This window comes from Rhodobacter capsulatus (assembly GCF_052363175.1).
Taxonomy (GTDB): domain Bacteria; phylum Pseudomonadota; class Alphaproteobacteria; order Rhodobacterales; family Rhodobacteraceae; genus Rhodobacter; species Rhodobacter capsulatus_D.
Map to the genome: position 1 here is coordinate 889,202 of NZ_CP198946.1, position 110,635 is coordinate 999,836.

Annotated in this window: 103 protein-coding genes, 1 tRNA gene and 1 pseudogene (2 of these 105 cut by a window edge); 62 read left to right on the plus strand and 43 right to left on the minus strand. The window is 65.8% G+C overall.

Going from position 1 to position 110,635, the window contains the following annotated elements:
* Positions 1-17: the 5' end (the start) of an EF-P lysine aminoacylase EpmA gene (gene epmA, locus ACTTAI_RS05155; RefSeq protein ID WP_444454737.1), read on the minus strand. 1,033 nt of this gene lie to the left of the window's left edge; only the first 17 of its 1,050 coding nucleotides appear in the window; the start codon lies at positions 15-17; its stop codon lies beyond the left edge, outside the window.
* A gap of 98 nt (positions 18-115) precedes the next feature.
* On the opposite strand from epmA, the gene efp reads away from it, so the two are divergent.
* Positions 116-685 carry an elongation factor P gene (gene efp / locus ACTTAI_RS05160; RefSeq protein WP_444454738.1) on the plus strand — a complete coding sequence of 190 codons (570 nt, stop codon included), beginning with the start codon at positions 116-118 and terminating at the stop codon, positions 683-685.
* 215 nt (positions 686-900) lie between these two features.
* On the opposite strand, the pseudogene irrA reads toward efp, so the two are convergent.
* Positions 901-1,311 (minus strand): annotated as a pseudogene (gene irrA / locus ACTTAI_RS05165) (iron response transcriptional regulator IrrA); the annotation flags it as partial.
* A gap of 157 nt (positions 1,312-1,468) precedes the next feature.
* Here irrA and fabA point away from each other — a divergent pair.
* From fabA to mtnA, 5 genes are all read left to right on the plus strand, one after another.
* Positions 1,469-1,978, plus strand: coding sequence for a bifunctional 3-hydroxydecanoyl-ACP dehydratase/trans-2-decenoyl-ACP isomerase (gene fabA / locus ACTTAI_RS05170; RefSeq protein WP_444454739.1), 510 nt, complete (start codon positions 1,469-1,471; stop codon positions 1,976-1,978).
* Between the two features lie 23 nt (positions 1,979-2,001).
* Positions 2,002-3,231 carry a beta-ketoacyl-ACP synthase I gene (gene fabB / locus ACTTAI_RS05175; protein WP_444454740.1) on the plus strand — a complete coding sequence of 410 codons (1,230 nt, stop codon included), beginning with the start codon at positions 2,002-2,004 and terminating at the stop codon, positions 3,229-3,231.
* 5 nt (positions 3,232-3,236) lie between these two features.
* Positions 3,237-4,025, plus strand: a complete 789-nt coding sequence (locus ACTTAI_RS05180; RefSeq protein ID WP_444454741.1) for an enoyl-ACP reductase FabI — start codon at positions 3,237-3,239, stop codon at positions 4,023-4,025.
* Between the two features lie 69 nt (positions 4,026-4,094).
* Positions 4,095-4,922: an alpha/beta fold hydrolase gene (locus tag ACTTAI_RS05185; protein WP_444454742.1), complete on the plus strand. Its 828-nt coding sequence runs from the start codon at positions 4,095-4,097 to the stop codon at positions 4,920-4,922.
* 129 nt (positions 4,923-5,051) lie between these two features.
* A complete protein-coding gene (gene mtnA / locus ACTTAI_RS05190) occupies positions 5,052-6,155 on the plus strand; it encodes an S-methyl-5-thioribose-1-phosphate isomerase (RefSeq protein ID WP_444454743.1) in 1,104 nt (367 codons plus the stop codon).
* 236 nt (positions 6,156-6,391) lie between these two features.
* Here mtnA and ACTTAI_RS05195 read toward each other — a convergent pair whose 3' ends face one another.
* Positions 6,392-7,375, minus strand: a complete 984-nt coding sequence (locus tag ACTTAI_RS05195; protein ID WP_444454744.1) for a sugar-binding transcriptional regulator — start codon at positions 7,373-7,375, stop codon at positions 6,392-6,394.
* A 93-nt stretch (positions 7,376-7,468) separates the two neighbouring features.
* Here ACTTAI_RS05195 and ACTTAI_RS05200 point away from each other — a divergent pair, with 93 nt between their 5' ends.
* Positions 7,469-9,502 carry a bifunctional aldolase/short-chain dehydrogenase gene (locus ACTTAI_RS05200; RefSeq protein WP_444454745.1) on the plus strand — a complete coding sequence of 678 codons (2,034 nt, stop codon included), beginning with the start codon at positions 7,469-7,471 and terminating at the stop codon, positions 9,500-9,502.
* Positions 9,503-9,729: 227 nt separating this feature from the next.
* On the opposite strand, the gene ACTTAI_RS05205 is transcribed toward ACTTAI_RS05200, so the two are convergent.
* From ACTTAI_RS05205 to ACTTAI_RS05225, 5 genes are all read right to left on the minus strand, one after another.
* Entirely contained in the window at positions 9,730-10,539 is an 810-nt protein-coding gene (locus tag ACTTAI_RS05205) for a DeoR/GlpR family DNA-binding transcription regulator (RefSeq protein WP_444454746.1), read from the minus strand.
* A 110-nt stretch (positions 10,540-10,649) separates the two neighbouring features.
* Complete coding sequence (locus ACTTAI_RS05210) at positions 10,650-11,708, minus strand: ABC transporter permease (RefSeq protein ID WP_444454747.1); 1,059 nt, start codon at positions 11,706-11,708, stop codon at positions 10,650-10,652.
* On the minus strand, positions 11,705-13,240 hold the full coding sequence (locus tag ACTTAI_RS05215) for a sugar ABC transporter ATP-binding protein (protein ID WP_444454748.1): 1,536 nt from the start codon (positions 13,238-13,240) through the stop codon (positions 11,705-11,707). The genes ACTTAI_RS05210 and ACTTAI_RS05215 overlap by 4 nt, the downstream gene beginning before the upstream one ends.
* The gene (locus ACTTAI_RS05220; protein WP_444454749.1) at positions 13,237-13,884 is read right to left on the minus strand and encodes a DUF2291 domain-containing protein; all 648 of its coding nucleotides are present in this window, start codon (positions 13,882-13,884) and stop codon (positions 13,237-13,239) included. Before ACTTAI_RS05220 ends, ACTTAI_RS05215 begins: the two co-directional genes overlap by 4 nt.
* Before the next feature lie 63 nt (positions 13,885-13,947).
* Complete coding sequence (locus tag ACTTAI_RS05225; protein ID WP_444454750.1) at positions 13,948-14,889, minus strand: D-ribose ABC transporter substrate-binding protein; 942 nt, start codon at positions 14,887-14,889, stop codon at positions 13,948-13,950.
* A gap of 354 nt (positions 14,890-15,243) precedes the next feature.
* Between ACTTAI_RS05225 and ACTTAI_RS05230 the strand changes: the two genes are divergently transcribed.
* Genes ACTTAI_RS05230 through ACTTAI_RS05245 form a run of 4 tightly spaced genes read left to right on the plus strand, consistent with a single transcriptional unit; the run spans position 15,244 to position 19,980 of the window.
* Entirely contained in the window at positions 15,244-16,710 is a 1,467-nt protein-coding gene (locus ACTTAI_RS05230; protein WP_444454751.1) for an L-fucose/L-arabinose isomerase family protein, read from the plus strand.
* An 11-nt stretch (positions 16,711-16,721) separates the two neighbouring features.
* A complete protein-coding gene (locus tag ACTTAI_RS05235; protein WP_444454752.1) occupies positions 16,722-17,546 on the plus strand; it encodes a transketolase in 825 nt (274 codons plus the stop codon).
* Positions 17,546-18,508: a transketolase family protein gene (locus ACTTAI_RS05240; RefSeq protein WP_444454753.1), complete on the plus strand. Its 963-nt coding sequence runs from the start codon at positions 17,546-17,548 to the stop codon at positions 18,506-18,508. The genes ACTTAI_RS05235 and ACTTAI_RS05240 overlap by 1 nt, the downstream gene beginning before the upstream one ends.
* Positions 18,505-19,980 (plus strand): FGGY-family carbohydrate kinase, encoded by a 1,476-nt coding sequence (locus ACTTAI_RS05245; RefSeq protein ID WP_444454754.1) that lies wholly within the window; start codon positions 18,505-18,507, stop codon positions 19,978-19,980. Before ACTTAI_RS05240 ends, ACTTAI_RS05245 begins: the two co-directional genes overlap by 4 nt.
* Positions 19,981-20,099: 119 nt before the next feature.
* Here the strand turns inward: ACTTAI_RS05245 and ACTTAI_RS05250 are convergent, their stop codons facing one another.
* Entirely contained in the window at positions 20,100-20,537 is a 438-nt protein-coding gene (locus tag ACTTAI_RS05250) for an RbsD/FucU family protein (protein WP_444454755.1), read from the minus strand.
* Between the two features lie 428 nt (positions 20,538-20,965).
* Between ACTTAI_RS05250 and ACTTAI_RS05255 the strand changes: the two genes are divergently transcribed.
* Together ACTTAI_RS05255 and ACTTAI_RS05260 are read left to right on the plus strand one after the other, a co-directional pair.
* Complete coding sequence (locus ACTTAI_RS05255) at positions 20,966-21,811, plus strand: hypothetical protein (protein ID WP_444454756.1); 846 nt, start codon at positions 20,966-20,968, stop codon at positions 21,809-21,811.
* Between the two features lie 114 nt (positions 21,812-21,925).
* On the plus strand, positions 21,926-22,339 hold the full coding sequence (locus ACTTAI_RS05260) for a hypothetical protein (RefSeq protein ID WP_444454757.1): 414 nt from the start codon (positions 21,926-21,928) through the stop codon (positions 22,337-22,339).
* 42 nt (positions 22,340-22,381) lie between these two features.
* Here ACTTAI_RS05260 and ACTTAI_RS05265 read toward each other — a convergent pair whose 3' ends face one another.
* Positions 22,382-23,236 (minus strand): universal stress protein, encoded by an 855-nt coding sequence (locus tag ACTTAI_RS05265; protein WP_444454758.1) that lies wholly within the window; start codon positions 23,234-23,236, stop codon positions 22,382-22,384.
* A gap of 194 nt (positions 23,237-23,430) precedes the next feature.
* Here ACTTAI_RS05265 and selD point away from each other — a divergent pair, with 194 nt between their 5' ends.
* Positions 23,431-24,495 carry a selenide, water dikinase SelD gene (gene selD, locus ACTTAI_RS05270; protein WP_444454759.1) on the plus strand — a complete coding sequence of 355 codons (1,065 nt, stop codon included), beginning with the start codon at positions 23,431-23,433 and terminating at the stop codon, positions 24,493-24,495.
* Positions 24,496-24,497: 2 nt separating this feature from the next.
* Here selD and ACTTAI_RS05275 read toward each other — a convergent pair whose 3' ends face one another.
* The gene (locus ACTTAI_RS05275) at positions 24,498-24,962 is read right to left on the minus strand and encodes an Lrp/AsnC family transcriptional regulator (protein ID WP_444454760.1); all 465 of its coding nucleotides are present in this window, start codon (positions 24,960-24,962) and stop codon (positions 24,498-24,500) included.
* Positions 24,963-25,071: 109 nt separating this feature from the next.
* Between ACTTAI_RS05275 and putA the strand changes: the two genes are divergently transcribed.
* From putA to ACTTAI_RS05315, 8 genes are all read left to right on the plus strand, one after another.
* Complete coding sequence (putA, locus tag ACTTAI_RS05280) at positions 25,072-28,455, plus strand: bifunctional proline dehydrogenase/L-glutamate gamma-semialdehyde dehydrogenase PutA (protein ID WP_444454761.1); 3,384 nt, start codon at positions 25,072-25,074, stop codon at positions 28,453-28,455.
* Between the two features lie 67 nt (positions 28,456-28,522).
* Complete coding sequence (gene pccA / locus ACTTAI_RS05285) at positions 28,523-29,011, plus strand: cbb3 -type cytochrome c oxidase assembly copper chaperone PccA (RefSeq protein ID WP_444454762.1); 489 nt, start codon at positions 28,523-28,525, stop codon at positions 29,009-29,011.
* Between the two features lie 92 nt (positions 29,012-29,103).
* Positions 29,104-30,252: a CaiB/BaiF CoA transferase family protein gene (locus ACTTAI_RS05290; protein ID WP_444454763.1), complete on the plus strand. Its 1,149-nt coding sequence runs from the start codon at positions 29,104-29,106 to the stop codon at positions 30,250-30,252.
* Between the two features lie 42 nt (positions 30,253-30,294).
* Positions 30,295-31,440, plus strand: a complete 1,146-nt coding sequence (locus ACTTAI_RS05295) for an aminodeoxychorismate synthase component I (RefSeq protein ID WP_444454764.1) — start codon at positions 30,295-30,297, stop codon at positions 31,438-31,440.
* A complete protein-coding gene (locus ACTTAI_RS05300; RefSeq protein WP_444454765.1) occupies positions 31,380-32,030 on the plus strand; it encodes an aminotransferase class IV in 651 nt (216 codons plus the stop codon). The genes ACTTAI_RS05295 and ACTTAI_RS05300 overlap by 61 nt, the downstream gene beginning before the upstream one ends.
* Positions 32,031-32,099: 69 nt before the next feature.
* Positions 32,100-33,146: an aldo/keto reductase gene (locus ACTTAI_RS05305; RefSeq protein ID WP_444454766.1), complete on the plus strand. Its 1,047-nt coding sequence runs from the start codon at positions 32,100-32,102 to the stop codon at positions 33,144-33,146.
* Complete coding sequence (locus ACTTAI_RS05310; RefSeq protein ID WP_444454767.1) at positions 33,124-33,468, plus strand: hypothetical protein; 345 nt, start codon at positions 33,124-33,126, stop codon at positions 33,466-33,468. The genes ACTTAI_RS05305 and ACTTAI_RS05310 overlap by 23 nt, the downstream gene beginning before the upstream one ends.
* The gene (locus tag ACTTAI_RS05315) at positions 33,456-33,971 is read left to right on the plus strand and encodes a lipocalin family protein (protein ID WP_444454768.1); all 516 of its coding nucleotides are present in this window, start codon (positions 33,456-33,458) and stop codon (positions 33,969-33,971) included. Before ACTTAI_RS05310 ends, ACTTAI_RS05315 begins: the two co-directional genes overlap by 13 nt.
* Before the next feature lie 2 nt (positions 33,972-33,973).
* Here ACTTAI_RS05315 and ACTTAI_RS05320 read toward each other — a convergent pair whose 3' ends face one another.
* The gene (locus tag ACTTAI_RS05320; protein ID WP_444454769.1) at positions 33,974-34,672 is read right to left on the minus strand and encodes an NUDIX hydrolase; all 699 of its coding nucleotides are present in this window, start codon (positions 34,670-34,672) and stop codon (positions 33,974-33,976) included.
* A gap of 172 nt (positions 34,673-34,844) precedes the next feature.
* Here ACTTAI_RS05320 and ACTTAI_RS05325 point away from each other — a divergent pair, with 172 nt between their 5' ends.
* From ACTTAI_RS05325 to ACTTAI_RS05340, 4 genes are all read left to right on the plus strand, one after another.
* Positions 34,845-35,462, plus strand: a complete 618-nt coding sequence (locus tag ACTTAI_RS05325; RefSeq protein ID WP_444454770.1) for an EF-hand domain-containing protein — start codon at positions 34,845-34,847, stop codon at positions 35,460-35,462.
* 78 nt (positions 35,463-35,540) lie between these two features.
* Entirely contained in the window at positions 35,541-36,125 is a 585-nt protein-coding gene (locus tag ACTTAI_RS05330; RefSeq protein ID WP_444454771.1) for an RNA polymerase sigma factor, read from the plus strand.
* On the plus strand, positions 36,118-36,504 hold the full coding sequence (locus tag ACTTAI_RS05335) for a hypothetical protein (RefSeq protein WP_444454772.1): 387 nt from the start codon (positions 36,118-36,120) through the stop codon (positions 36,502-36,504). Before ACTTAI_RS05330 ends, ACTTAI_RS05335 begins: the two co-directional genes overlap by 8 nt.
* A 19-nt stretch (positions 36,505-36,523) precedes the next feature.
* Positions 36,524-37,084 carry a periplasmic heavy metal sensor gene (locus ACTTAI_RS05340; protein WP_444454773.1) on the plus strand — a complete coding sequence of 187 codons (561 nt, stop codon included), beginning with the start codon at positions 36,524-36,526 and terminating at the stop codon, positions 37,082-37,084.
* A 56-nt stretch (positions 37,085-37,140) separates the two neighbouring features.
* On the opposite strand, the gene ACTTAI_RS05345 is transcribed toward ACTTAI_RS05340, so the two are convergent.
* Positions 37,141-38,541 carry a diguanylate cyclase gene (locus ACTTAI_RS05345; protein WP_444454774.1) on the minus strand — a complete coding sequence of 467 codons (1,401 nt, stop codon included), beginning with the start codon at positions 38,539-38,541 and terminating at the stop codon, positions 37,141-37,143.
* 92 nt (positions 38,542-38,633) lie between these two features.
* Here ACTTAI_RS05345 and ACTTAI_RS05350 point away from each other — a divergent pair, with 92 nt between their 5' ends.
* The 7 genes from ACTTAI_RS05350 (at position 38,634) to dacB (ending at position 45,240) form a co-directional block, all read left to right on the plus strand.
* Positions 38,634-38,912, plus strand: a complete 279-nt coding sequence (locus tag ACTTAI_RS05350) for a DUF3572 domain-containing protein (protein WP_444454775.1) — start codon at positions 38,634-38,636, stop codon at positions 38,910-38,912.
* Between the two features lie 9 nt (positions 38,913-38,921).
* Positions 38,922-39,617 (plus strand): HAD family hydrolase, encoded by a 696-nt coding sequence (locus ACTTAI_RS05355; RefSeq protein ID WP_444454776.1) that lies wholly within the window; start codon positions 38,922-38,924, stop codon positions 39,615-39,617.
* A gap of 55 nt (positions 39,618-39,672) precedes the next feature.
* Entirely contained in the window at positions 39,673-41,409 is a 1,737-nt protein-coding gene (locus ACTTAI_RS05360; protein WP_444454777.1) for a DUF4153 domain-containing protein, read from the plus strand.
* Positions 41,410-41,471: 62 nt separating this feature from the next.
* A complete protein-coding gene (locus ACTTAI_RS05365; RefSeq protein WP_444454778.1) occupies positions 41,472-42,062 on the plus strand; it encodes a heme NO-binding domain-containing protein in 591 nt (196 codons plus the stop codon).
* The gene (locus ACTTAI_RS05370; RefSeq protein WP_444454779.1) at positions 42,059-43,111 is read left to right on the plus strand and encodes a diguanylate cyclase domain-containing protein; all 1,053 of its coding nucleotides are present in this window, start codon (positions 42,059-42,061) and stop codon (positions 43,109-43,111) included. The genes ACTTAI_RS05365 and ACTTAI_RS05370 overlap by 4 nt, the downstream gene beginning before the upstream one ends.
* Positions 43,112-43,171: 60 nt before the next feature.
* Entirely contained in the window at positions 43,172-43,801 is a 630-nt protein-coding gene (locus ACTTAI_RS05375; RefSeq protein ID WP_444454780.1) for a nicotinate-nucleotide adenylyltransferase, read from the plus strand.
* A complete protein-coding gene (dacB, locus tag ACTTAI_RS05380; protein ID WP_444454781.1) occupies positions 43,792-45,240 on the plus strand; it encodes a D-alanyl-D-alanine carboxypeptidase/D-alanyl-D-alanine endopeptidase in 1,449 nt (482 codons plus the stop codon). The genes ACTTAI_RS05375 and dacB overlap by 10 nt, the downstream gene beginning before the upstream one ends.
* Here the strand turns inward: dacB and ACTTAI_RS05385 are convergent.
* Together ACTTAI_RS05385 and ACTTAI_RS05390 are read right to left on the minus strand one after the other, a co-directional pair.
* Positions 45,231-45,575 (minus strand): cysteine-rich small domain-containing protein, encoded by a 345-nt coding sequence (locus ACTTAI_RS05385; protein WP_444454782.1) that lies wholly within the window; start codon positions 45,573-45,575, stop codon positions 45,231-45,233. The genes dacB and ACTTAI_RS05385 overlap by 10 nt on opposite strands.
* A gap of 168 nt (positions 45,576-45,743) precedes the next feature.
* Positions 45,744-46,166 carry a tellurite resistance TerB family protein gene (locus ACTTAI_RS05390; protein ID WP_444454783.1) on the minus strand — a complete coding sequence of 141 codons (423 nt, stop codon included), beginning with the start codon at positions 46,164-46,166 and terminating at the stop codon, positions 45,744-45,746.
* Between the two features lie 102 nt (positions 46,167-46,268).
* On the opposite strand from ACTTAI_RS05390, the gene ACTTAI_RS05395 reads away from it, so the two are divergent.
* Positions 46,269-47,873, plus strand: coding sequence for a lysine--tRNA ligase (locus ACTTAI_RS05395; RefSeq protein WP_444454784.1), 1,605 nt, complete (start codon positions 46,269-46,271; stop codon positions 47,871-47,873).
* 229 nt (positions 47,874-48,102) lie between these two features.
* On the plus strand, positions 48,103-50,394 hold the full coding sequence (locus ACTTAI_RS05400) for a glycosyl hydrolase family 28-related protein (RefSeq protein WP_444454785.1): 2,292 nt from the start codon (positions 48,103-48,105) through the stop codon (positions 50,392-50,394).
* Positions 50,395-50,431: 37 nt separating this feature from the next.
* Here ACTTAI_RS05400 and ACTTAI_RS05405 read toward each other — a convergent pair whose 3' ends face one another.
* Complete coding sequence (locus tag ACTTAI_RS05405; RefSeq protein ID WP_444454786.1) at positions 50,432-50,911, minus strand: HugZ family pyridoxamine 5'-phosphate oxidase; 480 nt, start codon at positions 50,909-50,911, stop codon at positions 50,432-50,434.
* 88 nt (positions 50,912-50,999) lie between these two features.
* Here ACTTAI_RS05405 and ACTTAI_RS05410 point away from each other — a divergent pair, with 88 nt between their 5' ends.
* Positions 51,000-52,649 carry a SulP family inorganic anion transporter gene (locus tag ACTTAI_RS05410; RefSeq protein WP_444454787.1) on the plus strand — a complete coding sequence of 550 codons (1,650 nt, stop codon included), beginning with the start codon at positions 51,000-51,002 and terminating at the stop codon, positions 52,647-52,649.
* A 314-nt stretch (positions 52,650-52,963) separates the two neighbouring features.
* Complete coding sequence (gene acs / locus ACTTAI_RS05415; RefSeq protein ID WP_444454788.1) at positions 52,964-54,934, plus strand: acetate--CoA ligase; 1,971 nt, start codon at positions 52,964-52,966, stop codon at positions 54,932-54,934.
* 52 nt (positions 54,935-54,986) lie between these two features.
* Here the strand turns inward: acs and ACTTAI_RS05420 are convergent, their stop codons facing one another.
* The gene (locus tag ACTTAI_RS05420) at positions 54,987-56,045 is read right to left on the minus strand and encodes a quinone-dependent dihydroorotate dehydrogenase (protein WP_444455698.1); all 1,059 of its coding nucleotides are present in this window, start codon (positions 56,043-56,045) and stop codon (positions 54,987-54,989) included.
* On the minus strand, positions 56,045-56,383 hold the full coding sequence (locus ACTTAI_RS05425) for a DUF952 domain-containing protein (protein WP_444454789.1): 339 nt from the start codon (positions 56,381-56,383) through the stop codon (positions 56,045-56,047). Before ACTTAI_RS05425 ends, ACTTAI_RS05420 begins: the two co-directional genes overlap by 1 nt.
* Before the next feature lie 158 nt (positions 56,384-56,541).
* On the opposite strand from ACTTAI_RS05425, the gene ACTTAI_RS05430 reads away from it, so the two are divergent.
* The 3 genes from ACTTAI_RS05430 (at position 56,542) to ACTTAI_RS05440 (ending at position 60,140) form a co-directional block, all read left to right on the plus strand.
* Positions 56,542-58,107, plus strand: coding sequence for a bifunctional metallophosphatase/5'-nucleotidase (locus ACTTAI_RS05430; RefSeq protein WP_444454790.1), 1,566 nt, complete (start codon positions 56,542-56,544; stop codon positions 58,105-58,107).
* 96 nt (positions 58,108-58,203) lie between these two features.
* Positions 58,204-58,890 carry a D-lyxose/D-mannose family sugar isomerase gene (locus tag ACTTAI_RS05435; RefSeq protein ID WP_444454791.1) on the plus strand — a complete coding sequence of 229 codons (687 nt, stop codon included), beginning with the start codon at positions 58,204-58,206 and terminating at the stop codon, positions 58,888-58,890.
* Positions 58,878-60,140: a glycerate kinase type-2 family protein gene (locus ACTTAI_RS05440; RefSeq protein ID WP_444454792.1), complete on the plus strand. Its 1,263-nt coding sequence runs from the start codon at positions 58,878-58,880 to the stop codon at positions 60,138-60,140. The genes ACTTAI_RS05435 and ACTTAI_RS05440 overlap by 13 nt, the downstream gene beginning before the upstream one ends.
* Here ACTTAI_RS05440 and ACTTAI_RS05445 read toward each other — a convergent pair.
* Complete coding sequence (locus tag ACTTAI_RS05445) at positions 60,137-60,967, minus strand: bifunctional allantoicase/(S)-ureidoglycine aminohydrolase (RefSeq protein WP_444454793.1); 831 nt, start codon at positions 60,965-60,967, stop codon at positions 60,137-60,139. The genes ACTTAI_RS05440 and ACTTAI_RS05445 overlap by 4 nt on opposite strands.
* Complete coding sequence (puuE, locus tag ACTTAI_RS05450; RefSeq protein WP_444454794.1) at positions 60,964-62,379, minus strand: allantoinase PuuE; 1,416 nt, start codon at positions 62,377-62,379, stop codon at positions 60,964-60,966. The genes ACTTAI_RS05445 and puuE overlap by 4 nt, the downstream gene beginning before the upstream one ends.
* 133 nt (positions 62,380-62,512) lie before the next feature.
* On the opposite strand from puuE, the gene uraH reads away from it, so the two are divergent.
* Positions 62,513-62,869, plus strand: a complete 357-nt coding sequence (uraH, locus tag ACTTAI_RS05455; protein ID WP_444454795.1) for a hydroxyisourate hydrolase — start codon at positions 62,513-62,515, stop codon at positions 62,867-62,869.
* A 6-nt stretch (positions 62,870-62,875) separates the two neighbouring features.
* Here uraH and ACTTAI_RS05460 read toward each other — a convergent pair whose 3' ends face one another.
* Together ACTTAI_RS05460 and ACTTAI_RS05465 are read right to left on the minus strand one after the other, a co-directional pair.
* Entirely contained in the window at positions 62,876-65,491 is a 2,616-nt protein-coding gene (locus ACTTAI_RS05460; RefSeq protein WP_444454796.1) for a methyl-accepting chemotaxis protein, read from the minus strand.
* 13 nt (positions 65,492-65,504) lie between these two features.
* On the minus strand, positions 65,505-66,074 hold the full coding sequence (locus tag ACTTAI_RS05465) for a hypothetical protein (protein WP_444454797.1): 570 nt from the start codon (positions 66,072-66,074) through the stop codon (positions 65,505-65,507).
* Between the two features lie 207 nt (positions 66,075-66,281).
* Between ACTTAI_RS05465 and ACTTAI_RS05470 the strand changes: the two genes are divergently transcribed.
* The 5 genes from ACTTAI_RS05470 to ACTTAI_RS05490 all read left to right on the plus strand — a co-directional run bounded on the left by ACTTAI_RS05470 (position 66,282) and on the right by ACTTAI_RS05490 (position 69,691).
* A complete protein-coding gene (locus tag ACTTAI_RS05470; protein ID WP_444454798.1) occupies positions 66,282-66,911 on the plus strand; it encodes an ATP-dependent Clp protease proteolytic subunit in 630 nt (209 codons plus the stop codon).
* Between the two features lie 121 nt (positions 66,912-67,032).
* Positions 67,033-68,307 carry an ATP-dependent Clp protease ATP-binding subunit ClpX gene (gene clpX, locus ACTTAI_RS05475; RefSeq protein ID WP_013068317.1) on the plus strand — a complete coding sequence of 425 codons (1,275 nt, stop codon included), beginning with the start codon at positions 67,033-67,035 and terminating at the stop codon, positions 68,305-68,307.
* A gap of 122 nt (positions 68,308-68,429) precedes the next feature.
* Entirely contained in the window at positions 68,430-68,804 is a 375-nt protein-coding gene (locus ACTTAI_RS05480) for an NADH:ubiquinone oxidoreductase subunit NDUFA12 (RefSeq protein ID WP_110806450.1), read from the plus strand.
* A gap of 45 nt (positions 68,805-68,849) precedes the next feature.
* Positions 68,850-69,326 (plus strand): outer membrane lipid asymmetry maintenance protein MlaD, encoded by a 477-nt coding sequence (gene mlaD, locus ACTTAI_RS05485; protein WP_444454799.1) that lies wholly within the window; start codon positions 68,850-68,852, stop codon positions 69,324-69,326.
* Complete coding sequence (locus tag ACTTAI_RS05490; RefSeq protein ID WP_444454800.1) at positions 69,323-69,691, plus strand: DUF2155 domain-containing protein; 369 nt, start codon at positions 69,323-69,325, stop codon at positions 69,689-69,691. The genes mlaD and ACTTAI_RS05490 overlap by 4 nt, the downstream gene beginning before the upstream one ends.
* Here ACTTAI_RS05490 and aat read toward each other — a convergent pair.
* Positions 69,655-70,293 carry a leucyl/phenylalanyl-tRNA--protein transferase gene (gene aat, locus ACTTAI_RS05495; RefSeq protein ID WP_444454801.1) on the minus strand — a complete coding sequence of 213 codons (639 nt, stop codon included), beginning with the start codon at positions 70,291-70,293 and terminating at the stop codon, positions 69,655-69,657. The two genes, ACTTAI_RS05490 and aat, sit on opposite strands and share 37 nt — an antisense overlap.
* A gap of 65 nt (positions 70,294-70,358) precedes the next feature.
* On the opposite strand from aat, the gene ACTTAI_RS05500 reads away from it, so the two are divergent.
* Complete coding sequence (locus ACTTAI_RS05500) at positions 70,359-71,066, plus strand: hypothetical protein (RefSeq protein WP_444454802.1); 708 nt, start codon at positions 70,359-70,361, stop codon at positions 71,064-71,066.
* A gap of 32 nt (positions 71,067-71,098) precedes the next feature.
* On the opposite strand, the gene accC is transcribed toward ACTTAI_RS05500, so the two are convergent.
* The 4 genes from accC to ACTTAI_RS05520 form a co-directional block, all read right to left on the minus strand.
* Positions 71,099-72,445: an acetyl-CoA carboxylase biotin carboxylase subunit gene (gene accC, locus ACTTAI_RS05505; RefSeq protein WP_444454803.1), complete on the minus strand. Its 1,347-nt coding sequence runs from the start codon at positions 72,443-72,445 to the stop codon at positions 71,099-71,101.
* A 7-nt stretch (positions 72,446-72,452) separates the two neighbouring features.
* Positions 72,453-72,953 carry an acetyl-CoA carboxylase biotin carboxyl carrier protein gene (gene accB / locus ACTTAI_RS05510; protein ID WP_444454804.1) on the minus strand — a complete coding sequence of 167 codons (501 nt, stop codon included), beginning with the start codon at positions 72,951-72,953 and terminating at the stop codon, positions 72,453-72,455.
* A 291-nt stretch (positions 72,954-73,244) separates the two neighbouring features.
* Positions 73,245-73,835 (minus strand): hypothetical protein, encoded by a 591-nt coding sequence (locus ACTTAI_RS05515; protein ID WP_444454805.1) that lies wholly within the window; start codon positions 73,833-73,835, stop codon positions 73,245-73,247.
* A 109-nt stretch (positions 73,836-73,944) separates the two neighbouring features.
* Positions 73,945-74,580, minus strand: a complete 636-nt coding sequence (locus ACTTAI_RS05520; protein ID WP_444454806.1) for a TetR family transcriptional regulator C-terminal domain-containing protein — start codon at positions 74,578-74,580, stop codon at positions 73,945-73,947.
* Positions 74,581-74,724: 144 nt separating this feature from the next.
* Between ACTTAI_RS05520 and ACTTAI_RS05525 the strand changes: the two genes are divergently transcribed.
* The 10 genes from ACTTAI_RS05525 to ACTTAI_RS05570 all read left to right on the plus strand — a co-directional run bounded on the left by ACTTAI_RS05525 (position 74,725) and on the right by ACTTAI_RS05570 (position 85,642).
* Complete coding sequence (locus ACTTAI_RS05525; RefSeq protein WP_444454807.1) at positions 74,725-76,050, plus strand: aspartate aminotransferase family protein; 1,326 nt, start codon at positions 74,725-74,727, stop codon at positions 76,048-76,050.
* A gap of 86 nt (positions 76,051-76,136) precedes the next feature.
* The gene (locus ACTTAI_RS05530) at positions 76,137-76,592 is read left to right on the plus strand and encodes a hypothetical protein (protein WP_444454808.1); all 456 of its coding nucleotides are present in this window, start codon (positions 76,137-76,139) and stop codon (positions 76,590-76,592) included.
* Between the two features lie 109 nt (positions 76,593-76,701).
* Complete coding sequence (locus tag ACTTAI_RS05535; protein WP_444454809.1) at positions 76,702-76,857, plus strand: hypothetical protein; 156 nt, start codon at positions 76,702-76,704, stop codon at positions 76,855-76,857.
* A 175-nt stretch (positions 76,858-77,032) separates the two neighbouring features.
* On the plus strand, positions 77,033-78,382 hold the full coding sequence (locus ACTTAI_RS05540; RefSeq protein WP_444454810.1) for a short-chain fatty acyl-CoA regulator family protein: 1,350 nt from the start codon (positions 77,033-77,035) through the stop codon (positions 78,380-78,382).
* A gap of 58 nt (positions 78,383-78,440) precedes the next feature.
* Complete coding sequence (locus ACTTAI_RS05545; protein WP_444454811.1) at positions 78,441-78,848, plus strand: response regulator transcription factor; 408 nt, start codon at positions 78,441-78,443, stop codon at positions 78,846-78,848.
* Positions 78,848-79,138 carry a hypothetical protein gene (locus ACTTAI_RS05550; protein WP_444454812.1) on the plus strand — a complete coding sequence of 97 codons (291 nt, stop codon included), beginning with the start codon at positions 78,848-78,850 and terminating at the stop codon, positions 79,136-79,138. The genes ACTTAI_RS05545 and ACTTAI_RS05550 overlap by 1 nt, the downstream gene beginning before the upstream one ends.
* A 3-nt stretch (positions 79,139-79,141) precedes the next feature.
* Positions 79,142-81,835, plus strand: coding sequence for an ATP-binding protein (locus tag ACTTAI_RS05555; RefSeq protein WP_444454813.1), 2,694 nt, complete (start codon positions 79,142-79,144; stop codon positions 81,833-81,835).
* 132 nt (positions 81,836-81,967) lie between these two features.
* Positions 81,968-83,209, plus strand: coding sequence for a FliM/FliN family flagellar motor switch protein (locus ACTTAI_RS05560; protein ID WP_444454814.1), 1,242 nt, complete (start codon positions 81,968-81,970; stop codon positions 83,207-83,209).
* A 74-nt stretch (positions 83,210-83,283) separates the two neighbouring features.
* A complete protein-coding gene (locus ACTTAI_RS05565; protein WP_444454815.1) occupies positions 83,284-83,607 on the plus strand; it encodes a TraR/DksA family transcriptional regulator in 324 nt (107 codons plus the stop codon).
* Between the two features lie 100 nt (positions 83,608-83,707).
* Complete coding sequence (locus ACTTAI_RS05570) at positions 83,708-85,642, plus strand: enoyl-CoA hydratase-related protein (RefSeq protein WP_444454816.1); 1,935 nt, start codon at positions 83,708-83,710, stop codon at positions 85,640-85,642.
* Between the two features lie 3 nt (positions 85,643-85,645).
* On the opposite strand, the gene ACTTAI_RS05575 is transcribed toward ACTTAI_RS05570, so the two are convergent.
* Positions 85,646-85,861: a hypothetical protein gene (locus ACTTAI_RS05575; protein ID WP_444454817.1), complete on the minus strand. Its 216-nt coding sequence runs from the start codon at positions 85,859-85,861 to the stop codon at positions 85,646-85,648.
* 142 nt (positions 85,862-86,003) lie between these two features.
* On the opposite strand from ACTTAI_RS05575, the gene ACTTAI_RS05580 reads away from it, so the two are divergent.
* Positions 86,004-86,252 carry a DUF2312 domain-containing protein gene (locus tag ACTTAI_RS05580; RefSeq protein WP_013068296.1) on the plus strand — a complete coding sequence of 83 codons (249 nt, stop codon included), beginning with the start codon at positions 86,004-86,006 and terminating at the stop codon, positions 86,250-86,252.
* 15 nt (positions 86,253-86,267) lie between these two features.
* Here the strand turns inward: ACTTAI_RS05580 and ACTTAI_RS05585 are convergent, their stop codons facing one another.
* The 6 genes from ACTTAI_RS05585 to ACTTAI_RS05610 form a co-directional block, all read right to left on the minus strand.
* Positions 86,268-87,155, minus strand: a complete 888-nt coding sequence (locus ACTTAI_RS05585) for a hypothetical protein (protein WP_444454818.1) — start codon at positions 87,153-87,155, stop codon at positions 86,268-86,270.
* Between the two features lie 144 nt (positions 87,156-87,299).
* A complete protein-coding gene (locus tag ACTTAI_RS05590) occupies positions 87,300-87,608 on the minus strand; it encodes a DUF2218 domain-containing protein (RefSeq protein ID WP_444454819.1) in 309 nt (102 codons plus the stop codon).
* Positions 87,605-88,150, minus strand: a complete 546-nt coding sequence (locus ACTTAI_RS05595; RefSeq protein WP_444454820.1) for a PadR family transcriptional regulator — start codon at positions 88,148-88,150, stop codon at positions 87,605-87,607. The genes ACTTAI_RS05590 and ACTTAI_RS05595 overlap by 4 nt, the downstream gene beginning before the upstream one ends.
* 71 nt (positions 88,151-88,221) lie before the next feature.
* The gene (locus ACTTAI_RS05600; protein WP_444454821.1) at positions 88,222-90,933 is read right to left on the minus strand and encodes a DUF2339 domain-containing protein; all 2,712 of its coding nucleotides are present in this window, start codon (positions 90,931-90,933) and stop codon (positions 88,222-88,224) included.
* Between the two features lie 301 nt (positions 90,934-91,234).
* Positions 91,235-91,978, minus strand: a complete 744-nt coding sequence (locus tag ACTTAI_RS05605; protein WP_444454822.1) for a helix-turn-helix transcriptional regulator — start codon at positions 91,976-91,978, stop codon at positions 91,235-91,237.
* Positions 91,979-92,202: 224 nt separating this feature from the next.
* The gene (locus ACTTAI_RS05610; RefSeq protein WP_444454823.1) at positions 92,203-95,001 is read right to left on the minus strand and encodes an EAL domain-containing protein; all 2,799 of its coding nucleotides are present in this window, start codon (positions 94,999-95,001) and stop codon (positions 92,203-92,205) included.
* Between the two features lie 289 nt (positions 95,002-95,290).
* Between ACTTAI_RS05610 and ACTTAI_RS05615 the strand changes: the two genes are divergently transcribed.
* Positions 95,291-97,666, plus strand: coding sequence for a methyl-accepting chemotaxis protein (locus ACTTAI_RS05615; RefSeq protein ID WP_444454824.1), 2,376 nt, complete (start codon positions 95,291-95,293; stop codon positions 97,664-97,666).
* A 36-nt stretch (positions 97,667-97,702) separates the two neighbouring features.
* On the opposite strand, the gene ACTTAI_RS05620 is transcribed toward ACTTAI_RS05615, so the two are convergent.
* Entirely contained in the window at positions 97,703-101,041 is a 3,339-nt protein-coding gene (locus ACTTAI_RS05620) for a sensor domain-containing protein (RefSeq protein ID WP_444454825.1), read from the minus strand.
* A gap of 214 nt (positions 101,042-101,255) precedes the next feature.
* Here ACTTAI_RS05620 and ACTTAI_RS05625 point away from each other — a divergent pair.
* Together ACTTAI_RS05625 and ACTTAI_RS05630 are read left to right on the plus strand one after the other, a co-directional pair.
* Positions 101,256-101,329 (plus strand) — tRNA-Gly (locus tag ACTTAI_RS05625).
* A gap of 61 nt (positions 101,330-101,390) precedes the next feature.
* Complete coding sequence (locus tag ACTTAI_RS05630; protein ID WP_444454826.1) at positions 101,391-101,666, plus strand: DksA/TraR family C4-type zinc finger protein; 276 nt, start codon at positions 101,391-101,393, stop codon at positions 101,664-101,666.
* Positions 101,667-101,735: 69 nt separating this feature from the next.
* Here ACTTAI_RS05630 and hemP read toward each other — a convergent pair whose 3' ends face one another.
* Together hemP and ACTTAI_RS05640 are read right to left on the minus strand one after the other, a co-directional pair.
* Positions 101,736-101,897, minus strand: coding sequence for a hemin uptake protein HemP (hemP, locus tag ACTTAI_RS05635; RefSeq protein WP_444454827.1), 162 nt, complete (start codon positions 101,895-101,897; stop codon positions 101,736-101,738).
* Positions 101,894-102,058, minus strand: coding sequence for a hypothetical protein (locus ACTTAI_RS05640; RefSeq protein ID WP_444454828.1), 165 nt, complete (start codon positions 102,056-102,058; stop codon positions 101,894-101,896). The genes hemP and ACTTAI_RS05640 overlap by 4 nt, the downstream gene beginning before the upstream one ends.
* A 165-nt stretch (positions 102,059-102,223) precedes the next feature.
* Between ACTTAI_RS05640 and ACTTAI_RS05645 the strand changes: the two genes are divergently transcribed.
* Positions 102,224-102,955, plus strand: a complete 732-nt coding sequence (locus ACTTAI_RS05645) for an NAD(P)-binding domain-containing protein (RefSeq protein WP_444454829.1) — start codon at positions 102,224-102,226, stop codon at positions 102,953-102,955.
* On the opposite strand, the gene ACTTAI_RS05650 is transcribed toward ACTTAI_RS05645, so the two are convergent.
* The 6 genes from ACTTAI_RS05650 to ACTTAI_RS05675 form a co-directional block, all read right to left on the minus strand.
* Positions 102,952-103,980, minus strand: a complete 1,029-nt coding sequence (locus ACTTAI_RS05650) for a GlxA family transcriptional regulator (RefSeq protein WP_444454830.1) — start codon at positions 103,978-103,980, stop codon at positions 102,952-102,954. The two genes, ACTTAI_RS05645 and ACTTAI_RS05650, sit on opposite strands and share 4 nt — an antisense overlap.
* 90 nt (positions 103,981-104,070) lie before the next feature.
* Positions 104,071-104,874, minus strand: coding sequence for a 5-deoxy-glucuronate isomerase (gene iolB / locus ACTTAI_RS05655; RefSeq protein ID WP_444454831.1), 804 nt, complete (start codon positions 104,872-104,874; stop codon positions 104,071-104,073).
* Between the two features lie 85 nt (positions 104,875-104,959).
* Positions 104,960-105,880: a myo-inosose-2 dehydratase gene (gene iolE, locus ACTTAI_RS05660; protein WP_444454832.1), complete on the minus strand. Its 921-nt coding sequence runs from the start codon at positions 105,878-105,880 to the stop codon at positions 104,960-104,962.
* Between the two features lie 81 nt (positions 105,881-105,961).
* Complete coding sequence (gene iolD / locus ACTTAI_RS05665; RefSeq protein ID WP_444454833.1) at positions 105,962-107,803, minus strand: 3D-(3,5/4)-trihydroxycyclohexane-1,2-dione acylhydrolase (decyclizing); 1,842 nt, start codon at positions 107,801-107,803, stop codon at positions 105,962-105,964.
* A 97-nt stretch (positions 107,804-107,900) separates the two neighbouring features.
* Positions 107,901-109,817, minus strand: coding sequence for a bifunctional 5-dehydro-2-deoxygluconokinase/5-dehydro-2-deoxyphosphogluconate aldolase (locus tag ACTTAI_RS05670; protein WP_444454834.1), 1,917 nt, complete (start codon positions 109,815-109,817; stop codon positions 107,901-107,903).
* A 120-nt stretch (positions 109,818-109,937) separates the two neighbouring features.
* Positions 109,938-110,635, minus strand: partial view of a TIM barrel protein gene (locus ACTTAI_RS05675; RefSeq protein WP_444454835.1) — the 3' portion only. Its footprint extends 88 nt past the window's final position; 698 of the gene's 786 nt are visible here — the last part of the coding sequence; the start codon falls outside the window, past its right edge; the stop codon is at positions 109,938-109,940.

Consider the following 110,635-nt stretch of genomic DNA (forward strand, 5'->3'; position numbering starts at 1 on the left):
CAGGGCGTTTGGCTCATTTTTGGGGCTTTTTGCTGGAAATACGGCTCGCGATGGTTTAGGCGCTTCGCCATCCGGGCGCCAGAGCCTGTCTTAGACCCCATTCAAGGAACCTCAAATGGCCAAAGTCATCGCCTCTTCGCTGCGCAAGGGCAACGTCGTCGACATGGACGGCGTGCTTTACATCGTGCTGACCGCTGAAAACATCCACCCGGGCAAGGGCAACTCGGTGACGCAAGTCGAGATGCGCCGGATTTCGGACGGCGTGAAGGTGTCGGAACGCTGGCGCACCGTCGACAGCGTGGAAAAGGCGCATGTGGACGAGAACGAATTCGACTTCCTTTATGAGGATGGCGAGGGCTTCCACTTCATGAACCCCGAGACCTACGACCAGATCACCGTGTCGGAAGATGTGGTGGGCGACGCCAAGGTGCACCTGCGCGACGGTATCCGCGTGTGGATGCTGACCCACGAAGGCGTGGCGCTGTCGATCGAACTGCCGCAAAAGGTCACCGTCGAAGTCGAAGAGACCGAGCCGGTGGTGAAGGGGCAGACCGCGTCCTCGTCCTACAAGCCCGCGATGTGCACCGGCGGTATCCGCGTCATGGTGCCGCCGCATATTGGCGTTGGCACGAAGATCATCATCAACACCGCCGACACCTCCTATGTGGAACGCGCCAAGGAGTGATCCTGCGGACCCGCGACGATCATCAGGCACCCTTCGGGGTGCCTTTTGGTTTGGGTTTCGCCGCGCTTGCGCGCGGCGACCCGCCGCCGGGGGCTCCGCCCCCGGACCCCCAAGGTATTTGAAGCAAGATGAAAGGCGGGGGGGGCGTTGGCGGCAAAGAAAAAGCCGGGAGCTTGTCCCGGCCTTGTTCGCGGCGTTTCGTCCCGGATCAGATCCTTTTTCAGCCGGATCACCACATCGACGCGGCTGACCTCGGTCCCTTCCGGGGCTTTCGGCACGCGGACAAGTTCGAGTTCCTCGACCGGGGCATCGGAAATCCGGTTCTCGCCTTCCCAGAAGAAATGCGGGTGATCGTCCATGCGGGTGTCGAAATAGCTGCGCCCGGCATCGACGGTGATTTCATGCATGATGCCTGCGTCGCAAAACGCGCGCAGCGTGTTGTAGACGGTGGCGAGCGAGACCTTTTCCCCGGCGTCGCGGGCGGCGGCGTAAAGCCCCTCGGCGGTCACATGCCGGTTCATCCCGTCGCCGACCAGAAGCGACGCCAAGGACATCCGCTGCCGGGTAGGCCGCAGCCCGCCCGCGGCGAGCCAGCGCAGTCCACGTTCCTGAGCCATCGTCTTCATGATCGAAAACCCTTTTTCCCTGTAACTATTATAAGTTGAACTGGTGCCATATTTCAACGGGATTCTGACGCACCCCCGGGGGCGGGGGCGGGCCTTGCACCTTCGGGCGGGGGGGTGTTAGAGGAAGGGGGACAAGACCTTGGGGGGGGAAACGCCGATGTCACTCTATCCGACAAGCTTCGGCAAGGAAGATCTGCTCAAATGTGCGCGAGGCGAGCTCTTCGGGCCGGGCAATGCCCAGCTTCCGGCGCCGCCGATGCTGATGATGGACCGCATCACCGAGATTTCGGAAGATGGCGGGCTGCACGGCAAGGGCCATGTGGTGGCCGAATTCGACATCACGCCCGATCTGTGGTTCTTCGACTGCCACTTCCCGGGCAACCCGATCATGCCGGGCTGCCTTGGCCTTGACGGTCTGTGGCAGCTGACCGGCTTCAATCTGGGCTGGCGCGGCTGGCCGGGGCGGGGCTATGCGCTGGGCGTGGGCGAAGTGAAGCTGACCGGCATGGTCCGCCCCGACCGCAAGATGCTGACCTACAAGGTCGATTTCACCAAGGCCCTGCAGACCCGTCGTCTGACCATGGGCGTGGCCGACGGCATCGTCGAGGCCGATGGCGAAGTGATCTATGTGGTCAAGGACATGAAAGTCGCTCTCTCCGAGAGCTGATCCAAGCAAGACAGGAGGCCCCCATGCGGCGCGTCGTCATCACCGGGCTGGGCATCGTCAGCCCCATCGGCAACACTGCCGAAGAGGTTTCGGCCAGCCTGCGGGCCGGCAAGTCGGGCATCGTCTTCGCCCCGGAATATGCCGAGCGCGGCTTCCGCAGCCAGATCCACGGTGCGCCGCAGATCGTGCTGGAAGACCATATCGACAAGCGCAACCTGCGCTTCATGGGCCGCGGCGCCGCCTACAACTTCCTGTCGATGGAACAGGCGATCCGCGATTCGGGGCTTGAGGAAAGCGATATCTCGAACCCGCGCACCGGCCTGATCATGGGCTCGGGCGGGCCGTCGACCTCGAACTTCTTCGAAGCGCATCAGACCGTCATTCAGAAGGGCTCGCCGAAGCGCATGGGGCCGTTCATGGTGACGCGCTGCATGTCGTCGACGAACTCGGCCTGCCTTGCGACGCCGTTCAAGATCAAGGGCGTGAACTATTCGATCACCTCGGCCTGCTCGACCTCGGCGCATTGCATCGGCAACGCGGCGGAACTGATCCAGATGGGTAAGCAGGACATCGTCTTTGCCGGCGGCGGCGAAGAACTCGACTGGACCTTGTCGTGCCTCTTTGACGCGATGGGCGCGATGTCGTCGAAATACAACGACACGCCGACCACCGCGGCCCGCGCCTTTGACGCGACCCGCGACGGCTTTGTCATCGCGGGCGGCGGCGGCGTGCTGGTTCTTGAGGAACTCGAACACGCGAAAGCCCGCGGCGCGAAGATCTATGCCGAAGTGACCGGCTACGGCGCGACCTCGGACGGCTATGACATGGTGGCCCCCTCGGGCGAGGGCGGCGAGCGGTCGATGCGTCTGGCCCTCGACACCCTGCCGGAAGGCCGCAAGATCACCTATATCAATGCGCATGGCACCTCGACCCCCGCGGGCGACGTGACCGAGGTGCAGGCCGTCCGCCGCGTCTTCGGCGAGGGCAACGTGCCGCCGATCTCGTCCACCAAATCGCTGACCGGGCACAGCCTTGGCGCGACGGGCGTGCATGAGGCGATCTATTGCCTGTTGATGATGCAGGGCAAATTCATCACGGCGTCCGCGAACGTCACCGAACTGGACCCGGCGATCAAGCCCGAGGAAATCGCCACGAAGCTGGTCGAAAACGTCGAGTTCGACTCGGTTCTGTCGAACAGCTTCGGCTTTGGCGGCACCAACGCCACGCTGGTGATGAGCGCTTACAAGGGCTGAGTCTGATGGCTGATTTGATGAAGGGCAAGCGTGGGCTTGTCATGGGCGTGGCCAACGAACGCTCGATCGCCTGGGGCATCGCCTCGGCGCTCGCGGCCGAAGGGGCGGAACTGGCGTTCTCCTATCAGGGCGAGGCGTTTGGCAAGCGCGTCGAGCCGCTGGCGGCCTCGGTCGGGTCAAGCTTTCTTGTCGATGTCGATGTGAATGACGATGCCTCGCTTGATGCCGCCTTCGCCCGGCTCAAGGACGAATGGGGCACGATCGATTTCGTCATCCATGCGATTGCCTATTCCGACAAGAACGAGCTGGCGGGGCGTTTCATCCACACCTCGCGCGAGAACTTCAAGAACTCGCTGGCGATCTCGTGCTTTTCCTTCATCGACATCGCCCGGCGCGCATCCGAGCTGATGCCGAACGGCGGCGCGCTGATCACGCTGACCTATGGCGGCTCGAACCGGGTGACGCCGTTCTACAACGTGATGGGCGTGGCCAAGGCGGCGCTTGAATCTGCGGTGCGCTATCTGGCCAATGACCTTGGGCCGCAGGGCATTCGCGTCAATGCGATCTCGCCCGGGCCGATGAAGACCTTGGCGGGGGCTGCCATTGGCGGCGCGCGCAAGACCTTCCGCCATACGGAAGCCAACAGCCCGATGCGGCAGAACGCGACGCTCGAAGCCGTGGGCGGCTCGGCCGTGTTCCTGTGCTCGGACTACGGCGCCTGCACGACGGGGGATGTGGTGATGGTCGATTGCGGCTATCATGTGCTGGGCATGCCGCAGCCGGAAAATATCTGATCGACAGATCGGGTTTCAAGGGCGCCTGCGGGCGCCCTTTGTTTTTGGCCCCAGCTTCGGGAGGAAGACATGGATTTTTTCACCGCAGACGATGGCGCGAAGATCGCTTTCACCGATGAAGGGGCAGGGGGGCCGGTGGTCCTGGCCTTGGCGGGGCTCACCCGCACGGGCCGTGATTTCGATTATCTGGCGCCGCATCTGCCGCCCTGTCGGCTGATCCGTATGGATTACCGCGGCCGCGGCGAAAGCCAGTGGACCGGCGGCGCCACTTATACGGTGGTGCGCGAAGCAGCGGATGCGTTGCAGCTGCTCGACCATCTGGGGGTTGAAAAGACCGCGATCCTCGGCACCTCGCGCGGCGGGATGATCGGCATGTATCTGGCCGCAGTGGCGAAAGACCGTCTGACCGGCCTGTGCCTGAACGACATCGGTCCGGTGATCGAGCGCAAGGGGCTGGTGCGGATCTTCGACGTCGTGGGCCGCAACCCGGTTGCGCAAACCTTCGCCGATCTGGTGGAAAAGCTGCCTTCCGCGATGGTGGGCTATGAAAACGTGCCGATGAGCCGCTGGCTTGAGGAGACCGAGCGGCACAACATCGAAACCCCGCAAGGCGTGAAGATCAACTACGACCCCGAGCTGCGTGATGCCTTCATCCACGCTTTCGACTCTGGCGTCTTCGAGACTTGGCCGCTTTTCGATGCCTGCGCGGGCCTGCCCGTGGCGCTGATCCGCGGCGCGAATTCCGACCTGCTGAGCCCCGAGACCGTGGCCGAGATGCGCCGCCGCCGCCCCGACCTGCTTTTCGCCGAGGTTCCGGGCCGCCCGCATATCCCCTTCCTCGACGAGGCCGAGGCCGTCACCCTGATCCGCGACTGGATCAACCGACTTCCCGTCTGAGGCAGCGGGGCGCTTCGTCGCAGCCGGGTGGTCTCGGCTTTGCATTTGTCATGTGCTGTTGACTTATGGTGCATCCGGTGGAACACCTGCGGCCAAATCAGGCCCGCGGGGCGGGCAAAGGAGGATGCGGTGAAGATCGACGGAACCCCCTATCGCACGATCTGGCAGGACGCGCGCGGCATCGTGCAGGTGATCGACCAGCGCTGGCTGCCGCATGAATTGCGCATCGTCGATCTGCAAAGCCGCGCCGATTTCGTCGTGGCGATCCGCGACATGTGGGTGCGCGGGGCGCCGCTGATCGGCGCCGCTGCCGCCTGGGGCGTGGCCGTGGCGATGCAGGAAGACCCCTCGGACGCCGGTCTGACCGAGACTTGGGAGGTTCTGCACGAGACCCGTCCGACCGCGATCAACCTGCGCTGGGCGCTCGATGAAATGGTGCGCGTGCTGCGCTCGGTCCCGCCGGAACTGCGCGCGGGGGTGGCGGCGAAACGCGCCGCCGAGATCTGCGATGAAGACGTCGAGATCAACCGCCAGATCGGTCTGCACGGGCTTGAAATCATCAAGGCGATCGCGGCGAAGAAGCCGGGCAAGACGGTGAACATCCTGACCCATTGCAATGCGGGCTGGCTGGCGACGGTCGATTGGGGCACTGCCACTTCGCCCATTTATCACGCGCATGAGGCGGGGATTCCGGTGCATGTCTTCGTCGACGAGACCCGGCCGCGCAATCAGGGCGCGCAGCTGACGGCCTGGGAAATGAACCACCACGGCATTTCGCATGCGCTGGTTGTCGACAATGCGGGCGGCCATCTGATGCAGCACGGCGAGGTCGACATGGTGATCGTCGGCACCGACCGCACCACCGCGCGCGGCGATGTCTGCAACAAGATCGGCACCTATCTGAAAGCCTTGGCGGCCAAGGCGAATGGCGTGCCCTTCTATGTCGCGCTGCCCTCGCCGACGATCGATTTCCGGGTGCATGACGGGGTGAAGGAAATCCCGATCGAGGAGCGCAATCAGGAAGAGGTGACGCTGGTGCAGGGCCGCGGCAAGGATGGCACGATTCAGCTCGTGCAGATCTCGCCCGACGGCACGCCCGCGCGCAACCCGGCCTTTGACGTCACGCCCTGCGAGCTGGTGACGGGGCTTCTGACCGAGCGCGGCCTGTGCCCGGCGAACGAAGCCGCGATGGCGGCGATGTTCCCCGATCTGAAGGCTGCGATGCTGGGGTGAGGCTCGTTTCGGGCGGATCCGGAAAGGCACTGCCTTTCCCCGCCCGTTTCGCAACCTGCGTTCCAAGACCGTCTGCATCCCGCGATGACAGAGGCCAGCGCCCGGCCCGGGCGGCGCGAAAGCGCCCGCCATGGGGCGGGGCGGGCGCTGGCCGAGTGCCTATGGGCCCTCGGCCGTCATCCGACTTCTGTCTCGCGTGACCTCGGCGATGCCCTCGGTCATGGCAACCCTGCCTCCTACTCCGCCGCCAGAAGCGCCTCGGCCACCCGCGTCGAGGTGGCGAGATGCGTGACATAGCCGCCGCGGATCGCCGCAAGGCTGGGCGCCACCTTGTCGAGCCCCGGCGTCACCAAAAGCCCCATCTCCAGCCCGACAAGCCGCGGCAGGTCGATGCCGATCATCCGCGCCTCGGTCTCGCCCGGCATCTGCCGCCCCATCGCATCGACGAACCGCCCGCAGATCACCCCCGCCGCGCCGCGCGCGACATGGGCGGCCAGCTCCTCGGGCGTGGCCAGACCCGAGCTGACGACATGGCTGTTCTCGCTCACCGTGCCGACGGAAAACAGAAGCTTGTTCACCCCTTGCAGCGCCTCGAGCTGCGCCCGCAGGATCGGCTCGGCCCGCAATTCCTCGGCCAGCGCTGCGCGGCTCAGCACGGCGGGGGCATGCAGGTTCAGACAGCGCGCGCCAAGCCGTTGCGCCAGCCGGGTCGAGCAGGCCTCGGCGGTGAAGCCATAGGGCGTTGCCATCGACCCCACCAGCTGCAACACCGTCAGATCCTCGATCTCGCGGTTTTCGACCCGCTCGGCCAGCGCGTAGACGGTGCGGCCCCATGCCACGCCCAACCGGTCGCCGGGGGCAAGAAGGTCGGGCAACCACAACGCCGCCCCGCGCACGACGCGGGCAAAGGCGGTGTCCGTCGGCAGCCCGTCATCAGGCACGACATAGGCCTCGGCGAGGCCAAATTTCGTGCAAAGTTCAAGGGATAGCCGATGCGCGGTAAAGGCGGGCGCGGCGAGCGTGATGCGGATCAGCCCGCTTTCGCGCGCCTCCTGCAGGTAGTTCACCACCGTCGCCCGCGAAATCCCCAAAGCCTCGGCGATGTCCTGCTGGTTGCGGCCGTCGTGGTAATACATCCACGCCACCTCGATCACCGCATTTTCGCCGCTGATCCGGCCCAGTGACCGCCCCAGAGACCGCCGCCGTGTCGTGCCCGCCATCTTGCCCTCCGGGTTTCGCCGTTTGACAAAAATAGGTGACAAAAGTAAGGAAATCCAGCGCCGTTCCCGCGCCCGTGAGAAAAGGAGACCCCGATGATCCGCAATCTCTGGAGTGACGAGGCTGCTGCGGCAGCGGGGGGCGAGCTCGGGCAGCGGATTTACAGCTCGCGGCTGATCGGGTCGGACCCTGAGCTGGTGCTGCACGGGGGCGGCAATACCTCGGTCAAGACCGAGGCGGTGGATCTCTTCGGCGAGACGGTTTCGGTCTTGCATGTCAAGGGCTCGGGCCATGATCTGGCGACGATCAATGCGGCCGGAATGCCCGCGGTGCGGCTGGACCCGATGCTGCGGTTGAAGGATTTCGATGCGGTTCCCGATGACGTGCTGGTGAAGCTGCAGCGGCTCAATCTGCTTGACCCGGCGGCGCCGAACCCCTCGGTCGAGATGCTGCTGCATGTCTTCCTGCCGCATAAATTCGTCGATCATACCCATGCGACGCCGTTTCTGGTGCTGGCGAACCTGCCCGAGGCGGAGGCGGCGATCCGCGAATTGTTCGGCGACCGGATGGCGCTGGTGCCCTTCGTCAAGCCGGGCTTCGGTCTGGCCAAAGCCGGGCTTGCGACCTACACGGCGCACCCGGGCGTCGAGGCGCTGCTTTTGAAGAACCACGGCCATTTCACCTGGGGGCCGGATGCGAAGTCGAGCTATTTCAAGGTGATCGAGCACGCCAATCTGGTCGAGGCCTGGCTGGCCGACCGCCGTCCTGCGCCTTTGCTGCCCGCCGCCGCCCTGCCGGTGGCCGAGGTCGCCCCGGTGCTGGCGGCTCTGCGCGGCGCGCTCGCCTCGGCGCTGCCGGAAGACGCTGCACTTCCGGTTCTCGATCTGCGCGCCGATGACGCGACGCGGGCCTTTGTGTCCCGCCCCGATCTGGAGGCGCTTGCCAAGGCCGGGGTGGTGACGCCCGATCACGTCATTCGCACCAAGGGCGAGGTTCTGGTGCTTCGCAAGGCTGCGCAAACGCCCGAGGCGATGCGTGCGGCGGTGACCGATTACGTCACCCGCTACCGCGCCTATTTCGAGGCGAACAAGGCCCGGTTCGGTGGTCCGGTGGCGATGCTGAACCCCATGCCGGGGCTGATCTGGCTCGAGGGCATCGGCGCCGTGGGCGCGGGCGCGGATGCCAAAGCCGCGCGGATCGCGGCCGATATCGGCGATCAGTCGGCGCGGGTTAAGGCGGACGGGCTGGCGGCTGGCGGCTTCCGCTCCATTGCCGACGCAGATCTGTTCGACATGGAATATTGGCCGCTGGAACTGGCGAAGCTGGGCACGGCCAAGGCGCCCGCCTTGCAGGGCCGGGTGGTTCTGGTGACGGGCGGCGCGGGGGCCATCGGGCTGGCGACGGCCGAGGCTTTCGCGGCGCAAGGGGCCTCGATCTTCCTCGTCGATCGTCCCGGCGAGGTGCTTGAGAAGGCCGTGGCCGGGCTTGGCCGCGACGCGGCGGGGCATGGCTGCGATATCACCCAGCCCGGCGCGGCGGCCGCGGCCGTGGCGGCCTGTGCGGCGCGGTTTGGCGGGCTGGATATCCTTGTCTCGAACGCCGGGGCGGCGATTACCGGCGATATCGCGACGCTCGATGAGCAAGTGCTGCGCGGCAGTTTCGAGCTGAACTTCTTCTCGCATCTGGCGTTTTCGCAAGCGGCCATCGCGCTTTACCGGGCGCAGGCGGCGGGGCGCGGCACGCGCGGGGCCGAGCCGGGGCAGATCCTGTTCAACGTGTCGAAACAGGCAGTGAACCCGGGCAAGGGCTTTGCGGCTTACGGCCTGCCGAAAGCCACGAGCTTCTTCTTGCTGCGGCAACTGGCGCTGGAACTGGGGCCGGAAGGGATCCGCGTCAACGGGATCAATGCCGACCGCATCCGCTCGGGGCTGCTGACGCCCGAGATGATCGCGGCGCGGTCCTCGGCGCGGGGGATCGATGCCGGGACCTACATGGCGGGCAACCTGCTGAAGGTCGAGGTCGAGGCCCGGCATGTGGCCGAGGCCTTCGTGGCGCTGGCGCGGGCCGAACGCACGACGGCGCATGTGATGACGGTGGACGGCGGCAATATCGAGGCCGCGCTGCGCTGAGGGCGTCTCGGGCGGATCAGGAAAGGCATCGCCTTTCCCCGCCCGTCAGGGCGCCAGTGGCACCAAGACCGTTTCCACGAAGAACGACAGAGGCCTGCGCCTGCCCCGGCGGGCGAGAAGCGCCCGCCATGGGCGGGGCGGGCGCTGGCCGAGTGCCTGATGCACTCGGCGGTCAGGGGGCTGATGTGTCGCGTGACCTCGGCGATGGCCTCGGTCAGGGCAGGGGCTCAGGTCGCGATCAGCAATTCGATCCCGCGGGCCTCGAATTCCTTCGCATCCTTGTCGGAAATCCCGTCGTCGGTGATGAAGGAATGGATCACCGCGAGCGAGCCGAGCCGGGTGAAGGAACTCTTGTTGATCTTCGAGCTGTCGGCGACCAGATAAACGCGCGAGGCCGCGCGGATCATCGCTTCCTTCAGTTGCAGATCGGCGAAGCTGGGGTAAGTCAGTCCGGCATCGAGCGCCACGCCCGCGGTCGCCAGAAACAGCTTCCCGGCAAAGATGTTGCGGAAGTAATCGACCGACTTGTCGCCCGACAGCGACAGCGTGGGGGCCTTGAACTGCCCGCCCGGCATGTGCACCGCAAATCCCGGCACCGAGCCAAGGATGATCGCGATATTGAGCGCATTGGTGATCACCGTCAGATTGCGCCGCGTCACCAGCCGCGTCGCCACCTCGGTCGTGGTCGTCCCGGCATCGAGGATGATCGTCTCGCCGTCGCTGACAAGCGAGGCCGCCAGCGCCCCGATCAGCCGCTTCTTGTCCATGTTGTCCTGATGATGCAGCACCAGCCCCTCGGCGCGCGAGGACGGCGCGTTCAGGAAAGCCCCGCCATGTTCGCGGGTGATGAAACCCTCGGATTCAAGCTTTTCCAGATCCTGCCGGATCGTCGCCTCGGAGACCTGAAACGCCACCGCCAGATCGCGCACCCGCGCCGAGCCCTCTTCCTCGATCCATTCAAGGATGCGACGCCGACGCGGTTCGGACAAAAGACCGGCCTTGCTGTCGTCACGGATCGGAACGGGTTTCGTGGACACGGGGTTAGCCTATCGGTTGCGGGTCATGGGAACGTCAGGGAATGTCTCTGACTTCCTTAGGGGCGGGGGCTGGGCCGGTCAACGGCCCAGTGCCTTGTCGAGGCGCGGCCTTAACGCCCGAGCGCCGCCTCCTGTTGCAGCGCCACGCGGGCCTGCAGCTTGCTTTGCGCCTGATCGATGACCACGGCGGCGACGATGACGAGCCCCTTGATCACGGTCTGCCAGAACGAGGACACGCTCATCATCACGAGGCCGTCGGACAGGATCGAGATCACGAAGGCGCCGACGATGGTGCCGCCGATCTTGCCGCGCCCGCCCGAAAGCGAGGTGCCGCCCAGAACCGCCGCGGCGATCGCGTTGAGTTCAAAGGTTTCCCCGGTCGCCGGATGGGCGGCTTGCAGTTGCGAGGCGATGATCAGCCCGACGATCGCCGCGCAAAAGCCCGAGAACATGTAGACGAAGAGCTTGACGCGATTGACTTTCACGCCCGAAAGCGCGGCCCCGCGTTCGTTGCCGCCCACCGCATAGATGTGACGGCCGAGCGGCGTGCGTTTGGCGATATAGGCTGCGACGAGACCCACCGCGATCAGCATCCAGATCTGCACCGGCAGACCAAGGAAGGTGCCCGCGCCGATCGCCGGGAAGCTTGATGAGCCGTAATCTGCATTGCCCGACAGGTTCGGGAAGGTGCGGCCGCCCGAGGACAGCAGCGCCGCGCCGCGGGCGATGTAAAGCGTGCCGAGCGTGGCGATGAAGGGGGCGACGTTCAGTTTCGTGATCAATATCCCGTTGATGAAGCCGACAAAAACGCCGACACACATCACGAGAAGGGTGATTTCCAGCGTGTTGAACTGCATCGTGCCGACCGAGCCAAGGTCGATGCCATAAAGGATCAGCCAGCCCGAGACCATGGCGCAAAGCCCCACAGTCGAGCCCACCGACAGGTCGATGCCGCCGGTGATGATGACGAAGGTCATGCCGATCGCCAGAAAGGCCGTGAGCGCGGCGTGTTTCGCCACGATCACGCTGTTCGCCAGCGTCATGAAGTTCGGCGCCATGAAGGCGAAGAAACCGAACACAAGGATCAGCGCCAGATAGGTCCGGGCTTGCAGAAGCGTCAGCAGCAGCGGCGAGCCCTGCGCGGGGGTGGAGGCGGGAACGGCGGTCATGCTGCGATGTCCTTCGAGTTTTGCGCATTGGGGGTGGTGGCCGAGATCACCTTCGCGGCTTCGGTGCCGGACGGGAACTCACCGGTCACGCGGCCCTGCGCCATGACGATGATGCGGTCGGAAAGGGCCAGGACCTCATCGAGGTCCGAGGTCACGAAAAGAATGCCCAGACCCTCGGCGGCCAGACGGCGCATGGTGCGGAAGACCTCGGCCTTGGCGCCGATGTCGATGCCGCGCGAGGGCTCGTCCATCAACAGCACCTTCGGCCCGGTCATCAGCGCCTTGCCGATGACGACCTTCTGCTGGTTGCCACCCGAAAGCGACGAGACCGGGTTTTCGGGGCTCGCCACCTTGATGGTGAGCCGCTTGATGAACTCGATGGCGGTCTTCGCTTCTTTCTTCAGATTCAGATGGAAGAGCTTGGTGAAGCTCGGCAGCGAAGAGAGCGTCAGGTTTTCCCGGATCGCCATGATCTGGATGAGCCCGTCGCGCTTGCGGTCTTCGGGAATGAGCGCGATGCCGCGGGCGATCCGGCCGGGCACGTCGCGTTCGGTCAAAGGCTTGCCCTCGACCCAGAACTTGCCGCCCGAATGCGGGTGCTGCGCCATCACGCATTCCAGAAACTCGGACCGGCCCGCGCCCATCAGCCCGTAAAGCCCGACGATCTCGCCCGAGCGGATCGACAGCGAGACGTGATCGACGGTGAAGCCGCCACCCGCGCGGGGGAGGGCGATGTTTTCGGCGCGGAAGATCTCGGGGCCGAAATTCGCGACTTCGGAGCGGCCATATTCTTTCGAGCTGGAGCCGATCATCGCCTGCACGATCCAGGGAATGTCGACGCCTTCCATCGAGCGCGCGCCGGTGATGACGCCATCGCGCAGCACGGTGATGTAATCGCCGACCCGGATCAGCTCTTCGAGCCGGTGGGAGATGTAGACGATGCCGACGCCCTGCGCGGTGAGTTCGTCGATGACGCGGAACAGCACCTCGACCTCGGCCGCCGACAGCGCCGAGGTGGGTTCATCGAGAATGAGAATGCGGGCGTTCTGCGCCAGCGCCTTGGCGATCTCGACGATCTGCTGCTGGCCGATGCGCAGATTGCCGAGCGGCGTGTCGGGATGGATGTTCTGTTCGAGCCGCTCCATCAACACCCGCGTCGCGCGCCGATGCGCCTCGATGTCGATATCGATGCCGCCGCGGGTGGTTTCATGGCCGATGAAGATGTTTTCGGCCACGCTCAGGTTCGGAAACAGGTTCAGTTCCTGAAACACGATGCCGATGCCCGCGGCCACGGCATCGGCCTTGGTGCGAAACCGCATCTCGCGGCCGTCCATGGTGATCGTGCCTTCGGTCATGTCCTCGACGCCCGCGATGAGCTTCATCAGCGTCGATTTGCCGGCGCCGTTTTCGCCCACCAGCACGTTCACCGCGCCCATGCGCAGGTCGAAATCCACGCCCTTGAGCGCGCGGGTGCCGGGGTAGACCTTGACGGCCCCGCGCATCATCAGGCCGATCGGGTGCTTTTCGGTCATGGCAGCACCTCGATCGCGGTCGGCGTGACGAGCCACTTGTCGCTGGCGGCGCGCAAGGACACGACGCCGGTAAAGGCGACGATCTTGCCGGTCGGGTCTTCGGTGGGCACGGTCAGCCCGGCCGAGGCGCGGTCGTTCAGCGCCCGGCCCAGCTTGCCGAATTCCATCTGGTCGCGGAAGGCGGTGAAATCGTAGATCTTCGGTGCGACATCGCGCAGCGCATTGCCCTTGATCACCGGGCCAAGCTGCAGCGTCAGATCGGCGCCGCCATCGCCGTCGGTATCAAGCTCGAGCGTGCGCGCCCGCGTGTCCAGATCGGCCTTGATGACCTTGCCCTGATCCTTCAGCGCAAAGTTCCAGGGCGAGCCATTGCCCGCGCCGCGCGCGCCATGGGCCTTGCCCGCAGCGTCCAGCCCGCCTGCGATCTGGGCGCGCAAGGCGGCTGCCGTCTGCGCCTGCGATGCGATGAGGGGCAACAGCTTCGCGTCATAACTTTCGGCCAGCAGCTTGGTGATGCGCGCCGCATCGCCGCTGGCATCCGCAGCGGGGGCGGCAGAGTTTTCCGCCGTTTTCGGCACGATCTTGCAGCCCGTCGTACCAAGCGCAACCGCAAGGCACAGGGCCGTCACAACAGGGGATTTCATGGCCGTGGATCCTTTGGAATCCGGCGCGCCGAGGGATATCGGCGCGCCGGGGACGTTCTTCGATCAGTTCGACAGCGCGAAGGTTTCAAGCTTCGCCGCGTTGTCGGCATTGATCAGCGCGCAATCCATCAGCTGTTTTTCCTCGACGCCGGTCGAGCCGGTTTTCAGGAATTTGTCAGCTTGCTCGACCGCCATCTGCGCTTGCGCATAGGCCGGTTGCAGGACGGTGGCCTTGATGCCGCCCTTCTTGATCGAGTCGCGCACGTCGTTCGAACCGTCAAAGCCGACCACGACCACATCGGTCCGGCCCGCAGCTTCAAGCGCCGCCCAAGCGCCCATCGCCATCGTGTCGTTGCCCGAGATCACACCCTTGATTTCCGGGTGCGCCTGCAGCATCGATTCCATCACGGTGTAGGCTTCGGTCTGCGACCAGTTCGCGGTCTGGCTCGCCACCAGTTTCAGGTCCGGATACTGGTCGATGATGTCGTGATAGCCCTGCGAGCGGATCCCGGCGTTGGTGTCGGATTCCTTGCCCAAAAGCTCGGCATATTCGCCTTTTTCGCCCATCACCTTGACGAATTCTTCGCCGCCAAGCTGCGCGCCTTGATAGTTGTTCGACACGATCTGGCTGACCGCGATCCCCGAGGCGGTGATCTCACGGTCGATCAGGAACGAGGGGATCCCCGCATCCTTGGCCTTTTGCACGGCGGCAACGGTGGCATCGGCGCCGGCGTTGTCGAGCACGATGGCCTTCACGCCCGCAGCGATGGCGCTGTCGAAGAGTTCCGATTGCTTGTTGGCGTCGTCGTCATGGACCAGAACCATGGTGTCATAACCCAGTTCCTTGGCCTTCGCCGCAGCCCCGTCGGCTTCCGCCTTGAAGAAGGGGTTGTCGTGGCTGGGGGTGATGATGGCGATGGTGTCCGCCGCGGCGGCAAAGCTCGGCATCACACCGGCCATGGCGACGGCCATAGCCGACACCAGAAGGCGTCTCTTCACGTTCATGGGTATCCTCCGTTGTCGCGCGCCCCCCGACCGGGGGCGACTCCCCGGCTGTGATCCTGCGCCTTGCTCTCGATTGTCGTCAAGTATTTTCGTTTCGCTTTCGATTATTTCGCTTGCTTTCGCAATAATCACATTCTGCGCCATGAATGTTTGCGCATGACGCGGCGCTGCGGCGTGATTTTCTGCGAATGCACTGCAATCTCAGGGGGTTAGTTTGTGCGTTCTTCGCGCATACCGGCGCTTGCGTAAAAGCTGCGACTCGTAGTAAAACGAAGAAATCGAAAGTAATCGAAAGCAACCCGCGATGCGCGCAAGCTTGGCCGCAGCGGGGCAGCGAATGTCGGGAGGAGAGACATGAGCCAGCATATCCACCGCAAGGTCACGCTGGGCGTGGTGATCGGCAGCCGCGCCTTTTTCAGCCCCGCGCCCTGCAAGGATGCGCGCGACGAGGTTCTGGCGCAACTGACCCGTCTGGGCGTCAAGGCGGTGATCCTGCCCTATGAGGCGACGGCGAATGGCGCGGTGCAGTCGATTGCCGATGCCGAGCTTTATGCCAAGCATTTCAAGGCCCACCGGGATGACATCGACGGTCTGGTGATCTGCCTGCCGAACTTCGGCGACGAGATCGCGGTGGCCGAACTTGTCAACCGCGCGAAGCTGAACGTGCCGATCCTGCTGCAGGCCTCGAACGACGAGATCGGCAAGGTCGATGTGCATTCGCGCCGGGACGCCTTCTGCGGCAAGTTCTCGGTCGCAAACAACTTCTGGCAATACGGTGTCGCATTCACGGAAACCACCACTCATACATGCGACACCGGGGGCGAAGAGTTCGGGGCTGACCTTGAGCGCTTCGCCCGCATCTGCCGCACCGTGCGGGGGCTGAGAAACGCCCGCATCGGCGCGATCGGCGCGCGGACGAGCCCGTTCCAGACCATGCGCTTTTCCGAAAAGCTGCTGCAGGCGAGCGGCATGACCGTAGTCACGGCCGATCTGTCGGAACTTCTGCAACAGGCGGGCGCCATTGACGACGCCGACCCGGATCTGGCGGCGAAGATGGCGAAGCTGAAGGCCTATGGCAAGATCCCGGCGCATATCCAGCCCGGGCAGATCCTGAAACAGGCGAAATGGACCCTCGCCGTCAACCGCTGGATCGCCGAAAACGGCTGCGATGCCTCGGCCATTCAATGCTGGCGCTCGCTGCAGGACAATTTCGGCTGCGCGACTTGCGTAACCATGTCGATGATGGGCGAAGAGCTGATGCCCTCGGCCTGCGAGGTGGACGTGATCGGCGCGGTCTCGATGTATGCGCTGGCCTTGGCCTCGGGCCAGCCTTCGGCGCTGCTCGACTGGAACAACAACTACGGCACCGAGCCGGAGAAATGCGTCTGCACCCATTGCGGCAACTATCCGAAGAGCTTCATCGGCGACACGCCGGAAATCGGCGAGCTTGACGTGCTCGGCGAGACCATCGGGCGGGCGAAATGCTTCGGCGCGGTCAAGGGCAAGGTGAAGGCCGGTCCGATGACCTATTTCCGGCTTTCGACCGATGACCGCAACGGCACGATGAAATGCTATCTGGGGCAGGGGGAGTTCACCGACGATCCCTTCGGGATGGATGGCGGCATTGCCGTCGCCCATGTGCCGCAGCTCCGCAAGCTGATGAAATTCGTCTCGCACAATGGCTTTGAACACCACGTTGCAATGGTGCGCGGCCATGTGGCGGACGTTCTGAACGAGGCCGTGGTCCGTTACCTCGGCTGGCCGATCTACCACCATGGGGGCGAGCCCGAGCCGCAGCTCTTCGTTCCCCACCGTTTCTGACAGAGGATGCCATGACCCCGAAAACCGAAACCGTGGACCGCATCCGCGAAAAGGCGCTCTGGATGCGCCGGACCGCGTTTTCGATGGTGCACAAGGCGCAGCTTGGCCATCCGGGTGGCGATTTTTCCGCCATCGACATTCTGGCGACGCTCTATTTCGGGGTGATGCGCTATGACGCGACCCGCCCCGAATGGGCAGAACGCGACCGCTTCATCATGTCGAAGGGCCATGCGACGGGCGCGCTTTACACCGCGCTGTGCGCTGCGGGCTACTTCCCCGAAGACTGGCTTGAGACCTACATGCAGCCGCGCTCGAAACTGAACGGCCACCCGAACCGCAACTATCTGCCGGGGATCGAGACGAACACCGGGCCGCTGGGCCACGGCTTCCCGGTCGCCACCGGCATCGCGATCGCGGGCCAGTTGACCGGCGCCGATTACCGGACCTTCGTTCTGACCGGTGACGGCGAACAGCAGGAAGGCTCGAACTGGGAAGCGGCGATGACCGCGGGCTTCCGCAAGCTCGAAAACCTGACCCTGATCATCGACCGCAACCGGCTGCAGCAGGGCCAATCGACCGAGGACACCACGGGCATGGACCCGATGGATGACAAGTACCGCGCCTTCGGCTTCGAGGTCGCGGTGGTCGATGGCCATGATCTTGGTGCGCTATACGACGTGCTGTCTGCCTCGCCCAAGGGCCGGGGCAAGCCGCTCTGCGTGATTGCCAATACGGTCAAGGGCAAGGGCGTGTCCTTCATGGAAAATCAGGCGAAATGGCACCACGGCGTGCCCGATGATGCGCAATTCGCGCAAGCGATGAAGGAGCTGGTGTGATGTCGCATGCTGCACCGATCAAGGCCGGTCTGGCCGATTGCCGCAATGCCTGGGTGGAAACGCTCGAAGCCCTCGCGGCGGAGGACGAACGCATCGTCGCCGTGGTGAACGACTCGGTCGGCTCGTCGAAGCTGAACGGCTTTCAGAAGAAATTCCCCGACCGTCTGATCAATGTCGGCATCGCCGAACAGCTGATGGTCGGCGTCGCCGCGGGGCTCGCGAACGGGGGGCGTATCCCCTTCGTCTCGGCGGCTTCGTGTTTCCTGACCGGGCGCTCGCTCGAGCAGGTCAAGGCCGATGTGGCTTACGCGAATTTCAACGTGAAGCTGGTCGGTCAATCCTCGGGCGTGGCCTATGGCGAACTGGGCGCGACGCACCATTCGATCGAGGATTTCGCCTGGCTGCGCGTGCTGACGAACATCACCACCATTGCCCCCGCCGATGCCTGGGAAACCGCCGAGGCGGTGAAATGGGCGGCGGAGCATGAAGGCCCGGTCTATCTGCGGCTGTCGCGGATGCCGGTGCCGGATCTGGATCTTCCGGGTCGCAAATTCACCCCCGGCAAGGCCGAGGTGGTGCGCAAGGGCTCGGATGTGACGGTCATCGCCTGCGGCACGACGGTGCATCTTGCGGCGGAAGCGGCGGACAAGCTGTCGGACAAGGGCCTTTCGGTAAGGGTTCTGAACATGGCCACGATCAATCCCATCGATGTCGATGCCATTCTGGCAGCGGCGCGTGAAACCGGCGCCATCGTCACGGTCGAGGAAGCCTCGGTCCGCGGCGGGCTGGGCGGCGCGGTGGCGGAAATCACCGCGGGCGAATGCCCGGTGCCGGTCGAACGGCTCGGCTTCCCGGGCTTCGTCGTCACCGGCTCCACCGAATGGCTGTTCGAGGAATACGGTCTTTCCGTCGCGGGTATCTCGGCCGCCGTGCGCAAAGTTCTGGCGCGGGTGTCGAAATGAAAGCGCCGGGTTCCGGGCCGCGGGTTCTCGCCATCGATCAGGGCACGACGAACACCAAGGTGCTGATCGTCGGCCCGGATGGAACGGTGCTGGCCCGCGCCTCGGCCCCGCTGAGCACCGCCTATCCCCATTCGGGATGGGCGGAACAATCGGCTGAGGCGCTGTGGGCCTCGGTCCAGGGCACGATTGCCGAAGCGATTACGGGGGCTTCGGGCCCGATCGACGCCATCGCCATTGCGAACCAGCGCGAGACGCTGGTGCTGTGGGATGCGGTCACGTCTGCGCCGCTTTGCCCGGCGATGATCTGGCAATGCCGCCGCACCGCCGAGGATTGCGCCGCGCTCGCCGCGACGGGCGTCGGCCCGGTGGTCGAGGCGGCGACGGGGCTGGGGCTGAACCCGCTCTTTCCGGCGACGAAACTGGCCTGGGCGTTGCGCAATATCCCCGCCGTCGCCACCGCGCAGGCGGAGGGGCGGCTCAGGGCGGGGACGGTCGATGCCTGGCTTTTGTGGAACCTGACTGGTGGCGCCGCGCATGCGACCGATCATTCGAACGCCTCGCGCACGCTTCTGTTCGACACGCGGACACTGAGTTTTTCGCCGGAGCTGGCGGCGATCTTCGGGGTGCGGGTCGATTGCCTGCCGCAACCGCTGCCCTCGGACAGCCTCTTTGGCACCACTGCCGCGGGGATGACGGCGCTGCCTGCAGGCGTCCCGATTCAGGCGATGATGGGCGACAGCCATGCCGCGCTTTACGGCCATGGCGTGCGCAGCCCCGGCGCGGTGAAGGCGACCTATGGCACCGGCTCGTCGCTGATGACGCTGACGCCGGGCCGCGTGACCTCGCGCCATGGGCTGTCGGGCACGATCGGCTGGACCGATCGCAACGGCACGGCTTTCGCACTTGAGGGCAACATCACCGTTTCCGCGCAGGCGGCGGCCTTCATGGCGAAGCTTTTGGGGTTGAAAGACGCCCGGGCGTTGTCGGATCTGGCGCAGACCGTGCCGGATGCGGGCGGCGTGACCTTCGTTCCGGCGCTGGCGGGCCTTGGTGCGCCGCATTGGAACGATGCCGCGCGCGGCACGCTGACCGGCATGAGCCATGCGACCAGCCCCGCCCATCTGGCGCGCGCGACCTTCGAGGCCATCGCAAGTCAGATCGCCGATGTCTTCGAGGCGATGCAGGCCGATATCGGCCATCCTCTGGCCGCGCTGTCGGCCGATGGGGGGGCTTCGGGCAATGCGTTCCTGATGCAGCTGCAGGCCGATCTGATCGGCCGCCCGGTGCAGGTTGCCGCGCTGGAAGAAGTCGGCGCAGTGGGTGTCGCGGCGATGGCGATGGCGGCGCTGGGTCACCGTCTGCCCTTGCCCGCACCGAAGCCGCCCTTCATGCCGGGTTTGAAACCGGCCGAGCGTGCGCAGCTGCGTGACGCCTGGGATCATGCCATCGCGCAGGCCTCGCTGCCTGCGTAACTCGACGCCCGAGGCGCCCCATTCTCCTCCGCCCGAGGCGCCCCATTCTCCTCCCCCGTGGCGCCTTGGGAGTGTAACCGCCCGCAAGGTTCGCTTGCGGGCGGTTCCTTTTTTTGCGATCACGCCTGCGGACGGATCACGCCCTTTTTCAGGATCAGGCAGCCGTAAAGCCGGGTCTCGCCCGTTGCGACGATGGCAAAGGCCTGTTTCGAGCGGGCGTAGAAATCGAAGCGCTCGACCCGGCCCAGCTTCGCCGCGGGGCCTTCGTGCTTGGCCAGAATGGCGCGGAAATCGGCGAAGATCGGCTGCTCGGCCGTGGGGTCGCCCACCACTTCCATGTGGAAGGCCGCTTCGGGCACAAAGTCATCAAGCGGCATCACCGACAGGATCGCATCCATCACCTGAGTCGCGCTCAGGCCGGGCATCCGGATCAGCTCCTGCGCGCAGCTTTCGGCAGGGAAATTGGCGTCGACGATCACGATCTCGTCGCCGTGGCCCATGGCGCGCAGCGTGTAAAGCAGATCCGCCGTCAGGATCGGGTCGATGTTCTTCAGCATGGTGTCACCTTGTGTTCGCGGGCGGCGCGGGGCCGGTCCCGGCGCGATCAAAGACCCGGGCCGGGCAAAGTGCAAGCACGATCAGACCCGGGCGCGGCGGGTTGCGCGCGTGACGGCCTGTGGCCCTTGCGGCCTTCGCGGATGCAGCGCCCGATGCGGAGCGGATTGCCGCGCCGCGGCGAATAATTCTTTTGACATTCGGGGCATTAGACCTGACGCTCGATCATCCTTTGGGCGAAATGCTGGCCGCATGAGTCGCCATATGGGTGTGGCTGAAGACGTTGGGAGGACGCCTTGGCGACGAAACGGATCCCGCGCATGGTCAACGACGATCCGCCCCGTGACGGCGGCCTTGGCGCATCGTCTTCGCGGGGCGCGATCCGGGCGGCGTTGTCCCCCGTCAGGGCTTTCGGGCCGGAGACGCCCGCATGATCGGCCTTTTGCACAAACCCCTTTCGGCCTCTGCGCCGGTGCTCGACCTTTCTCGCGCAAGGTTGCGCCGGGCGCTCGCCGATCTGACCGAAGCGGCGCATCCCGGCGGCGGTCTTTCGCGCCACATGACCGCGCTCTGGCTCAAATCCGCGCTTTTCACCGAGGTTTTCGGCGCCGGGGCCGCACCGGTCAGCGAGGTCGAGTTCCTGAATCTGGCCGCCTTCATGGCGCCCGTGCGCCGCCGTATCGCGCCGATGATCGCGCGCGTCGGCATGGCAGAGCTACGGGCACGGCTGGACATCCTGTTGCAGGGGCAAGGGCCGGTCGATGCGCGCATCGCGCGGTTCCTCGCCTGCTTTTCCGAGGAGCGCGACAACCGATGGCTGCGCGATCTGGCAGCCGAGGTGCTGCATTTCACCCAGCCCGACACCGTGCCGCTGATGACGCGCTGGATCTGGGATGCGGGGGCAAGCACCGGCGCGCTGCGCGAGATCTGGCAGGCAGAGGATATCGACAGGGCAGAGATCGACCTGACCGATGATCTGACGACCTTCACCGCGCTGCAGAGCCAGATCGAGGCTTTCCTGACCGCAGAGGGCCATGAGCGCGACCGGGTCTGGCTCTGCGATCTTTTGCTCGCACATGTCTATGCGGGCTACATCGACGCCTGTGGCGGGCGTTATCTGCGCGGCGATGACGCCGATGCGGCCGATCCGATGCGGCACACCCGCCGAATTCTTGGCCTTGATGCCGTCGATGCCGAAAGTGGCCGCATCCGTCTGATGTTGCTGGAGGGGCCTCCCGATCTGTTGCCCGCCGAAGGATATGAGGCCGATGCCTGAGCCCCGACCCTTTGGGGCCATCGGACGCGGCTCTCCCGGTGTCGCGGTTTCGGGGGTGCGGTGGACGGTCCTGCGGGGGCGGTTTGGGGGCGATAGGGAAGGGGAGCGGGGCTGATGGGCGTTTTTCCGGAAATTCTGGTCGAGATCGATGCCGGGCTCGAAGGACGTGCGGCGCTGCCCGGGATCGACCGGCTCCTGTCGATGGCCGAGGAGGTGCTGGTGACCTGGATCATCTCGCGCGGCGAACCGGTCGAGGTTGATGCGGTCGAGGGCCATTGGCTTTTGGGGCTGCATCGGCAGGGCTGCCGCGCCACTCCCGGGTTCAGCGCCTGCCGCGATATCTGTCGCGAGATTGTCTTTCGTCGCAACATCGCCCTTCTTTACCCGGAGGAGGCCCCCCACGCCCACAGGATGATGGCGATGACGGTGAAGCACCTCGCGCTGTTCGTTGGCGGCAAGCTCGAACAGGCGGGGCTGGGGCAGTTCTGTCGTGCCTCGCACCGGATGCAGGCCCTTGGCGCGGCTTGAGCCTGCCGCTGGACCGGCCTTTCCCGGTGCCGGGGGGGAGGATCAGCGGATCAGCACCACCGGCACCTTGCAGGCGCGCATCGTTGCCGTGGTGGTCGAGCCGATGATCAGGCTGCGGATGCGCGAATGCCCATAGGCCCCCATCACCAGCAGATCGAATTTCTCTTCCTCGGCCAGCTTGCGCAGCGCCGCCTCGGGCTGGCCTGCCAGAACCGTGGTTTCCGCTGCGATCCCGGCCGCGGCCAGCATCGCGCGTGCGGCTTCAAGGCCCTTCTTCACCTCGGGCGTCGCCTGACCGACCGCCGCGATCTGCACCGAAAGACCGGGGAAAAGCGTGCTGCGCGAGATGTGATCGACCGCCTTCATCGCCGAGACGCCGCCGTCATAGGCGACCAGCACCCGCTCGATCGGCTTAAAGGCGCGCGAAGCGACAAAGACCGGCCGCGCGCACGAGCGCACGATCCGTTCGAGGTTCGCGCCCAGATGGTCCATCGCCTGATCGGCTTCCTCGCCGCGCTTGCCCAGCAGGATCACCCGCGCTTCGGACTCGACCTCATGCACCGTGGCCAGCAGATCGCCCTGCCGCAATTCGGCGGAAATCTCGGCCACACCGGCTTTTTCGAGCAGTACCCTTGCGTCGTCGATCAGCGCGCGCCCATGCGCCGCCATCAGTCGCGCGCGTTGCGCATCAAGCGCCGCCAGCTCTTCCATCACGCCGCTGCGCGCGCCGAGCGGCGCGGGTTCCGCCGGATCGGCCAGCATCGGCGCGCCCGAGGGACGCAGCACATGGACGAGCTGCACCGGCGCGCCGGTCCGCTTCGAGATCCAGGCTGCATGGTCGCACACGCTTGTGGCGTAGATCGAGCCATCTACGAATGCGACGATCTTGCCGGTCATCTGTCCTCCTGACGGCTGTCCCCGCTGGGGTGCCTTGCGACTCTGCCCGCACCGGGGCCGCGCCGCCGGATACACGGCTTTGACCGGAAATCCAAGCTGCGACGGGGCCGCGCCAAAGGTTTTGCGCAATCATGCTTGGCCCCGCGACATCCTGCGCCTATAAGCGCGCAGTTTCGGCGCCACAGGAGTTCGCAATGATCGACACCGCCCCGAAGACCGAGCCGCGGCTGACCTCGCTTTCGCATGGCGGCGGATGCGGCTGCAAGATCGCGCCCGGGGTGCTGGAGCGGATCCTCTCCGATACGGTGGTGCCGCTGGTTCCGAAAGAGCTGATGGTGGGCATTGCCACCGCCGATGATGCGGCGGTCTGGCGGCTCAATGACACGCAGGCTCTGGTGGCGACGACAGATTTCTTCATGCCGATCGTCGATGACGCCCGCGACTTCGGTCGCATCGCCGCGACGAATGCGCTGTCGGACGTTTACGCGATGGGCGGGCGTCCCATTCTGGCGCTGGCCATCGTCGGCATGCCGATCAAGGTGTTGTCGGAAGCCACCATCGGCGCGATCCTGAAGGGTGGGGCCGAGGTCTGCGCCGCGGCAGGCATTCCGGTGGCGGGCGGGCATACGATCGATTCCGTCGAGCCGATCTACGGGCTGGTGGCGCTGGGCCTCGTGCATCCCGACCGGGTCAAGACCAATGCCGGCGCGCGGCCGGGTGACGTGCTGGTGCTGGGCAAGCGGATCGGCGTCGGTGTTCTGTCGGGCGCGCTGAAAAAGGGCCAGCTGCCGCCCTCGGGCGAGGCCGAGCTGATCGCCTCGGTGACGCAGCTGAACACGCCCGGCGCCGATCTTGGCGAGATGGAGGCCGTGCATGCGATGACCGATGTGACGGGCTTTGGGCTCGGCGGTCATGGTCTTGAAATGGCACGCGGATCGGGCTGCGATATCGAGATTTCCTGGGCCGCGGTGCCGCGTCTGCCGGGCGTGATGGAGGCCGCGGCCGAGGGCCATCTGACCGGCGCTTCGGGGCGCAACTGGGCCAGCTATGGCGCGGGGATCGATCTTCCCGCCGATCTGGGGGATCTCGATCGGGGTCTTCTGACCGATCCGCAGACCTCGGGCGGGTTGCTCGTCGCCTGCGCGCCCGACGCGGTGGAGGCGGTGCTCTCCACCTTCCGCCGTCACGGCTTCGATCACGCCGCCCCGGTGGGCCGGGTGTTGGCCGAAACCGCCACCCCGCGGCTGCGCATCGTCTGAGATCACAGGCTGGGGGCGTTCTGCTCGACCACCGCTTCCATCGCCACATAGCTCGAGGTTGCCGCCACATGCGGCAGCGCCGAGAGCTTTTCCCCCATGATCTTGCGGTACTCCGCGATATCGTGGCTGCGCACCTTCAACAGGTAATCGAAGCCGCCCGCGATCATGTAGCATTCCTCGACCTCGGGGATTTCGCGCACGGCGGCGTTGAACTGTTCGAGCGCCTTCTGCCGTGTGTCGCTGAGCTTCACCTCGACATAGGTGACATGGATCAGGCCGAGCTGGATCGGTGACAGCATCGCCCGGTAGCCGGTGATCAGCCCCATCTCCTCCATCGCGCGGATGCGCGCCGCGACCGGGGTTTTCGACAGCCCGACCTTGCGGGCGAGTTCGGTGACCGGAATCCGCGCATTGGCGCAAAGCTCGTGCAGGATGCGCCGGTCGGTGGCGTCAAGCGGGTCGGTCATGTCTTTGGCCTTATCTTTGGTCCGATGGACTGCAATTATGGATTTCAATGGTCACATCGTCCAGAGGTGAGGTGATATGATCGGGAAAACGCCCAAGGAGTCCCCGACCATGACCGACCTTTCCGCCCTTGGCCCGCAGGCCAAATTCGCCCCCGAGGCCGAGGTTCTTGAGGCGCTCGTCGTGCAGGCCGCGCTGCCGCAGGCGCAGCTGGACCGGATCGCGGCGCGCGGCGCCGATCTGGTCGCGCGCATCCGGGCCGAGGCGAAGCCGAGCCTGATAGAGCATTTCCTGGCGCAATACGGGCTGTCGACGCGCGAGGGCGTGGCGCTGATGTGTCTGGCCGAGGCGATGCTGCGCGTGCCCGACACTGCGACGATCGACGCGCTGATCGAGGACAAGATCGCGCCTTCGGACTGGGGCAAGCATCTGGGCACGGCGGCCTCGTCGCTGGTCAATGCCTCGACCTGGGCGCTGATGCTGACGGGCAAGGTGCTCGATGATGGTGCGGGCGGCATCGCGGGCACGCTGCGCGGCGCCATGCGGCGGTTGGGCGAACCCGTCATCCGCGCCGCCGTGGGGCAGGCGATGCGCGAGATGGGCCGTCAGTTTGTTCTGGGCGAAACCATTGAAAAGGCGCTGGAGCGCGCCGAAAAGCGCGAGGGCGAGGGCTATACCTTCAGTTATGACATGCTGGGTGAGGCGGCGCTGACCACCACCGATGCCGAACGCTATCGTGTGTCCTATGCGCAGGCGATCGCGGCGATCGCCAAGGCGGCGACCAAGGGCTCGATCGCGGCCAATCCGGGGATCTCGATCAAGCTTTCGGCGCTGCATCCGCGCTATGAAGTGGCGCAGGAGGCCCGGGTGATGGCCGAACTTGTGCCGGTCGTGCGCGATCTGGCGCGGGCGGCGGCGGCGGCGGGGATTGCGCTGCATATCGATGCCGAGGAGCAGGACCGTCTGGCGCTGTCGTTGCGCGTGATCGAAGCGGTGATGGCCGATCCAGAGACCGCGGATTGGCAGGGCTTTGGTGCCGTGGTGCAGGCCTATGGCAAGCGCGCGGGGGCGGCGATCGATGCGCTGGCCGCGATGGCGCGGGCGACCGGGCGTCGCATCAACATCCGTCTGGTGAAGGGCGCCTATTGGGATTCCGAGATGAAGCGCGCGCAGGTCGAGGGCCATCCGGGCTTTCCGCTCTTCACCTCGAAGACCGGCACCGATGTCGCCTATATCTGCCTTGCGGCGAAACTCTTCGGGCTGAGCGATTGCATCTATCCGCAATTTGCGACGCATAACGCGCATACGGTGGCGGCGGTGCTGGAGATGGCCGCGGGGCGTCCCTACGAGTTCCAGCGCCTGCATGGCATGGGGGCGCGGCTGCATGATATCGTCCTGCGCGAGACCGGCGGGCGCTGCCGGATCTACGCCCCGGTGGGAGCGCATCGCGACCTGCTCGCCTATCTGGTGCGGCGTCTGCTGGAGAACGGTGCGAACTCGTCTTTCGTGAACCAGATCGTCAATGAAAGCGTGCCGCCGAGCGAAGTCGCTGCCTGTCCCTTCGCGGCGCTGGCCACGGCGCGGGCGCCGCGCGGGCTGCTGGCGCCTGCGGCTTTGTTCGGGTCGGATCGCGTCAATTCGCAGGGCTTCGATCTGAGCGATCCCGAGGTTCTGGCCCGGATCGAGACGGCGCGGACCGTGACGCTGCCGCACGCCGCGCCGATCGTGGCGGGGCCGGTCTCGGGTGCCACGCGGGATGTGGTGAGCCCGGCCACCGGCGCGGTTGTGGCGCGGGTGACCGAGGCGGATGCGGCAACGGTGGCGGTGGCGCTCGACGCCGCGCAAGTCTGGTCTGCGCCCGCGGCGGAGCGCGCGGCGGTGCTGAGCCGTGCTGCCGATCTTTACGAAGAAAACTTCGGCCCGATCTTTGCCGCACTCGCGCAAGAGGCGGGCAAGACGCTCGGCGATGCGATTTCCGAGCTGCGCGAGGCCGTTGATTTCCTGCGCTATTATGCGGCCGAAGGCGCGTCCGACACGCGTGCGCCCCGTGGCCCGGTGGTGGCGATCAGCCCGTGGAACTTCCCGCTTGCGATCTTCACCGGTCAGATCGCGGCGGCCTTGATGGCGGGCAATGCCGTGCTGGCGAAGCCTGCAGAACAGACCCCGGTGATCGCGGCGCTGGCGGTTCGGCTGCTGCATCAGGCCGGGGTTCCGGCGACGGCGCTGCAACTTTTGCCAGGCGACGGCCCCACTGTCGGCGCCGCGCTGACCCGCGATCCGCGCATCAAGGGGGTCGTGTTCACCGGCTCGACCGAGACCGCGCAGATCATCGCCCGCGCGATGGCCGCGCATATGGCGCCGGGCACGCCGCTGATTGCGGAAACCGGCGGGCTGAATGCGATGGTCGTCGACAGCACCGCGCTGCCCGAACAGGCGGTGCGCGATGTCGTCGCCTCGGCCTTCCGTTCGGCAGGGCAACGCTGCTCGGCGCTGCGCTGCCTTTACGTGCAGGAAGACATCGCCCCCCATGTGATCGAGATGCTGAAAGGCGCGATGGACGAGCTGGTTCTGGGCGATCCCTGGCGGCTTTCGACCGATGTCGGCCCGGTGATTGACGCCGAGGCCAGGACCGGGATCGAGACCTATCTGGCGCAACATGCGGGGCGCCTCCTGCATCGCACCGCCGCGCCTGCGGGGGGGCATTTCGTGGCTCCCGCGCTGTTGAAAGTGACCGGCATTGCCGATCTGTCGCACGAAATCTTCGGCCCGGTTTTGCATCTTGCAACTTTCGCCGCCGATGACCTGCCCGCGGTGATCGCGGCGATCAATGCGCGCGGCTACGGGCTGACCTTCGGGCTGCATTCGCGCATCGATGCCCGTGTCGAAACCGTGGCCGAGACGATCCGGGCGGGCAATATCTATGTGAACCGCAACCAGATCGGGGCGGTGGTGGGCAGCCAACCCTTCGGCGGCGAGGGGCTGTCGGGCACCGGGCCGAAGGCGGGCGGGCCTTTGTATCTGGGCCGCTTCTACGCGCCGGAACCGGTCGCAGCGGCCGGGGTCTGGACGCAGGCGACGACGCCGGTCCTGCCCGAAGCGGTCGAAACGCTGCTGGGCGAGCTGTTCCTGCCCGGCCCGACGGGCGAGCTGAACCGCCTGACGCGGCATGTGCGGGGGCCGGTGCTGTGCCTCGGGCCGGGGCCTGAGGCGGCTTCGGCGCAGGCGGCGGCGGTCGCGGCGCTGGGCGGGCAGGCGGTGACGGCGACCGGGTCCGTCGCGGCCAAGGCGCTGGAAACCGCTGAGCCGCTGGCCGCTGTGCTCTGGTGGGGCGAGGCCGAGATGGGCCGTGCCTATGCTCAGGCGCTGGCGGCGCGGCCCGGTCCGCTGGTGCCGCTGATCACCGCGCGGCCCGATCTGGCCCATGTCGCGCATGAGCGGCACCTTTGTGTCGACACCACCGCGGCGGGCGGCAACGCCGCTTTGCTGGCGGGGTGACTTGCCCTTTGTGCCCGCCTGCGGCAATTTGCGGCACCGCTTGCGGGCGAGATCAAAGGAGAGAAAGATGATCAAGGGAATTGCGGCGCCGCTTTGCGCGCTGATGCTGGCGCTGGCGCCGGTTGCCGTTCAGGCACATGAAGCGCATGCCGGGGCACTGACGATCATCCATCCGTCGATCCCGGCGGTCATGCAGGGCGCGCAGGCGGCGGCGGGTTATTTCACCATCGTCAACGCGGGCGACAGCGCCGATCGGCTGACTGCGGTCGACGTCGATTTTGCCTCGATGGCGATGATGCACACGAGCGAGACCGATGCGACCGGTGTGACCCGGATGATCGATGTCGACTCTGTCGAGGTGCCCGCCGGGGCCACGGTGAAATTCGCGCCGGGCGGGCTGCATGTGATGTTCATGGGGCTGACCGCGCCGATCGCGGAAGGGGTGCTGCTGCCCGGAACGCTGGTCTTCGAGCATGCGGGCAAGGTGCCGGTGGAATTCATGGTGACGACGGCGGGCAAGGCGCCCGACATGTCGGGCCACAAGATGACTCCCTGAGGTCCATGCGCAAAAGGCATATGCGGCGGTGAAAACGGCGGTCGATTTGGCCGCCGCCTCGGGCTAGGAAGATCCCAGCAAGGGAGGGTCCGATGTCCGATGCGCCGCTCAAGGGGCTCAAGGTGGTGGAACTGGCGCGGATACTCGCCGGTCCGTGGATCGGTCAGGTTCTGGCCGATCTGGGCGCCGAGGTTGTAAAAGTGGAAGCCCCCGAGGGCGACGATACCCGTCGCTGGGGGCCTCCCTTCATCGAGCGGCTGCGGCCCGATGGCACTTTTGAAACCGTGGCGGCCTATTTTCATGCCGCAAACCGGGGAAAAACCTCGGTCATATGCGACTTTTCGAACATTGATGATCTGGCGCGGCTGAAACGGCTGATTGCCGAGGCCGATGTGGTGATCGAGAACTTCAAGCTCGGCGGGTTGAAGAAGTTCGGTCTGGATTACGAGAGCCTTGCCGCCGAGAACCCCGGACTGGTCTATGTCTCGGTCACCGGTTTCGGGCAGACCGGGCCGCGTGCGGCGCAACCGGGCTATGATTTTCTGGTGCAGGGCATGTGCGGGATCATGGATCTGACCGGGCCGAAGGGTGGCGAGCCGCAAAAGGTCGGCGTCGCCTGGATCGATATTTTCACCGGGCTTTATGGCGTGATCGGGGTGCAGGCGGCTTTGGCCGAGCGGGCGCGCTCGGGGCGCGGGCAACATGTGGACATGAGCCTGCTTGATTGCGGCGTGGGGGTGCTTGCCAATCAGGCGATGAACCATCTTCTGGGCGGGATGGTGCCGCATCGGCTGGGCAATGCGCATCCGAATATCGTGCCGTATCAGGTGTTTCCGGCCGCTGACGGGCATTTCATCATCGCTTGCGGCAATGACCGGCAGTTTCAGGCTTTGTGCACCATGCTGGGGCTGGCCGAGGAATCTGCGAACCCGGATTATGCCACGAATGCCGGGCGCGTCGCGCATAGGGACGCGCTGTGTGCCCGCATCGCCGAGGTCACCTCGGCGCGACCGAAAACTGATCTGATCGCGGCGATGGAAGCTGCTGGCATTCCCGGCGGGCCAATCAATGACGTGGCTGAGGCTTTGACCGAACCGCAGATCGCCGCGCGGGGGATGAAGATCGCCCCCGAGGGCATGGCCGGTCTGCGCACACCGATCGTCTTTTCGCGCTCGGATCTGGCGCTGGACAAGGCCAGCCCGGCGCTGGGTGACGGAGAGTGGCATTTTTCTGTCGGTTGAGGCATTGCCGCGCGGCAAAACCCCGCTTTATTGGGGCGAAGCGTGCGCGAGGAAGACGTGGCCAGCCTGAGTTTCGAATTCGACTGCGGTCCCGAGGGCCGGGCCGCGCGATTTGCGCGGCCTGATGCGGTGATCCGCGCCGATAGCATGGCCGAGATCGGTCCGGCCTTTGCCGCGATTGCCGAGGCGCGTTCTGCGGGAAAATGGCTGGCGGGGATGCTGAGCTATGAGCTCGGATATGCCTTTTCGGCGAAACTCGCGCCTTTGATGCCCGAGGGGCGCGCCGTGCCGTTGATGCTGTTTGGTGTCTATGACGCGCCCGAGGCGCCGTTGCCCGACGTGCCGTCCGCGGCTGAGGCACCGCAGTTTTCCCCTGCCGTCACGCAGGCCGACTATCTGCAGGCCTTTGCCCGGGTGCAGGACTATATCGCGGCGGGCGATGTCTATCAGATCAACCTGACCTTTCCGCTGCGGGCCCGCTGCAACGCCGATCCGCGCGCGCTTTACGCACGGTTGAAGGCGGCGCAACCGGTCGGTCATGGGGTGCTGGTCGAGGCGGAGGATTTCGCGGTGCTGTCGCGCTCGCCCGAGTTGTTCTTTGCCATCGACGCCGAAGGCCGGGCGACGGTACGGCCGATGAAGGGCACGGTGGCGCGGGGGGCGACGCCGGAGGCGGATGCGCAGGCGGCGGAGTGGCTGCGGGCGTCCGAGAAGAATCGCGCCGAAAATCTGATGATCGTCGATCTTCTGCGCAACGATCTGAGCCGGATTTCCGAGGTCGGATCGGTCAAGGTGCCCGCGCTTTACGACATCGAGACCTATGCAACGGTGCATCAGATGACCTCGACCGTGACGGCGCAGGTCCGGCAAGGGGTTGATTTCGAAGAGATCTGTCAGGCGCTTTTCCCCTGCGGTTCGATCACTGGCGCGCCGAAGATCCGCGCGATGCAGATCATTCACGAACTCGAAGCCGATCAACGCGGCGTTTATTGTGGTGCCATCGGCTGGCTTGCACCGACGGGCGGAATGGCGTTCAACGTGGCCATCCGTAGCCTGACCCTGCGTCAGGGCGAGGCGGTGCTGAACGTCGGCGGCGGGGTGGTGCATGACAGCGAGGGGGTGTCGGAATGGGCGGAAGCACTGAGCAAGGCGGCCTTCGTGACAGCGCCCCCGAAGGCGTGCGGCTGATCGAGACGATGCTTTGGGCGCCTCGCGAAGGGGTGGCGCTGATCCTGCATCACATGGCGCGGCTCGAGGCGGGTTGTCGCAAGCTGGGTATCGATTGCGACCTGTGGCGGGTCGAGAGACTGATCGAGACTGTCAGCGCTTCGGACCCGCTGCGGCTGCGGATGACGGTGGGGCTGGATGGGGTGCCCGAGATGACCACGGCGCCGCTGCCGAAGGCGAAATCGCTGTGGCGGGTGGGCCTGGCCGAGGGGCGCGTGGCCTCGGACGATCCGTGGCGGCAGGTGAAATCGACCGAGCGGCATCTGTATGACCGGGTCCGGGCAGAGTTGCCCCAAGGCTGGGACGAGGCGGTTTTTCTGAATGAACGCAATGAGGTGGTCGAGGGCACGATCACCACTGTCTTTCTGTGGCGCGACAATCTTCTGTGGACGCCGCCGCTACGCTGTGGGGCGTTGCCGGGCGTGCTGCGGGCGAAGCTGATTGCCACCGGCCGCGCGCGGGAAGCCGTGCTGCGCTGGTCGGATCTGACCGAGGGGCGGCTCTTTCTGGGCAATGCCTTGCGCGGGCTGGTTCCGGCGGAAGTGATCTGAGGCGCAGTCGAGAGGGATTCCAAATTCCCCCTCGCTGTGGCAGGGTTAGCGCCAACTCAAGGGGGCAATATGCGGAAAGTGGAACTGGGTCGCACCGGCGTGATGGTGAGCGAGCTGTGTCTGGGGTCGATGACCTGGGGCACGCAGAACACGGAAGCCGAGGGCCATGCGCAGATCGATCTGGCGCTCGATCGCGGGGTGAATTTCATCGACACCGCAGAGGTTTATCCGGTCAACCCGATCAGCGCCGAAACCGTCGGCCGGACCGAGGAGATCATCGGGACATGGCTGGCGAAGACCGGGCGGCGCAAGGATGTCGTGCTGGCCTCGAAGATTGCAGGCAACGCGATGAAGGCCGTGCGTGACGGCGGGCCGATCACCCCCGCGACGATCCACACCGCGGTTGAGGGTTCGCTGCGGCGGCTCAAGACCGATCACATCGATCTTTATCAATTCCACTGGCCGAACCGCGGCGATTACCATTTCCGGCAGAACTGGAAGTTCGACGCGACGAAGCAGCCGGGCAAGGCCGAGATCGAGGAAGATTTCTGCGCCTGTCTGGAGACGCTCGCCGTGCTGCGCGGCGAGGGCAAGATCGGGCATTTCGGCCTGTCGAATGACAGCGCCTGGGGCGTAATGACGGCGCTGCGGCTGGCCGAGGCGGGGCATGGGCCGCGCGTGGCGAGCCTGCAGAACGAATATTCGCTGATGTGCCGGCTTTACGACACCGATCTGGCCGAGGTCGGTGTCCACGAGGGGATCACGCTGCTGGCCTATTCGCCGCTCGCGACCGGGATGCTGAGCGGGAAATATTCGGGCGGGGCCGTGCCCGAGGGCTCGCGCCGGTCGATCAATCGCGAATTGGGCGGGCGGTCCAATCCGCGGGCTTTCGAGATCGCAGATCTTTATGTGGGGCTGGCGCGCGAGGCGGGGCTTGATCCTGTCACGATGGCGGTGGCCTGGATCCTGCAGCGGCCCTTCCCGGTGGTGCCGATCATCGGCGCGACCTCGGTTGCGCAGCTGGAAAAGTCGCTCGATGCGGCGGGGCTGGGGCTCGACAAGACGCTGCTGAGCGCGATCGAGAGGGTGCATCATGGCCATCCGATGCCGTTCTGAGGCCCTGGCGGTTCTGCTCATGCTCGCCCTTGTCGCCTGCAAGCCGGGCGGCGAGAGCGGCAAGCTGCAGGGCGGCGGGCCGGAAGCCGTGGCCGAAGCTCGTGCCGCCTGCGAGGGCAAGGGCGGGCAATGGGCGCGGCTTGGCAAGATGGAATATTGCATCACGCGCACGAAGGATGCGGGCAAATCCTGTCACAGCCGCTCGGAGTGTGACGGGGAATGTCTGGCGCGTTCCATGACATGTGCCCCGGCCAAGCCGCTTTTGGGCTGCAACGCCGTGCTGACCGAGGGCGGAATAGAGGTGAACCAATGCGTCGAGTGATACGTGCCGGGTTTCTGGCCGGGCTTCTGGCGCTGGCCGCCTGCGGGCAGAAGGCGCCCGAGCCCGCGGGGTCGATCCGCGATCCGAAGGCGATGATCACCTCGGCGGTGCTGTTCGATCCGGCACGGTTCGGCGGCGAGTGGCAGGTGGCGATGAGCGCGACGCCGCGCTGTGGCGGGGCGACGCAAGGCTGGCGCTGGGACGGGCGCGGGCGCTATGCGCTGTCGGGGGTCGATTGCTCTGGGACGGTGCCTGCGGTGCTGAAGGGGCAGGCGGCGCTGACCGGCCCGGGCGGGCGGTTCGCGCCCGACCAGGGCTATGGCCGCGAGCCGATCTGGGTGCTGTGGGTCGATCAGGATTACCGGGTTGCGGCGCTGGGCACGCCCTCGGGCGATTGGGCGGTGGTGCTGGTGCGGCCGGGCAAGGCACGCGGCGATCTGATCGCGGCGGCGCGCGAAGTGCTTGATTTCAATGGCTACGATCTGAAGCGGATCGGCGGCTGAGATCAGCCGAGCCGGGCAAAGGTGGCGCGCGGCCCGCGGTTGTCGAAGAACGGGATCGAGGCGGTTTCTGACCGGGGGTAGGCGAGCAGCGCCTGCACCTCGGTCAGTACGACTTCGGTGATGAAGGGCAGGGCCAGCGCCCGGGCTTCGGTCAGCGGCACCCAGTGCAGGTGGCTGAGTTCATCGCAGGCGCGCGAAAAATCATCCGGGTCCGAGGCGATTTCGCCGACATCGACCAGAAAGAACCGCGCATCGAAGCGGCGCGGACGGCCGGGCGGGGTGATCGCCCGAAACACGAACTGCAACCCCGCGGCCGAGGGCCGATGCCCGGTGGCGGCGAAGCCCTGCCAATCGTCGGGCACTGGCCCCGCCCACGCGGCTTCGGTGCCGAGGATCAGGCCGGTTTCTTCCCACAATTCCCGGATCGCGGCGACGGCAAGGGCCGGAGCGATCCCCTCGGGCGCATCAAGCGCAAGCCGTGCGGCCTCGCGCTCGGGCAGGGGGCGGGCAAGTGGCACGGCGGCGTCGGCCGCATCGAGTGCCCCGCCCGGAAAGACGTATTTCGAAGGCATGAAGGCCGCCCCGGCGCCGCGCATGCCCATCAGCACCGACGGGCCTGCAGGCAGGTCGCGGCGCAGCACGATCACGGTGGCGGCGTCGCGCAGGGCGGATTTGTCGGGCTGGGGATCGGCGGCGGTCATCGGGCCTCGCGTCTGGGTTTCGCGCAGTCTAACCGCAGCCCCGATGCCGGGAAAAGGGGGCTGGTCTGATGACATCATCATCACGCCTTTGCGAGACGCGACGGAATTTCCGCGCTGTCCCGTTTGGTGATCATCTGCGGCGGGAACAGGGCCGCGACAAGGAGTGACGAAGATGAAATCGATCCTGAAAACGACGATGATGGCGGCGCTGGTGTCGGGCGTTGCGTTGAGCGTGGCGCTGCCGGTAAGCGCGCAGGAAGCCCCGCCCGCACCGCCGGCCGCCGGTGGGCCCGCGATGATGGGGCCGGATGGCATGGGACCGATGGGGCAGCCTTGGCCGCAATTCGATCTGAAGGCTTTCGACAAGGACGGCGACGGCAAGGTGACGATGGCCGAAGTGCAGGCCGGTCGGGCCGAGCGGGTCAAGGGGATCGACGCCGATGGCGACGGGCTGCTGAGCGCCGACGAGATGATCGCGGCCGATCTGGCGATGGAAAAATCGCGCATCGAGGAACGTGTCAAGGACCGGATCGCGGCGCAGGATGCCAATGGCGACGGCAAGCTGTCGGCGGCCGAGATGATGGTGCCGCCCGGCCCGGCGCGGCTCTTTGACCGGATCGACGCGAATGACGATGGTGCGGTGACGGATGAGGAACTGGCGCAGGCCCGCGAGGCGATGCGCGCGAAGATGATGGAGCGGATGCATGACCGCCACGGTGATCGTGGTCCGAAGGATCACGGGCCGCGCGGCCATGATGGGCAGGGCTGGTTTGCCCCGGCGCAGAACTGAGCCGACAAAGCGGCGGCCCTCCGATCCCGGGGGGCCGCGGTTGCCGTGACGAGGGATTGGCGTTAGTCCTTGGGGCCGATGGAGATGGCATTCGACGAGACCCGTGCATTGTCCGACGAGACCCTGCTGGTGCTTTATGGCAACGGCGACGGGACGGCGGCGCGTGCGCTGGTGGAGCGGCTCGGCCCGCTGGCCTATCGGCTGGCGGTGCGGATGCTGGGGGATCGGGCCGAGGCCGAGGATCTGGCGCAGGAAGCGCTGTTGCGGCTGTGGAAGATCGCCCCCGACTGGCGCACGGGCGAGGCCAAGGTCTCGACCTGGCTTTACCGGGTGGTGACCAATCTGGCGACGGACCGGCTGCGACGGCGGCGCGGTGTTGGCCTGGATGAGGCGCCGGAGCTGCCCGATGGCGCGGCCTCGGCGCTGGAGGGGATGATCGAGACCGACCGCGCGCAGGCGCTGGAGCTGGCCTTGGCGCAGCTTCCGGCGCGGCAGCGGCAGGCGGTGGTGTTGCGCCATCTCGAGGGGCTGACGAACCCCGAGATCGCGGCGGCGATGGAGATTGGCGTCGAGGCGGTCGAAAGCCTGACGGCGCGGGGAAAACGGACACTGGCGCAGCTGCTTGCGCCGCGTCGGGCGGAATTGGGGTATGGCCATGACTGACGGTCGGGAAGACGATCTGGATCTGGAACGGTTCTTCCGCGCGGCGCGGGTTGCGGCTCCGGAGCCGTCCGAGGCGTTTCTGACCCGGCTTGCGGCGCAAGGTCTGGCCGAGCAGGCGCGGTTCGCCGCGCCGCCCGTGCTGCGGCAGGCGCCGAAGCGGCAGGGGCTGGTGGCGCGGCTCGTGGCGGCCGTTGGTGGCTGGGCGGCGCTGGGTGGCATGGCGGGCGGCATGGCGACGGCGACGGTTGCGGGGCTTTGGATCGGGTTGGCCGGGGCACCGACACTGGTGCAGGCGGTCGGTCTTGGCAGTGCCGTGACCGCCGAGGCCGACAGCTATCTGCCTGATGCCGATGTGCTGGCGCTGGCCGTGACGGAATGATCCAAGGGGAGTGTGCAGGATGAGCATGGAGACGACGACACCGCCGGTGGAGCCTGCCCCCCGAACCGGGATGCGTGGCTGGATGAAATTCGCTTTCATCGCCTCGGTCACGATGAACTTTCTGGTGCTTGGAACTGTCGTCGGCGGGGTGATCGCGCATCGGATGCAGCCGCCGCCTCCGGCGATCGATCGGGGCGCGGAGATGATGACCTTCGGGCCCTTGGGCGGCGCTTTCAACCGCGAGGATCGCCGGGCGATGCGGCAGGCGGCCGAAGGGCGAGGGGCGAATTTCGCGGCGATGCAGGCGGCGGTTCAATCGGATTTCTCGCGGCTCGAGGCGGCGCTGAAGGCCGAGCCCTTCAATGCGGAAGGCGTCAAGGCCGTGCTGGCCGACATGCGGGCGCGGACGCTCAAGCGCATGGATATCGGCGAAAATCTGATGCTGGAACGGCTGCAGGCGATGACCCCGCAAGAGCGCGAGCGTTTCATCGAGCGGCTGCGGCGCGGGGTCGAGCGGTTCTCGAAACATCTTGAAGAGCGGCGTGGCGGCCCGGATGGACCGCATGATCATGATGATTGAACAAAGAAAACCCCGGTCTTCGTGCCGGGGTTTTGCCTTTGCGCGGGGGGCTGGGGTCAGGCCGCGGGCAGCTTGTAGATCCTGACCTGATTGCGCCCGTCAGCCTTGGAGGCCATCAGCGCCTGATCGGCCTGATGGATCACTTGATCCACGGATCCGGTGCCGCCGTGGCCGCCGCCAAGCGCGAGACCGATCGAGACGGTGATACGCAAAAGATGCCCTTCGCCAAGGTCGAAGGGGGTTTCTTCCATCGCCCGGCACAGCCGCTCTGCCGTGGCACGGGCGGCTTCGATCGTGGTTTCGGGCATGGCGATCAGGAATTCTTCGCCACCGACACGGGCGACCAGATCGACCTGCCGCAGGTTCATCGTCAGCCGACGCGCCACTTCGATCAGTACGCGGTCGCCCGCGGCATGGCCATAGGTGTCATTCACCGATTTGAACCGGTCGATGTCGAGCACCATCACCGCGAAACTGCGCCCGCTGTGACGCGAGCGTTCCGCCAGCCGCGTGACATGGGGCATCGCGTAGCGACGGTTGTAAAGCCCGGTCAGCGGATCGACGAGCGCGAGGCGCAGCCCATCGGCGACCCGGGCGCGTTGCCGGTCATGGCGGCGCTTGCGCGAGATATGGGTGCGCAGACGCAGGGCGGCTTCCTCCGCGAAGGCGGGATCGGCGAGCTTCACCGGCGTCAGGTCGGAAGCGCCAAGATCGAGCGACACGGCCGAAGTTTCGCGCGCGCCTTCGCGCACGGCAATACAGATCACCGCATGGCGGGAGCCGGGGCGCGAGCGCAGCTCCGACATCAGGCGCAGCCCCTCGCCCGGACGGGCGAGATCGGCCGAGATCACATAGGCATCGGGTTGCGGCATCTCCACCGCGGCGCTGAGCGCCTCGTTATAGTCGAGCACCTGAAGCGTGTCCTGCGGCAGGAAACGCGCCATCGCATTCTTCCAACCGACGCAGGTTTCGCGATCGGGCGCCACCAGGCAGATCACCGCTGGCGGCCCGACCGGCGGCATCGGCGGCTCGGTGAAGCCAAGCTCGTGGCAGGTGCTTTCGCGCAGCCGCAATTCCTCGTCGGTTTCACGCATCCGCATCAGCGAGCGCAACCGGGCAAGTAGGGTCAGCTCCTCGAAGGGTTTGACGATGAAATCATCGGCCCCGGCCCGCAGCGCCTCGAGCCGGGTTTCGGGCGAGGGGAAGGCGGTGACCATGATCACCGGCAGGTTCTGCGTCAAAGGATTGGATTTGAGACGACGGCAGACTTCGATGCCGCTGATGTCCGGAAGCTGCACATCGAGCAGGACAAGATCAGGCTGCTCCAGCGTCACAAGACGCAGAGCTTCCTGCCCCGTGCCAGCCTGAACCGTTTCGTACCGCGCGCCCGAGAGCTTTACCTTCAGTACGATCCGATTCGTGGCCACATCGTCCACGATCAGGATTTTCCCTGCCATGAACTGTCCCGCTCCTTTAACCTGCCGCCCGTAGACCCTATCATGGCTACCCAAAGGTTAACAAACTCTTTCAATTTCGGGAGTGAAACAGATTGGAGCGGGATTTCGCACAAATTCTCGCGATCCGCGCGCTTGGCTGGATGGCGGGGGAAGAGGCGGTCTGGCTGGCGTTTCTGGGCGCGAGCGGGGCCGATGCGGATCAGGTGCGTGCCGAGGCGGCGCAGCCCGCGATGCAGCGCGCCGTGCTGGCGCATGTGCTGCGCGAAGATGACTGGGTGCGCAGTTGCGCCGAAGCTTTGGGCATTCGCCCCGAGCAGTTGCCGATGGCGGCGGCGGTGCTGGATGGCCAGGCCGGCCGAAACTGGACGTGAGGGGATCAAGTGTCTGATATAGCGGCGATCGTCTTTGACAAGGACGGCACTCTTTTTGACTTTGACGCGACCTGGGGGGCCTGGGCGCGGGGGGTGACCTTCGATCTGGCCGGGGGCGATGCGGAGGTGGCGGGGCAACTGGCCCGCGTGATCGGCTATGATCTTGCCGCCGGGAGGTTCGAGCGTCATTCGCCGGTCATTGCGGGCACCGTGGCCGAAGTGGCGGAGTTGATGGCGCCGCATCTGCCGGGGCGTCCGGTCGAGGCGCTGGTGCGTGATCTCGATGCGGCGGCATGCCGCGCTCCTCAGGTGGCGGCGGTCGATCTGACCCGCTGTCTGGGGGGGCTGAAAGCGGCGGGATTGCGTCTGGGCGTGGCGACGAATGACAGTGAATCCTCGGCCCGGGCGCAGCTGGAGCGCGAAGGGGTCGATGGATTTTTCGACTTCATCGCCGGATATGACAGTGGTTTTGGCGGCAAACCCGCGCCGGGTCAGCTTCTCGCCTTTGCTCAGGCGGTGGGGGTGTCTCCGGCGCAGGTTGCGATGGTGGGCGACAGTCTGCACGACATGGCGGCGGCGCGGGCGGCGGGGATGCGGGCGGTGGCGGTGCTGACCGGACCGGCCGTGGCCGAGACCCTCGCCCCGGCCGCGGATGTGGTCTTGCCGACGATCGACGGGCTGGCAGCCTGGCTGGCGGGCGGCTGAGCGGCTCTCGCCAATCCGGGTGCCGGTGGCTAAGCTGGCGAAAACGGAGGGCACGATGAGCAGTCGGTTGCAATTGATCCTGATCGGGTTTCTGGGCGGGTTTGCCTTCTGGGGGCTGTTCGACCAGTTCACGATGCTCGACACGTGGCGGGCGGCCTTGCCGATGCTGGTGCTGGCGGGCAGCTTCTTTTTCGGTGCGCTGGCGATGGCGCCTGATCTGGGGATCCGGCGTGCGGTTGGCTATGCCGCGGTGATCGCGGTGACGACGGCGGTGCTGGTCGCGCTGAAGGGGCTCGATTTCGCGACGGGCCGGGACATGCTTGCCACCGACCATCTGGTGCTGGCGATGGCAGTGCTGGCGGTGATGCCGGTGCCCTTTGCGGTGGCCTTCGGGCTGGGCGGCCGCGCCGGGCTGACGGATTACCGGGTGCTGTTCACCGAAAGCTGGAACATTGTCGTGCGCTATGTTTCGGCCTGGCTTTTTGTCGGCACGGCGGTTCTGGTGTTGTGGCTGCTCGGCGCGCTGCTGCAGCTGGTGGGCGTGACGGTTCTGCACGAGCTGCTGAGCGACGATCTGGGGATGTGGCTGATCGTCGGGGCGACGCTGGGGCTGGGCTTCTCGGTGGTGACCGAGCTTTCGGACACTGTCTCTCCTTATCTTCTGTTGCGGCTCTTGCGGCTGCTGACGCCGGTCGTGCTGGGCGTTGTCGTGGTCTTCGTCGCGGCGCTGCCGCTGCGCGGGCTGGGGGCACTGTTCGGCGAATTGTCCGCAGCCTCGGCGCTGCTGGCCACGGCGATCGCCTCGGTGGCGCTGATCTCGATCGTGGCGGACGAGGATGACGTCGAAGCGGCGCAGGGGCTGATCCTGACGGCCTCGGCGCGGGGGCTTATGGCGTTGGTGCCGGTGCTGGCGGGGCTGGCGATCTGGGCGCTCGCGCTGCGTGTCGGGCAATATGGCTGGACCCCGGAACGGGTGGCGGCTGCGGCGCTGGCGGGGATCACGGCAGGATATGGGCTCGGTTATCTTGGGGCGCTGAGCATGGGGCGGCGCTGGCGCGAAAAGCTGCGGCAGGCGAATGTGGCGATGGCGATGGCGATTCTGGCGCTGTCCGGTCTCTGGCTGACCCCGCTCGTCTCGCCCGAGGCGATTGCGGTGCGTTCGCAGATCGCGCGGTTCGAGGCGGGCAAGGCGACGGTGGCGCAGCTGCCGCTTTGGGAGATGGGGCATGACTGGGGGGCGGCGGGGCAACGCGGTCTGATCAGGCTGCGCGCACTGGCACAAAGCGATGCGGCGCTGGCGGCGCGGCTGGACCGGGTGGCGGCGGCGACTAGCGCCTGGCAGGTCGATGATGTGGCCAATGGCGGACCCGAGATGCTGGCGATGCTGCGCTCTGTCGTGACGCTCGTGCCCGAGGGATCGGTCTGGCCCGATGGGCTGGCGGAGGCTCTGGGCGCGCAGATGCAGCCGCGGGGGATTGCCCGCTGCGGCGGCAATCAGGGTGGCCAGCCCGACAGCTGTGCGCTGGTTCTGGCCGATCTGCGGCCAGAAAGCCCCGGCCCGGAAGCGGTCTTTCTGAACGCCAACGACTATTATGGCGCCGACGGTGTGATGGTATTCCGGAAATCCGAAGCCGGGGGCTGGATCAAGGGCGAGCGGCTCTTGATCAGCGCGGATGGGCCGGTGGCGATCTCGGAGATGATTGCGGCGCTGCGCGCGGGGCCGCCCGTCACTGCCCCCGTGACCCTGCAGACGCTGAAGATCGGCCGCTGGCAGATCGGCATCCTGCCTTAAAACCTTTCCAGATTGGGGCTTTGTTAAGAGCTGTTGAGATATCGTCCGCGCGTGGAGGTTCCATGCTCGGCATCGTCAATAAATCCATCCAGGCTTTCCTGTGCAAACACCATGGAAACATGGTCTGGCGGGAAGTCGCTGACCGCATGCGCCTTGGTCCGGAAGGGTTCGAGGCGATGCTGACCTATCCGGATGATACGACCGATACGCTGCTGTCCGTGGCCGAGGGACTGACCGGCAAGACCCGGGAGTCTCTGCTTGAAGACATCGGGGCAGAGGTCGCACAGACCGAGTCGCTGCGGCGGCTGCTGCGGTTCGGGGGCCCGGACTATCTCGAATTTCTCTATTCTCTCGACGAATTGCAGGGGCGCGCCCAGATGGCGCTGCCCGATCTGGAACTGCCCGAACTGACCCTTCAGTCCGAGTCGCAGGGGCGCTTCACCTTGCTGGTGCACGGCCGTTTGCCGGGCTGGGGCGCGGTTATGGCGGGGCTGATGCGCGCGATGGCGGATGATTACGGCGCGCTGGTGCTGATCGATTTGCTTGAGCCGCGCGACGGGGTGGAGCGGGTGCAGGTCGAACTGCATTTCACCACCTATCATGTTGCGCGCCAATTCGATCTGGCTCCCCCGGAACTGGGAGAGGTGCGGTGAGCCGGATTGATCCTCTGGAACCGCCGATCCCCCCTGCGGAGCCGGTGCTGGCGCTTGGCATGGAGATGCTGGGCCGACTGATGCCGATGTTCCTGTGGCTGGATGCGCGCGGGGGCATCCGGGGTATGGGACCGACATTGGCGCGGATCGTCGGGCCGGGCGCCGTGGGCAGCGACTTTGACCGCCATTTCACCCTGCGCAGCGCCCGCGGGGTCGAGCAGAATCGCGAGGCGGCCTTTGCGGGCCGACGGCTCGGGGTGACACTGGTGCGCTATCCGATGTTCAGCCTGCGCGGCCTTGCGGTGCCGATCGGTCTGGGGGAACAGACAGATGTGCTGGTGAACCTGTCCTTCGGCATCCAGCTGTCCGAAGCCGTGCGTTATTTCGGTCTGACCGAGGCGGATTTCGCGGCCTCTGATCTGGCGATGGAATTCCTGTTTCTGGCCGAGGCGAAGGCCGCCGTGCTGGGCGAGCTGACGGCGTTGACCGGGCGGTTGCAGCTGGCCAAGGCCGAGGCCGAGACCGAGGCGCAGCTTGATCCCCTGACCGGGCTGGCGAACCGGCGTGCCTTCGATGCGGCGCTGGGTCATGCGATCAAATCGGCGGCGTGGGGACGACGGAATTTTGCGTTGCTGCATCTCGATCTCGATTATTTCAAGCAGGTCAACGACACGCTGGGCCATGCTGCGGGCGATACGGTTCTGGTGCGGACGGCGCATGTGCTGCGCGACGAGGTGCGGCGCGGGGATCTGGTCGCGCGGCTGGGCGGCGACGAGTTCATTGTCCTGCTGCGCGGCCCTGTGGAGCGCGGCATGATCGAGGCGATGGCCGAGCGGCTGATCGCCCGGATCGAGGAGCCGGTCACCCTTGATGGGGTGGACTGCCGGATCTCGGCCTCGATCGGGGTCTCGATCGCGCTCGAATGTCGCCCGATCCTGGCCGAGGAACTGATGGCCGAAGCCGATGCGGCGCTTTACCAGTCGAAACGCACGGGGCGCGGGCGCTGGACGATTGCGCCCTTGCGCTTCGGGTCGCGATCGCAGGCCTGAGCGTCATCCCCGTGTCACAAGCCGGTGGCGCAGCCCGGAGTGATCGGGTAGGGCAAGGGCATGAGACAGGGCTTTCCGATTGCCACGCGCGGCCAGAGCATCGGCCTTCTGGGCGGGTCTTTCGACCCGGCCCATGCCGGGCACGCCCATATCACCCGCGAGGCCATGCGCCGCTTCGGTCTGGATCAGGTCTGGTGGCTGGTCAGCCCGGGCAATCCGCTGAAGGCGCGGGGACCGGCGCCGATGGCGCAGCGCATCGCGCAGGCGCGCCGCGTGATGCGCGATCCGAAGGTCAAGGTGACCGGTCTCGAGGCGGAATTGGGCACGCGGTATACGGCCGAGACGCTGGCGCGGCTCTGCGCGCTTTATCCTGGGGTGCGGTTTGTCTGGCTGATGGGCGCCGACAATCTGGCGCAGTTTCATCGTTGGGAAGACTGGCGCACGATCCTGTCGCTGGTGCCCGTGGGCGTGCTGGCGCGGCCGGGGCACCGGATGGTGACGCGGCAGGCGCGGGCGGCGCAGATGTTTGCGCGCGCACGCATCCGTGCAGAGGCGGCGCGGCATCTCGCTTGCGCGGACTTGCCCGCCTGGTGTTTCGTGCAGATGCCGATGTCGGACCTGTCCTCGTCCTCGATCCGGGCGCAGGGCGGCTGGCGCGGGGCAGCGGAAGGGAGACGGGAATGGACGTGACGCGGCGCGGACTTTTGGGCGGGATGCTGGGGACGGGGGCCATTCTGGCCGCGCCCGCGGTGCTGCGGGCCGAGGGCGCGGCGCTGCGGATGATGTCGGGCGAAGAACTGATCGCGGCGGCGCGGTTGGGCGGCGATGTCGGCTATGTGGTCGCCGATGCGCGCACCGGGCTGGTGCTGGAAGCGCGCGATGGCGGCAAGCCGATGGCGCCCGCCTCGACCGCGAAGACGATCACCACGCTTTATGCGCTGGAGACGCTGGGGCCGCAGTTCCGCTTTCAGACCCGGGTGCTGGCGACGGGGCCGGTCTCGGGCGGGCGCGTGCAGGGCGATCTGATCCTGGCGGGCGGCGCGGATCCGACGCTGAGCACCGACGGGCTGGCCGATCTGGTGGCCGATCTGACGCGCAAGGGCGTGACGGGTGTCACGGGGCGGTTTCTGGTCTGGGGCGGCGCGCTGCCCTATGCCGAGGCAATCGCCGCCGATCAGCCGGTGCATGTGGGCTATAACCCGTCGATTTCCGGTCTGATCCTGAATTACAACCGCGTGCATTTCGAATGGAAGCGCGCAAAGGGCGGCTATGCGCTGGCCATGGATGCGCGGTCGGAACGCTATGTGCCCAAGGTCTATACGGCCGATGTGGCGGCGGTGGCACGGCAGGCGCCGCTCTTCGACTATCGTCAGTCGGGTGGGAAGGAGCATTGGACGGTGGCGGCAAGTGCCTTGGGCAAAGCGGGCGCCCGCTGGCTGCCGGTGCGTCTGCCCGACGCTTATGCGGGCGATGTGTTCCAGTCGCTGGCGCGGGCGCGCGGGATCGAGCTGCCGACGCCAGAGCCGGTGAAGATGCTGCCCGGCGGGGCGCAAGTTCTGGCCAGCACCGCTTCGGATCCGCTGCCGGTGATCCTGCGCTCGATGCTGAAATACTCGACCAACATCGTGGCCGAGGCGGTGGGGATGACGGCCACGACGGTGCGGGGGGCGAATGCGGCGCGCGGCGCTTCGGGTGCGGCGATGAGCGATTGGCTGAGTGGACGGTTGGGCGGCACCCGGGCGCGGTTTGTCGATCACTCCGGCCTTGGCGGCGATGACCGGATCGCCCCGGTCGAGATGGTCAAGGCGGTGACGCTGCTCGGGCCGAAGGTCGGGCTGCGCGGGCTGATGAAGCCGTTCAACCTGCGCGACGAGGCGGGCGGCAAGGTGAAGGGGCAGGAGATCCGCGTCGATGCCAAGACCGGGACGCTGAATTTCGTCTCGACGCTGACGGGCTACATCACCGCGCCCGACGGCACCGAGCTGACCTTTGCGATCTTCACCGGCGATCTGGCGCGGCGGGCGCAATCGCGCGACGCCGAGCAGGCCCAAGGTTCGCGCGGTTGGGTCGGGCGCTCGAAAGTGCTGCAAAGCCAGCTGATCACGCGCTGGGCGACGCTTTACGGCTGATCGGGCACCCCCGGCGGGCGCGGGCGCAAGGTGGGCGGGTCGGTTTGCGGCTTGCCGGACCACGGCTGCGGGTATTCGAGCCATTTCTGGATGAAGTTCCACGACTGCTCGTAGCCGTCATGCGGCAGGGTGCAGGCGGAACAATCCTTGCGCGTCAGGCCGTTGCGGTCAGTGTAGGTCTGATACGGCCCGGGGCATTCATAGGCGATGAGCGGGCAGTAGCAAAACAGGCAGTTGAACGCCCGCTTCACCCCCGGATGGCAGGGCAGGAACGGACAGTTCGTATTGGTGAAGCCCTTGAAGGCAGTGTTCGTCGTCGTGTCTTTCGGTTCCATCCCGTTCCGTTCCGCCGTGTTTCGGCCGGGGCGGAGGGGCGGGCCCATGTTGGCGGGCTTTTGGCCGCCGGGCCTGCTGCCCCTCCGGGCCGCGGCGCTGTGCCGCAGGGCAAAGGCTTGCCGAAGAGTAGGGCGGGCGGGGTCCGTGTCAACGGGCTTTCCCGAACCTCAGAGTTTGACGTGACGGACCTTGGCCCCCCATTCGATTGCCACCGCATGCAGACGGTCGATCGAGAGCTCGTCGCGGATTTCCTCGAGCATGCGCAATTCGGGCTGATGCAGCACGCCATCGGCCGCCGCGACATCGCAGGCCAGCGCATAGGCGGTCTCGAACAGCTTTTCGGGCAGAGCCCCGCGCACGAGGCCGAAGAGGGCAGCAAGGCCTTCCTCTTCCTCGAAAAGCGAATAGACGGTCTGCGCCACCACCCGGATGCGGTCGATGTCATAGGTGGCGAAGATCGGCATGTGGTTCACCATCCGCTCGATGGCGACAAGCTCGGCGGTGCGGATCGTGGCATCGGAAGCCGAGACGGCGACCATCACGGCAACGAGCGCATCCTGCGGCGAAAGCGAGGGAAGGGTGTCGGTCACGGGTCTGTCCTTTCTGGGTCTGCCTCAAGAATTATTGACGTTTTCCGCCCCGTTCAATAGGTCAGGCGCGAGGCGCATGGGGCGCCCGGATGAGGATTTGACATGACCACCCTGCGCGACGCTGCGATGAACTCCAAAGCTTGGCCTTTCGAGGAAGCGCGCCGGGTGCTCAAACGGTACGAAAAATCCCCCCCGAAGAAGGGCCATGTGCTGTTTGAAACCGGCTATGGCCCCTCGGGTCTGCCGCATATCGGCACCTTCGGCGAGGTGGCGCGCACGACGATGATCCGCCGCGCGTTTGAAATCATCTCGGACATTCCGACGCGGCTTCTGTGCTTCTCGGATGACATGGACGGGATGCGGAAGGTGCCGGAAAACGTGCCGCAGCAGGAGCTGCTTTACGCGAACATCCAAAAGCCGCTGACCGCGGTGCCCGACCCGTTTGGCGAGTTCGACAGCTTCGGCAATCATAACAACGCCATGCTGCGCCGGTTCCTTGATACCTTCGGGTTCGAGTATGAATTCGCCAGCGCCACTGACTATTACAAGGCCGGCAAGTTCGACGACATGCTGCGGCTCTGCGCCGAGCGCTATGATGCGATCATGGCGATCATGCTGAAATCTTTGCGCGAAGAGCGTCAGCAGACCTATTCCTGCTTCCTGCCGATCCATCCGGAAACCGGCCGCGTGCTTTACGTGCCGATGAAGAATGTGGATGCCAAGAACGGGCTGATCACCTTCGACGACGAGACCGGCAAGGAATGGACGCTGCCGGTGACGGGCGGTCATGTGAAGCTGCAGTGGAAGCCCGATTTCGGCATGCGCTGGGCGGCGCTTGATGTCGATTTCGAGATGTATGGCAAGGACCACTCGACCAACACGCCGATCTATGATGGCATCTGCGAGGTGCTGGGCGGCAAGAAGCCCGAGCATTTCACCTATGAGCTCTTCCTTGATGATCAGGGGCAGAAGATTTCGAAATCGAAGGGCAACGGCCTGACGATCGACGAATGGCTGAGCTATGCGGCGACGGAAAGCCTTTCGTATTTCATGTACCAGAAGCCGAAGACCGCGAAGCGGCTGTGGTGGGACGTGATCCCGAAGGCGGTCGACGAATATCACCAGCAGCTGCGCGCCTATCCGACGCAGGATGTGGCGAAACAGATCGACAACCCGGTCTGGCACATTCACGGCGGCCAACCGCCCGAGTCGAACCTGGTCGTGCCGTTTGCAATGCTGTTGAACCTTGCTTCGGTCGCGGGGGCCAGCGACAAGGCCGGGCTGTGGGGCTTCATCAAGCGCTATGCGCCGGAAGCCACGCCCGAAACCCACCCCGATCTGGATGCGGGGGCGGGCTTTGCGGTGCGCTATTTCCATGATTTCGTCGCGCCGACCCGGACCTTCCGGCTGCCGAGCGACAAGGAACGCGCGGCGATGGAAGACCTGCTCGCGCGGCTCAAGGATCTGCCCGCGGCCGATCTGCACGAGCAGTTCGAAGACCCGTCCGAGGGGCTGCAAACGATCGTCTTTGCCGTCGGCACCGCGCATGCGTTCGAGCCGCTGCGTGACTGGTTCACCGCGCTTTACGAGGTGCTGCTGGGCCAATCGCAAGGGCCGCGCTTTGGCGGCTTCATCGCGCTTTACGGCGTGAAGGAAACCATCGCGCTGATGGAAACCGCGCTGGCGGGCGGGCTCGTCAAGGGCTGAAGCCCCCGCTGAAACGACCTTCGCGCGCGTTGTCCGGGGCCGGGCAGCGCGCGCTGTCGTTAGTCCTTCTTCAATCTTCCGGGCTAGTTCTGGCCAAGCCGGGGCGAAGAGGCCCGGTGCATTCCCGATCATCGCGGCGCCTTCGACGGCCGCGCAGGGCCCTTGGTGCTGCGCCCGGTTTCCGTTTGCGCCGCGCCTCGGGGCGGGCCGGAACAAGAAGGATTCTCGGATGAATATCGCGATCACCGACGGGGTGAACCTGACCCCCTCTGCTTTCGAACTGGGGCTCAATCAATGGTCGAGCGAGAATGGCACGGCGGGCTCGGCCACCTATGCGGGGGCGTCGAATGCCGCGCTGGTGCCGGCGGATGCCGATTTCGGCTCCTGTCTCCAAATGACCAAGACCCAGAGCACGCAAAAGCTGCGCTGGATGGGCAATACCCCGATCATACCCGGCGTCTATCTGCGGATCACCGCCAAGGTGAAGGCGGTCTCGGGAAATTTTTGTTCGGTGCGGATCGCGGGCTATCCGATGAACGCTTCGAACGCCCATGTCGGCGGGCTGACCGAAGAGGCCGCCTCGGTGGCGCTGACCACCTATGGCAAGGTGGTGACGGTGCAGGCGATCGTCGGCTCGGGCGCGCGCGAGGGGGTCGATCTCGTCTGGGGCGCGATGCCGAGCTATGGCCATTTCGGGCTCGATCTGACCGGGCAGACCGGCGGCGTGGTGCGGATCGAGGATTTCGTCATCGAGGATGTGACCGAGGCCTTCCTGCGCACGATGATGGATGTCGTCGACGTGCGCGATTTCGGCGCCAAGGGCGATGGCACGACCGATGACCGCGCGGCCTTTCTGGCGGCGGATGTGGCGGCGGACGGGCGCACCATCACCGTGCCCGCGGGCAGCTATCGCATCGCCTCCTCGATGTCGGTCGACAGTCCGATCCGGTTCACCGGCACCCTGATCATGCCCACGGCCGCGCGGCTGGTCTTGCAGAAGAATTTCGACTTTCCCACCTATGCACAGGCCTTCGGCGACGAGGAGCTGGCGCTGAAGAAGGGGTTGCAGGCGCTGTTGTCCTATACCGACAACAACGTTTTCGACCTGCGCGGTCGCCGTGTCGATCTGACCGCGCCGATTGATGTCAAGGCGGCCGTGCCCGATACCGCAAGCTGGTCGAACCGGCGCGTGCTGGCGAACGGGCAGATCTCGGTCAGCGACACTGCGGCGTGGAACGACACCAAGGTGACCTCGACCGCAACCTATTCCACGGCGCAATCCACGATCCTGAGCAATGTTTCGAACATCGCCAATATTCCGGTCGGCGCGCGGGTCAGCGGCACAGGCGTCGGGCGCGAGGTCTATGTGCAGGCGGTCGATGTGGGGGCGGCGAAGTTGACGTTGTCGCAGCCGCTTTTTGGCGGCTCGGGAACGCGCAGCTACACCTTTACCCGCTACAAATATGCGCTCGACTTTTCGGGCATGGATTTGCTGGCGCGCTTCACCCTGTCGAACATCGAGTTTCTGCTCGGCGGCTATGCAAGCGGCATCCTGCTGCCGCGCGAGGGCGACACCTTCGGGTTGCGCGACTGCTGGATGGTAAAGCCCAAGGATCGGGGGATCACTTCGATCGGGCGGGGGTGTCAGAACCTTTATATCGATCGCTGCGACTTCCTGTCGAACGAGATGGATGTGAACGTTGGCGACCGCACCTCGGTCTGCTTCAACGTCAATGCGAATGACACCAAGATCCGCGACTCGCGCTTTGTCCGGTTCGGAACGACGATGGTTCTGGATGGCACCGGCCATGTGCTGGTGGGCAACCACTGGTTTCAGGGCGACGGGCAGGTGAACGGGCCGCGGGTTGCGGGGTTGGTCTTCACCACCCCGAACGTGCAGTCGACGATTACCGGGAACTATATCGACAACAACTTCATCGAATGGACGAACGAATATGCGCCCGACCCGAATCTGGGCGTGCAATATTCCTTTGGCGGTCTGACGATGACCGGCAACACCTGCATCATGGATGATGTCGCGGCCTGGGTGACCTGGATCTCGATCAAACCCTATGGCAGCGGTCATTACATTCAGGGGCTGACGGTCTCGAACAATGTGTTCAAGGCGCTGAACGGCAACATCGACCGCATCGAAAAGGTCGACACGAGCTTTGCCGATCTCGATTATTCGCGCATGCGCAACATCGTGTTCGAGAACAACATCTTCAATGCGATCACCTACATGACGGTGAACCCGGTGATGGTTCAGGCCAGTCAGGCCAGTGCGCAGACGGTCTGGAGCGTCGATGCCTCGGATTATCTGCCCTTCGGGGCCTGGGCGCGGAATGTCGAAAGCGTGGTTTCGGTGGGGGCGATCACCAATGCTGCGGGCAGCCGGGTCAATGCGATGCCCTATGTCTTGACCGAGCAGGGCGCTGGCAAGGATCTGATCACGCTGACCTGGCCCGAGGCAGCCAAGGGCAAGGTCAATGTGCGGATCCGCATCGACAATCCGAACTGACGGCGGCGGCGGGGGCTTTCGGGCCCCCGTTGTTTCGTCAACCGAGGTCTTCGGGGGCCAGCCGGAAGGCGCGACCGAACCCGCCGTTCAGCGATCCCGCGCGCAGCCGGAAGCCCACGAAGAAGAAATCCGGCAGGTCGATGTAAAGCTTCGCTTTCGGGTGATCGGCAAGCCAGCGGTCACAGAGCGCATCGGTTCGGGGCAGGGGCTCCGCTTCTGCCAGCAGCGTGAGGCGCGGATGGGCGAGCGGATCGCCCTTCGGCCCCGGTTCGCCCACCAGAAGCGAGACCCGCGGATCGGCCCTCAGCGCGCGCGAATGCGCCGAGAGGCCCGAGACCAGCGTGCACAGGCCGCCCTCGGGTGTGGCGCCAAGCGCGATGCGGCTGACGAAGGGAAAGCCGGTCTCGGGGTCAAGCACGCCCAAAGCGCAGAACCGGGCCGTGGTGATCAGATCGCGCGCCATCTGGCGGGCCTCGTCCGAGGCGGGTTGCACGGGATCTTTCGGTTTTTCGGACATTGTCTCTCCGAATGGTGAGGGCATCGGGCTTGACAGCGACCATGGCGGCGCTGTTTGCTGCCCGCGTATCCATAACGAAGAAGTCGCCATGCGCAACGAAAGCCTGCCTGCAAAGGTCGGGGCAGAGCCCCTTTTGCCGATGTCCGCCACCGCCTTTGCCGAGGGCTACGACATTGGCCGTCTGCGCGCCGATCTGGTGGCCGGGCTGACGGTGGCGATCGTCGCTTTGCCGCTGTCGATGGCGATCGCCATCGCCTCGGGCGTGGGGCCGGAGCGCGGCCTGTTCACCGCCATCATCGGCGGGTTCCTGATTTCGGCGCTCGGCGGATCGCGGTTCCAGATCGGCGGCCCGGCGGGCGCCTTCATCGTGCTGGTGCTGGCCTGCGTGACGGCGACCGGCGTTTCGGGGTTGGTGCTGGCGACCTTCCTGTCGGGGGTGATGCTGGTGGCGCTGGGGCTGTTGCGGCTGGGATCGACCATCCGCTACATGCCCTATCCGGTCACGGTGGGCTTCACCTCGGGCATCGGGGTGATCATCTTTGCCAGCCAGATCAAGGATATGGCGGGGTTGACGCTGGCGCATGGCGAGCCCGGACCAATCCTGGCGAAACTCGCGGCACTTTGGGCTGCGCGCGACACCCTCAGCCCGACTGCGGTGGGCGTGGCTCTGGCGACGGTCGCGGTGATCGAGGCGCTCAAGCGCTTTGCTCCCCGCCTGCCGAGTCTGCTTCTGGGCATCGCCGCGATCACCCTTGTCGCAACGCTCTTGCATCTGCCGGTCGAGACGATCCAGTCGCGCTTTGGCGGTCTGCCGCGGCTCTTGCCCGCCCCGGCGTTGCCCGAGATCTCGCTTGAGACGTTGCGGGCGGCGGCACCATGGGCCTTCAGCTTCACCCTTCTCGGCGCGATCGAGTCGCTGCTGTCGGCGATGGTCGCCGATGGCATGTCGGGCACGCAGCACCGCTCGAACATGGAACTGGTGGCGCAGGGCGTGGCGAACATGGGCGCGGCGCTCTTTGGCGGCTTTTGCGTCACCGGCACCATCGCCCGCACGGCCACCAACGTCCGCGCCGGGGCAAGCGGCCCTGCCGCGGGGATGTTCCATGCGCTCTTCATCCTCGCCTTCATGATCGTCGCGGCGCCTCTGGCGGGCTACATCCCGCTCGCCGCGCTGGCCGGGCTTTTGGGCATCGTCGCTTGGAACATGATCGAGCGGCACGAGATGGCGGCGCTGATCCGCTCGTCGAAGGGTGATGCGCTGGTGCTGATTGTCACCTTCCTCGTCGTCGTCTTCCGTGATCTGGCCGAGGGCATCGTGATCGGCTTCGCGCTGGGCGGGCTCGTCTTCATCCGCCACATGTCCGAGATGACCGAACTCGACGAAGGCGTGACCCATGCCCGCGACGCCGACACCACCCGGCGCGATGTCGTCACTTATCACCTGCGCGGCGCGGTCTTCTTTGGCGCGGTGGCGCGGCTCGGCTCCGTGCTCGACCGGATTGCCAGCCATCCGCGGGCGATCCTGCTCGATGTCTCCGAGGTCGGCTTCGTCGACAGCACCGGGGCGCGGATGATCGGGCAGCTGGCGCAGAAGCTCGGGCGCAAGGGCGAGCGGCTGATGGTGCTGCGCGCCGCGCCCGCGATCGAGGCGGCGATGCGGGCCCAGGGGCTGACCGAGCCGCTGCTGTGCTATTGCCCGGATGCGGAGGCGGCGCTGGCCATGCTTGACGCTGCCTGAGGCTGCGATTCGCGCCGCGCGCCGGGCCAACGTGACGCAGGGTCCGCTGCGGCACATCGCCGCCGCCGTGTTTTGCCGATCCGGCCGGTCTTTCCGTGCGCCATCGCTTTTTTCGCTTGCACGCGAACAGAACGGGAAATGCAGGGAATTTACAAAGTCTCCGCGTTTTTCTGTGAATGAATTTACAAAATCACCTAGTAGGAATGGACAATTACATTGGGTGTGACAATCCCTTTACAATGCCCTACGGGAATGATGCCTTAGGGGGACGACAGGTTTTCAAGGCCCGGAGACCGTCACAGAGGGAGGGACAGATGGGTAAGCAGGAACAGGTGGTCGCAGCGCCGGAACTTCGGGAGGTTCCCGCGGGATTTGAGACGGCGCATGCGAACGGTGCGAAATACCTCGAGATGTATCGGGAATCGATCGAGAACCCGGATGCGTTCTGGGGCCGCGAAGGCAAACGGCTCGATTGGATCACCCCCTATACCAAGGTCAAGAACACCGATTTCACCTTCGGCAAGGTCTCGATCAAATGGTTCGAGGATGGCGTTCTGAACGCCTCGGTGAACTGCATCGACCGCCATCTGCGCGACCGCGCGCTGCAGACCGCCATCATCTTCGAGCCCGATGATCCGAAGGAACCGGCCAAGCACATCACCTACAAGGAGCTCTCCGAAAAGGTGAACCGGATGGCGAACGTCCTGCTATCGCAGGGCATCATGCGCGGCGACCGCGTCGTGATCTATCTGCCGATGATCCCGGAAGCCGCTTACGCGATGCTCGCCTGCGCCCGGATCGGCGCCATCCATTCGATCGTTTTCGCGGGCTTCTCGCCCGACGCGCTGGCCAACCGGATCAACGATTGCGGCGCGAAGCTCGTCATCACCGCCGATACCGCGCCGCGTGGCGGCCGTCGCACGCCGCTGAAGGCGAACACCGATGCCGCGCTCTTGCACTGCTCGGACAAGGTGCGCTGCCTTGTCGTCAAGCACACTGGCGATCAGATCAGCTGGGTGCATGGCCGCGATGTTGACCTGCTCTATCTCATGGAGCATGTCAGCCCCGAATGCCCGCCGCGGCCGATGAATGCGGAAGATCCGCTCTTCATCCTTTACACCTCGGGCTCGACCGGCAAGCCGAAGGGCGTCGTGCATACGACGGGCGGCTACCTCGTCTATGCCGCGATGACGCATCAATACACGTTTGATTACAAGGACGGTGACGTGTTCTGGTGCACCGCCGACGTGGGTTGGGTGACCGGGCACAGCTACATCATCTATGGGCCGCTCGCGAATGGTGCGACGACGCTGATGTTCGAGGGGGTGCCGACCTGGCCGGATGCGGGCCGGTTCTGGGCCGTGTGCGAAAAGCACAAGGTCAATCAGTTCTACACCGCGCCGACGGCGATCCGCGCGCTGATGGGGCAGGGCACGGAATGGGTTGAGAAATATGACCTTTCCTCGCTGCGGGTGCTGGGGTCTGTGGGCGAGCCGATCAACCCCGAGGCCTGGGTCTGGTACGACAAATATGTTGGAAAAGGGAAATGTCCGATCGTCGACACGTTCTGGCAAACCGAGACCGGCGGGCACATGATCACGCCGCTGCCGGGCGCGACGGCCACGAAACCGGGCTCGGCGACGAACCCGTTCTTCGGGGTGAAGCCGGTGGTTCTGGACCCGCAGACCGCGGTGCGGATCGGCGAAGTGGAATGCGAAGGGGTGCTCTGCATCTCGGACTCTTGGCCCGGGCAGATGCGCACGGTCTGGGGCGATCACGACCGCTTCCAGGAGACCTATTTCGGCCAGTATCGCGGCTATTACTTCACCGGCGACGGCTGCCGTCGCGACAAGGACGGCTATTACTGGATCACCGGCCGGGTCGATGACGTGATCAACGTCTCGGGTCACCGGATGGGGACGGCCGAGGTCGAAAGCGCGCTCGTGGCGCATCCGCAAGTGGCCGAGGCCGCGGTGGTGGGCTATCCGCACGACATCAAGGGTCAGGGCATCTACGCCTATGTGACGCTGATGAACGGGATCGAGCCGTCGGAGGATCTGCGCAAGGATCTGGTCAAGTGGGTGCGCACCGAGATCGGCCCGATCGCGTCGCCCGATCTCATTCAATGGGCGCCGGGTCTGCCGAAGACGCGCTCGGGCAAGATCATGCGCCGCATCCTGCGCAAGATCGCCGAGAACGACTACGGCGCGCTGGGCGATATCTCGACCCTCGCCGATCCGGGCGTCGTTCAGGAACTCATCGACAACAGAATGAACCGGGCGTGAAAAAAAAGGGGGGCGCGAGCCCCCCTTTTTCTTGTGCTGTGTGCGACAGGTTTCAGAGCCAGCGGCTGCGACCGGTGCCTACCGCTTCGGCCACCGAGGCGAAGCCGTCGCGGGCCAGCAGCGCATCGAGGCCGCGCGCGACCTCGGCCGCAAGACCGATGCCCTTGTAGACCATCGCCGAATAAAGCTGCACCGCCGAGGCCCCGGCGCGGATCTTTTCATAGGCCTCCTCGGCCGAGGAAATCCCGCCCACGCCGATCAGCGGCAGCTTTCCATCCGTCAGGCGCGACAGCTGCGCCAGCACTCGGGTGGACTTTTCGAACAAGGGCGCGCCCGAAAGCCCGCCAGCCTGCCCGGAACTTGCACTTTTCAAACCTTCGCGCGAAAGCGTCGTGTTCGTGGCCACGATCCCGTCGATGCTGACAGCGCGTGCCACCTCGGCCACGTCCTCAAGCTCGGCGGGGCTCAGATCCGGGGCGATTTTCAGGAAGATCGGGATCGGCCGCGCCAGCCCGGCGCGGGTTTCGAGCACACCGCGCAGAAGTGCCGTGAGCGCATCCTTGCCCTGCAGGTCGCGCAGCTTTTCCGTATTCGGCGAGGACACGTTCACCGTGGCAAAATCGAGATGCGCGCCCGTGCGTTTCAGCACCGTGGCGAAATCGGCGGCGCGGTCCGCGCTGTCCTTGTTCGCGCCCAGGTTCAGCCCGACCGGCACCCCCGTCGGCCGCGCGGCCAGCCGGGTCGCGATCGGCTCCATCCCCTCGTTGTTGAAGCCGAAGCGGTTGATCACCGCGCGGTCTTCCTCCAGCCGCCAGAGTCGCGGTTTCGGATTGCCTTCCTGCGGGCGCGGCGTTGCGGCGCCGACTTCAAGAAAGCCGAAGCCCACCCGCATCAGCGGCCCCAGAGCCACCGCATTCTTGTCGAAGCCCGCCGCCAGCCCCACCGGATTCGGCAGCGCAAGCCCGGCAATCGTCGTGCTCAGACGCGCCCCGGTGACCGGGCCACAGCCAGGCACCAGCCCCATCTGCAGTGCCTTCAGCGCCAGACCATGCGCGGTTTCCGGGTCGAATCCGTGCAGGAGCTTCAGCCCTAGCCGTTCAGTGATGTTCATCATAACAGCGCCTCGGGGAAGATATGGCCGCAAAGGCCAAGCGGCAGCGCGGTGTCCCAGACCACATCGCCCCGGCGCAAGCGGCGGTAAAGATGGGGGAAAAGCGCTCCACCACGCGACACTTCCCATTTCAGATCGGCGCCCAGCGGCTCGACCGCCACGGCCACCAGCACCAGATCGCTTTCGGTGGCGAAGTGTTTCGCCGCCGTCTCGACGACCTGCGCCGCAGTGGAAAAGTGGATGTAGCCATCGGCCAGATCGATGGGGGCCCCCGCGGTGTCACCCGCGGCACAGAGCGCATCCCATTCGGGGCGGCGGAAGATCTTGTAGATCAGCATGGCTCAGTCATGCCCGCTGCCCGGAAAATGGTCAATCCCCGGCTGCGGGCTTTCGTCATCGGCGCGTCACGGCGCAGCGCGATGCAGGGCAAATCCGGTTTTGACAGCGCGGCCCTGCTCGCGTCACTCTGGCCCCATTCCCAACCGAGGAGGATCGAATGTCCGTCCGCTTTCTTCTGTCGACCGCCGCATTGGCGCTGAGCGCCGGGGCCGCGCAGGCCGATTACACGTTGCACATCCTGCACACGAACGATCTGCATTCGCGCATCGAACAGGTCAACAAATACGACAGCACCTGTTCCGAAAAAGATGCGGCCGAGGCGAAATGCTTTGGCGGCATCGCGCGGGTTGCAGCCAAGGTGGCGGCGCTGCGGACGGAACTGGCGGGCCAGAACGTGGTCGTTCTGGATGCAGGGGACCAGTTTCAGGGCTCGCTTTTCTACACCACCTACAAGGGCACGGACACGGCCGAGTTCATGACGGCGATCGGCTATGATGCGATGGCGGTGGGCAATCACGAATTCGACGATGGCCCCGAGGGGTTGGCGGCCTTTGTTGAAAAAGTGAAATTTCCTGTGCTTTCCGGCAATCTGGATTTGAGCCGTTCGTTGCTAAAAGACAAGATCGCCGATACCGTCGTGCTGGAGGTGGGCGACCAGAAGATCGGTCTGGTGTCGGCCTTGGCCACTGATACGGTGGAAACGTCCTCGCCCGGGCCCGACATCACCTTTCAAGACGAGATCGAAAGCCTGAAGGCCGATGTGGCCGCGCTGACCGCGCAGGGCGTGACGAAGATCATCGCGATCCCGCACACCGGCTTCGTCAAGGATCAACAGATTGCCGCGGCCGTGCCCGGGATCGACGCGGTGGTGGGCGGGCATTCGCACACGCTGTTCGGCAAGGATGGCGCCAGCTATCCGACGATGGTGGGCAAGGTGCCGGTGGTCTCGGCCTATGCCTATTCGAAATACCTCGGTCATCTGGTGCTGACCTTCGACGATGCGGGCAATCTGAAATCGGCGGGCGGCGAGCCGATCCTGCTCGATGCCTCGGTGACGCCCGATGCGACGATGGCGGCGCGGGTGGCGGAGCTGGCCAAGCCGCTGCAGGCGATCCGCGACAAGGTGGTGGCAGAGAGTACGACCGAGATCGACGGGTCGCGCGATCATTGCCGGCAGATGGAATGCGCGATGGGCAATCTGGTGGCCGAGGCGATGCTCGACCGGGTCAAGGATCAGGGCATCAGCATTGCGATCGCCAATGGCGGCGGTTTGCGCGCCTCGATCGATGCCGGGCCGGTGACGATGGGCGAGGTGCTGACGGTGCTGCCGTTCCAGAACACGCTCTCGACCTTCGAGGCGAAGGGGGCGACGATTCTGGCCGCGCTGGAAAACGGGGTCAGCGCGGTCGAAGAGGGCGAGGGCCGTTTTCCGCAGGTGGCGGGGCTGAAATACACGTTCGATCCGGCGAAACCCGCCGGGTCGCGGGTGAGCGACGTGCAGGTGGCGACCTCGGTCGGGTGGAAGCCGCTCGATCCCGGCGCGACCTATGGCGTGGTGACGAACAACTTCGTGCGCGGCGGGGGCGACGGCTACAGAATGTTCGCGACCGAGGGGCTGAACGCCTATGATTTCGGTCCCGATCTGGCCGATGTGACCGCTGAATATCTCGCCACGCACGCACCCTATGCGGCGGCGCTCGACGGTCGCATCACCCGCAAGTAGCGCGTTTGCCATGATTGCGAAGCGGGGGAGACTTCCCCCCGCTTTTCACTTGCGCGTGATCGGAGCTTGCGCAAACCTTGTCTGAGAGGTGCGGCCATGAAGCGATCCGAGATCAACTCCATCTTGCGGCATTCCGATGCCTTCATCCGCGCGTTCGGCCATATCCTGCCCCCCTTCGCCTATTGGTCCCCGCGCGAGATGCAGGCGCGGCGGGGGGAGATCGAGGGCATCGTCTCGGCGCGTCTGGGCTGGGACATCACCGATTACGGACAGGGCGATTTTGCCCGGCTGGGCCTCTTTCTTTTCACCACCCGCAATGGCCGGGCGGCCGATCTCGCCCGGGGTGGCGGCATGTGCTATGCCGAGAAGATCATGATTTCGCGGGAAAATCAGCTTTCCCCGATGCACCGCCACATCGTCAAGGCGGAAGATATCATCAATCGCGGCGGGGCCACGCTCGCGATCGAAATGTTCAGTTCGGACGCGGCCGGGGCGATCGACCCCACCGCGCCCGTCGTCGTCGCCTCGGACGGGGTGACGAAATGCCTGCCTGCGGGCGGTATCCTGCGGCTTGCGCCCGGGGAAAGCGTGACCCTGATGCCGGGCAACTGGCATGCCTTCTGGGGGGAAGGGGGAGATGTATTGATCGGCGAGGTTTCCACGGTAAACGACGACCGCACCGACAACATCTTCCGCGAGCCAATCGGACGCTTCGCGGATATCGAAGAGGACGAGGACCCGCTGCATTTGCTGGTTTCGGATTATGATACGTGGCTTCCCTGATCCCAACTGACCTGTTGAACAGACTTTTCGAAACGGCCGTAGCAGCAGCAGACCCGATGCTGGTTCTGCCTGAAGTGCTTGGCCCGCGGCCGCCCGGACGGGTGGTGGTTGTCGGCGCGGGCAAGGCCTCGGCGCGGATGGCCGAGGCGGTCGAGCACGTCTGGGGCCCCTGCGACGGGCTGGTGATCACCCGTTACGGCTATGCGCGCCCCTGTCAGGGCATCGAGATCGTCGAGGCCGCCCATCCGGTTCCCGATGCGGCGGGGGTGGCGGCGACCCGGCGGATGCTGGATCTCTTGCGCGGGCTTGGCCCCGAGGATCTGGTGCTGGCCCTGATCTCGGGCGGGGGCTCTGCGCTGCTGTGCGCTCCGGCCGAGGGGCTGACTTTGGCGGACAAGCAGGCGGTGACGGCGGCGCTTCTGGCCTCCGGCGCGCCGATCGAGCGGATCAACACTGTGCGCAAGCATCTGAGCGCGGTGAAGGGCGGGCAACTGGCGGCGGCGGCCTATCCGGCGCGGATGCGGGCCTTGCTGATTTCCGATGTGCCGGGGGACGATCCGGCCTTCATCGCCTCGGGTCCGACGGTGGGCGATACGAGCACCGCGGCCGAGGCGCTGAAAGTGCTGGAAGATCATGCGATTGCCGTGCCCGCGGCGGTGCGGCGCCATCTGCTGGCGGGATCGGGCGTGCTCGCGCCGGGGGCGCAGGCGCTGTCGCGTTGCGAAACGATCATTGTCGCCGCGCCCGCGCAATCGCTGGAAGCGGCGGCGTCGCTCGCACGCGGAAAGGGCTGCGCGGTGCGCAGTCTGGGCGATGCGCTGGAAGGCGAGGCGGCAGAGCTTGGCGCGCAGCTGGCGCGGATGGCGATGACCTATGCGAGCGCCCGCTTGCCGGGGGACTCGCCGCTGGTTTTGCTCTCAGGTGGCGAATGTACAGTTTCTCTGCCGGAAAACCCCGGTTTGGGCGGCCCGAATGTTGAATTTCTGCTATCCGCGCTCAACACGCTCGACGGTGCCCCGGGGATCTGGGCCTTGGCGGCGGACACGGATGGCGTCGATGGTGCGGCCGAAGTGGCCGGGGCGCTGATCGGCCCCGAAAGTCTCGCGCAGGCGCGGGCCGCTGGGCTTGATCCGGCGCAGGCCTTGGCCGGGCATGATGCGCACAGCTTCTTTGCGGCGCTCGATGCGCAGGTGAAGCCCGGACCGACGCTGACGAATGTCAACGACTTCCGGGCTTTCCTGATCCTTTAGCGACCCAGCACGCCGCGCAGCCGGGCGTGGCGGTTGACATCCTTGTAAAGCAGATAGCGGAACGGCCCCGGTCCCGCGGCGTAGCAGGCCTGCGGGCAATAGGCGCGCAGCCACATGAAGTCGCCCGCCTCGACCTCGACCCAGTCGCGGTTCAGCTTGTAGACCGCCTTGCCCTCGAGCACGTAAAGCCCGTGTTCCATCACATGCGTCTCTTCGAACGGGATCAGCCCGCCGGGTTGGAAGGTGACGATGTTGACGTGCATGTCGTGCCGCAGATCGGTCGGATCGACAAAGCGCGTGGTGGCCCAGCGGCCCTGGGTGTCGGGCATGGCGACGGGCTTGATCTCGCGCTCGTTCGTCACGAAGGCCGCGGGTTTTGCCACTCCCGGCGCCGCCTCGTAGAGCTTGCGGATCCAGTGAAAGCGCAAAGGATCATCGGCGCCGTTCTTCACCGCCCAGCTGCAACCCGCTGGAATATAAGCATAACCGCCCGCCGCCAACTCATGTTCCTGACCATCAAGCGAAAGCCACATTGCGCCTTCGGTGACGAAGAGCACATGCTCGGCCCCGGCCTCCGGATCGGGCATGTCCGAACCGCCATCGGCGCCGACCTCCATCACATATTGGCTGAAGGTCTCGGAAAAGCCGCTCATCGGCCGGGCGATGAGCCACATCCGGGTGTTCGTCCAGCCCGGCAGGAAGCTGGTCACGATGTCGGAAAAGCAGCCCTTCGGGATCACCGCATAGGCTTCGGTGAAGATCGCGCGCCCGGTCATCAGCGCGGTTTGCGGCGGCAGACCGCCGGTCGGGGTGTAATAGCCGGTCATGGCAGAAGGTCCTTCAGTCGGTGCCAGGCGATGCGTTCGACCTGATGGCAGGCCTCGGCGAATTCGGTGGCGCGGTCGTTGGCGATCCGGCGGCGGAAGGCCTCGAGGATCGCGAGTTTCGTGTGGTCCTTCACCGCGATGATGAAGGGAAAGCCGAATTTTTCGGTGTAATCGTGGTTGAGCTCCTCGAAAGCGACCCGTTCGGCATCGGTGAGCGCGTCAAGTCCGGCCGAGGCCTGTTCGGCCGTGCTCTCCGCCGTCAACCGCTTGGCCCGCGCCAGTTTGCCCGCCAGATCGGGATGGGCCTTGAGCACGCGCAGCCGCTGCGTCTCCGAGGCGGAGCGGAACACCCTGGCCAGAACGCTGGCGATGCCTTCGGCGCAGTCATGCGCGGGGCCAAGCTCCAGCCCATGGGCCTTTTCGGCGATCCAGGGGCTGTGCTCGTAGATCGCGCCGAATGCGGCGACGAAGTCGCTTTGCGTCATTTCGCTTGGGCGATCAAAGTCTTGCGGCGGATGCGTCGCGGCCCAATGCGCCGCGATCTGGCCCCGGGTGGCAAACCAGACGCCTTCGTGACTGCGGGCATAGTCCAGAAACCGCTTCAGCCCCGCGATCTTGCCGGGGCGCCCGATCAGGCGGCAATGCAAGCCGATCGAGAACATTTTCGCCGCCCCCGCAGCGCCCTCGGCATAAAGCGTGTCGAAGCTGTCCTTCAGATAAGTGAAGAACTGCTCGCCCTCGATATAGCCCGGCGCGGTGGCAAAGCGCATGTCATTGGCTTCGAGCGTGTAGGGGATGATCAGCTGATCGCGGCTGCCGATCCGCCGCCAATAGGGCAGGTCGTCGTCGTAAGTATCTGAAATCCAGTCGAAGCCACCCTCTTCCGCAGTCAGCCGGACGGTGTTGGCAGAACAGCGCCCGGTGTACCAGCCGCGCGGTCGTTCGCCCACGACCTCGGCATGCAGCCGGATCGCCTCGGCAATTTGCCGGCGTTCCTCGTCTTCGGGCATGTCGCGATGCTCGACCCATTTCAACCCGTGGCTGGCGATTTCCCAACCTGCGGCCTTCATTGCGGCCACCTGCTCCGGGCTGCGCGCCAGCGCGGTGGCGACGCCGTAGATCGTGATCGGCAGGTCCATCTGGGTGAAGAGCCGATGCAGCCGCCAGAATCCGGCGCGGGCGCCGTATTCGTAGATCGATTCCATGTTCCAGTGGCGCTGGCCGGGCCATTGGGCCGCCCCCGCGATGTCGGACAGGAAGGCCTCCGAGGCTGCGTCTCCATGCAGGATGCAGTTCTCGCCGCCCTCTTCATAGTTCAACACCAGAGAAATCGCGACCCGGGCCCCCCCGGGCCAGCGCGCATCGGGCGGGAAGCCGCCATATCCGCGCATGTCTCTGGGATATCGGGTCATCTTTGCCTCCGGTCCGGCTGCAGGGGGATTGCATGGAGGAGAGTTTCAGGTTTTTTTCGAAAAGGAAATCATCCGTTTCGCAACTTGCCGTGCGACATTGCGGCGAGGGAGAGACGACTCAAAGAGGACTGCGATGGCCGGATATTTGACAACCCATGTGCTTGATATCGCGCGGGGCTGCCCGGCGGAGGGCATCGAGATCGTTTTGAACCGCATTGATGCCACGGGGTCTCACCCGGTGGCACGAAGCCGCACCAATGCGGATGGTCGGACCGATGCGCCGATCCTAGCGGCCGCGGAGTTTGCGACGGGTCATTACGAACTGGTCTTCCAAGTGGGCGATTATTTGCGACAAAGCGGGCAAGTTGCGGCGGAGCCCCTGTTTCTGGAAGAAATTCCGATCCGCTTCGGAATGAATGATGCAGGGGCACATTATCATGTGCCCCTGCTTTTATCGCCTTTCGGCTATTCAACCTATCGCGGCAGTTGAGCCGGATCAGAAGTCTTCCCAATTGTCCTCGGCCGGAGCTTGTTTGACGGCCAGATTCGAAGCCCGGGCGCTGGCGCGCGCAGCTGGGGCAGGTGTGGCGCGGGCCGCGGCAGGGGCGGGCGTTTCGACCGGCGGGAGCGTCACCGGTGCAGCTGCCGCCGGACGGGTCGAGCGGAAGTTGCTTGCCGGAGCTGTCGTCACGTTTTGCGTGCCAAGGCGGAAGCGGCTCATCGTATCGTTCAGCCCATCGGCCTCGCGGGCGAGCGATTGGCTTGCAGCCGAGGTTTCCTCGAACATTGCGGCGTTGTGCTGCGTAACCTGATCGAGTTGCAGGATTGCGGTGTTCACTTCGCTCAGGCCGGCCGATTGCTCGGTGGTCGAGGCTGTGATGTCCGACATGAAGGTGACGATTTCCGCCACCGAGCTCTGGATGCCGTCGAGCGCGCTGCCCGCCTGTCCGACGAGTTCGACGCCGCGTTTCACCTGACCGGCCGAATCCGAGATCAGACCGGCGATTTCGCGTGCCGCTTCCGAGGATCGCTGCGCCAGGGCGCGCACTTCGGAAGCGACGACGGCAAAACCGCGACCGGCCTCACCTGCACGGGCGGCCTCGACCCCTGCGTTCAGCGCGAGAAGGTTCGTCTGGAAGGAGATTTCCTCGATCACCGAAGTGATGCGCGAAATCTTGTTGGAACTTTCGGAAATCTCTCCCATCGCCTGCACGGCCTCGCGCACGACCAGACCGCTCGACTCGGTATTGCGACGTGCCAGAGCCACCATGTCATTGGCCTTGAGAGTCCGGTCTGCAGCCGATTTCACCGACGCCGTGAGCTCGTTCAGAGCTGCGGCGGTTTCTTCGAGCGTGGCGGCCTGTTGTTCCGTGCGCCGCGACAAATCTTCGGCCGCGCGCGAAATCCCGCCCGATTCGGTGCGGATCAGGCTCGAATTTTCGAGTACGAGCAGCATGGCATCGCGAAGTTTCGAGGTGGCTTCGTTGTAGTCGACGCGCAGGGTTTCGTACTCGCCCGGGAAGGGGGTACGGATCGATTGCGTGAGATCACCCTCAGCGAGATGACGCAGGGCATCGCGCAGCTGTTCGACGACCTGGCGCTGTTCAGCCGCGTTCCGTTCCCGTTCGACCTGAGCACGCATCTCGCGGGCCTCGATGTCCGACATGTCTGTCCCGATGGTGACCACACGTCGGATGTTGCCTTCGCGGTCCCGCACCGGGGTCATTGCGCCGTTCAGCAGCAGCTCCTGCCCGTCGAGAGACAGAATGATCCGACCAATCACGCTCTCGCCCCGCTTGATGACATCGAAGGCCATCTCGCCCGTCGCCGCGACACGCACCTGACGCGAAAAGTCGGTGCCGAGCAATTGCGACTCGTCGCGTTGGGAAATCACGCACATCGCAACGTTGGCGGCACTCATCCGGCCGTCGGGGGTGAATTCGACCCGAAGTTGAGTTGCGTCGATCGCCTCGGTGATCGCATGGTTCCGTCGCACTTCGGTGATGTCGTGCCATTCCGCGACGTGACCGATCTTGGTTCCATTGGCGGTCATGACCGGATTGGCTTCCACGACCAATGTTCCGGATGCCAGATCCTGCTCGATACGCAGGGCGTTGCGCGCGCCCGTATCCATCTCGCCCGCAATCTGCGTTCCGCCATCCACAATCCGATCCGCCCGATATCCGATCATGTTTTCCGGGTCGAAATCCGGGTTGCGGGCACGGATCGCCGCCGCATGCACGCGCATCAGCTTGACCATCGCGTCGTTCACCCAGGTGATCTCATGCTCCGTGTTGGTCAGCATGATCGCGGTCGAGGTAGCCGACAGCGCCGTCCCGCGGATCAGAGCCTGGCGGTTTGTTTCTTCGGCCTCCTGCAGAGACTGACGGAAGGCTTCGAGTGATTTCGCGATATGGCCGATCTCGTCCTTTTTGTCCGTGTAGGGGACAGAGGTGTCGAGGGCACCGCCCGCGACCGAGGACATGGCCGTGCTGATGCGCCCCAGCCGAAGCGAAATCATGCCGCGCAGAGCTAGCGACGTGCCGAGCAAGGCGGTCAGCAGCATTGCCGCAGCAATCATGATCGAGGTGCGCTGCGCGGACCAAATGTCCTCATTGACCCCAATATCGGACCAGGTCGTCACGAAGGCGCCCAGCACGGCATTTCCATTCGGGCTACGCACAAGATGCGCGAGCGTCAGGTCATTGTCGGTATGCATTTCCTTGCCTGCGGCAAGGGCTTCCTTCGCAAGCGTTTTCATCGCTTCCGTATCGACGCCGGGCTTCGTGTAGGTGCCTATCATCTCGCCGTTCGCGTCGACGGCGATCACGCCATTGGCGGGGTTGGTTGGATTGTCGACCAGATCCTTGAAGACTTTTTCAAGCTGTACGCGGTCGGAAAAGCGCATCGGTCCGATCAATTGAGCGCCGACGATCTCACTCGTTCCGTCAGCCTGATTCTTCAGTTGCTGCAGGGCGATGTCGGAGGTCGAGCGCAGGTTCAACCAGCTCATCGCCGCGACGAGCAACGAGGTGGAAAGCGCCACCATCATGGCTGCGCGGAAGAAACTCGAATGGAAAAAGCTGACGGAAGCGGATGTTTTGGCGCTCATCTTGGGCCTCGGATCACTGGATCAGTTCGGCATTGAGACCGACCGTCATCATCCCGATCGGGGATTTCGTGGCCGGGTCGTTGACGGTGAAGGAGGCCTGCACCGAATAGCTTTGCGAGGATTCATCGAATTCGACCTCGCTCACATAGACGGCATCGGCGCCTTTCGGGTAGGTTTCCTGGAACTTGGCTTCATCGCCCTGCCAGTAATCCGAGGTCGGCCCGGCCTGCGCCACGTTCAGCCCGCGGTTGTCGGTCACGAAGGCCTCGGTGAACCGGCCGCCGCTGGCTTCGATCTTGGCCTTGAGCGTTTGCGATTCCGGCGACGCAAGGATCGGGTCGATCGTCGGGCGGCTGGAGGCATCGAGTTCCGCGCGCCATGCGGCATCGAGCGAGTCGATCTGCGGCTGGCTCAGCGGCGCATGTGCCTCGTTCGCGGCAATGATCGCGGCGACCAGCGCCGGGTCGGCCGCCCAGGCGCGCAGGTCTTTTTCAACGATTCCCTTTACTTGCTGGGGAACATCCTCGGCCTGTACGGGCAGGGCAAGAAGCGCGAGGAGAAGCGTCGCGGCGCGAAAGGTCATGAGCAGGCTCCAGTAGCTGGGGCGATTTCCCCGAGAACATTTGTCGCACAGCCTAGCGCTCAACTCTTTCCGCCCGATTAATCGCCAAGAATCATTCCAACACCTCTCTTTTGGGTCGCTGCCCTTGCAGGGGGGGACTTGCGACACTAAGACTTGATTAAGCAACGCGCGCTAAGGCTTGGCGGATATCACGAGGAAAGGCAGCGAATGAAAGACCCGGTCGACCTTTACATGAACACGCTGGTGCCGATGGTGGTCGAGCAGACCTCGCGCGGCGAGCGGGCCTATGACATCTATTCCCGGCTGCTCAAGGAGCGCATCATCTTCCTTGCCGGGCCGTTCCATGACGGCATGTCGAGCCTGATCTGCGCCCAGCTGCTGTTCCTCGAGGCCGAGAACCCCTCGAAGGAAATTTCCATGTATATCAACAGCCCCGGCGGTGTTGTCACCTCGGGTCTGGCGATCTATGACACCATGCAATACATCCGTCCGAAGGTCTCGACGCTGGTCATCGGGCAGGCGGCCTCGATGGGCTCGGTCATCGCCTGCGCGGGCGAAAAGGGCATGCGCTTCTCCCTGCCGAACTCGCGCATCATGGTGCACCAGCCCTCGGGCGGGTTCCAGGGGCAGGCGACGGACATCATGATCCACGCCCGCGAGACCGAAAAGATCCGGCAGCGCCTTTACGAGATCTACGTCCGCCACACCGGCCGGTCGATCGAGGAAGTGGCCGAGGCGCTTGAGCGTGACCGCTTCATGTCGCCCGAAGAGGCGCTGGAATGGGGTCATCTTGACGAGATCCTGTCGGCGCGGCCGAGCCTTGACGGCGGAAAATGACGAATCGATGACCGCTCTTAACCGGAGCGGGGAATTTGCGATTGAGAAGAACGTGGTGCTGCCCTAGACTTCGCTCCAGGACAGCCCCCAAAGGCCCGGGTCGGGCCATTCGAGGATGACGATGGCGAACAATTCCGGCTCCGACAGCAAGAACACCCTTTACTGTTCGTTCTGCGGCAAGAGCCAGCACGAGGTGCGCAAGCTGATCGCGGGTCCGACCGTGTTCATCTGTGATGAATGCGTCGAGTTGTGCATGGACATCATCCGCGAGGAGACCAAGACCACCGGTCTCAAGGCGACGGATGGCGTGCCGACGCCGCGCGACATCTGCAAGGTGCTGGACGATTACGTGATCGGGCAGATGCATGCGAAACGCGTGCTTTCGGTCGCGGTGCACAACCATTACAAGCGTCTGAACCACGGCTCGAAACAAGATGTCGAGCTGGCGAAGTCGAACATTCTGCTGATCGGGCCGACCGGCTGCGGCAAGACCCTGCTTGCGCAGACGCTGGCGCGCATCCTCGATGTGCCCTTCACCATGGCCGATGCGACGACGCTGACCGAAGCCGGTTACGTCGGCGAGGACGTGGAAAACATCATCCTGAAACTGCTTCAGGCCAGCGAATACAACGTCGAGCGGGCGCAGCGCGGCATCGTCTACATCGACGAAGTCGACAAGATCACCCGCAAGTCGGACAACCCCTCGATCACCCGCGACGTCTCGGGCGAGGGCGTGCAGCAGGCGCTGCTGAAGATCATGGAAGGCACCGTCGCCTCGGTGCCGCCGCAGGGCGGGCGCAAGCATCCGCAGCAGGAATTCCTGCAGGTGGATACGACGAACATCCTGTTTATCTGTGGTGGTGCTTTCGCGGGTCTCGACCGAATCATCGCACAGCGCGGCAAGGGCTCGGCGATCGGCTTTGGCGCCGATGTGAAGGACCCGGAATCGCGGGGCGCGGGCGAGCTGTTCAAGGAACTCGAGCCGGAAGATCTGCTGAAATTCGGTCTGATCCCGGAATTCGTCGGCCGTCTGCCGGTGATCGCGACGCTCGAAGACCTCGACGAGGCCGCTCTGGTGACGATCCTGACCGAGCCGAAGAACGCTCTGGTCAAGCAATACCAGCGTCTTTTCGAGATCGAGGGCGTGAAGCTGACCTTCACCCCCGATGCGATGAAGGCGATCGCCGCTCGCGCCATCAAGCGCAAGACGGGCGCGCGCGGTCTGCGCTCGATCATGGAGGACATCCTGCTCGACACGATGTTCGAACTGCCGGGCATGGAAGGCGTGCGCGAAGTCGTGGTGAACGATGAAGCGGTGGAAATGGCCAATGGCGCCAAACCCTTGCTGATCTACGCCGAGACCTCGGGCAAGAAAGAACCCAAGACCGCTGGCTGAGCCCCGGTCGTCGTGAAACGGAAGGGGCGGGGAAACCCGCCCTTTGTGCTGAATGGGTCCGCAAAACACTGGACCTTGGCGGCCCCGCCGCTATAACGGGGCCAAAGATGCGGAGGTGAGATATGAAATTCCTGCTGCGCCTGCTGACGTGGTGGAACGGCCAGACTCTCGGCACCCAGATCTTTACCGCGCGTCACGGGGTGAAGGTCGGCGAGGACGCCGAGGGCAATTGCTACTACCAGAGCAAGGATGGCAAACGCCGCTGGGTGATCTACAACGGCGAAGTTCAGGCCAGCCGCATTCCGCCCGATTGGCATGGCTGGATCCATTTCACCTGGAACGAGCCGCCGACCAAGGCGCCGCTGGATCACAAGCCCTGGGAACTGCCGCATCAGCAGAATCAGACCGGTCTCGCCACGGCCTTCGTTCCGCCGGGCTCGCTGCGTCGGGCCGAACCCGTGGCCCGCACCGATTACGAGGCATGGCAGCCGGAGTAAGCCGGTGGCCCAAACCCTGTCCTTCCGCGCAACCGGCTGGGAAACATGAGCGAAAATCGAGTCGAAGTGCTTACCGGGGCGGCCGTTCTGGCCGTCGCGGTGGGGTTTTTTCTTTGGGCGGGGCAGGGGCACAGCTTTGGCGCCGCCAGCAGTGGCTATCCGCTGAAGGCCTCGTTCCGATCGGTCGAGGGGATCAGCGTCGGCACCGACGTCCGGATGGCCGGGGTCAAAGTCGGCACGGTCACCGATATTGCGTTGAACCCGCAGACCTTCTTCGCCGATACCACGGTGTCGCTGAAATCGGGCGTCGATATCCCCGATGACAGCCAGATCATCGTCGCGACCGAGGGGCTTCTCGGCGGCGCCTTCGTCGAGATCCTGCCGGGCGGCAGCCCGGTCAATCTGGGGCCAGGCGAGGAAATCGTCGACACGCAGGGCGCCGTTTCGGCGTTGGGTCTGATGATGAAATTCGCCGGCGCCAAGGATGGCGACAAGTCGTCCACCGACGGAAAAGCGCCATGATTCGCGCGGCTCTGGTCGCGGTGCTGCTGACGGCCGGTGCCGCGACTGCGCAGGACGCACCCGAGGGGCTGGCCGAGGCTCCGGGGGCCACTCTGCGCGGCCTCGACAAGATCGCGGGGGCGGCCAGCGATCTGACGCTTTCGGTGGGCGAGAGCGTCACCTATGGCTCGCTTTCGGTGCGTTTGACGGATTGCCGCTATCCGGCCGATGACCCGGCCTCGAACGCCTATGCCTTTCTCGAAATCACCGACACGGCGCAGGGGCGCGAGGTCTTCCGCGGCTGGATGATCGCGCAGAACCCGGCGCTTTCGGCGCTCGACCATCAGCGTTACGACGTCTGGGTCCTGCGCTGCAAGATCGACTGAGCCGTCGCGGGCGGCGGCGCGGTGAACTCCGCCTGTTGTCCCAATGCGCGCCGCAGCCGCTTGCGATAGTCGAGCCGGGGGATCTCGATCCCGCCCAAGCTCTGCAGATGCGGCGTCAGATATTGCGTGTCGAACAGGCTGAAGCCGCCCCGGATCAGCCGGTCGACCGTATAGGCCATCGCCACTTTCGACGCATTTGGCGCGCGCGAGAACATGCTCTCGCCGAAGAACGCGCCCCCCAGCGTCACGCCGAAGATGCCGCCCACCAGATCCTCGCCCTGCCAGATCTCGACCGCATGGGCGGCGCCAAGCGCGTGCAGCGCATCGTAAAGGCGGAACAGCGCGTTGTTGATCCAGGTTTCTGGGCGATCCGCACAGCCCTCGACCACGGCGCGAAAGGCGGTGTTGGTGCGGATGCTGTAGGTCTCGCGGCCGATCACCCGGGCGAGCGAGCGCGAGATGTGAAAGCCGTCCAAGGGGATGATGCCGCGCAGCCGCGGCTCGAACCAATGCAACTCGGTTGCCTCGCGCGCGCTGGCCATGGGGAAGATGCCTTGCGCATAGGCCGAAAGCAGTAATTCCGGACTGAGCCCCGCCGTCATTTGTTGCCAACCGTGATCCCGAACCCTAAGCTGGTCGGAGTTTGACATGAATATGCGGCAATGCCATGGGATTTTTCGATTTTTTGCGATCTGTCGCACGGTATTCCAGCGACGATTACGCGATCGGGCGGCTCAATCAGCGCCATCGCAAGCTGATCGAGCCGATCGCGGCGGATCTGGCCGGGGCCCGTGTGCTGGACCTTGCGGCGCATGACGGACGCTGGGCCTATGCCTTTGCGGCGGCGGGTGCGCGCGAGGTGATGGGGATCGAGGGCCGTCAGCATTTGATCGATCGGTTCAGCGAATTCCCGCAAGACGCGGCTGCCGCGCGCGTCCATCTGCGCTGCGATGACATCTTCGCGGGGATGGAGGCCGATCTGGCGGCGGGCGCGCAGTATGACGTGATCGGCGTGCTCGGCATCTTCTATCACATCATGGATCACTTCCGGCTTCTGCAACTGGTGACCCGGTTCAAGCCGCGGCTGGTGCTGCTCGACAGTGAGTTTTCGCAGCGGCCGGGGCAGGTGATCGACCTCGTGCGCGAGGATCCGAGCAAGGATCTGAACGCGCTGGCGCAGGTCGAGGGGCAGGAAAAGGCGCTGATCGGCATCCCGAGCCTTGGTGCGCTCGAGGCGATGGTCGATGTGCTGGGCTATACGACCGAGTGGGTGGACTGGTCCGATGTGCGGCCGAACAAGCGCCGCTTCGTCGCGGATTACTTCCGCCCCACCGGCAAGCGCCGCGCCACCTGTCTGTTGCGTCCGAAGGCCTGAAACGAAAACGCCCCCTTGCGGGGGCGTTTCGGTCAACCGTAGGTCTTTGCGAGCCATTTCTCGAGCCAGTGGATCGAGTAATCGCCGCGCAGGATGTCGGGCTCTTCCAGCAATTGCCGGAACAGGGGGATCGTGGTGTCGACGCCATCGACGATGAGTTCGCCAAGCGCCCGGTTCAGACGCGCCAGCGCCTCGTTGCGGTCGCGCCCGTGCACGATCAGCTTGCCGATCAGGCTGTCGTAATAGGGCGGGATCTTGTAGCCGTCGTAAAGCGCCGAGTCGATCCGCACCCCCAGCCCGCCCGGGGCGTGGTATTGTGTGATCTTGCCGGGGCAGGGGGCGAAGTTCGGCAGCCGTTCGGCGTTGATCCGCACCTCGATCGCATGACCGCGGATCTGCAGGTTTTCCTGCGTGAACTCCATCTCTTCGCCTGCGGCGACACGGATCTGTTCGCGCACGAGGTCGACGCCGAAGATGCCTTCGGTCACCGGATGTTCCACCTGCAGGCGGGTGTTCATCTCGATGAAGTAGAATTCGCCGTCTTCATACAGGAATTCGATCGTGCCCGCGCCGGAATAGCCCAACTCGCCCATCGCCTTGGCGCAGATGCCGCCGATGCGGGCGCGCTGCTCGGGGGTGATGCAGGGGCCGGGGGCCTCCTCGAAGACCTTCTGGTGGCGGCGCTGCAGCGAGCAATCCCGCTCGCCCAGATGCACCGCGCGGCCACGGCCGTCGCCGAAGACCTGCACCTCGATGTGACGCGGCCGCTGGAGATATTTCTCCATGTAGACTTCGTCATTGCCGAACGCGGCCTTGGCTTCGCTGCGCGCGGTGCGGAAGGCGATTTCGAGTTCGGCTTCCGACTGCGCCACTTTCATGCCGCGACCACCGCCGCCAGCGGTGGCCTTGATGATCACCGGATAGCCCATCTCGGCCGCGGCTTTCTTCGCCGCCTCGAAGTCGGGAACGCCGCCGTCCGAACCGGGAACGACCGGAATGCCCAGCTTCTTCGCCGTGTCCTTCGCGGTGATCTTGTCGCCCATGATGCGGATATGCTCCGCCTTCGGGCCGATGAAGGCGATGCCGTGATCTTCGAGCACCTGCACGAAGGTGGCGTTTTCCGACAGGAAGCCATAGCCCGGGTGGATCGCCTGCGCGCCGGTGATTTCGCAGGCGGCAACGATCGCGGGAATGGAGAGGTAGCTTTCCGAAGACGGGTTCGGCCCGATGCAGACGCTTTCATCCGCCATGCGCACATGCATGGCGTCGGCGTCGGCGGTGGAATGCACCGCCACCGAGGCGATCCCCATCTCGCGGCAGGCACGGATCACGCGCAGCGCGATCTCGCCCCGGTTTGCGATCAGGATCTTGTCGAACATCTGCGCCTCACTCGACGATCATCAGGGGCGCGCCGTATTCGACCGGCGAGCCGTCGTCGACGAGGATGCGCTTCACCGTGCCCGACTTCGGCGCCGGAATGTGGTTCATCGTCTTCATGGCTTCGACGATCAGCAGCGTCTGGCCTTCCTTGACCGTGTCGCCAACCTTGACAAAGGCCGAGGCGCCCGGCTCGGGGGCCAGATAGGCGGTGCCGACCATCGGCGAGGTGACGGCGCCCGGGTGGTTCGCCGGATCGGCATCGGCCGCCGCGGTGGCAGGCGCAGCAGCCGCGACCGGAGCAGCGGCAACAGGGGCGGCCATCGCCGGAGCGGCATAGACCGGGGCGGGGGCGGCAACGACGGTCGCCTGCTTCACCACGCGCACTTCAAGACTGTCGTCTTCGCCATATTCCCGCACGACCGCGATTTCGGTCAGGTCGTTCTTGTTCAGCAGCTCCGCCAGCGCCTGGATGAAGGCGACGTCGTTCTCATGCGATTGTTTGGTCATGCGGTCCTCGAAAGACTCTTCAGGTTGCCCCGGACATTCGCTTCGGGGCGCGTTCATGTGCCCCGCTTATACGCGAGCCGCGCGGGCGAGGAAAGCGTGAACGGATGACGCAGGGGAAACGGTCCCCGGCGCTGTTTTGACAGGAATTGCACAATGAAAACGGGCCGCATCAGAGCCTGAGCCCGCGCGATCCGGGGTGATCGGCGGGCAGGCACTGATGCGGCCAGACGTGAAGGTCGCAACCCGCGTGACCGCGGGCGCGCGAGGAGGCCGGACGGATCCGGGCCGCAATCAGCGCACGACGTCGAGACTCGGTGCCGTCGTGTCCGACGTGGCTTGCCAATCCGAGGCCGCATGGGCCACCGCACGTTCGACCTTGACCTCGGGCTGCGGCGCCGCTTCCGGCTTCGCTTCGGCCTTGGGCGCCGGTGCAGAGGTTTCAAGCTCGGCGGCAACCTGCGGCTGCGGATCGGCCTCGCTTGCGCCTTCGGCCGCCTGCTGCGACGCCTGTTCGGTCATCTCGGCACGCGGATCCGGTTCGGACTCCTGCGGCGGCACGGCCATCAGCGCGGCGGCATTCGCCTCGAGTGGCGTCACGTCGAAGGTCGGCGGCGGGCCGGTCGGCGCATCCGGGTCCGGGGACGAAGCCGAGCGGCTTTGTGCCAGCACGGCCGTTTCCACCGCCAGATCGCGGTTGCGGGCCTGCAACTGCACCACCCGCTCGTTTTGCGTCTGCGAGCCGACCTCGGCCCCAAGGCCGGAATTCGTATTCGCCGATGTGCTTGCCGGTTCGACAGTTGTCGCCGTCGCTTTCTTCTGTGGCACCATGCTCAGCAAAGGTGACCATCCAGTTTGGGGCATCAGCCCCGATATGCGGTCCATTTCCCCACTCTCCTCGCGGTTTTACCCCTAACTTCGATGATGCGCCCGGCAGGTTACTCAAGAGTTACCGAGTGAGAGCATTTCAGCAGAGGGTTAACGCACGATCGGATCAGGGGTGCAGCAGCCGGTCGAACAACGTGTCAAGGAAACGTTCGGCTTCGGCATAGGGGTCGTGGCCGGGGCCGAGGATGGCGCGCACCTGGACGTCGAAATCCGCATAATGTTGTGTCAGCGCCCAGATCGAGAAGATTAGGTGGTGCGGATCGACCGGGGCGATCTTGCCCGCGGCGCTCCAGCCGCGGATCACCTCCGCCTTCTCGTCGACCAGACCCTTGAGATCCACCGCCAGCGTGCCCCCCATCCGCGGCGCGCCCTGCAGGATTTCATTGGCAAACAGCCGGCTTTCGCGCGGCATCGCGCGACTCATCTCCAGCTTGCGGCGCATGTAACGCATGATCTCGTCGCGCGGCTCGCCCTCGGCGCGCATCTCGCGCAGCGGCGCCAGCCAGTCATCCAGCAGCGAGCTGAGCAGCTCCAGATGGATCGCCTCTTTCGAGGGGAAGTAATACAGCAGGTTCGGCTTCGACAGCCCCGCCGCCGTCGCGATCTGATCGAGCGTCGCGCCGCGGAACCCCTGCGCCGAAAACACCTCAAGCGCGGCCTCGAGAATCGCTTCGATGTTGCGCTTCTGGATCCGGGTCAGCGGGCGCGGGGGGGGCTCGGCGGGCATCGGCTCGGAAGGCATGCGGTCACAGTCCTTTTACACAGGCGCGGGCCGCTTGACGCCGCCCGCGCCGATGTTAGCCTGATGCTGACCGTTCGGTCAAACGACCCGGCCCGAGATCCGGGCGCAAAATCTGGCCCAACCCGGCCTTTCAGGGAGACTTCCATGGCGCTCGACCGCAAGACGCCCAATGATCTCAACGCCTTCTGGATGCCGTTCACGGCGAACCGGCAGTTCAAGAAAGCGCCCCGGATGTTCGTGGGCGCCAAGGACATGCATTATACCACCGCCGATGGCCGTCAGGTGCTCGATGGCACCGCGGGGCTGTGGTGCTGCAACGCGGGCCATTGCCGTCCGAAAATCTCCGAGGCGATCGCGAAACAGGCGGCCGAGCTGGACTATGCGCCCGCCTTCCAGATGGGCCATCCGGCCGCCTTTGAACTGGCGAACCGCATCATCGACATCGCGCCCGAGGGGATGGAACATGTGTTCTACACCAATTCGGGCTCGGAATCGGTCGAGACCGCGCTGAAGCTGGCCATCGCCTATCACCGCGCCCGCGGCGAGGGCGCCCGCACCCGGCTGATCGGCCGCGAGCGCGGCTATCACGGGGTGAACTTTGGCGGCATCTCGGTCGGCGGCATCGTCACCAACCGCAAGATGTTCGGCAGCTTGTTGACCGGCGTCGATCACATGCCGCATACCCATCTTCCGGCGCAAAACGCGTTTTCCAAAGGCCAGCCCGAACATGGGGCGAACCTGGCCGACGAGCTGGAACGCATCGTCACGCTGCATGGCGCGGAAACCATCGCGGCGGTCATCGTCGAACCGATGGCGGGTTCGACCGGGGTTCTGCTGCCGCCCAAGGGCTATCTGCAACGCCTGCGCGAGATCACGAAGAAACATGGCATCCTCCTGATTTTCGACGAGGTAATCACCGGCTTCGGGCGTCTGGGCTCGGCCTTTGCGGCGCAGCATTACGGCGTGCTGCCCGACATGATGACGACGGCCAAGGGGTTGACGAACGGCGTCATTCCGATGGGCGCGGTGCTGACCACCGCCGCCGTGCACGACGCCTTCATGCAGGGCCCCGAGCACATGATCGAGCTTTTCCACGGCTATACCTATTCGGGCAACCCGATCGCCGCCGCGGCCGGGATCGCGACGCTGGAAACCTACAAGGAAGAGGGGCTCTTCGAGCGCTGCGCCGAGCTTGCCCCCTATTGGCAGGAGGCGCTGCACAGCCTGCGCGGCACACGGCACGTCATCGACATCCGCAACGAGGGGCTGATCGGCGCCGTTGAGCTGGAGCCGATCGCGGGCGAGCCGACGAAGCGCGCCTTCACCGCCTTCCTGAAGGCCTATGAAAAGGGTATCCTGATCCGCACCACCGGCGACATCATCGCGATGAGCCCGCCGCTGATCATCTCGAAAGCGCAGATCGACGAGCTGATCGGCACGCTCAAATCGGTGCTCGACACGCTCGACTGAGGTAGGGGGGCGGGCAACCGCCCCTTTCCTTTCAGGTATTTGGGCTTTCTTAACCATTCCGGGGCATCCTGATCTTGGAGGATGCCATGCCCACAACCGCCGACAAGAAGTCAAAGCCGCGCGTCAATCCCGACGAGGAGCTTTCCCCGATGCTCATCTGGGGGGGAGGTTTTGCCATTTTGGTGCTGGTGACGGGTCTCTTCTGGGGGGTGTGGAAGACCCAGTTTGCCGCACCTCCGGGGCATCTCTTCGATACGCCCTCGCTTGGGGTCGAGGCGGGCTATTGCCTGTCGGTGGCACAGTCGATCGTGCCCAGCGGCGCGCCCCCGGGCAGCTATTTCGAGGAAGCGGCGCAGTTCTGGGTCAAGCGTCTGCGCGACATCAAGGCCGAGATGGGGCCCTCTATCGCCGCGGGGCGGTCGAAACTTGCGGTCGACAAGCAATCTTCCGGTCAGAAATCCTCGGTTTGGCTGCAATATGCGATGGATCTCTGCTCGCGCCGCGCCGTGAATTATGGCGCGCATTTCCGCAGCTTCGATTGAATCCTCAGTCCGCTTGACACAGATCAGGGCGTCGTCGCATGCTGTGAACTATGTAGTTCACATCGCTTCGGACGTTTCCGGGGCGGTCGCGTTCTGGAGGAGGCCGCACATGACCTGCACACCCACCCGCAAGGCTTCGCTTGCGCTTCTGGCCGTTCTGGCCCTTGCCGCCCTGTCCGGCTGCACGCAGCCGCCCGGCAAATGCGAAGGCGGTGTTTCCGATCTGTCGACGCTGTCGAGTGTGACGGTGCAAAACCCCTGCTGATTTGTCACGGCGCAGGGGCAGGCCCGCGGGCTGGGGCGCCCCCCCCTGCCGCGGGCCGATTGACTGTTAGCCCCGGCGCTCCGCGCGGCTGGGACAGTAAAGTGCTTTGTCTTCCCGAAACTTGCTTGTAAATTCGTGACGGGGCTGCAGGCTCCCTCCGGCAAATGGGGATGCGATGGCACGATCTGCTCTGACGGGCACGCGGATACGCGAGCGGCGTCTTGCCCTGAAACTGCGTCAGACAGATCTGGCGCGGTCGGTCGGCATTTCGGCCGCCTATCTCAATCTGATCGAACACAATCGTCGTCGGGTTTCCGACCCCCTGCTTGAGACCTTTGCCAAGGCGCTGGGGGTCGCGCCGGTCGCGCTGTCCGAAGGCGCAGAAAGCGCGTTGTTCGAAGCCCTGCGCGAGGCCGCAGCCGGAGTGGAAACGGCGGGGGCCGAGGCCACGGGGGGCGGGGCGCTGATCGACCCCTCCGAGCTGGACCGGATCGAGGAATTCGTCGGCCGCTTTCCCGGCTGGGCGAAGGTTCTGGCGGCGCGGCAGGCCCGGGCGGCAGCGCTTGAACGCGTGGTCGAGACCTATTCCGAGCGGATGGGGCAGGATCCCTATCTGCTCGATGAATTGCACGAAGTGCTGTCTGCCGTGACCTCGCTGCGCTCGAGCGCGGCGATTCTGGTCGAAACCCCCGATATCGAACCGGAGTGGCAGGCGCGGTTCCTGTCCTCGATCGCCTCGGAAAGCCTGCGCCTGAGCGCGGCGGCCGAGGGGCTTGTCGCCTATCTCGACGGCATCGAAGCGGCGGATTCGGGCCTTGCCGCACCACTCGATCAACTTGAATCCTGGCTTTCGGCGCGCGGCTGGCATCTGGCAGAATTCGAACGCCCCGATCCGCCCGCCCCCGCCGATCTGATCGCGCAGGCGCCGGAACTGGCCGCCTCGGCCGCGCGCGATCTGGCCTTGGGCTATCTGACCCGCGCTTTGGCCGACAGCCGCATCCTGCCGCTCAAACCGTTCCTGGCCGCGCTGGCCGAGACCGGGCTTGACCCCGGGCGGCTCGCGGCCCGGTTCGGCGCGCCGATGGCCGCGGTCTTTCGGCGTCTGGCGACGCTGCCCGAGGGCGCGGCCAACCTGCCGCCGCTTGGTCTGGTCGTCTGCGATGCCTCGGGCACGCTGACTTTGCGCCGCCCGCTGCCGGGGTTTGCCCTGCCGCGCTCGGCCGCCGGCTGCCCGCTCTGGCCGCTTTACGAGGCGCTGGCGCGGCCGATGCAGCCGCTGCGCCTGACCCTCGACATGGCCGGGCGGCTGCCGCAGCGGTTTCAATCCTGGGCCTTCGCCGCGCCGCGCCCGCCCGAAGGGCCTGCCGCCGCCTTCGACGCTCCGGTGCTGATGGAGGCGATGATGCTCGTCACCCCGGCCACCACCCGCACCGAGGCGGCGCGGCCGGTCGGCACCTCCTGCCGGGTCTGTCCGCGCCGCGACTGCACCGGACGGCGCGAGCCTTCGCTGATCGCGCCGCGGTGACGCGGTTTGACAGCATGGGGACAAGCGTGGATAGATTGACCGGGGGAGGAGTTCGATCATGGCGGAAAAGCATGTGCTGTTGATCGAGGACGAGCCGAATATCGCCGAGGCGATCCGGTTCATCCTGACGCGGGCGGGCTGGAACGTGACCGTCGAGGCCTCGGGCATCGCGGCGCTGGCCCGTATCGCGGCGCTGCGTCCGACCGCCGTCATCCTCGATCTGATGCTGCCCGGTCGCTCCGGTCTTGAAATCCTGGCCGAGCTGCGCGCTGATGCTGATCTGGGGGCCACCCCGGTGCTGATGCTGACCGCCCGCGGGCAGGGCCGCGACCGCGAGGCCGCCGCGGCCGCCGGGGCGTCGGCCTTTCTTGCCAAGCCCTTCGCCAATGCCGATGTGCTGGCCGCGCTTGAGGCGATCGCCGCCCCGGTGCTTGCGGGTGTGGCGGGCGCGGGCAAGGCGGGCTGATGGCGGGCGCGGGCACGCCGCTCTTTCTCGCCCGTCGCTCCTATCGGCGCAGGCGCATGATGGATGCGGCCCGGCTGCTGCCGCTGGCCGGTCTGGTGATGATCCTGCTGCCCGTGCTCTGGCATCCGGCCGACACGCCGATCCCCGACACCGCGCGCGGCATGATCTATCTTTTCGCGGTCTGGGTCGGGCTGATCCTTGCCGCCGCCGCGCTGGCGCGTGGTCTGGCCCCGGCGCTCGATGCCGAGGAAGAGGCCGAGGGCAGCACGCCCGAACCCGGAGACAGCTGATCCATGCCCTTCAACGTGCTGGTGGGCGTCTCGCTCGTCTATGTGATGGTGCTGTTCCTCGTCGCCTTCGTGGCCGAGCGTCGCGCCGCGCGGGGCCGGTTGCGCTTTCTGCACAGCCCCTGGGTCTACACGCTGTCGCTCTCGATCTATTGCACCGCTTGGACCTTTTACGGCGCGGTGGGCTATGCGGCGCGCTCGGGGCTTGAGTTCCTGACGATCTACCTTGGCCCGACGCTGGTCTTCGTCGGCTGGTGGTGGGTGCTGCGCAAGCTCGTCCGGATCGGGCGCACCCAGCGCGTCACCTCGATTGCGGATCTGATTTCAAGCCGTTACGGCAAGTCGAACCTGCTCGGCGTGATCGTCACGCTGATGTCGGTGGCCTCGGCCACGCCCTATATCGCGCTGCAACTGCAATCGGTCACGCTGTCGTTCGGGGTCTTTGCCGCGCAAGGCCCCGGCTTCTGGGCGCTGCCCGACCAATCGGCCACTGCGCTCTGGATCGCCGGGGGGCTGGCGATCTTCACCATCCTCTTCGGCACCCGCAATCTGGATGCGAACGAGCGTCACCACGGCGTCGTCACCGCCATCGCGCTCGAGGCGATCGTGAAGCTGGTGGCGCTGCTCGCCGTCGGCATCTGGGTCGTCTGGGGCGTGGCGGGGGGCGTGTCCGACATCCTGGCCCGCATCGATGCCTCGGAAATCGCCGAATGGAGCCTGAAGCCCGGCCGCTTCGCCGGGCTGACCTTCGTCTCGGCCGCGGCCGTGCTGACCCTGCCGCGGATGTTTCAGGTGCTGGTCGTCGAAAACACCGACGAGCGCCATCTGGTCACCGCCAGCTGGGCCTTTCCCGCCTATCTGATGCTGATGAGCCTGTTCGTCGTGCCGATCGCGGTCGTCGGGCTTGGCCATCCGCAGACCGGGGCGAATCCCGATCTTTTCGTGCTGACCCTGCCGCTGTCCGAAGGCCGCGGCAGTCTTGCGCTGCTCGCCTTTCTGGGCGGGTTTTCCTCGGCCACCTCGATGGTGATCGTCGCCGCCATCGCGCTTTCGACCATGGTGTCGAACCACATCGTCACGCCGCTCTGGCTTGCGATCTACCGCGACGAACCGGCCGAGCGCGGCGATGTCCGCGGCCTCGTGCTGATGTCGCGCCGCCTTTCGATCGGGCTCGTGCTGGCGATGGGCTATGGCTATTACAAGCTCTCGGGCGGGTCCGAGGCTTTGGCCGAGATCGGTCTGATCGCCTTTGTCGGCGCGGCACAGGTGCTGCCCTCGCTGATCGGCGGCATCTACTGGCGCGGCGCGACGCATCTGGGCGCGGCCATCGGCCTGCTCACCGGCTTTGCGATCTGGCTTTATGCGCTCTTCCTGCCCTCGGTGGGCGAGTCCGGCCTGATCTCGGCGCATCTGATGGCCGAGGGCCCCTTCGGCCTGAGCTGGCTGCGCCCGCAGGCGCTGTTCGGCATTCAGGGGCTTGATCCGCTGCTCCATGCGCTGTTCTGGAGCCTGCTCTTCAACACCTTGGCTTTCCTCGTCTTTTCGATCCTCTCGTTCCCCGGCCCGGTCGAGCGGCTGCAGGGCGTCGCGTTCGTCAACGTCTTCGAGGGCCGTCCGGGCGCCAAGGGCTGGTCGCGTCCTCAGGCCGAGGCCGAGGATCTGCTGTCGATGGCGCAGCGTATCCTTGGCGCCGAGGAGGCGCAGCTGTTCTTTCAAAGCGCCGCCGCGGCGCAGGGCAAGCGCGGCTTCCTGCCCGATCCGACGCCGGAGTTTCTCGCCGCGCTCGAACGGCAGCTGGCGGGCTCTGTGGGGGCTGCGACGGCGCATGCGATGATTTCGCAGCTGACCGGCGGTGCCGCGGTCTCGGTGCAGGATCTGATCGCCGTTGCGAACGAAGCCGCTGAAATCAAGGAATATTCCGCCCAGCTTGAGGCGAAGTCGGTCGAGCTGGCCCGCACTGCCCGCGCGCTTTCGGAAGCAAACGCGAAGCTCACCGCGCTCTCGGTGCAGAAGGACGCGTTCCTTGGCCAGATCAGCCACGAGCTGCGCACGCCGATGACCTCGATCCGGGCGTTTTCCGAGATCCTGATGGAGCCCGACCTGCCCGAGCCGCTGCGGGCGCAATATGCCGAAATCATTCACGAAGAAGCCCGCCGCCTGACCCGTCTGCTGGATGATCTGCTGGACCTTGCCGTGCTGGAAAACCGCAAGGTGCAGCTGAATATCTCGGTGGCGAACCTGCATGATCTGATCGATCGGGCCGTGCAGGCGGCTTCCTCGACCCGGCCTGAACGCGATTTCCGCTACGACCGCGATTTCCCCTCGGAACACATGCCGGTGTTCACCGACACCGACCGGCTGGTGCAGGTGTTCATCAATCTGATCTCGAATGCCCGCAAATATTGTGCCGCCGAGCGCGCGGTTCTGCGCATCGAGGTGAAGAAGCGTGGAAAGCTGGTGCAGATCGACTTTTGTGACAATGGTGCGGGGATTCCGAAGGCCTCGCAGGGGTTGATCTTCGAGAAATTCGCCCGCCTCACCGATACCTCGAAAGCGGGCGGGGCCGGGCTTGGGTTGGCGATCTGCCGTGAAATCATGGCAAATCTGGGCGGCTCGATCGATTATCTGCCGGGGCAGGGCGGGGCCGCCTTCCGCGTCACGCTGCCCCTGCGCCGCCGTGATGTCCGTGAACTGGTGTGACCCCGTCCGTCTTGCGGCAAGTCTCGGGAATGACCGCAAAGAAGTGTAAAGTTCCGGGCCAGATATCAACCATTTGTAAACCCTGATCTGCGAATCCTTATCCGTCGACGCACAGGCAAACGGCGGGACGGGATGACGGAAGAACGGCTTCAGACAGTGATGCGGCGCAAGGCCGAGGCGGGCAGACCCGCTTCGGACGGTTCTCCGCTCACGGCCGAACGGGCGATCGTGCAGGCGATCTCGAAAGTGGCGCAGGACATGTTCCAGCTGCCCGCCCAGGTCATGCAGGTGACCGAGGGGCGTCGGACACTCGCCGACCTGCCCGAGGCGATCGATCCGTTTTCGCTGATCGCGATCATCGAAGGGCCCGAGGAAAGCATGGGCATCGTGGCCCTGCCGCCCGAAACGCTGTCGGTGCTGATCGAGGTGCAGACCACCGGCAATCTGGCCAAGGTGCCGGGCCCGCCGCGCAAACCGACGCGGATCGATGCCTCGATGGTCGTCGATTTCATCGATGCGACGCTGGGCATGATCGAAGAAACGCTGGTCGAGACCGAGGCCGTCGTCTGGGCGGGGGGCTTCCGCTATGCCTCTTATCTCGATGATCCGCGCCCGCTGGGCCTTCTGCTGGAAGATATGGGATATCGGCTCTGGCAGCTGGAGGTCGGCTTCGGTCCGGGCTTCGAGCGCAAGGGCCAGATCGTCTGGGCGGTGCCGGTGAACGGACGCGGCCATTCGTTGCGCCGCATGCCCGGTCTGGCCGAGACCGGCCCGATCACCCCCGACCGCGAGGCGGCAGAGTGGGCGCATCGGCTGGAAACCTCGGTCATGAGCGCGTCGGCGCAGCTTGACGCGGTGCTGCATCGGGTGACGTTGCCGCTGGCGGCGGTGATGCGGCTGCGCGCGGGGATGGATATTCCGATCCCCTCGGACGCGCTGGAAAACCTGACCGTTGAAGGCGTGGGGCGGCGCAAGCTGTCTGCGGCGCGACTGGGGCAACATCGCGGGCTGCGCGCGGTGCGGCTGATCGAACATGAAGAGGTGGATCTGCAGGCCCCGCCCGAGCCGAAAGCCCGCCGCGTCGTGCCGCCGCCCTTCGAGGCGGGGGCCAGTCCCTTCGCCGGGAAGACTGCGCCTAGCGGCCCGCGCGCACCGCTCGACCGCATCGATTCTCCGGCCTATGACCCGGAACCGGGCAGTTCCGGTCTGGGCGGGCTCGGGGGGCTTGGCGGCTTCGACGGCGGTGATCTGGGGGGGCTGGGCGGCTTTGAGTCCGGAGGGGATCTGCCCCCTCTCGGCCTGACGCTGGACGGCTTCGGCGCCGACGACACGGCCGGGGATTTGCCGCCCCTGAAGATCGGCTCCGGCTTCTGAGCCGGGTCGATTGACCTGCATCAAGGCGTTTTCCGACATTTTGCGCTTGTCTTTGGGAACGACAGGAGGATGCGATGAAATCCCTCGAACTCCGGCGGGCGGAGCTTCTGTCCCGCAAGGCGCAGCTGACCACGCGCATGGCGCAGATCTCGGACGAGTTCGAGACGCATGAGGCCAAGGATTGGGCCGAGATGGCGACCGAGCGCGAGGGAGACGAGGTGCTGCAGGATCTGGGCGCCGCTGCCCGCAACGAGTTGCGGATGATCGACGCGGCTCTGGCACGGATGCACGATGGCGACTACGGCTATTGCGTCACCTGCGGCGCGCAGATCGCGGAAGAGCGGCTCGATCTTCTGCCCGCCACCCCCTTCTGTCGCGACCACGCCGCCAAACACTGAAGGCGGCGGCAATTTCCCGTTCGGACGTGGGCTTGGGGCCCGGTTGCGCTTGCCGTGACCGGGTCTGCGCGCGTAACCTGCGCAAAAAGCCGGAGGGGGCATGGCAAGACGGGTGAACGTGCAGCGGCGCGAGGGTGTGGCGCTGGTGACGCTGGAAGGCGCCGACGAGGGGCCGAAAGGCGCAGGGTTCGATCAACCCATGCGCCTTGCGCTTGAGGCGGCGCTGACCGAAGCCCTTGAGACTCCGGGCCTGCAGGCGATCGTGTTGCGCGCGGGTCCCGGCGGCTGGCCGCGGGCGAACGACCCCGCCGAAGATTACAGTGATGACAAACCGGCCTTGGGCCCTCTCTGCACCCGACTGGCGCAGGCGGAGGTGCCTGTGGTTGCGGTGCTTTCGGGGTTGATCTTGGGCGGGGCGCTGGCCTTGACGCAGGCGGCCGGGCTTCGGCTCGCGCTGGCCTCGACCCGGTTTCAAGCGCCCGAAGCTGCGCTGAACCTTTTGCCCGCGGCCGGGGGAACGGTGCGTCTGGTGCGCCGGGTCGGGGGGGCCGCGGCGCTGAAGGTCTTGCTGTCCGGGCGGGTCTTTGGCGCCGAGGAGGCGATGGCGCTTGGCCTGTGCGATGCCGTGGCCTCGGAAGGCACGATCGAGACCACCGCCTTGACCGAGGCCTTGCAGGTCGCGGCGCTGGGCGCCGAAGGGCCATTTTCGCGCCGCGAGGGGGCGCTTTCCGATCCGGGCGGCGCGCTGGATGCGCTGGCCGCGGCGCGGGGGCGCTTTCCGCCCCGCGCCGATCTGCCCGCCCCGACCCGCATCGCGCAGGTGGCCGAGGCGGCGCTGCTTCTGCCGTTGCCCGCCGCGCTGGAGTTCGAGGCCGTGGCCTATGCCGATCTTGCCGGGTCGGAAACTGCGGCGGCGCTGCGCAGTCTCGCGCGGGCAAATCTGGCGCTGCAGGGGCTGCCCGGCGTGCCGGGCGAGGGCATCGCGCCGGTGTCGCGGGTGGCGCTTTGGAACCCGAGCGCCGGGCGGGTGATTGCGCTGTTGCGCCGAGGGCTTGCGGTGCAGATCGGCACCTCCGACCCCGCGCGCCTGCCGCCGCTTTTGACCGAGATTGCCCGCGCACAGGAACAGGCCGCGGCCGAGGGGCGGCTTGATCCCGCCCGCCGCGAGGCCGATTGGGCGCGGCTTGAGCCGGTCTCTGGCGCCGATGCTTTTGGTCCGACCGATCTGATGATCGCGGCCCCCGCCACCGCCGAGGAACGCGAGCTGTTGCGCCGCTCCCTGTCTTCGGGCGCTGTGCTGGCGCTTTCGGGCACGGCGCCCGGGCCGGGCGAGCTCGGCATCGACCGCAGTCAGCGTCTGGCGGCGATCTGGGCCGCAACGCCGGGGCAGACCGCCGACCTGCCGCGGCTTGCGGCGGTGCTTCGTGCGGGTGGCATGCGGGTGATCCATGCGACGGCCTTGGCCCTGCGGCTTGAGGCAGCCTATCTCATGGCGGCCGACCGCACCGTTCTGGCGGGCGCCGCGCCGCAGGCCGTCGATGCGGCGCTGACGCGCTGGGGCTTTGCCGAGGGGCCTTTCGCCCGCTTCGAACGCCTTGGTGCCGATCTGGCGGGCACCCGTCTTCTGGCGGCCGGGCGCAAGCCAGGGCCGGTTCTGGCGACGCTCGCCGTTCTGGGGGGGATGGCGCAGGCGGCGGAGCCTCTGGCCGCTTTGCGCGCCGAAGCCGGGATCGCGCCGCGCAGCTTTTCCGAGGCCGAGATCGTCGCCCGGATCCTTGCCGAACTGGCGGCGCTTGGCCTTGCGGCGCTGGAAACGCGCAAGGCCTTCCGCCCGGGCGATATCGATCTGATGGCGGGGGCCGAGCTTGGCTTTCCGGCGCATCGCGGCGGGCCGATGTTTCAGGCCGACCGGATCGGTCCGCTCGCCCTGCGCAAGCGTCTGCGCGCGCTGGAGGCCGAAGGGGCGCCGCCGACGCCCGCGCTGCTGGATGTGCTCATCCGCGACGGGCAAAGCCTCGCCGAGCGCTTCGCGTGAGACTTATTTGAAGGTCACGCCCAGCACGACGAGCATCAGCCCGATCACCGAAACGAAAAGCGCGCCAAGGTTCATCACCACGACGCCGCGCAACTGCGCACGCAGCGCCGCATCGTCGAGCCCGGCCTTTTTCGCCTTGGCCACTTGCGCGGCGCAATAGAGGATGCCGACCATCCCCACCAGCGAGATTGCCGCCCCCGCCCAGATCAGAATTTCCATGATCGCCTCCATTTTGCCCCGGCTACCGTGCGCGCACGGTCTTGGCAAGCGCCGCGATGGCGCGAGGGTTGCGGCTTGAAGGGGGGGCGGGGCTGCGCTAGTCAGGGGCTCCATCCCGCGTAACGACCTTCGGAGAGCCTTCATGTCGAACGACGCCTATACCGTGGCCGCGGACGAGCTGCGCCAGTTCATCGAACAATACGAGCATCTCGAGGCCGAGAAGAAGGACATTACCGAGCAGCAAAAGGACATCATGTCCGAGGCCAAGGCCCGCGGTTACGACACCAAAGTGATCAAGAAGATCATCGCGATGCGCAAGCGCGACAAGAACGATCTGGCCGAGGAAGAGGCGATCCTTGATATCTACAAAGCCGCGCTCGGCATGTCGTAAGCGCCGTGGCTTGCGTCAGGGCGTGATCAGCGTCACGCCCGGCAAGCGCGCGATCGCCGCCACGTCTTCCGCGTAGCGGGCGGCGATTTCGGCCACCAACTCCTCGGTGAAGCCCGGCAGGGCGACATCGGCCAGAAGCGCCTCGGGCCGGGCGAATTTTTCCAGAAAGGCCGTCAGCACCTTGCGCCGCTGCTCGGCCGTTTGCGGCGGGTGCTGCGCCATGTAGCTGCGCAGACGCTTCGCGCCCTCGGGCTGCATCAGATCCTCGACGAGCCCATATTCGCCGACCAGCGCCGCTGCCGCAGAGAGGCCGCCCATCTGCCGCAGCACCTCGGGGAAAAGCAGCGGCAGATCCTCGTTGCACCAGACGACCAGTTTCGCGCCGACTTTTGCGGCCGCCTCGGCCATCCGTTCCAGCACCGGGCCCCAGCGCAGATCTTCGGGCGCATGACCGCCGAGAATGTCGCTGAAGTCGCGGCCCGGCTGACGGGCGGCGAGCGCGACCAGCAGCAGTGCCGGGTCCAGAAGGCCCAGATGAAACTCGGTCTGATCTTGCGGGAAAAGATTCGCCAGCGGTGCCAGCTTGTCGGCGGCAGCCGGATAAAGCCCCGTGGCGCCAATCGCGCGCTCGGGCAGGGCCAGGAAATTCTCGTAGCTGAAGACCAGCCGCTCGACCGGGCCCGGCGCGCCGCGCAGACAAGCCCTGCGCAGCGTGTCCTGCATCGCGGCATCGGCAGGCCGCCCCTTCAGCGCGATCAGCGCATCGCGCAGCGCCATGCGATAGGCGGCGGGGGCGGGGGCATGTGCCTGCGCCGCGGCCATCACCTCCGGGTTGGTCGCCAGTGTCCGGATGAGACGTTCGTCATCGGTGGCATGGGCGCCGAGATGAAAGACCAGGTGCATCGCGTGTTTCTCCTCGCGCCACCATAGCCGCCAATGCTGCGAAGGCAAAGCCCCGGGCTGGGTCGGCTCCTGCAGGGGGCAAGTCTTGTTCAACGCCACGATGGTGCGATGACGGATGCCCCCACGCCACGGCCTTCTGTGCCATCAGGCGTCCCGAACCGGCTGCCATTCCACTTTCAGATTGTCGCGGAAGGCAAAGCGGAGCAGATGCTGCGCCACCACATCCTCAAGCCTTGTCCGGTTCTCCGGAAGCAGGGCTTCGGTCTCCAGCACCAGCTGTCCGGCCTCGGCCTTCATGCGGCAGATGCCGATGTCGAAGCGGACCTCGCCCTCGGTCGGGTCGAAACGCACCTCGACCTTGTGCGCAAAATGCTTGCAAAGCTGCTGCAGATAACGCGAGGCGGTCTCGGTTTCCACAATGGCGCGGCTGCGGGTTTCGGTGTCTGTCGTCATGATTTCGTCCTTTCGATCGTCTGCGCGGCGCTGTCGATGGCCGCGGCAATCGCGGCCAGTTCGGTTTCATCGACGCCCGCGGAAAGCCGCAGCCGCAGCGCCAGTTTCAGGTTTTCCATCGCCCGCAGGATCGGCGCCGGGGTGTTGTGGCGCCCCTGTCCGTGCCCCGCGCCGCCGCTGAGCCGCTGCATCAGCGCCTCGGCCTCGGGACGGTTTTCCGCAAGGAAGCTCTCGCCTGCCGCGGTGATCGAGACGGTCTTGCGCCCCTCGGTGGCGGCGACGCGGATCAGGTCCATGTCCTCAAGCCAGGACAGGGTGGGATAAATCACCCCCGGGCTCGGGCAATAACCGCCGCCGCTCAGTGCCTCGATGCGCCGGATCAGGTCGTAGCCGTGGCCGGGGGCCTCGGCGATCAGGCCCAGCAGCAGCAGACGGATTTCGCCTTGTCCAAGCGGGCGACGCCCCGGACGATGCGGGCCGGACTGGCCCCGGCGAGGACCGGGGCGGGGATGGTGTTCGGAATGTTCATATATCGGTTTCATGATTTGCGATATAGGTTTCGATATATCGAATGCAAGGGACTCTGCAAATTTTCACAGCAAAACCGGCGGGGTCAGTCGGGCTTCCGGGCCTCGGCGGTCAGCATCGCGGCGCGACGGTTGATCCAGGCGAGGCCCGCCAGTGCGAGACCAAGGATCAGGAACGAGCCCGCCCGCACCAGCCCGCCAAGGTCGGAGGCATCGACGAAGAAGACCTTGACGATGGCGAGGCCCAGAACCGCATCGGCGACATAGCGCAGCCAGGTTTCGCGCCGCATCAGCGCCGCGACCAGCAGCCCCGCGCCGATCACCAGCAAGAGCGCGGTATAGCTCCACAATTCGCCCTCGCTCATCGGCAGGCGGGCGGGGTCATTGCCGCGCCAGGCCTGGGCGACGCTCAGGAATAGATAGAGCGCCACCAGCCCCGCCCCGCTGGCCCCGAAGCCGACCCGCAGCCAGAGTGGCATTCGGCGCAGCGTCGCGGCAATCGCGCAGCCGATCAGGCCGGGCAGCAGATAGGCGAGCGCGAGCGACGAGACCACGACCGGCCCGAGGATGGTGCCGCCGAACCACGAGAACGGGGTGCCGAAGATCACGCCCGTCGCCAGCAGTCCCGCCGCCGAGACGAAAGACAGCGTCGCGGTGATCCGGCGCAGCCAGAGCGCGGCCTTGTGGCCGGGCAGGGCGGCCTGTTCGGGCGTCTCGGCCAGTGCCGTGCGGGCCGATGACCAGCCCGCGAGCAGCCAGACGCTGCCGATCAGGCCGAGCGTCAGGTGCCACGGCCGGGTGCCCTGATCCGACAGATCCTCGAGCCCGCGGGTGATCAGCACCGAAAGGCCCGCCCCCGCGACGACGGCGAAAGCGCCTTCAAGCGCGGCGCGGGTGACTGGCCGGGCCGATCCGCGCACCAGCAGCCATCCGGCGGCAAGCGCGGCGGCGGGCAGGGCATGGGCGAGCAGGATGTCCGGGTAGCTCGCCACGCTCAGCGCCCAGTCAAGCCCCGGATCGACGGTGACCCGATAGACCAGCACCGCCGCGCCCGCCTGCGCGAAAGCCGCCAGATGCGGCAGCCGCCAGCGGTCATCCATCGCGACGGCGGCCAGCACCAGCACGCCAAGCGCGACCGACAGCGCCGCCGTGCCCAGAAGGATGAACAGCGCGAGCGCCAGCAGTGCCATTGCCGCGAGCGCCGCAAGCGACATCCGGCCGTGATCGGCGCCGTCGCGCTTGCCCGCGCGCTCGGCCAGAAGGGTGGCAACCGCTGCGCCCGACATCACGATCCCCGCCCAGAGCGTCGGCCCGATCATCCGCGCCGGGGTCTGCAGCAACTCTTGCACCGCCAGCACGCCGGGGCCGAGCACCGCCGCCCCCTGCGCCCACCAGAGCGCCGCCGGACCGGTGGCATGACTGCTTTGCCGTGCCGCCAGCAGCGATCCGAGCGTCGCCGCGGCGATCAGCGCGCCAAAGCCCATCATGGCGCTTTGAACCGGGGCTTCGGGTGTGGGCAGAAAGAGCATCGGGCTGACCTGTGTCGCCAGCACCAGCAGCGCCGCCCCTGTCAGCACGGCGAAATCGGCCACGGCGGGGGCGCGGCGGCTCCAGAACGTGGCAAGGGCGAACTGCCCGCCCACCGCGAGCGCCGCGATCAGAGAGCGCAGATCGGCCCCGGCGATATCGCCGTAATGTTCGGTCATGATCGTCTTGAGGATCGCAGCAAGCCCCGCGCCCCAGACGATCAGCAAGGCCCATTGCCGCCAGCCCACCGAAGCACGGTCGCGCTGGGCCAGCCGCATCACCACCGGCGGCATCTCAAGCCGCGGCTGCAGCGCACCACCAAAGAAGATCGTCGCGACGATGGGCATCAGGGCTGACAGGCACAGGAAGGCCGCATCGCCTCCGGTTGTCGCGTGCACGAGCGTCGCCGCGAGGAAGGGCAGCGCCAGCGCCACCTCGTCCAGAAAACGCCATTTGCGCGCGGCGTTGATCACGAGCCCGGTCAGCATGACAAGGCCGAAATAGCTCTGGATCAGCCAGGGCGCGCCGGGCTCTCCCCCGGCAAGGAAGGGCGCGACGGTGGCGCCAGCGAAGCCGATCACCGCGAGGAACGGGCCGTAGAACCAGCCCAGCACGACGGCGAGCGCCGAGACCAGCACCAGCCCGGCAAGGGTCACGCCCGGACCGATCAGCGCATAAAGCATCTGTGCCGTCAGCACCGTGCCGTAAAGCGTCACCAGCCCCGCGCCCGAGAAGATCGAGGGCAGATAGGCGGTGGCGCTGTCGGTCTCGTCGCCCCAGCGGCGCCGGATCGCCTCGCCCGCGCCGATCAGCGCGACGCCGAGACCTGCCGCAAGGATGAGCCGCGCCATGGGCGACAGCATCCCGCGTTCGGCCGCATATTGCGCGGCAAAAAGCCCGGCCAGCGCGAGTGACAGACCGGCAATGACGTAAAACCAGTTCTCCATCAGCCAGCCGACCGCGATCTGAACCAGATCCGGCCGCGCCACGGCGGGCGGTTGCGGCACCTCGGGGGGCATGACGGGCAGCGGCGGAGGTCGCGAGGCGTCAGAGGGGGGCACCGGGGTGGGGGCCACCTCGGGAAGCTGGACCGATGAGGTCGGGGAAACAGGCTGCAGAAGCCGCAGCTGCGCCGCGATCTCGCCCAGTCGCGTCTCGGCCTGATCAAGACGTCGGCGCAGACCGATAACCTTGACGACAAGCAGGACAAGCGTGGCCAGAATGGCCAGCGGAATCAACAAGATCATCGCGATCAGTTCGTCCTCGCCCATCACACGCTCCCCCCAACGGCAATATGAAAGCCTAACGGGAAACGGCGACCAAGGGAACGAGATTGGTTCGTCAGCGCAGAGGGAACAGGGCATCGCAAGTGGTGCGAGGCTCACCACTCTCTGGATGCGTCTGACGATGCGAGCACCGCGCAAGACACGACGGATGCTGAAAATTTATACGTAAATCAATGGGTTCCTCGAAAATGACGCGTCAGAGCCACTCTCTCCGGCACATCGGCCCGTTTTTAACAAAGCCCGGCAAGGCCGCAAACTGGGGGAAAATCCCCATGTTGCGGATCGGCTACAGTGGCAGGAGCCGCATCAGCACGGCCTTGGCCAGCGCCTGATCGCGGGTTTGCGATTTCAGCTTCGCCTTGGCCGAGGCGATGTGTTTTTCGAAGGTCTTTTCGGAAATCTTCATCCGCCAGCAGATTTCGGCCGGGCGCAGGCCGCGGGCGAGCCAGGACAGGCAGTCGATCTCGCGCGGGGAGAGCCGCACCAGCAGGTTTGTCCGATCGCCCCGCACCGCGGCATCGAGCAGGTTCGCGGCTGCCGTCAGCACTTCGCCCTCGGCGGCCCAGAGGCGGCGGAAGGCAGCGGTCTCGGGGGCACAGTCCAGCCAGAGCCCGATGCCGGAGAGGCCGAATGGCCGGTCGTCCAGCAACAGCGAGGCCCCGCAGGTCATGCCCAGATCCTGCTCGATCTCGAACTGGCACCGCTGCGACGGGGTCAGCCCGTCCAGGAAATTTTCCAGATCCTCGGGCAGCCATTCGACCATGCGCGCGCCATCGACCATTGCGGCGACGGCATGGTCGTTGTCGAGAAGCGCCTCTGCCCCGATCGCGGCCTGCCACTCGGCGCTGTAGGTATGGTGGTGAAAGATCCCGGCGGTATAGCCCAGATCGCTGATGTCGTTGCGAAAGGCGCTGAAGCCGTAGAAAAAGCCCTTCGCGCCGCGTGTCTGTGCGAATTCGGAAAAGCGCGCCAGCGGATCGGGGGCCGTGTGCAGGGTTTCTGCCAGATCAAGGAGCACCTGCACGGTCATGCGGATCTCCGTTTCCGGCTGATGCGGACGCAGCGGGCTGCGGGGACAGGGTAAAGAACGGTCATCGGCACGTTACGGCAATGGAAACAAACAGGATTTGACAGGCAGGAGACTGGCTGGGCCGGGGCCTGCGGCGCCGAAAAGAAGCCCGGAGGACGGTGAACGCAACGAGTCGTTGCGGGCTGCGGCGATCCCCCGCAGCCGTTCCAGACCCGCCGCGGCGATCATGGGTTGGAGCTCAGCGCCGCCGCGGAGTGGGGGATCGGACCGGGCTCGGTGCCGAAGAAGCGCGCCTCGAACGCGGCCTGCGGCAGGGGACGCTCGAACAGATAGCCCTGTCCATAATCGCAGCCGAGGTCGATCAGCGTTTGCAGCGCGGCTTCGGATTCGATCCCTTCGGCCAGCGCGACGAAACCGAATTTTTTCGCCAGCCCGATGATCGCCTCGACGATCTGGCGGGCGTCGCCATCGGCCTCGATCCCGCGCACGAAACTGGCGTCGATCTTCAGCGTCGTCACCGGCATTCGGCGCAGATAGGTCAGGCTCGAATAGCCGGTGCCGAAATCGTCGATGGCGAGCGCAATTCCCATCGTGCGCAGCCGCTGCAGCGCCTCCATCGCGCCCGGCACGTCGATGGCCAGCTGATCCTCGGTCAGTTCGATCTGCAACCCGAAGGGCGGCGCGACGTCGTTCGTCGTCTTCCAGCCCACCCGCACCAACTCCGCATCAAGCACCTCGGCCCAGTCCTGCGCCGCAAGGCTGGAGGCGGTCTGGTTGATCGACAGCGTCCAGTCGGCATGAACAAGCCCCGCCCATCGCCAGCGCGCCTGCACTGCAACGGCGCGGCGCAGCACCATCCTGTCAATCGCGGGCATCAGCCCGGCCTTGGCGGCGATCGGCAGGAACTCCCCCGGCATCACCAGCCCATGTCCGGGGCGGTTCCAGCGCACCAGCGCCTCGCAGCCGCGCGGCCGCTTGTCATCAAGGGCGAAGATCGGCTGGAAATGCAGCTCGAATTCGTCATTCTCAAGCGCGTTGATCAGTGCCACCCGGGTTTCCAGCTCGCGCAGCGCCTCGGCCCCCATCGAGGGTTCGTAGACCATCACGGCCTGCCGGTCGGATTTCGCCGCATACATTGCCAGATCGGAGTTGCGCAGCAGCGTGTCGCGGCTGTCGCCGTGACGGCCGTAGCAGGCAATCCCCGCCGAGGCCGATGGGCGGTAATTGTGCAACCCTGGAAGATCAAGCGGCCGCGCCAGATGCTCGAGCAGCTTTTCCGCCCGGACCCGCGCCGCGGCCTCGTCGACATTGCCGATCAGCACCACGAATTCATCGCCGCCGAGCCGCGCCGCCAGTTCGTTTTCGCCAAGCGCCGCGCGCAGCCGGTCGGCGATCACCGTCAAAAGCAGGTCTCCGGTTTCGTGACCAAGCGAGTCGTTCACCGATTTGAACTTGTTCAGGTCCAGATACATCATCGCGAACGACTGGCCCGAGCGCTCGCTGAAGCCGATCCAGTCGTCGATCCGCTCTGCCAGCAGGCGGCGGTTGGCCAGGCCGGTCAGCTGGTCGAATTGCGCCATGCGCTGGTTGTCGGCCTGAGTCTGGCGCAGAAGCGTCAGATCGGCCAGCATCGCGACATGGCCGAGCGTGGTGCCCGCCGCATCGGTCAGCCGGGTGATCCGCGCCCAGCAGGTCAGCTGGCGATCGTCCTGACTGTGCAGGACCACCTCGCCCTGCCAGGCCCCCTCGACCGGCGAAAGCGCCTGCCGCAGCCAGGAGTCATTCTCGGGCATCCCGGTCGAGAACCAGCGCGTCCCGCTGCGCGGTGTCACCAGCGCCTCCAGCTGCGGGGTCGGTCCGGTGCTCAGATCGAGGCCGCTCATCCGTTCGAAGGCCGGGTTTGCCCGCACCACCCGGAGCGTCGGGTCCGTCACCACGATCGCATCGGTGGATTGCTCGAACACCCGCTCGGCGAGCCGCTCCACCTCGCGCATCCGCAACTCCTCGCTGACATCGCGGGCGCGGGTGAAAACGCCGATCACCGCGCCATCGTCGTCGAAGATCGGGCGTCGTTCGGTCAGCAGATGCGTCGGTCGCAGGGCGCCGGGTTGACCGTTGCGGGTCAGGGTCGGGCGCAGCGCCGTCTCTTCCACCAGAAGTCCCTTGCGCTTGGCGATCACCCCGGCCTCAAGGCCGTTGTAATGGCGCGCAAGCTTTTCCTCCATGAATTGCGAGCGCCGCTTGCCCTCGATCTCGGCCGGGGTGCGACCGAAGGGCATCGCATAGGCCTTGTTCGCGATCACCACCCGGCCGTCGGTATCGGTCAGCGTCACCGGGTCGAGCGTGCTTTCGATCAACAGACGCAGCAATTCGGGATTGCCTGCCGAAGTGCTGGCATTGACCGGAAACAGCACCACCCACCAGCTTGAACGTTCGGCGCCTGCGCGGTTCGGGGTGCCGACGACATGGGCATGATAGTTTTGCCGATGCCGGTCCCGGCGCTGGATCTGCAGGCGCAGCGCCGAGGAGGCGCCAAGATCGCGCGGCGGCGTCGGAGGCAGAGTCATCGTCGCGTCCAGAGCCGCGGTCAGCGCCCGCGCCTGACTGCGCGACAGCGCCACGCGCAGGGCCCCCGCATGATTGCCGCTGCCGTCGTCATCAAGCATCCGGCGCGCGGGTTCGTTCCAGTCGACGATGCGCAGCGCATGGGTCACCAGCAGAACTGGCACCGGCAGGCGGCGCAGCAGCTCTCCGGGGATATGCAGTCCGTCCGGCGCCTGATGCAGGGACAGCTCCAGCGCCGCGGCCTGTTCGGCACAACTCACCCGCAGCCGGTCGAGCGCGGCCTGCACCTCGGGAGTGGTCGGAAAGAGGCTCAGGGCCGATTCGAGCGCAGCAAAACGGGCGTCGATCTCGGCGGCAGGGTCATTGACCGGTCCGGCGGCCGGGCCTGGCTGATCCGGAGGGCTCGAAAAGCAGTTGTCACGCGCGCCGACGCGATCTGAAGGGGGTTTCCAATTCATCTAAAGACGCTCCTTCGGCGTCCGGAAAAGAGGAGGTGAACAGTTTGAACTGGCTGTATGAATCGCGATCTGCGACGTTCTGTCAACTTTGCAATTCAGGGCTGCGGAACGTGCGCCCCGGAATTGCCCGAAAAAACGCCGTGAACGGCCTTTTCAGGGCGTGGTTACGTCGGATTTTATCAAAGAAAGCGGGGTCTGGCGTGACTTCGACAGATTCGCCAAAAGCAACTTTGCAAAAGATTAGGGAACCATCCGCATTCTCGTTTCGGTTGCAAATGGGTGCTTTCAAATGTCGGAAAAACCTCTTCCTCGTAACTCGCTGCGGCGCGTGATGGTCACGACGCTCGGCATGCCCGCGTTTCTGGCGCTGGTCTTCGGCCTCTTCCTGATTGACGAGCGCTGGTGGGCGCTTTCGGATGCCCGGGAGGTGCAGCGGCTGATGTCTCTGGCAGAAACGGCGGCCAATGTGGCCCATGCCCAGCAGCTTGAACGCGGGATGACGAGCCTGTTCCTCAATGGCAAGGACGCCACCGTTCCGGACAAGCTGACCGCCCAGCGGGCGGCAAGCGACACGGCCCGGGCGGCCCTGCTTGCGCGTTCGCAGACGATCGGCCTTGATCATCTGCCGCCGCAGATCGCGGCCTTGCTGACCGAACTCGCAGGCGATTTCGACAAAAGCCCGGAGGTCCGCAAGGCGATCGATGCCCGGGCGATCCCGGCGCCCGAGGCGATCGACTATTACACCGAAATGAACGACGATGTGCTGCAGCTGATCGATGTCGTGGCCAGTGCCAGCGCCGATGCGCAGATCAATGCCCGGATCACCGCCTATGCGGCGTTCAGCACCGCAAAGGAGCGGGCCGGGCTTGAACGCGCGCTTGGCTCGGGGGCGTTCCGCAAGGGCCAGTTCGACACGGCGACGCTGTTGAAGATGCGCGCGATGGTGGCGCAGCAGGATCAGGCTTTCCGGTTTTTCTCCGCCTTTGCAACGCCCGAAGATCTGACCGCATTGGCGCGACTGAACGAGCTTCCCGCCTCTGTCGAGCTGAACCGGATGCGCGAGATCGCCTTTGCCTTTCCGACAACACAAGACATCGGCGGCGTGACGGGGGATGCGTTCTTCGCCACCGCCACCGCCCGGATCGAGGCAATGAAAGATGTCGAAACCGAAATCGGCAGCCGGATCGGGGCCGCGGCCGATGCCAAGGCCCGGTCCGCGCTCATCGGCTTCCTTGGGTTCGCGGCGATCATTCTGGCGGCCTTGCTCGTGTCGATGCTGACCGGGGCGCGTTCGGTCTGGCGGACCGAGGCGGACGTCCGGGCGCTGGTGCAGGGGGCGGATGCGATGGCCCGCGGCGATCTTGATGTGGTGCTGCCTGCGCCGCGTCTGCGCGAGACGGGGCAAATGGGAGGTGCGCTTGACAGTTTCCGGGTCAGCATCCTTGAAGGGCAGGAGATTGCCCGCAAGGCCGAGGAGGAGCGCGAGGCCCATCGTCAGGAAGAAGCGCGGCGCGAGGCGGCCCAACGGGCCGGCAAGGAGGCGCGGCTTGCCCGCGAAGCCGAGGAGGCCCGCCGTCAGGCAGAGCAGGACCGCCGCATCGCCGCCGAGATTTCGGCGATGGTCACGGCCTGCGCCGAGGGCGATTTCTCGCGCCGGATTGCGCTTGAGGACAAGGAAGGGATGCTGGCCGAGATCTGCGCCGGTCTGAACCGGATCGGCGAGATCACCGATGCGGGCATCGCCGAGGTCAACAAGGCGCTGCGTCATCTGGCCGAGGGCGATCTGACCTACCACATGCACGACGGGCTGGTGGGCGTCTTCGCCGAGATGGCGCGCTCGGTGCGGGCGGCCAATGACAGCATCGCCCGGACGGTTCTGGCGATCGAGGCGGCTTCGGTGACGATTGACGGCTCGAGTTCCGAGATCAGCACCGCCGCCAATGATCTGGCCCGGCGCAGCGAACAGAATGCGGCGATGCTCGAGGAAACCGCCTCGGCGCTCGAAGAAATGTCGAGTTCGATCGGCAGCATGGCGGGGATCGCCAATGATGCCAAAGAGCGGATGCGGGAAATCTCGGCGCGGGCCGAGACCGGCAACGGCATTGCGACGCGGGCAATGGAGGCGATGGAGAGCATCCGTCAATCCTCCGAACGGATCGAGCGGGTGCTGCAGGTGATCGATGACATCGCTTTCCAGACCAATCTTCTGGCGCTGAACGCCGGGGTCGAGGCCGCACGGGCGGGCGAGAGCGGGCGTGGCTTTGCCGTCGTCGCTTCGGAGGTGCGGGCGCTGGCGCAGCGGTCTTCCGAAGCCTCGCGCGAGATTGCGCAGATCATCGGCACGGCGACGCAGGATGTGGGGCGTGGCGTCGAAATGGTCGATCAGACGGCGGGGGCCTTGCACGAAATCGTCGGCACGATCCGTGGCGCGCTCGAACGGATCGAGCATATTGCCGGGGCCGTCGGCGAGACCGAGGTCGGCATCGCCGAGATTTCGAAGGCGACGACCGAGCTTGATCGGGTGACGCAGCAGAATGCCGCAATGTTCGAAGAGACCAATGCCGCGCTGGGGGCGCTCCGGATCGAAGCGGATGCGCTGGTGGAGAATGTCTCGCAGTTCCGCACCGACAAGCAGGCGCCTGAGCCGCGGGGCCGGGCGGCCTGAGCCAGGCCCCAGCCTTTGCGGCCAGACGGCGCGGGATCAGCTTGCGCCGCCCGAGGCCAGCGCCGGGGTTTGTCGCGCGATCATGAAGGCGCGCAGTCCCGCCTCGTCGAGCGGCGGCGCGATGAAGAAGCCCTGCATCCTGTCGCAGCCGATCGTTCGCAGCGTTTCCGCCTGTGCCGCGGTTTCCACCCCCTCAGCAATCGTGGTGATGCCAAGGCTGCGGGCGATCTGCACGATCTGGCGCACCAACCCGGCGTCCTGTGTGTCGCGGCGCATCGCCGCCACGATCCGCCGGTCGATCTTCAACGCCGAGGGCCGGATCTCCATCAGCCCGACGATCGAGGTCTGCCCGGAGCCGAAATCGTCGATCTCGATTTCGATCCCCTGCGCGCGCAGCCGCGCCAGGGACTCGCGGAAGTCGTTGTCCTCTTCCTGCCAGTTTCCGGTTTCCAGCAGTTCGAGCGCCACCCGGGTCCGGTCGCGCGCGACCTTGCGCGCCGCCAGCGGCAAGGAGGGATCGCGCAGCCGCCCGGCGCAAACATTGAAGGAGATCCGCGGCACCACGATCCCCGCGCCCTCCAGCCGGTCCAGCACCTCGGCGGTCTTTTCCATCACCACGCGATCGATTTCTGCCACGATCTGCAATTCCCGCGCCACCCGCAGGAAAGCCTCGGGGGTCATGAGGCCGCGTTCGGGATGACGCCAGCGCACCAGCACCTCGACCCCGACGAGCGACAGATCGCTGGCGCAGACCTGCGGCTGGAACCAGGGCTCGAATTCATCCTTCTCGAAGGCCCAGTGGAATTGCGCGGCCAGTTGCCGGTCGAGGTGCATCTGTTCGGCAAGCGCATGGGCAAAGATCTCGACCCGGTCGCGCCCGGCACTCTTGGCCCGATAGAGCGCGGCATCGGCGTAAAGCTGCAATTCCTCGGCCAGATCGGTCATGTCATCGGCGATCACCACGCCAAAGGAGGCGCTGATCCGGCAGGGATGGCCGCGATAGCGCAAGGGCTCGTCCAGCCCCCGGCGCAGCCGCTCGACGATGGTGCGGGCGCGCACTTCGGTGGTGCCCGGGGCGAGCAGCAGACAGAATTCGTCGCCCCCAAGCCGGGCGGCAAAATCATCCGCCTGCAGGGTGTGGCGCAAAAGATCGGCAACCCGGATCAGCACCTGATCCCCCGCCTCGTGGCCGAGTGTGTCGTTCACATGCTTGAAATGGTCGAGGTCGATCTGGATCAGCACGCAGTCGCGCGGACCCTGACCCGCCTCGGCCGCGCGCAGCCGGGCGTCGATGTGGCGGTCGAAATAGCGCCGGTTCGGCAGCCGGGTCAGCCCGTCGTGCAAAGCCAGATGCTCGTTTTCATTGCGCATCTGCTCGGCCAGCGCATAGGCGCGCTCCAGCTCGGATTCGCGGGTGACATCCGGTGTGGCGTCGTAAAGTGCCCCGGCCCAGATTACCGAACCATCGGGTTTCGCCTCGGGGATCGAGGCGGCCGTCAGCCAGATCGTTCCGCGTTCGGGGTGGTCGTAGCGAAACCGCATCCGCCAGGGTGTCAGCTCGGCCGCGCTGATCCGGGTCAGCTCGTCCATCGCGGGCCGGTCCTCGGGCAGAACCCGGGCCAGCAGCTCGCCGCCGAGCCGCTCGATCTCGGCCCGGTTGCGGCCGACAAGCTCGCTGAACCGGCCGCTTGTGTAAGGGAAATCGGTGCGGCCATCGGGGTGCAGCCGGAATTCGAACAGCCCGACCGGCACGATATCAAGGATAGAGGCGATGCGGGCATGGGCCAGGCGCACTTCTTCCGCGGCGGCGCCGACCCGGGCATCGATCTGCAGCCGTTCGGTGATGTCGAGCGCCTTGCCGAACCAGCGCACAGCTCCGTCGGGCTGCGCCGAGGGCGAGGCCCAGAGATTGATCCAGCGCACCGCGCCGTTGGCGTCGATCACCCGGTGGCGCGCCTCAAGCAGGTTGAGCGACTGCCGCGAGACAAGGAAGGCGTTCAGTACCGCGTCGAAATCTTCTGGCGGGATGTTGCGGAAAACGGGGGGGCCGCCCTCGGTCATGACGCTTTCGGGCACGCCCAGCAATTCGGCAAATTTGCAGGTGAAATAGGGAAACCAGATCCGGCCGTCGGTCTCGCGGCGCAATTCGAAAAGTGCCCCGGGCGCATTCTGTGCGATCGTGTTGAGCCGCTCGTGGGCGATCTGGATCTCGGCCGCGGCTTCGGCCAGCTTGCGTTCGCTTTCCTTGCGCGCGGTGATGTCCTGAAATGCCCCGGCGATGCGCACGGGCAGGTCGTCCTCGAACTGCACCTCTCCCAGAGACAGCACCCAGATCCGCGTGCCATCGGCCCGGATCAGCGGCAGTTCGAATTGCCAAGGCGTGCCATCCTGCATCGCGGTCTCGACGGCGGCGGCGACGATCGGGCGGGCCTCGGGGGCGTAAAACTCGATCGCCTTGTCAAGCGAGGGCGCCGTTCCGGGGGGCATGCCATGGATGCGGCAGGTTTCGTCGGACCAGTAGATTTCCTGCGTCCGCAGGTCGAGCTCCCAGCAGCCGAAACCCGCAAGCGCCCCCGCCTTTTCGAGCAGCCCCTGCACCCGGCGCAATTGCCCCTCGCGTGCTTTCACCGCGTCGATGTTGCGATGTACGCCATACATCCATTCCGGGCGTCCCTGCGCATCGCGACTTTGCAACCGCCCGACATCGCGCACCCAGACCCAGCCGCCATCCTTGCGCCGCATCCGGGCCTCGACCTCGTACCACTCGGTTTCGCCCTTGAAATGGCGCTGCAATTCATGGTTCGAGCGTGCCAGATCGTCGGGGTGACAGAGCTGCAGCCAGGTCTTGATGCTGACGGGCGAGAGTTCGTCCAGCTGGTAACCGACGATCGCGGCCCAATGGTCGTTGAAGCGGGTCTCGCCGGTCTGCACGTTCCAGGCCCAGGTGCCAAGCCAGGTGTCATCGACATAATGGGCGAGATGGTCGCATTCGTCGCGCAGGCGGGCGACATCTTCGGCATTGGCCGCATCGGTCAGGAGCGCGCGCCCGCCTTGGTCGGGGGCAAGGCGCAGCAGCGTGACATGGCAGGGCAGGGGGGGCAGCAGACTCCGGCTGAGTGTCAGGCGCAGCGTCGTCGCGGTTTCGGGCGAGGCGAGCCACTCCGCAAGATGCGGCTGATCGGGGGGGATGAACAAATTGACAAAAAGAGTGCCACAGGGCTTTGGGCCGCTGCGACCGAGCATCTCGGAAGATCCGGCAAGCGCAGTGATCCGACCGGTCGCGTCGAAATCGATCGTCAGCGGCGGCGGCGGGCCGTCGCGGGCGCTGGTTCTCACCTCTCCGGTGGCCCCACCGAAAACCGGCACATTGAGCATATATGTCCCCCCGGCCCCGCATGAACCATGCAGGACAGTTCCCTCCCCGACTCAGGGGATCATAATATGGTTAACGAAAAATTAACGCTTTCATGCCGATTTGCGCCAAGGGTCGTCAGATCGAGGGGGCGCCCCCTGTTTGGGCACCGGCCGGGGGGCGGAGGCTGTCCTTCCTCTTGCAAGCCGCGATTTCGGGTTGTAAGACGCCCTCTACGCGGGTGTTGTGTAATGGTAAGACCCTAGCCTTCCAAGCTAGAGACACGGGTTCGATTCCCGTCACCCGCTCCATCCTTCCAGCTTTGACGAATGCGATCCGTCCTGCCAGACTGGCGCTGCAGGAGGAGTTTGCATGGCCGGTGGTTGGGCGCGTGATGGCGCGGTTCAGGATCAGATCGACGCCTCGATCGAGGACGAGCTCAAGCGCATGGCGGCGCGGCGGGGTCTGGTGGGCGAAAGCGCGCGGACCTGCATCGACTGCGACGAGCCGATCCCCGAAGAGCGTCGGCAAGCCGTGCCTGGCGTGAAGCTCTGCCGCGATTGCGCCGCCGATCGCGATGCCGCCAAGGCCCGGCAACCGCGGCCGGGCATCAACCGGCGTGCCTCGAAAGACAGTCAGCTGAAATGAAAAAAGGGACCGGTTTCCCGGCCCCAAGTCAGCGATGAGAGAGTTCGGGGAGACGCTCCTGACCGGGGATCATTTGGTCAGGATCAGCTTTCCCTGCCGCGTGATACGCAGCGTATAGGTTTGTCCGTCGAGATCGATCTGCGCCAGGTTGCCGCCCCTGGTCAGAATGCGCGCATCATGCGCCGGAAGGACTGGCGTGGCGCTGCCCGGCATCGGAAGAGTCATGTTCATGCGCGCCCCTCCCGCCGATCCAGCATCGTTTCATACCATTGCGCATGGTCGAACCCGGTGCTGAGCGCGGCGACGAGGTCGGACAGCGAAAACGGAACCTGTGCCCGGTCGTCGTGCTGGGGCACGGCCGGACGACTGCGGGAGAAAAGGGCAAGGGTCATGACGTGAACCTCGGCGGGTTGTGAACGATGAGATAAACCTGACTGATTCAATCGGATATGTAAAGGCTGAATCTTTTGCTCGGATAATTCTTTCCGCGGCGCGCCGAATTCCCTTGGCAATCCTGTTGTGGGCGGCTTGTCTGGGGGGGTGTCAGGGAGAAGCGGATGCGGATCGGAATTCTGGGGACGGGTACGATTGCGAGCGCCGTGGTGCGCGGCATTGCGGACGACGGGCACGAGATCACCGTCTCCGAACGCGGCGCGGCCCATGCGGCGGCGCTGGCGCGGGACTGCGCCTGTGTCACCATCGCGCCCAATCAGGCGGTGCTGGAGCGCTCCGAGGTGGTGATCCTCGGCCTTGTGGCCGAGACGGCGGCGCAGCTTCTGCCCGGCGTTGGCTTTCGCGCCGATCAGCGGGTGATCTCGCTGATGGCGGGGGCGACGCTGGCGCAGGTCGCGCAATGGGTTGCTCCGGCCCGGGTCGAGGCGGTGATGCTGCCCTATCCGGCGATCGCGACGGGGGGCTCGCCGATCCTCGCCTGTGGCGAGACCGCGTTGATCGAGACGCTGTTCGGGGCGCGCAACCGGATCTATGCGCTCGGCGCCGAGTCCGAGCTGACCGATTGGCTGGCCGCGCAGGCGGTGCTGTCGCCGGTGGCGCTGCTGGTGCAGGAAACCGCGGGCTGGCTTGCGGCGCGCAGCCGCGATCCGGCGGCGGGCGAGGCCTTCCTGCGCCATCTGGTCGGGGCCAGTCTGCAGGCCGGGCCGGTCGCCGATCTGCTGGCCGCGCTTGATACCGAAGGGGGCTACAACCAGAGCTTGCGCCGACACATGGAAACCGCCGGGATGGTGCCCGATCTGCTGGCGGGGCTCGACCGGCTGGCCGGGCGCAGCTAGCGCGGCTGGGCCGCCGGGGCGCTGAGCGTGCGGTTGAATTTCGTCGGCGCCACCCCGAACCGGGCGCGGAAGCTGCGCGAGAAATGCGCCACGGTCGAAAATCCGCAGGCGACGGCGACCTCGATCAGCGTCATTTCGGTGGTGGACAGCAGGTTGCGGGCGTGATCAAGCCGCAGGCCGCGGTAGAAATCCCCGGGCGTCTCGCCCAGCACCGAGAGGAACATCCGCTCCACATGGCGGCGCGAATAGCCCGAGGCGGTGACGATCTCGGCCAGCGGCACCGGGTCTTCCAGATGCGCCTTCATCCGCGCCACCATCGCGATCAGCCCCGGATTGCGCGAGCGGATCAGCACCGACAGCGCCGAGCGTTGCGCCGCATCGACCCCCACCATCACCTTGCGCAGGCACATCTCCGAGACCATCGCGGCGAATTCCGCGCCATGATCCTGCGCGATCAGCGAAATCATCATGTCGGTCGAGGCCGCGCCGCCACCGCAGGTCATCACCTTCGCCTCGATCTCGAACATCGCGGGCGTGGGCGTCAGTTCGGGAAAATCCTCGCAAAAGGCGGGCTGGTTTTCCCAATGCAGGGTGAAACTTGCGCGGTCCAGCAAACCCGCCTTGGCCAGCGCGACGGCGCCGGTGCAGATCCCGCCCACGGTGCCGCCAAAGCGTGCATGCGCCCGCACCAGCGCCACCACCGCCTCCGCCGCGGCGGCCGCGGCCGGATTGCCCGAGCAGACGAACAGCCGGGTGTCGCGGGGCAGGGGGGCGAGCGGCCCATCGGTGCAGACCGAAATCCCCGAGGACGAGGCGACGGCCTCGCCCCCCTCTGACAGCAGCCGCCATTGATAAAGCGGCTGTTGCGACAGCTGATTGGCAATCCGCAGCGGCTCCACCGCCGAGGAAAAGGCAAGCAGGGTGAAGCCCGGCACGAGCAGGAACGCGTATTTGCGGGTCTCGCCCGGGGTGTCGACGGGAAAGAAGGCCGCGCCCTGCGGCACGAGCGGAAGCGAATCGGTCATCGGGGCCCCGAAGAGTGGATATCCCTGCGTGACACGACGACGCGGGGGATCGCAACAGCCCCGCGCGGGCGCGGGGCCGCGCGCCGCTTTTCAGGCATCCCGGGTCAGGATCCATTCGCTGGCGGGATCGGGCTGGAAACGCCAGTTCCGTCGCGGTCCAGCCATGACGTTGAGGTAATACATCTCGAAGCCATAGGGCGCGCCGCAGGGGTGATGACCGCGCGGCACCAGCACCACATCGCCGTCCTTCACCGCCATCGTTTCGTCCAGCGTCCCATCCTCGGTATAGACCCGCTGCACCGCCCAACCCTGCGCCGGGTTCAGCCGGTGGTAATAGGTCTCCTCAAGGTAAGTGATGCGGGGAAAGTCGTCCTCGTCATGGCGATGGCTCGGATAGGACGACCAGTGGCCCGCCGGGGTGAAGACCTCGGTGACCAGCAGGCTGTCGCAATAATCCTCGTTTTCCATCGCGATGTTGTTGATGTGGCGGGTGTTTCCGCCCTTGCCGCGCGGCGTCAGCGTGATCCCCTCGGGGCCAATCTTGCGCGCAGGATGCCCGCCCTTGCCCGGCGCGGCACAGACGGCAATCGTGCAATCGGTCTCGGCCACGGCGGACCAGTCCTGCCCGTTCGGCACATAAAGACAATGCGGCGGGGTCTTCTCAAACACGTTCATCCGCGCGCCGAGCACGCCCCAATCCTGCCCGACTGCCGTCAGATGCGCCTTGCCCTCGACCATGACCAGGATCACCTCGTTGCCCCCGGTCGCCTCGGCCGCCGTCTCGCCCGCGCGCAGCCGGTAAAGCGAAAAGCCGACATAGCGCCAGCCCGCCGAAGCCGGTGTGATCTCGTGCACCTTGCCATGCGCCCCGAAAGGCTTGCGCAACAACGACATCCCGTGTCCCTTTATCTTGCCTCAAATATCCCGGATGGGGTCCGGGGAAGACAGCGCCTTCCCCGTGTTTTGGCCCCGTCTTTCCTTACGAACAGCCGCAGCCGCACCCGGCATCGAGCCCCGCCGCCCGCGCCGCCGCTTTCAGCGATTTCAGACCCAGCGACTGATACTGCAGCGGATTGCGCAGCTTCGGATCCTGCTCGGCCTCGATCACCAGCCAGCCGCTGTAATGTGCGCCCGCAAGGATGCGCATCAGCGGCAGAAAGTCGATCGCCCCTTCGGGATCGCCCGGCACGGTGAAAGCCCCTGCCAGAACGCCCTGCAGGAAGGACAGATCCTCGGCCCGGACCCGGTCGCAGATCGCGCGACGGATGTTCTTGGCATGGAAATGCGCCACCCGACCGACGTGTTTGGCCAGCACAACTTCGGGGTTGCCGCCGCCAAAGGTGCAGTGCCCGGCGTCGAACAGCAGATGCGTATGCGGCCCGGTCGCGGCCATGAAGGCGTCGATTTCTTCCGGGCTTTCGACCACGGTGCCCATGTGGTGGTGATAGGCCAGCGTCACGCCCTCGGAGGCCAGATAGGCCGCAAAGGCCTCGATCTTTGCGCCAAAGGCGACCATTTCTTCGGCGCTCAGGCGCGGCCGCGCATTGACCGGCGTCGTCGGGCTGCCATGCACGGTGTTCGAGCATTCGCAGACGATGCAGACCTTGCAGCCGTTCTCCTTCAGCTTCGCCAGATGCCCCTGTACCGCCTTGATCTCGTCCTCGACCGAGCCAACGAGCAGATTGGTCGAATACCAGCCCGAGACGAACTTGAGCCCGTAAGACCCCAGCAGCGCCTTCAGCGCGACCGGATCCTCGGGCCAGCGGTGGCCATTCTCGATACCGTCAAAGCCGATCTCGCGGCCCGCTTCGCGCAGGATCTGCTCGGTCGGAATATCGGCGCCAATCGTCTGATCGTCGTCATTCGCCCAGGCGATGGGGTTCGTGCCGTAAAGGATCATCTTTTCCTCTTTTCCCGGGCCTTGTTTTTTCTTGGCCCAAATACGCTGGGGGTCCGGGGGGCAAAGCCCCCGGCCGTCGGTTCAGTTCACGACATTCTGCCGGGCGGCGGCCTTCACATAACGCTCGCGCGCCGCCTCAAGCCGCTCCGGCCCGCCCACTTGCGGCACGGCGACATCCCACCAATGCCCGCCCGCACCGGTGCCCGGCACCGGATCGGTTTCGATCAGGATCACGCTCGGGATCTTGCGCCCGCGCGCGGCCACGATCGCGGCTTCAAGATCGGCGATCGAGTCGACCTTCTCGGCATGCGCCCCCATCGCGGCCGCATGGGCGACGAAATCGATCCGCGGCCCCTCTTCGATGCGGCAGTCCTTGTAAAGGTTGTTGAATTCAGCCCCGCCGCAGGCCTGCTGCAGCCGGTTGATGCAGCCATAGCCACGGTTGTCGGTCAGCACGATGGTGAAGGGCACGTGCCGCATCACCGCGGTGGCCAACTCGCTGTTCGCCATCATGTAGCTGCCGTCACCGACGAAACAGATCACCTCTTTCCCGGGGCGGGCGAGCGCAATTCCCAGCGCCCCTGCCACCTCGTAGCCCATGCAGGAATAGCCGTATTCCATGTGATAGCCGCCCGGCGCCGCCTGCCAGAGCACCTGCAACGCCCCCGGCATCGTACCCGCCGCGCACATCACGATGCTGTCCTTGGTCACCACCCGCTGCACCGCGCCGATCACCTGCGCGTCACTGGGCAGAGTGTTCGCAGGATCCTGCGCGGGCGGCGCGGTGACGACCTTCACCGCCACCTGCCACGCCAGCCGCGAGGCCGCGTCAAAGGCCGGTGCCTTGTGATCGCCAAGCGCCGCGGAAATCTTCTGCAGGCAGACCCTGGCATCGCCGACAAGCCCCACGGCCCCGTGCTTCAGCGCGTCATAGCCCGCAAGGTTGATGCTCACGAGCTTGCGCCCTTCGGCCCCGAAAACCGTCCAGGACCCGGTGGTGAAATCCTGAAACCGCGTGCCGACGCCGAGCACCAGATCGGCCTTGGCGCACAACTCATTCGCACAGGCCGAGCCCGTCACCCCGGGCGAGCCGAAGTTGAAAGCATCGTCCCAGCCATTCGCGCCCTTGCCCGCCTGCGTCTCGACAAAGGGAATGTTGTGGGCCTTTGCGAAAGCCGCCAGATCGGCCTCGGCACCGGAATAGATCACCCCGCCGCCCGCGACGATCACCGGGGCTTTGGCCGCCTTGATCAGGGTCACGACCTCGGCCAGTTCGTGCAGATCCGGCTCGGGGCGGCGAATGCGCCAGACCTTCGGGGCGAAGAACTCGACCGGATAGTCGAAAGCCTCGGCCTGCACATCCTGACAGAAGGCGAGACAGACCGGGCCGCAATTGGCCGGATCGGTCATCACCGCGAAAGCGCGGGGCAGGGCGGTCAGCAGATGCTCGGGCCGCGAAATCCGGTCGAAATAGCGCACCACCGGGCGGAAGCAGTCATTCGCCGAAATCGTGCCGTCGTCGAAATCCTCGATCTGCTGCAGCACCGGATCGGGGCGGCGGTTCGCAAAGACATCGCCCGGAATGAAGAGCACGGGCAAGCGGTTCACATGCGCCAGCGCCGCCGCCGTCACCATGTTCGTCGCGCCCGGCCCGATCGAGGAGGTCACCGCCATCGCCCGGCGCCGCTTCATCGTCTTGGCATAAGCAATCGCCGCATGGGCCATCGTCTGCTCGTTCTGGCCGCGCCAGGTCGGCAGCGCGTCGCCGATCCCATGCAGCGCCTCGCCGATCCCCGCCACGTTGCCGTGCCCGAAAATCGCCCAGACGCCTTCGAGGAAGCGCTCGCCTTCCTCGGTCATCTGCACCGAAAGCCAGCGCATCATCGCCTGCGCCGCCGTCAACCGGATCGTCTCACCCGCCATCTTTCGCCTCCTCGGATCAAGGGCAAAAGCCCCCAACCCCTTTATCTTGCTTCAAATATCCCGGGGGTCTGGGGGCAGCGCCCCCAGTCGGCCCAACTCACCGCGCCGCCACGTGCCCCCGCGCGCCGACCCGTGCCCGGTCCCAGACCGTGCAAAGCCGCGCATAGCGCCGCGCCATTTCCGCCACCGCTTCCGCGTCGCCGAGGTCGCCCTCGAACCAGGCCCGCGCGACGACGCCAAAGATCGTCCGGCCCACCGCAAAGCCCTTCACCAGCGGGAAGCCCGCGGCGACGGCGAAGCTTTCGGCGAGCTCTTCCTCGGGCGCATCGAGCCCCAGCACGACGATGCCGCGCGTATGCGGGTCGTTTTCTTCGATGGCGGCGCAGGCCGCGGCCCAGGCAGCCCGCGTCGCCATCGGTTCCAGCTTCCACCAGTCGGGGTAAACCCCGGCCGCGTAGAACTGCCGGATCAGCGTTGCCGTCGTCGTCTCGGTCACCGGACCGACCTTCGACGGGATGATTTCCAGAAGGAATTCCAGACTGTTGCGCCGCGCGGCCGTGTAAAGCCGCTGCACCGTCGCCTCCTGCCCGCGGCGCAGTTCGGGCGCATCATCGGGGTGGCAGAAGGCGAGCACCTTCACCACATTCTCGCGCGCCCATGTTTCAAGGCCGCCGCAATCGGGGCCAAGCTCGGGCTCAAGCTCCAGCGGCCGCGAGCCCGGCCATTCGCAGGGCCGCCCGATCCAGAGCCCGGTTCCGCTTGCCGCATGCAGCGCCTTCCGGCCGATGCGGTTGTCGCACAGGATGCCGTAGCCGGGCCGCCCGCCCTGCACCTCGCGCGCGGCGGCCAGACACAACTCCTTGAACCGGCTGCCCTTGTCTGCGGTGAAGCCGGGCAGTTGCTCCAGCTGCATCCGGTGGTCGAAGGCAAAGACCCGCATCGTCGACCAATCGCCCTTGCGGGTGGTCGCCCAATGCACCTGCTCAAGCTCGGCATCATTGCGCAGATCGGGCCGCACGACCCCGCGTTTGAGGAAAAACTTCAGCTCCTCAAGGCTCGGATAGGCCGGGGTGCAGCCGTGGCGGCTGACCGCGAAAGCCCCGCAGGCATTGGCATATTCCAGCGCGCGCGGCCAGGCCTCGCCATCGAGCCAGCCCTTCAGCAGCCCCGAAAAGAACCCGTCCCCGGCGCCGAGCACGTTGAAGACCTCGATCGGGAAACCGGGGCCGCTTTGGCCGTCATCGAGACTGTCGGGAATGGCGCCTTCAAAGGCCACCGCGCCCTTGGCGCCGCGTTTGCAAACGAGCGTCGCGGCACTGACCGCCCGCACCGCACGCAAAGCCGCAATCGTGTCGGTGGTGCCGCCCGCGATATGGAATTCCTCTTCCGTGCCGACGATCAGATCGAAAAGATGCAGCGTTCCCAGAAGCTTCGCCGTCACCTTGGCGCTTTCGACAAAGCGGCTTTCGCCTTCGCCATGCCCCGCCACGCCCCACAGGTTCGGGCGGTAATCGATATCGAGCGCCGTCTTCGCCCCATGCTTGCGTGCCAGGGCCAGCGCCTTCAGCACGGCCGCCTCGGTGCGCGGGTTCGACAGATGCGTGCCGGTGGCCAGAACCGAGCGGGCTTCGGCGATGAACCCCTCCTCGATATCGGCCTCGCAAAGCGCCATGTCGGCGCAATTCTCGCGATAGAAGATCAGGGGAAACTGCTCCTCGTCGCGGATGCCGAGGATGACGAGCGCGGTGAGCCGCTCGGGATCGGTCTTCACGCCGCGCACGTCGACGCCCTCGCGCACGAGCTGCTCGCGGATGAACCGCCCCATATGCTCGTCGCCCACCCGCGTGATCAGCGCCGAGCGTAGCCCGAGCCGCGCCGTACCGCAGGCGATATTCGTCGGCGAGCCGCCGATATATTTCTGAAACGACCCCATATCCTCGAGCCGCCCGCCCACTTGCGTCCCGTAAAGGTCCACGCCAGCCCGGCCTATGGTGATCACATCAAGGGTCTTCATCTTTCGGTCCTATCGGCTCGGGGTGGTCCGGAGGGGCCATCTGGCTCCTCCTCCGGGCAGGGGGTGCGGGGGGCGGCAGCCCCCCCCGTTCGGGTCCGGGCGCAGTACGCCCGGAAACCGTCAGAGTCCGGCCTTCACGAAGGCGATGCTCTGGGCCAGCGCCGCTTCCGGGTCGGTCAGATCGTGCACTTCGGTGGCAAACGGCTCGAAGCTGAACGGACCGGCATAGCCGCCCGCCAGAAGCGCCTTGATCTGCGCCAGGTTTTCCAGCCGGTCATGGGCATCGACCAGCACCCGATGCGCATCGAGCATGCCGCCCACCAGCAGATCCGGATCGGTCACGCCCGAGATATGCACCAGCGCCGTGCGCTGCGGGTAAAACTCGGTCTCGCCCGCCAGATGGTGGTGGAAGGTGTCGTGCAGCAGCCGGAAGGTGCCATCATCGCCCGCTTCGGTGATCGCCGCGATCGCCTCGCGCTTGGTGCGCAAGGATGAGACCGGGAAGCCGAGCGGCTCGACCAGCCCCATCAGCCCGCGCGATTTCAGCATCGGCTTGATCGCGTCCAAAGCCGCCACAACCTGCGAATGCGCCACCGCCCGGCCCTCGTTCAGGGGGCACATGACCAAAGCCTTCGCCCCGCAGGCTGCGGCATAATCGGCCATCCGCTCCGCCTTGGCGGGCAGATCGCCCGACCAGACGTTGAACGGATACAGCGCGTTGATCGTCAGGATCGTCACGCCCGCATCCTCGGCCGCGGCTTTCACATCGGCCGCTTTCCACGTGCTCATCACGTCGGGCAGATCGTTGCGGATCTCGA

Excerpts from the sequence above, each read along its gene's own strand:
- ACTTAI_RS05600 (WP_444454821.1), bottom strand. The coding sequence starts at position 90,933 with ATGGGCGAGGACGAACTGATCGCGATGATCTTGTTGATTCCGCTGGCC.
- ACTTAI_RS05375 (WP_444454780.1), top strand. The coding sequence starts at position 43,172 with ATGAGACAGGGCTTTCCGATTGCCACGCGCGGCCAGAGCATCGGCCTT.
- accC (WP_444454803.1), bottom strand. The coding sequence starts at position 72,445 with ATGTTCGACAAGATCCTGATCGCAAACCGGGGCGAGATCGCGCTGCGC.
- ACTTAI_RS05225 (WP_444454750.1), bottom strand. The coding sequence starts at position 14,889 with ATGAACGTGAAGAGACGCCTTCTGGTGTCGGCTATGGCCGTCGCCATG.
- ACTTAI_RS05525 (WP_444454807.1), top strand. The coding sequence starts at position 74,725 with ATGGCGCTCGACCGCAAGACGCCCAATGATCTCAACGCCTTCTGGATG.
- ACTTAI_RS05490 (WP_444454800.1), top strand. The coding sequence starts at position 69,323 with ATGATTCGCGCGGCTCTGGTCGCGGTGCTGCTGACGGCCGGTGCCGCG.
- ACTTAI_RS05345 (WP_444454774.1), bottom strand. The coding sequence starts at position 38,541 with ATGGCAGGGAAAATCCTGATCGTGGACGATGTGGCCACGAATCGGATC.
- ACTTAI_RS05650 (WP_444454830.1), bottom strand. The coding sequence starts at position 103,980 with ATGACCGATTCGCTTCCGCTCGTGCCGCAGGGCGCGGCCTTCTTTCCC.
- aat (WP_444454801.1), bottom strand. The coding sequence starts at position 70,293 with ATGACGGCGGGGCTCAGTCCGGAATTACTGCTTTCGGCCTATGCGCAA.
- puuE (WP_444454794.1), bottom strand. The coding sequence starts at position 62,379 with ATGACCCGATATCCCAGAGACATGCGCGGATATGGCGGCTTCCCGCCC.
- ACTTAI_RS05195 (WP_444454744.1), bottom strand. The coding sequence starts at position 7,375 with ATGGCGGGCACGACACGGCGGCGGTCTCTGGGGCGGTCACTGGGCCGG.
- ACTTAI_RS05245 (WP_444454754.1), top strand. The coding sequence starts at position 18,505 with ATGAAAGCGCCGGGTTCCGGGCCGCGGGTTCTCGCCATCGATCAGGGC.
- ACTTAI_RS05570 (WP_444454816.1), top strand. The coding sequence starts at position 83,708 with ATGGCAAGACGGGTGAACGTGCAGCGGCGCGAGGGTGTGGCGCTGGTG.
- ACTTAI_RS05340 (WP_444454773.1), top strand. The coding sequence starts at position 36,524 with ATGAGCATGGAGACGACGACACCGCCGGTGGAGCCTGCCCCCCGAACC.
- ACTTAI_RS05260 (WP_444454757.1), top strand. The coding sequence starts at position 21,926 with ATGGGCGTTTTTCCGGAAATTCTGGTCGAGATCGATGCCGGGCTCGAA.
- efp (WP_444454738.1), top strand. The coding sequence starts at position 116 with ATGGCCAAAGTCATCGCCTCTTCGCTGCGCAAGGGCAACGTCGTCGAC.
- ACTTAI_RS05180 (WP_444454741.1), top strand. The coding sequence starts at position 3,237 with ATGGCTGATTTGATGAAGGGCAAGCGTGGGCTTGTCATGGGCGTGGCC.
- ACTTAI_RS05605 (WP_444454822.1), bottom strand. The coding sequence starts at position 91,978 with ATGACCGTGCAGGTGCTCCTTGATCTGGCAGAAACCCTGCACACGGCC.
- ACTTAI_RS05305 (WP_444454766.1), top strand. The coding sequence starts at position 32,100 with ATGCGGAAAGTGGAACTGGGTCGCACCGGCGTGATGGTGAGCGAGCTG.
- ACTTAI_RS05435 (WP_444454791.1), top strand. The coding sequence starts at position 58,204 with ATGAAGCGATCCGAGATCAACTCCATCTTGCGGCATTCCGATGCCTTC.
- acs (WP_444454788.1), top strand. The coding sequence starts at position 52,964 with ATGGGTAAGCAGGAACAGGTGGTCGCAGCGCCGGAACTTCGGGAGGTT.
- ACTTAI_RS05460 (WP_444454796.1), bottom strand. The coding sequence starts at position 65,491 with ATGAGCGCCAAAACATCCGCTTCCGTCAGCTTTTTCCATTCGAGTTTC.
- ACTTAI_RS05425 (WP_444454789.1), bottom strand. The coding sequence starts at position 56,383 with ATGCTGATCTACAAGATCTTCCGCCGCCCCGAATGGGATGCGCTCTGT.
- iolB (WP_444454831.1), bottom strand. The coding sequence starts at position 104,874 with ATGTCGTTGTTGCGCAAGCCTTTCGGGGCGCATGGCAAGGTGCACGAG.
- ACTTAI_RS05540 (WP_444454810.1), top strand. The coding sequence starts at position 77,033 with ATGGCACGATCTGCTCTGACGGGCACGCGGATACGCGAGCGGCGTCTT.
- ACTTAI_RS05515 (WP_444454805.1), bottom strand. The coding sequence starts at position 73,835 with ATGGACCGCATATCGGGGCTGATGCCCCAAACTGGATGGTCACCTTTG.
- selD (WP_444454759.1), top strand. The coding sequence starts at position 23,431 with ATGATCGACACCGCCCCGAAGACCGAGCCGCGGCTGACCTCGCTTTCG.
- fabB (WP_444454740.1), top strand. The coding sequence starts at position 2,002 with ATGCGGCGCGTCGTCATCACCGGGCTGGGCATCGTCAGCCCCATCGGC.
- dacB (WP_444454781.1), top strand. The coding sequence starts at position 43,792 with ATGGACGTGACGCGGCGCGGACTTTTGGGCGGGATGCTGGGGACGGGG.
- ACTTAI_RS05615 (WP_444454824.1), top strand. The coding sequence starts at position 95,291 with ATGTCGGAAAAACCTCTTCCTCGTAACTCGCTGCGGCGCGTGATGGTC.
- ACTTAI_RS05470 (WP_444454798.1), top strand. The coding sequence starts at position 66,282 with ATGAAAGACCCGGTCGACCTTTACATGAACACGCTGGTGCCGATGGTG.
- iolE (WP_444454832.1), bottom strand. The coding sequence starts at position 105,880 with ATGATCCTTTACGGCACGAACCCCATCGCCTGGGCGAATGACGACGAT.
- ACTTAI_RS05480 (WP_110806450.1), top strand. The coding sequence starts at position 68,430 with ATGAAATTCCTGCTGCGCCTGCTGACGTGGTGGAACGGCCAGACTCTC.
- ACTTAI_RS05670 (WP_444454834.1), bottom strand. The coding sequence starts at position 109,817 with ATGAAGACCCTTGATGTGATCACCATAGGCCGGGCTGGCGTGGACCTT.
- ACTTAI_RS05250 (WP_444454755.1), bottom strand. The coding sequence starts at position 20,537 with ATGCTGAAGAACATCGACCCGATCCTGACGGCGGATCTGCTTTACACG.
- ACTTAI_RS05365 (WP_444454778.1), top strand. The coding sequence starts at position 41,472 with ATGCTCGGCATCGTCAATAAATCCATCCAGGCTTTCCTGTGCAAACAC.
- ACTTAI_RS05555 (WP_444454813.1), top strand. The coding sequence starts at position 79,142 with ATGCCCTTCAACGTGCTGGTGGGCGTCTCGCTCGTCTATGTGATGGTG.
- pccA (WP_444454762.1), top strand. The coding sequence starts at position 28,523 with ATGATCAAGGGAATTGCGGCGCCGCTTTGCGCGCTGATGCTGGCGCTG.
- ACTTAI_RS05265 (WP_444454758.1), bottom strand. The coding sequence starts at position 23,236 with ATGACCGGCAAGATCGTCGCATTCGTAGATGGCTCGATCTACGCCACA.
- ACTTAI_RS05535 (WP_444454809.1), top strand. The coding sequence starts at position 76,702 with ATGACCTGCACACCCACCCGCAAGGCTTCGCTTGCGCTTCTGGCCGTT.
- ACTTAI_RS05395 (WP_444454784.1), top strand. The coding sequence starts at position 46,269 with ATGACCACCCTGCGCGACGCTGCGATGAACTCCAAAGCTTGGCCTTTC.
- ACTTAI_RS05210 (WP_444454747.1), bottom strand. The coding sequence starts at position 11,708 with ATGACCGCCGTTCCCGCCTCCACCCCCGCGCAGGGCTCGCCGCTGCTG.
- ACTTAI_RS05200 (WP_444454745.1), top strand. The coding sequence starts at position 7,469 with ATGATCCGCAATCTCTGGAGTGACGAGGCTGCTGCGGCAGCGGGGGGC.
- ACTTAI_RS05300 (WP_444454765.1), top strand. The coding sequence starts at position 31,380 with ATGGGCGGAAGCACTGAGCAAGGCGGCCTTCGTGACAGCGCCCCCGAA.
- ACTTAI_RS05430 (WP_444454790.1), top strand. The coding sequence starts at position 56,542 with ATGTCCGTCCGCTTTCTTCTGTCGACCGCCGCATTGGCGCTGAGCGCC.
- ACTTAI_RS05215 (WP_444454748.1), bottom strand. The coding sequence starts at position 13,240 with ATGACCGAAAAGCACCCGATCGGCCTGATGATGCGCGGGGCCGTCAAG.
- ACTTAI_RS05335 (WP_444454772.1), top strand. The coding sequence starts at position 36,118 with ATGACTGACGGTCGGGAAGACGATCTGGATCTGGAACGGTTCTTCCGC.
- ACTTAI_RS05620 (WP_444454825.1), bottom strand. The coding sequence starts at position 101,041 with ATGCTCAATGTGCCGGTTTTCGGTGGGGCCACCGGAGAGGTGAGAACC.
- ACTTAI_RS05545 (WP_444454811.1), top strand. The coding sequence starts at position 78,441 with ATGGCGGAAAAGCATGTGCTGTTGATCGAGGACGAGCCGAATATCGCC.
- ACTTAI_RS05290 (WP_444454763.1), top strand. The coding sequence starts at position 29,104 with ATGTCCGATGCGCCGCTCAAGGGGCTCAAGGTGGTGGAACTGGCGCGG.
- hemP (WP_444454827.1), bottom strand. The coding sequence starts at position 101,897 with ATGAACATGACTCTTCCGATGCCGGGCAGCGCCACGCCAGTCCTTCCG.
- fabA (WP_444454739.1), top strand. The coding sequence starts at position 1,469 with ATGTCACTCTATCCGACAAGCTTCGGCAAGGAAGATCTGCTCAAATGT.
- ACTTAI_RS05610 (WP_444454823.1), bottom strand. The coding sequence starts at position 95,001 with ATGAATTGGAAACCCCCTTCAGATCGCGTCGGCGCGCGTGACAACTGC.
- ACTTAI_RS05385 (WP_444454782.1), bottom strand. The coding sequence starts at position 45,575 with ATGGAACCGAAAGACACGACGACGAACACTGCCTTCAAGGGCTTCACC.
- mlaD (WP_444454799.1), top strand. The coding sequence starts at position 68,850 with ATGAGCGAAAATCGAGTCGAAGTGCTTACCGGGGCGGCCGTTCTGGCC.
- ACTTAI_RS05640 (WP_444454828.1), bottom strand. The coding sequence starts at position 102,058 with ATGACCCTTGCCCTTTTCTCCCGCAGTCGTCCGGCCGTGCCCCAGCAC.
- ACTTAI_RS05240 (WP_444454753.1), top strand. The coding sequence starts at position 17,546 with ATGTCGCATGCTGCACCGATCAAGGCCGGTCTGGCCGATTGCCGCAAT.
- ACTTAI_RS05310 (WP_444454767.1), top strand. The coding sequence starts at position 33,124 with ATGGCCATCCGATGCCGTTCTGAGGCCCTGGCGGTTCTGCTCATGCTC.
- ACTTAI_RS05275 (WP_444454760.1), bottom strand. The coding sequence starts at position 24,962 with ATGACCGACCCGCTTGACGCCACCGACCGGCGCATCCTGCACGAGCTT.
- ACTTAI_RS05590 (WP_444454819.1), bottom strand. The coding sequence starts at position 87,608 with ATGACGACAGACACCGAAACCCGCAGCCGCGCCATTGTGGAAACCGAG.
- putA (WP_444454761.1), top strand. The coding sequence starts at position 25,072 with ATGACCGACCTTTCCGCCCTTGGCCCGCAGGCCAAATTCGCCCCCGAG.
- ACTTAI_RS05630 (WP_444454826.1), top strand. The coding sequence starts at position 101,391 with ATGGCCGGTGGTTGGGCGCGTGATGGCGCGGTTCAGGATCAGATCGAC.
- ACTTAI_RS05360 (WP_444454777.1), top strand. The coding sequence starts at position 39,673 with ATGAGCAGTCGGTTGCAATTGATCCTGATCGGGTTTCTGGGCGGGTTT.
- ACTTAI_RS05320 (WP_444454769.1), bottom strand. The coding sequence starts at position 34,672 with ATGACCGCCGCCGATCCCCAGCCCGACAAATCCGCCCTGCGCGACGCC.
- iolD (WP_444454833.1), bottom strand. The coding sequence starts at position 107,803 with ATGGCGGGTGAGACGATCCGGTTGACGGCGGCGCAGGCGATGATGCGC.
- ACTTAI_RS05520 (WP_444454806.1), bottom strand. The coding sequence starts at position 74,580 with ATGCCTTCCGAGCCGATGCCCGCCGAGCCCCCCCCGCGCCCGCTGACC.
- ACTTAI_RS05500 (WP_444454802.1), top strand. The coding sequence starts at position 70,359 with ATGGGATTTTTCGATTTTTTGCGATCTGTCGCACGGTATTCCAGCGAC.
- ACTTAI_RS05585 (WP_444454818.1), bottom strand. The coding sequence starts at position 87,155 with ATGCACCTGGTCTTTCATCTCGGCGCCCATGCCACCGATGACGAACGT.
- ACTTAI_RS05400 (WP_444454785.1), top strand. The coding sequence starts at position 48,103 with ATGAATATCGCGATCACCGACGGGGTGAACCTGACCCCCTCTGCTTTC.
- ACTTAI_RS05575 (WP_444454817.1), bottom strand. The coding sequence starts at position 85,861 with ATGGAAATTCTGATCTGGGCGGGGGCGGCAATCTCGCTGGTGGGGATG.
- accB (WP_444454804.1), bottom strand. The coding sequence starts at position 72,953 with ATGACCAAACAATCGCATGAGAACGACGTCGCCTTCATCCAGGCGCTG.
- ACTTAI_RS05410 (WP_444454787.1), top strand. The coding sequence starts at position 51,000 with ATGCGCAACGAAAGCCTGCCTGCAAAGGTCGGGGCAGAGCCCCTTTTG.
- ACTTAI_RS05220 (WP_444454749.1), bottom strand. The coding sequence starts at position 13,884 with ATGAAATCCCCTGTTGTGACGGCCCTGTGCCTTGCGGTTGCGCTTGGT.
- ACTTAI_RS05595 (WP_444454820.1), bottom strand. The coding sequence starts at position 88,150 with ATGAAACCGATATATGAACATTCCGAACACCATCCCCGCCCCGGTCCT.
- ACTTAI_RS05235 (WP_444454752.1), top strand. The coding sequence starts at position 16,722 with ATGACCCCGAAAACCGAAACCGTGGACCGCATCCGCGAAAAGGCGCTC.
- uraH (WP_444454795.1), top strand. The coding sequence starts at position 62,513 with ATGGCCGGATATTTGACAACCCATGTGCTTGATATCGCGCGGGGCTGC.
- ACTTAI_RS05530 (WP_444454808.1), top strand. The coding sequence starts at position 76,137 with ATGCCCACAACCGCCGACAAGAAGTCAAAGCCGCGCGTCAATCCCGAC.
- ACTTAI_RS05315 (WP_444454768.1), top strand. The coding sequence starts at position 33,456 with ATGCGTCGAGTGATACGTGCCGGGTTTCTGGCCGGGCTTCTGGCGCTG.
- ACTTAI_RS05645 (WP_444454829.1), top strand. The coding sequence starts at position 102,224 with ATGCGGATCGGAATTCTGGGGACGGGTACGATTGCGAGCGCCGTGGTG.
- ACTTAI_RS05420 (WP_444455698.1), bottom strand. The coding sequence starts at position 56,045 with ATGAACATCACTGAACGGCTAGGGCTGAAGCTCCTGCACGGATTCGAC.
- ACTTAI_RS05445 (WP_444454793.1), bottom strand. The coding sequence starts at position 60,967 with ATGACCGGCTATTACACCCCGACCGGCGGTCTGCCGCCGCAAACCGCG.
- clpX (WP_013068317.1), top strand. The coding sequence starts at position 67,033 with ATGGCGAACAATTCCGGCTCCGACAGCAAGAACACCCTTTACTGTTCG.
- ACTTAI_RS05185 (WP_444454742.1), top strand. The coding sequence starts at position 4,095 with ATGGATTTTTTCACCGCAGACGATGGCGCGAAGATCGCTTTCACCGAT.
- ACTTAI_RS05330 (WP_444454771.1), top strand. The coding sequence starts at position 35,541 with ATGGAGATGGCATTCGACGAGACCCGTGCATTGTCCGACGAGACCCTG.
- ACTTAI_RS05230 (WP_444454751.1), top strand. The coding sequence starts at position 15,244 with ATGAGCCAGCATATCCACCGCAAGGTCACGCTGGGCGTGGTGATCGGC.
- ACTTAI_RS05255 (WP_444454756.1), top strand. The coding sequence starts at position 20,966 with ATGATCGGCCTTTTGCACAAACCCCTTTCGGCCTCTGCGCCGGTGCTC.
- ACTTAI_RS05550 (WP_444454812.1), top strand. The coding sequence starts at position 78,848 with ATGGCGGGCGCGGGCACGCCGCTCTTTCTCGCCCGTCGCTCCTATCGG.
- ACTTAI_RS05325 (WP_444454770.1), top strand. The coding sequence starts at position 34,845 with ATGAAATCGATCCTGAAAACGACGATGATGGCGGCGCTGGTGTCGGGC.
- ACTTAI_RS05465 (WP_444454797.1), bottom strand. The coding sequence starts at position 66,074 with ATGACCTTTCGCGCCGCGACGCTTCTCCTCGCGCTTCTTGCCCTGCCC.
- ACTTAI_RS05405 (WP_444454786.1), bottom strand. The coding sequence starts at position 50,911 with ATGTCCGAAAAACCGAAAGATCCCGTGCAACCCGCCTCGGACGAGGCC.
- ACTTAI_RS05580 (WP_013068296.1), top strand. The coding sequence starts at position 86,004 with ATGTCGAACGACGCCTATACCGTGGCCGCGGACGAGCTGCGCCAGTTC.
- ACTTAI_RS05565 (WP_444454815.1), top strand. The coding sequence starts at position 83,284 with ATGAAATCCCTCGAACTCCGGCGGGCGGAGCTTCTGTCCCGCAAGGCG.
- ACTTAI_RS05560 (WP_444454814.1), top strand. The coding sequence starts at position 81,968 with ATGACGGAAGAACGGCTTCAGACAGTGATGCGGCGCAAGGCCGAGGCG.